109 protein-coding genes and 1 tRNA gene (2 of these 110 cut by a window edge) are annotated in these 115,343 nt (G+C 30.1%); 49 read left to right on the plus strand and 61 right to left on the minus strand.

The window, feature by feature from the left end; genetic code table 11:
• Nucleotides 1–1,788 carry the 3' portion of a radical SAM protein gene (locus tag P161_RS18735; protein WP_036841557.1) on the plus strand. 78 nt of this gene lie to the left of the window's left edge, so the window shows 1,788 of its 1,866 coding nt (coding positions 79–1,866); its start codon lies off the left edge, out of view; it ends in the stop codon at nt 1,786–1,788.
• A 151-nt stretch (nt 1,789–1,939) separates the two neighbouring features.
• Here P161_RS18735 and P161_RS0114975 read toward each other — a convergent pair whose 3' ends face one another.
• Nucleotides 1,940–2,452: a VOC family protein gene (locus tag P161_RS0114975; protein ID WP_026777727.1), complete on the minus strand. Its 513-nt coding sequence runs from the start codon at nt 2,450–2,452 to the stop codon at nt 1,940–1,942.
• A 121-nt stretch (nt 2,453–2,573) separates the two neighbouring features.
• Between P161_RS0114975 and P161_RS0114980 the strand changes: the two genes are divergently transcribed.
• Complete coding sequence (locus P161_RS0114980) at nt 2,574–2,885, plus strand: helix-turn-helix domain-containing protein (RefSeq protein WP_036841560.1); 312 nt, start codon at nt 2,574–2,576, stop codon at nt 2,883–2,885.
• 145 nt (nt 2,886–3,030) lie between these two features.
• Here P161_RS0114980 and P161_RS0114985 read toward each other — a convergent pair whose 3' ends face one another.
• From P161_RS0114985 to P161_RS0115000, 4 genes are all read right to left on the minus strand, one after another.
• The gene (locus P161_RS0114985; protein ID WP_026777729.1) at nt 3,031–3,339 is read right to left on the minus strand and encodes a hypothetical protein; all 309 of its coding nucleotides are present in this window, start codon (nt 3,337–3,339) and stop codon (nt 3,031–3,033) included.
• 25 nt (nt 3,340–3,364) lie between these two features.
• On the minus strand, nt 3,365–3,748 hold the full coding sequence (locus P161_RS0114990; RefSeq protein ID WP_026777730.1) for a DUF3037 domain-containing protein: 384 nt from the start codon (nt 3,746–3,748) through the stop codon (nt 3,365–3,367).
• On the minus strand, nt 3,738–4,517 hold the full coding sequence (locus P161_RS0114995) for a HipA family kinase (protein WP_026777731.1): 780 nt from the start codon (nt 4,515–4,517) through the stop codon (nt 3,738–3,740). Before P161_RS0114995 ends, P161_RS0114990 begins: the two co-directional genes overlap by 11 nt.
• A 226-nt stretch (nt 4,518–4,743) precedes the next feature.
• Nucleotides 4,744–5,094 carry a helix-turn-helix domain-containing protein gene (locus tag P161_RS0115000; RefSeq protein ID WP_026777732.1) on the minus strand — a complete coding sequence of 117 codons (351 nt, stop codon included), beginning with the start codon at nt 5,092–5,094 and terminating at the stop codon, nt 4,744–4,746.
• 354 nt (nt 5,095–5,448) lie between these two features.
• Between P161_RS0115000 and P161_RS18740 the strand changes: the two genes are divergently transcribed.
• From P161_RS18740 to P161_RS19395, 6 genes are all read left to right on the plus strand, one after another.
• Complete coding sequence (locus P161_RS18740; RefSeq protein WP_036841971.1) at nt 5,449–6,507, plus strand: M14 metallopeptidase family protein; 1,059 nt, start codon at nt 5,449–5,451, stop codon at nt 6,505–6,507.
• A 76-nt stretch (nt 6,508–6,583) separates the two neighbouring features.
• Complete coding sequence (locus P161_RS0115010; RefSeq protein ID WP_026777733.1) at nt 6,584–7,063, plus strand: Lrp/AsnC family transcriptional regulator; 480 nt, start codon at nt 6,584–6,586, stop codon at nt 7,061–7,063.
• Nucleotides 7,064–7,172: 109 nt separating this feature from the next.
• Nucleotides 7,173–9,164: a thiamine pyrophosphate-dependent enzyme gene (locus P161_RS0115015; protein ID WP_026777734.1), complete on the plus strand. Its 1,992-nt coding sequence runs from the start codon at nt 7,173–7,175 to the stop codon at nt 9,162–9,164.
• Nucleotides 9,165–9,196: 32 nt separating this feature from the next.
• A complete protein-coding gene (locus tag P161_RS0115020; protein ID WP_026777735.1) occupies nt 9,197–9,634 on the plus strand; it encodes an RDD family protein in 438 nt (145 codons plus the stop codon).
• Nucleotides 9,635–9,661: 27 nt separating this feature from the next.
• Nucleotides 9,662–10,669 (plus strand): NADP-dependent oxidoreductase, encoded by a 1,008-nt coding sequence (locus tag P161_RS0115025; RefSeq protein ID WP_026777736.1) that lies wholly within the window; start codon nt 9,662–9,664, stop codon nt 10,667–10,669.
• Entirely contained in the window at nt 10,669–10,854 is a 186-nt protein-coding gene (locus tag P161_RS19395) for a CPXCG motif-containing cysteine-rich protein (RefSeq protein ID WP_036841564.1), read from the plus strand. Before P161_RS0115025 ends, P161_RS19395 begins: the two co-directional genes overlap by 1 nt.
• Nucleotides 10,855–11,137: 283 nt before the next feature.
• Here the strand turns inward: P161_RS19395 and P161_RS0115035 are convergent, their stop codons facing one another.
• Entirely contained in the window at nt 11,138–11,842 is a 705-nt protein-coding gene (locus tag P161_RS0115035) for a pseudouridine synthase (protein WP_026777737.1), read from the minus strand.
• A gap of 117 nt (nt 11,843–11,959) precedes the next feature.
• On the opposite strand from P161_RS0115035, the gene P161_RS0115040 reads away from it, so the two are divergent.
• A complete protein-coding gene (locus P161_RS0115040; protein ID WP_026777738.1) occupies nt 11,960–12,493 on the plus strand; it encodes a DUF4251 domain-containing protein in 534 nt (177 codons plus the stop codon).
• 204 nt (nt 12,494–12,697) lie between these two features.
• Here P161_RS0115040 and P161_RS0115045 read toward each other — a convergent pair whose 3' ends face one another.
• From P161_RS0115045 to P161_RS0115070, 6 genes are all read right to left on the minus strand, one after another.
• Nucleotides 12,698–13,123, minus strand: a complete 426-nt coding sequence (locus P161_RS0115045; protein WP_026777739.1) for a DUF805 domain-containing protein — start codon at nt 13,121–13,123, stop codon at nt 12,698–12,700.
• Between the two features lie 27 nt (nt 13,124–13,150).
• Entirely contained in the window at nt 13,151–14,485 is a 1,335-nt protein-coding gene (locus tag P161_RS0115050) for a DUF58 domain-containing protein (protein ID WP_036841568.1), read from the minus strand.
• 181 nt (nt 14,486–14,666) lie between these two features.
• Complete coding sequence (locus tag P161_RS0115055; protein WP_026777741.1) at nt 14,667–15,683, minus strand: MoxR family ATPase; 1,017 nt, start codon at nt 15,681–15,683, stop codon at nt 14,667–14,669.
• A 4-nt stretch (nt 15,684–15,687) separates the two neighbouring features.
• Nucleotides 15,688–16,905 carry a hypothetical protein gene (locus P161_RS0115060; protein ID WP_026777742.1) on the minus strand — a complete coding sequence of 406 codons (1,218 nt, stop codon included), beginning with the start codon at nt 16,903–16,905 and terminating at the stop codon, nt 15,688–15,690.
• A complete protein-coding gene (locus P161_RS0115065; RefSeq protein WP_026777743.1) occupies nt 16,902–17,618 on the minus strand; it encodes a DUF4129 domain-containing protein in 717 nt (238 codons plus the stop codon). Before P161_RS0115065 ends, P161_RS0115060 begins: the two co-directional genes overlap by 4 nt.
• The gene (locus P161_RS0115070; RefSeq protein ID WP_026777744.1) at nt 17,619–18,584 is read right to left on the minus strand and encodes a stage II sporulation protein M; all 966 of its coding nucleotides are present in this window, start codon (nt 18,582–18,584) and stop codon (nt 17,619–17,621) included.
• Nucleotides 18,585–18,606: 22 nt separating this feature from the next.
• On the opposite strand from P161_RS0115070, the gene P161_RS0115075 reads away from it, so the two are divergent.
• Nucleotides 18,607–19,419, plus strand: coding sequence for an RDD family protein (locus P161_RS0115075; protein WP_026777745.1), 813 nt, complete (start codon nt 18,607–18,609; stop codon nt 19,417–19,419).
• Nucleotides 19,420–19,561: 142 nt separating this feature from the next.
• Here P161_RS0115075 and P161_RS0115080 read toward each other — a convergent pair whose 3' ends face one another.
• On the minus strand, nt 19,562–20,779 hold the full coding sequence (locus tag P161_RS0115080; protein WP_302846546.1) for a multidrug effflux MFS transporter: 1,218 nt from the start codon (nt 20,777–20,779) through the stop codon (nt 19,562–19,564).
• 618 nt (nt 20,780–21,397) lie between these two features.
• Between P161_RS0115080 and P161_RS19555 the strand changes: the two genes are divergently transcribed.
• Entirely contained in the window at nt 21,398–21,571 is a 174-nt protein-coding gene (locus tag P161_RS19555) for a hypothetical protein (RefSeq protein ID WP_155810476.1), read from the plus strand.
• Nucleotides 21,572–21,576: 5 nt separating this feature from the next.
• Complete coding sequence (locus tag P161_RS19560) at nt 21,577–21,780, plus strand: hypothetical protein (protein ID WP_155810477.1); 204 nt, start codon at nt 21,577–21,579, stop codon at nt 21,778–21,780.
• Between the two features lie 416 nt (nt 21,781–22,196).
• On the opposite strand, the gene P161_RS0115100 is transcribed toward P161_RS19560, so the two are convergent.
• From P161_RS0115100 to P161_RS0115185, 15 genes are all read right to left on the minus strand, one after another.
• Nucleotides 22,197–22,547, minus strand: a complete 351-nt coding sequence (locus P161_RS0115100; protein WP_026777748.1) for a hypothetical protein — start codon at nt 22,545–22,547, stop codon at nt 22,197–22,199.
• Nucleotides 22,544–22,990, minus strand: coding sequence for a hypothetical protein (locus tag P161_RS0115105; protein ID WP_026777749.1), 447 nt, complete (start codon nt 22,988–22,990; stop codon nt 22,544–22,546). The genes P161_RS0115100 and P161_RS0115105 overlap by 4 nt, the downstream gene beginning before the upstream one ends.
• 103 nt (nt 22,991–23,093) lie before the next feature.
• Nucleotides 23,094–23,402, minus strand: a complete 309-nt coding sequence (locus tag P161_RS0115110) for a hypothetical protein (RefSeq protein WP_026777750.1) — start codon at nt 23,400–23,402, stop codon at nt 23,094–23,096.
• A gap of 190 nt (nt 23,403–23,592) precedes the next feature.
• Nucleotides 23,593–23,991 carry a hypothetical protein gene (locus tag P161_RS0115115; protein WP_026777751.1) on the minus strand — a complete coding sequence of 133 codons (399 nt, stop codon included), beginning with the start codon at nt 23,989–23,991 and terminating at the stop codon, nt 23,593–23,595.
• Between the two features lie 91 nt (nt 23,992–24,082).
• Nucleotides 24,083–24,529 (minus strand): hypothetical protein, encoded by a 447-nt coding sequence (locus tag P161_RS18750; protein WP_051605771.1) that lies wholly within the window; start codon nt 24,527–24,529, stop codon nt 24,083–24,085.
• Nucleotides 24,522–24,833 (minus strand): hypothetical protein, encoded by a 312-nt coding sequence (locus tag P161_RS0115125; RefSeq protein WP_026777752.1) that lies wholly within the window; start codon nt 24,831–24,833, stop codon nt 24,522–24,524. The genes P161_RS18750 and P161_RS0115125 overlap by 8 nt, the downstream gene beginning before the upstream one ends.
• 2 nt (nt 24,834–24,835) lie before the next feature.
• A complete protein-coding gene (locus P161_RS0115130; protein WP_026777753.1) occupies nt 24,836–25,219 on the minus strand; it encodes a hypothetical protein in 384 nt (127 codons plus the stop codon).
• A gap of 160 nt (nt 25,220–25,379) precedes the next feature.
• Nucleotides 25,380–26,081 carry a hypothetical protein gene (locus P161_RS0115140; RefSeq protein ID WP_026777754.1) on the minus strand — a complete coding sequence of 234 codons (702 nt, stop codon included), beginning with the start codon at nt 26,079–26,081 and terminating at the stop codon, nt 25,380–25,382.
• A gap of 1 nt (nt 26,082) precedes the next feature.
• Entirely contained in the window at nt 26,083–26,880 is a 798-nt protein-coding gene (locus P161_RS0115145; RefSeq protein ID WP_155810478.1) for a hypothetical protein, read from the minus strand.
• A gap of 13 nt (nt 26,881–26,893) precedes the next feature.
• A complete protein-coding gene (locus tag P161_RS0115150; RefSeq protein WP_155810479.1) occupies nt 26,894–28,345 on the minus strand; it encodes a hypothetical protein in 1,452 nt (483 codons plus the stop codon).
• 316 nt (nt 28,346–28,661) lie between these two features.
• On the minus strand, nt 28,662–28,904 hold the full coding sequence (locus P161_RS0115160; protein WP_026777758.1) for a hypothetical protein: 243 nt from the start codon (nt 28,902–28,904) through the stop codon (nt 28,662–28,664).
• 11 nt (nt 28,905–28,915) lie between these two features.
• Nucleotides 28,916–29,467 (minus strand): hypothetical protein, encoded by a 552-nt coding sequence (locus tag P161_RS0115165; protein ID WP_026777759.1) that lies wholly within the window; start codon nt 29,465–29,467, stop codon nt 28,916–28,918.
• A gap of 592 nt (nt 29,468–30,059) precedes the next feature.
• Nucleotides 30,060–31,424 (minus strand): hypothetical protein, encoded by a 1,365-nt coding sequence (locus tag P161_RS0115170; RefSeq protein WP_036841572.1) that lies wholly within the window; start codon nt 31,422–31,424, stop codon nt 30,060–30,062.
• Nucleotides 31,425–32,015: 591 nt separating this feature from the next.
• A complete protein-coding gene (locus tag P161_RS0115180) occupies nt 32,016–32,849 on the minus strand; it encodes a DUF4437 domain-containing protein (protein ID WP_026777761.1) in 834 nt (277 codons plus the stop codon).
• Nucleotides 32,850–32,874: 25 nt separating this feature from the next.
• Entirely contained in the window at nt 32,875–33,534 is a 660-nt protein-coding gene (locus P161_RS0115185) for an oxygen-insensitive NAD(P)H-dependent nitroreductase NfsB (RefSeq protein WP_026777762.1), read from the minus strand.
• Between the two features lie 236 nt (nt 33,535–33,770).
• Between P161_RS0115185 and P161_RS0115190 the strand changes: the two genes are divergently transcribed.
• Nucleotides 33,771–34,118: a helix-turn-helix domain-containing protein gene (locus P161_RS0115190; RefSeq protein ID WP_026777763.1), complete on the plus strand. Its 348-nt coding sequence runs from the start codon at nt 33,771–33,773 to the stop codon at nt 34,116–34,118.
• 621 nt (nt 34,119–34,739) lie between these two features.
• On the opposite strand, the gene P161_RS0115205 is transcribed toward P161_RS0115190, so the two are convergent.
• Together P161_RS0115205 and P161_RS0115210 are read right to left on the minus strand one after the other, a co-directional pair.
• Nucleotides 34,740–35,336, minus strand: coding sequence for a DUF6642 family protein (locus tag P161_RS0115205; RefSeq protein ID WP_026777765.1), 597 nt, complete (start codon nt 35,334–35,336; stop codon nt 34,740–34,742).
• A gap of 88 nt (nt 35,337–35,424) precedes the next feature.
• Nucleotides 35,425–35,967, minus strand: coding sequence for a pyridoxamine 5'-phosphate oxidase family protein (locus P161_RS0115210; RefSeq protein ID WP_026777766.1), 543 nt, complete (start codon nt 35,965–35,967; stop codon nt 35,425–35,427).
• A 249-nt stretch (nt 35,968–36,216) separates the two neighbouring features.
• On the opposite strand from P161_RS0115210, the gene P161_RS0115215 reads away from it, so the two are divergent.
• Nucleotides 36,217–36,849, plus strand: a complete 633-nt coding sequence (locus P161_RS0115215) for a nitroreductase family protein (protein WP_026777767.1) — start codon at nt 36,217–36,219, stop codon at nt 36,847–36,849.
• A 39-nt stretch (nt 36,850–36,888) separates the two neighbouring features.
• Nucleotides 36,889–38,049 (plus strand): iron-containing alcohol dehydrogenase, encoded by a 1,161-nt coding sequence (locus P161_RS0115220; protein WP_026777768.1) that lies wholly within the window; start codon nt 36,889–36,891, stop codon nt 38,047–38,049.
• A gap of 168 nt (nt 38,050–38,217) precedes the next feature.
• On the opposite strand, the gene P161_RS18755 is transcribed toward P161_RS0115220, so the two are convergent.
• Nucleotides 38,218–38,421, minus strand: coding sequence for a hypothetical protein (locus tag P161_RS18755; RefSeq protein WP_155810480.1), 204 nt, complete (start codon nt 38,419–38,421; stop codon nt 38,218–38,220).
• 48 nt (nt 38,422–38,469) lie between these two features.
• On the opposite strand from P161_RS18755, the gene P161_RS0115230 reads away from it, so the two are divergent.
• On the plus strand, nt 38,470–38,928 hold the full coding sequence (locus P161_RS0115230; protein ID WP_026777769.1) for a hypothetical protein: 459 nt from the start codon (nt 38,470–38,472) through the stop codon (nt 38,926–38,928).
• Between the two features lie 458 nt (nt 38,929–39,386).
• On the opposite strand, the gene P161_RS0115235 is transcribed toward P161_RS0115230, so the two are convergent.
• From P161_RS0115235 to hsdR, 7 genes are all read right to left on the minus strand, one after another.
• Nucleotides 39,387–39,665 (minus strand): GIY-YIG nuclease family protein, encoded by a 279-nt coding sequence (locus P161_RS0115235; RefSeq protein WP_026777770.1) that lies wholly within the window; start codon nt 39,663–39,665, stop codon nt 39,387–39,389.
• 676 nt (nt 39,666–40,341) lie between these two features.
• Nucleotides 40,342–42,873: a hypothetical protein gene (locus P161_RS0115240; protein WP_026777771.1), complete on the minus strand. Its 2,532-nt coding sequence runs from the start codon at nt 42,871–42,873 to the stop codon at nt 40,342–40,344.
• A gap of 375 nt (nt 42,874–43,248) precedes the next feature.
• On the minus strand, nt 43,249–44,556 hold the full coding sequence (locus tag P161_RS0115250; RefSeq protein WP_026777772.1) for a DNA-processing protein DprA: 1,308 nt from the start codon (nt 44,554–44,556) through the stop codon (nt 43,249–43,251).
• A gap of 1 nt (nt 44,557) precedes the next feature.
• A complete protein-coding gene (locus P161_RS0115255) occupies nt 44,558–47,332 on the minus strand; it encodes a RecQ family ATP-dependent DNA helicase (protein WP_231494753.1) in 2,775 nt (924 codons plus the stop codon).
• Between the two features lie 115 nt (nt 47,333–47,447).
• The gene (locus tag P161_RS18760) at nt 47,448–49,172 is read right to left on the minus strand and encodes a restriction endonuclease subunit S (protein WP_051605772.1); all 1,725 of its coding nucleotides are present in this window, start codon (nt 49,170–49,172) and stop codon (nt 47,448–47,450) included.
• 61 nt (nt 49,173–49,233) lie between these two features.
• Nucleotides 49,234–50,664 (minus strand): N-6 DNA methylase, encoded by a 1,431-nt coding sequence (locus tag P161_RS0115265; protein ID WP_026777774.1) that lies wholly within the window; start codon nt 50,662–50,664, stop codon nt 49,234–49,236.
• Nucleotides 50,664–53,033: an EcoAI/FtnUII family type I restriction enzme subunit R gene (gene hsdR, locus P161_RS0115270; RefSeq protein ID WP_026777775.1), complete on the minus strand. Its 2,370-nt coding sequence runs from the start codon at nt 53,031–53,033 to the stop codon at nt 50,664–50,666. The genes P161_RS0115265 and hsdR overlap by 1 nt, the downstream gene beginning before the upstream one ends.
• A gap of 750 nt (nt 53,034–53,783) precedes the next feature.
• On the opposite strand from hsdR, the gene P161_RS19175 reads away from it, so the two are divergent.
• The gene (locus tag P161_RS19175; RefSeq protein ID WP_051605773.1) at nt 53,784–54,425 is read left to right on the plus strand and encodes a DUF6266 family protein; all 642 of its coding nucleotides are present in this window, start codon (nt 53,784–53,786) and stop codon (nt 54,423–54,425) included.
• Between the two features lie 292 nt (nt 54,426–54,717).
• Here P161_RS19175 and P161_RS0115285 read toward each other — a convergent pair whose 3' ends face one another.
• From P161_RS0115285 to P161_RS0115295, 3 genes are all read right to left on the minus strand, one after another.
• Nucleotides 54,718–54,978 (minus strand): helix-turn-helix domain-containing protein, encoded by a 261-nt coding sequence (locus P161_RS0115285; protein ID WP_026777776.1) that lies wholly within the window; start codon nt 54,976–54,978, stop codon nt 54,718–54,720.
• 1,831 nt (nt 54,979–56,809) lie between these two features.
• A tRNA-Tyr gene (locus P161_RS0115290) sits at nt 56,810–56,891 on the minus strand.
• A gap of 1,106 nt (nt 56,892–57,997) precedes the next feature.
• The gene (locus tag P161_RS0115295) at nt 57,998–58,429 is read right to left on the minus strand and encodes a helix-turn-helix domain-containing protein (RefSeq protein WP_026777777.1); all 432 of its coding nucleotides are present in this window, start codon (nt 58,427–58,429) and stop codon (nt 57,998–58,000) included.
• Between the two features lie 79 nt (nt 58,430–58,508).
• Here P161_RS0115295 and P161_RS0115300 point away from each other — a divergent pair, with 79 nt between their 5' ends.
• The 3 genes from P161_RS0115300 to P161_RS0115310 all read left to right on the plus strand — a co-directional run bounded on the left by P161_RS0115300 (nt 58,509) and on the right by P161_RS0115310 (nt 60,278).
• Nucleotides 58,509–59,276 (plus strand): SDR family oxidoreductase, encoded by a 768-nt coding sequence (locus P161_RS0115300; RefSeq protein ID WP_026777778.1) that lies wholly within the window; start codon nt 58,509–58,511, stop codon nt 59,274–59,276.
• A gap of 4 nt (nt 59,277–59,280) precedes the next feature.
• Nucleotides 59,281–59,742 carry a hypothetical protein gene (locus tag P161_RS0115305; RefSeq protein ID WP_026777779.1) on the plus strand — a complete coding sequence of 154 codons (462 nt, stop codon included), beginning with the start codon at nt 59,281–59,283 and terminating at the stop codon, nt 59,740–59,742.
• Nucleotides 59,743–59,813: 71 nt separating this feature from the next.
• Nucleotides 59,814–60,278: a hypothetical protein gene (locus tag P161_RS0115310; protein ID WP_197026361.1), complete on the plus strand. Its 465-nt coding sequence runs from the start codon at nt 59,814–59,816 to the stop codon at nt 60,276–60,278.
• A 1,554-nt stretch (nt 60,279–61,832) separates the two neighbouring features.
• Here the strand turns inward: P161_RS0115310 and P161_RS0115320 are convergent.
• On the minus strand, nt 61,833–62,465 hold the full coding sequence (locus P161_RS0115320; protein ID WP_026777781.1) for an NAD(P)-dependent oxidoreductase: 633 nt from the start codon (nt 62,463–62,465) through the stop codon (nt 61,833–61,835).
• The gene (locus P161_RS0115325) at nt 62,462–63,097 is read right to left on the minus strand and encodes a DsbA family protein (RefSeq protein WP_026777782.1); all 636 of its coding nucleotides are present in this window, start codon (nt 63,095–63,097) and stop codon (nt 62,462–62,464) included. The genes P161_RS0115320 and P161_RS0115325 overlap by 4 nt, the downstream gene beginning before the upstream one ends.
• A gap of 145 nt (nt 63,098–63,242) precedes the next feature.
• On the opposite strand from P161_RS0115325, the gene P161_RS0115330 reads away from it, so the two are divergent.
• The 11 genes from P161_RS0115330 to P161_RS0115385 all read left to right on the plus strand — a co-directional run bounded on the left by P161_RS0115330 (nt 63,243) and on the right by P161_RS0115385 (nt 73,187).
• The gene (locus P161_RS0115330) at nt 63,243–63,581 is read left to right on the plus strand and encodes a helix-turn-helix domain-containing protein (protein WP_026777783.1); all 339 of its coding nucleotides are present in this window, start codon (nt 63,243–63,245) and stop codon (nt 63,579–63,581) included.
• 165 nt (nt 63,582–63,746) lie between these two features.
• A complete protein-coding gene (locus tag P161_RS19565) occupies nt 63,747–63,896 on the plus strand; it encodes a hypothetical protein (RefSeq protein ID WP_155810483.1) in 150 nt (49 codons plus the stop codon).
• 495 nt (nt 63,897–64,391) lie between these two features.
• Nucleotides 64,392–65,393: a DUF6090 family protein gene (locus P161_RS19180; RefSeq protein ID WP_051605775.1), complete on the plus strand. Its 1,002-nt coding sequence runs from the start codon at nt 64,392–64,394 to the stop codon at nt 65,391–65,393.
• Nucleotides 65,394–65,565: 172 nt separating this feature from the next.
• Nucleotides 65,566–66,318 carry a DJ-1/PfpI family protein gene (locus P161_RS0115345; protein ID WP_026777784.1) on the plus strand — a complete coding sequence of 251 codons (753 nt, stop codon included), beginning with the start codon at nt 65,566–65,568 and terminating at the stop codon, nt 66,316–66,318.
• Nucleotides 66,319–66,862: 544 nt separating this feature from the next.
• Complete coding sequence (locus P161_RS0115350; RefSeq protein WP_026777785.1) at nt 66,863–67,576, plus strand: DUF4241 domain-containing protein; 714 nt, start codon at nt 66,863–66,865, stop codon at nt 67,574–67,576.
• Between the two features lie 226 nt (nt 67,577–67,802).
• Nucleotides 67,803–67,973: a hypothetical protein gene (locus P161_RS19570; RefSeq protein ID WP_155810485.1), complete on the plus strand. Its 171-nt coding sequence runs from the start codon at nt 67,803–67,805 to the stop codon at nt 67,971–67,973.
• A 149-nt stretch (nt 67,974–68,122) separates the two neighbouring features.
• Nucleotides 68,123–68,911, plus strand: coding sequence for a DUF6090 family protein (locus tag P161_RS0115360; RefSeq protein ID WP_026777786.1), 789 nt, complete (start codon nt 68,123–68,125; stop codon nt 68,909–68,911).
• Nucleotides 68,912–69,120: 209 nt separating this feature from the next.
• A complete protein-coding gene (locus P161_RS0115365) occupies nt 69,121–69,582 on the plus strand; it encodes a hypothetical protein (RefSeq protein WP_026777787.1) in 462 nt (153 codons plus the stop codon).
• A gap of 164 nt (nt 69,583–69,746) precedes the next feature.
• The gene (locus P161_RS0115375) at nt 69,747–70,454 is read left to right on the plus strand and encodes a hypothetical protein (protein ID WP_026777788.1); all 708 of its coding nucleotides are present in this window, start codon (nt 69,747–69,749) and stop codon (nt 70,452–70,454) included.
• A 207-nt stretch (nt 70,455–70,661) separates the two neighbouring features.
• The gene (locus tag P161_RS0115380) at nt 70,662–71,462 is read left to right on the plus strand and encodes an AraC family transcriptional regulator (RefSeq protein ID WP_026777789.1); all 801 of its coding nucleotides are present in this window, start codon (nt 70,662–70,664) and stop codon (nt 71,460–71,462) included.
• Between the two features lie 135 nt (nt 71,463–71,597).
• Nucleotides 71,598–73,187 (plus strand): serine hydrolase, encoded by a 1,590-nt coding sequence (locus P161_RS0115385; protein ID WP_026777790.1) that lies wholly within the window; start codon nt 71,598–71,600, stop codon nt 73,185–73,187.
• A gap of 17 nt (nt 73,188–73,204) precedes the next feature.
• On the opposite strand, the gene P161_RS0115390 is transcribed toward P161_RS0115385, so the two are convergent.
• From P161_RS0115390 to P161_RS0115400, 3 genes are all read right to left on the minus strand, one after another.
• Nucleotides 73,205–73,828, minus strand: coding sequence for a MarC family protein (locus P161_RS0115390; protein ID WP_026777791.1), 624 nt, complete (start codon nt 73,826–73,828; stop codon nt 73,205–73,207).
• 172 nt (nt 73,829–74,000) lie between these two features.
• Nucleotides 74,001–74,915, minus strand: coding sequence for a bifunctional UDP-sugar hydrolase/5'-nucleotidase (locus P161_RS0115395; protein WP_026777792.1), 915 nt, complete (start codon nt 74,913–74,915; stop codon nt 74,001–74,003).
• Nucleotide 74,916: 1 nt separating this feature from the next.
• Nucleotides 74,917–75,663, minus strand: coding sequence for a 5'-nucleotidase C-terminal domain-containing protein (locus P161_RS0115400; RefSeq protein WP_026777793.1), 747 nt, complete (start codon nt 75,661–75,663; stop codon nt 74,917–74,919).
• 298 nt (nt 75,664–75,961) lie between these two features.
• Here P161_RS0115400 and P161_RS0115410 point away from each other — a divergent pair, with 298 nt between their 5' ends.
• Nucleotides 75,962–77,980, plus strand: coding sequence for a sensor histidine kinase (locus P161_RS0115410; RefSeq protein ID WP_026777794.1), 2,019 nt, complete (start codon nt 75,962–75,964; stop codon nt 77,978–77,980).
• Between the two features lie 28 nt (nt 77,981–78,008).
• Here P161_RS0115410 and P161_RS0115415 read toward each other — a convergent pair whose 3' ends face one another.
• Nucleotides 78,009–80,501 (minus strand): ABC transporter permease, encoded by a 2,493-nt coding sequence (locus P161_RS0115415; protein ID WP_026777795.1) that lies wholly within the window; start codon nt 80,499–80,501, stop codon nt 78,009–78,011.
• A 44-nt stretch (nt 80,502–80,545) separates the two neighbouring features.
• Nucleotides 80,546–81,235 (minus strand): ABC transporter ATP-binding protein, encoded by a 690-nt coding sequence (locus P161_RS0115420; RefSeq protein WP_026777796.1) that lies wholly within the window; start codon nt 81,233–81,235, stop codon nt 80,546–80,548.
• A gap of 99 nt (nt 81,236–81,334) precedes the next feature.
• Between P161_RS0115420 and P161_RS0115425 the strand changes: the two genes are divergently transcribed.
• Both P161_RS0115425 and P161_RS0115430 read left to right on the plus strand, forming a co-directional pair.
• Nucleotides 81,335–82,081, plus strand: coding sequence for an arylesterase (locus tag P161_RS0115425; RefSeq protein WP_051605777.1), 747 nt, complete (start codon nt 81,335–81,337; stop codon nt 82,079–82,081).
• A 19-nt stretch (nt 82,082–82,100) separates the two neighbouring features.
• Nucleotides 82,101–83,348: a sodium:proton antiporter gene (locus tag P161_RS0115430; RefSeq protein WP_026777798.1), complete on the plus strand. Its 1,248-nt coding sequence runs from the start codon at nt 82,101–82,103 to the stop codon at nt 83,346–83,348.
• Between the two features lie 152 nt (nt 83,349–83,500).
• On the opposite strand, the gene P161_RS18780 is transcribed toward P161_RS0115430, so the two are convergent.
• A complete protein-coding gene (locus tag P161_RS18780; RefSeq protein WP_036841581.1) occupies nt 83,501–84,991 on the minus strand; it encodes a transporter substrate-binding domain-containing protein in 1,491 nt (496 codons plus the stop codon).
• Nucleotides 84,992–85,232: 241 nt separating this feature from the next.
• Between P161_RS18780 and P161_RS0115440 the strand changes: the two genes are divergently transcribed.
• The 8 genes from P161_RS0115440 to P161_RS0115475 all read left to right on the plus strand — a co-directional run bounded on the left by P161_RS0115440 (nt 85,233) and on the right by P161_RS0115475 (nt 91,972).
• On the plus strand, nt 85,233–85,844 hold the full coding sequence (locus tag P161_RS0115440; RefSeq protein WP_026777799.1) for a DEAD/DEAH box helicase: 612 nt from the start codon (nt 85,233–85,235) through the stop codon (nt 85,842–85,844).
• 30 nt (nt 85,845–85,874) lie between these two features.
• Nucleotides 85,875–86,513, plus strand: coding sequence for a thiamine phosphate synthase (locus tag P161_RS0115445; RefSeq protein WP_026777800.1), 639 nt, complete (start codon nt 85,875–85,877; stop codon nt 86,511–86,513).
• A 20-nt stretch (nt 86,514–86,533) separates the two neighbouring features.
• Entirely contained in the window at nt 86,534–87,823 is a 1,290-nt protein-coding gene (locus tag P161_RS18785) for a mechanosensitive ion channel family protein (RefSeq protein ID WP_036841585.1), read from the plus strand.
• Between the two features lie 134 nt (nt 87,824–87,957).
• Nucleotides 87,958–88,857 (plus strand): EamA family transporter, encoded by a 900-nt coding sequence (locus P161_RS0115455; protein WP_026777801.1) that lies wholly within the window; start codon nt 87,958–87,960, stop codon nt 88,855–88,857.
• Between the two features lie 241 nt (nt 88,858–89,098).
• Nucleotides 89,099–89,689 carry a TetR/AcrR family transcriptional regulator gene (locus tag P161_RS0115460; protein ID WP_026777802.1) on the plus strand — a complete coding sequence of 197 codons (591 nt, stop codon included), beginning with the start codon at nt 89,099–89,101 and terminating at the stop codon, nt 89,687–89,689.
• A 93-nt stretch (nt 89,690–89,782) separates the two neighbouring features.
• Nucleotides 89,783–90,460 (plus strand): type 1 glutamine amidotransferase domain-containing protein, encoded by a 678-nt coding sequence (locus P161_RS0115465; protein WP_026777803.1) that lies wholly within the window; start codon nt 89,783–89,785, stop codon nt 90,458–90,460.
• Between the two features lie 144 nt (nt 90,461–90,604).
• The gene (locus P161_RS0115470; RefSeq protein WP_026777804.1) at nt 90,605–91,174 is read left to right on the plus strand and encodes a Crp/Fnr family transcriptional regulator; all 570 of its coding nucleotides are present in this window, start codon (nt 90,605–90,607) and stop codon (nt 91,172–91,174) included.
• A gap of 57 nt (nt 91,175–91,231) precedes the next feature.
• Entirely contained in the window at nt 91,232–91,972 is a 741-nt protein-coding gene (locus P161_RS0115475) for an acyl-CoA desaturase (protein WP_026777805.1), read from the plus strand.
• Nucleotides 91,973–92,260: 288 nt separating this feature from the next.
• Here the strand turns inward: P161_RS0115475 and P161_RS0115480 are convergent, their stop codons facing one another.
• Nucleotides 92,261–93,310 carry a putative zinc-binding metallopeptidase gene (locus P161_RS0115480; RefSeq protein WP_026777806.1) on the minus strand — a complete coding sequence of 350 codons (1,050 nt, stop codon included), beginning with the start codon at nt 93,308–93,310 and terminating at the stop codon, nt 92,261–92,263.
• Nucleotides 93,311–93,474: 164 nt separating this feature from the next.
• On the opposite strand from P161_RS0115480, the gene P161_RS0115485 reads away from it, so the two are divergent.
• Nucleotides 93,475–93,825 (plus strand): DoxX family protein, encoded by a 351-nt coding sequence (locus P161_RS0115485; RefSeq protein WP_026777807.1) that lies wholly within the window; start codon nt 93,475–93,477, stop codon nt 93,823–93,825.
• On the opposite strand, the gene P161_RS0115490 is transcribed toward P161_RS0115485, so the two are convergent.
• The 3 genes from P161_RS0115490 to P161_RS0115500 all read right to left on the minus strand — a co-directional run bounded on the left by P161_RS0115490 (nt 93,822) and on the right by P161_RS0115500 (nt 97,355).
• Nucleotides 93,822–94,202 (minus strand): DoxX family protein, encoded by a 381-nt coding sequence (locus P161_RS0115490; RefSeq protein ID WP_026777808.1) that lies wholly within the window; start codon nt 94,200–94,202, stop codon nt 93,822–93,824. The two genes, P161_RS0115485 and P161_RS0115490, sit on opposite strands and share 4 nt — an antisense overlap.
• 106 nt (nt 94,203–94,308) lie before the next feature.
• Nucleotides 94,309–95,844 (minus strand): SDR family NAD(P)-dependent oxidoreductase, encoded by a 1,536-nt coding sequence (locus P161_RS0115495; RefSeq protein ID WP_026777809.1) that lies wholly within the window; start codon nt 95,842–95,844, stop codon nt 94,309–94,311.
• 170 nt (nt 95,845–96,014) lie between these two features.
• Nucleotides 96,015–97,355, minus strand: a complete 1,341-nt coding sequence (locus tag P161_RS0115500) for a DEAD/DEAH box helicase (protein ID WP_026777810.1) — start codon at nt 97,353–97,355, stop codon at nt 96,015–96,017.
• Nucleotides 97,356–97,638: 283 nt separating this feature from the next.
• Between P161_RS0115500 and P161_RS0115505 the strand changes: the two genes are divergently transcribed.
• Nucleotides 97,639–99,270, plus strand: a complete 1,632-nt coding sequence (locus P161_RS0115505) for a hypothetical protein (RefSeq protein WP_026777811.1) — start codon at nt 97,639–97,641, stop codon at nt 99,268–99,270.
• A 1-nt stretch (nt 99,271) separates the two neighbouring features.
• Here P161_RS0115505 and P161_RS0115510 read toward each other — a convergent pair whose 3' ends face one another.
• Nucleotides 99,272–99,715, minus strand: coding sequence for a hypothetical protein (locus P161_RS0115510; protein ID WP_026777812.1), 444 nt, complete (start codon nt 99,713–99,715; stop codon nt 99,272–99,274).
• Nucleotides 99,716–100,052: 337 nt separating this feature from the next.
• Entirely contained in the window at nt 100,053–102,494 is a 2,442-nt protein-coding gene (gene priA, locus P161_RS0115515; protein WP_026777813.1) for a primosomal protein N', read from the minus strand.
• Between the two features lie 186 nt (nt 102,495–102,680).
• On the opposite strand from priA, the gene P161_RS0115520 reads away from it, so the two are divergent.
• The 5 genes from P161_RS0115520 to P161_RS0115540 all read left to right on the plus strand — a co-directional run bounded on the left by P161_RS0115520 (nt 102,681) and on the right by P161_RS0115540 (nt 108,531).
• Nucleotides 102,681–103,586, plus strand: coding sequence for an alpha/beta fold hydrolase (locus tag P161_RS0115520; protein ID WP_026777814.1), 906 nt, complete (start codon nt 102,681–102,683; stop codon nt 103,584–103,586).
• 5 nt (nt 103,587–103,591) lie between these two features.
• Nucleotides 103,592–104,455 carry an alpha/beta hydrolase gene (locus P161_RS0115525; protein ID WP_026777815.1) on the plus strand — a complete coding sequence of 288 codons (864 nt, stop codon included), beginning with the start codon at nt 103,592–103,594 and terminating at the stop codon, nt 104,453–104,455.
• Between the two features lie 329 nt (nt 104,456–104,784).
• Entirely contained in the window at nt 104,785–105,414 is a 630-nt protein-coding gene (locus tag P161_RS0115530; RefSeq protein WP_026777816.1) for a hypothetical protein, read from the plus strand.
• A gap of 148 nt (nt 105,415–105,562) precedes the next feature.
• Nucleotides 105,563–105,904, plus strand: a complete 342-nt coding sequence (locus P161_RS0115535) for a lipoyl domain-containing protein (RefSeq protein WP_026777817.1) — start codon at nt 105,563–105,565, stop codon at nt 105,902–105,904.
• A gap of 377 nt (nt 105,905–106,281) precedes the next feature.
• Nucleotides 106,282–108,531, plus strand: a complete 2,250-nt coding sequence (locus P161_RS0115540; RefSeq protein WP_026777818.1) for an FUSC family membrane protein — start codon at nt 106,282–106,284, stop codon at nt 108,529–108,531.
• Between the two features lie 65 nt (nt 108,532–108,596).
• Here P161_RS0115540 and P161_RS0115545 read toward each other — a convergent pair whose 3' ends face one another.
• The 6 genes from P161_RS0115545 to P161_RS0115570 form a co-directional block, all read right to left on the minus strand.
• Complete coding sequence (locus P161_RS0115545) at nt 108,597–108,881, minus strand: hypothetical protein (RefSeq protein ID WP_026777819.1); 285 nt, start codon at nt 108,879–108,881, stop codon at nt 108,597–108,599.
• A 98-nt stretch (nt 108,882–108,979) separates the two neighbouring features.
• Complete coding sequence (locus tag P161_RS0115550; RefSeq protein WP_026777820.1) at nt 108,980–109,948, minus strand: deoxyhypusine synthase family protein; 969 nt, start codon at nt 109,946–109,948, stop codon at nt 108,980–108,982.
• Between the two features lie 94 nt (nt 109,949–110,042).
• Nucleotides 110,043–111,575, minus strand: coding sequence for a bifunctional GNAT family N-acetyltransferase/carbon-nitrogen hydrolase family protein (locus P161_RS0115555; RefSeq protein WP_026777821.1), 1,533 nt, complete (start codon nt 111,573–111,575; stop codon nt 110,043–110,045).
• Between the two features lie 10 nt (nt 111,576–111,585).
• Nucleotides 111,586–112,530 (minus strand): agmatinase, encoded by a 945-nt coding sequence (speB, locus tag P161_RS0115560; RefSeq protein ID WP_026777822.1) that lies wholly within the window; start codon nt 112,528–112,530, stop codon nt 111,586–111,588.
• Between the two features lie 75 nt (nt 112,531–112,605).
• Complete coding sequence (locus P161_RS0115565; protein ID WP_026777823.1) at nt 112,606–113,997, minus strand: arginine decarboxylase; 1,392 nt, start codon at nt 113,995–113,997, stop codon at nt 112,606–112,608.
• Nucleotides 113,998–114,362: 365 nt separating this feature from the next.
• Nucleotides 114,363–115,343: the 3' portion of a DEAD/DEAH box helicase gene (locus P161_RS0115570; protein ID WP_026777824.1), read on the minus strand. Its footprint extends 567 nt past the window's final position; only the last 981 of its 1,548 coding nucleotides appear in the window; the start codon falls outside the window, past its right edge; it ends in the stop codon at nt 114,363–114,365.

Raw genomic sequence — 115,343 nt, forward strand, 5'->3', positions numbered from 1 at the left:
GGATTTCTAAATTCCAAAAATGTAAAAGCAACGCAAATGGATTTAAGTATCGAGTTGTTTACAGCTGTGTTTACCAAAGAATTTATCGATGCTATTTTTAAACAAGCAGATTTATTAGGCAATATAGATTTGCCTTTGGTGTATAATCAGCGAGAAGAATACATCAATAAAGTAGATACTGTAATGCAGTATTTGCGTGTGCAAGAAGTTACAGCAGCATATCAAATTGTGCACAAAGATTTTTTACCTCATGGACACAGACGTATCAAATTAAACAAAGATTTATCAACCGAATTTGGCAAACTAGGCATTTTAGACAAAGCAAAACACATTGCAACCTTGTTTGTAGAAGAATTGGGCGATTTTATAAATGCCAATGTAGATGAGTTTTTCTCCTTTACAAGATATGCAGAACAATTGGGCAGAACAGCTTCTAGCTTCGATCAATTAGATGAGTTTTTGGAATACGAAACCACCTTGATTGAAGATGAAATGTTGTACATTCTAGAGGAGCAAATTAAACAAGACACCTATGATTTAGTTTGTTTTACAATTCCTTTTCCTGGTAATTTATTTTCGGCTTTAAGATGTGCTCAATTTATTAAAAGAGCATATCCAAACCTTAAAATTGCTTTTGGAGGTGGATATTGCAACACAGAATTAAGACGTTTATCAGATCCAAGAATTTTTAATTTTGTAGATTTTATTACGTTAGATGATGGAGAAGGTCCGTTATTAAAAATCACCGAATTTTTAGAGCATAAAATAGGAGAGGAGCAACTAGAAAGAACCTATATCTGTAAAAATAACAAGGTTTTATATGCTGATAAAAAACCAAATACTATTTTTCATCATAAAAATTTACCTGCACCAAGTTATATTGGTTTGCCAACTGCAAAATATTTGTCGTTTTTAGATGTGATGAATCCCATGCACAGAATGTGGTCTGATGGAAAGTGGAATAAACTTACCATTTCTCATGGTTGTTATTGGAAACAATGTTCTTTTTGCGATGTAACTTTAGATTATATTGGCAATTACCAAAACACCACAGCTGATGATTTGGTGAATAAAATTGAGCAAATAATATCAGAAACAGGTGTTACAGGTTTTCATTTTGTGGATGAAGCTGCACCACCAAAAATGTTGAGAGCGTTGGCAAATGCATTAATAGCACGTAAAATTCACATCACTTGGTGGACGAACATTCGTTTTGAAAAAACATTTACGCCTGAATTGTGTGCCTTATTATCAAAATCTGGTTGTATTGCTGTCACTGGAGGTTTGGAAGTAGCTTCAGACAGATTGCTGGCAAAAATGAAAAAAGGTGTTGATATTGCACAAGTTGCGAGAGTTACCAAAGCTTTTTCGAACGAAAATATTATGGTACATGCCTATTTAATGTTTGGTTTCCCTACAGAAACTGCGCAAGAAACCATTGATTCTTTAGAAGTTGTGCGTCAGTTATTTCAGCATAATTGCATTCAGTCTGCTTTTTGGCATCAATTTGCATGTACAAGTCACAGTCCAGTTGGTAAAAACCCTGATGAATTCCAAATAAAAATTGTTGGACCCAAGTTTGAGGGCTTTGCAGAAAACGATTTGTATCATGAAGACCCAACAGGAGCAGAACATCATTTATACAGTCAAGGTTTAAATATCGCTTTAAATAATTACTTGAATTACAAAGGTTTTGAAATTCCTTTAGAAGATTATTTCGATTTTAAAGTGCCTAAAAAAACAGTAAAAGCTGATTTAATTGCGAGTTCTTTAAAGGTTAAACCATAAATAATCACAAACTTGTCATTTCGACTTTTTAGGAGAAATCTCATAAAAATGATAACACAAAATTGAGCAACTTGTGTGATTTCTCTTTTAGTCCAAATGACAAAACTGGATGTTAATTTTATGTAAAAGTGTTTAACTCAATAAAACTTTCTTATTTTGAATACGCTCCTGAAGAATACGTTAACTCATAACTATGAGTGTAAATTTCAAAAACAATTCCAAAAGGATCTTCTACATAACACATTTTAAAAGGCTTATCTTTTGGATAATATTCTCTAATAGGCATTCTTTGTTTTCCTCCATAAGAAACAATTTTTTCAATCAATGCTTCGATATTTGGATCTTGTATGCAAAAATGAAACAAACCTGTATTAAAAGGATTGAATTCAGGAGCTTCTTTTACGCCATTTGGAAATGAAAATAATTCAATACCAATGCCATCTGAAGTTGCTAAGTGCGCAATTTCAAATTCAGTCCAATCATCTCCAAAAACGTCAATACACATTTGACCAATGGCAGTTTCTGTTTCTTTTTTTATAGTAGATGGTTCCATGATTACATACCATCCCATCACTTCTGAATAAAATTTTACGGCTTCTTTAATATTAGGAACTGTAATGCCTATATGTGAAAATGATTTAGGATACTCTTGATTTTCTTTCATAATTGAGATTTTAGATGTCAAAATTAATTTATATTTACCTATTAAACAATAACTTACTAAAAAGTGGTATAGTTACTTAAAAGAGTAAAATATTGATTATCAACATGATAAATTTATAAAATTGAATAAAAATATTAACTGTCCTTTGCATTATACCATGAATTTAATAGGGACGAAATGGAAACCTTTAATTTTATTTCATCTTTTAGATGGTTCTTTACGTTCTGGAGTTTTACAGAAGAAAATCACTGGAATTTCCAACAAAATGTTTACGCAAAGTATTAGAGAATTAGAAAAAGACGGACTTGTTGTAAGAGAAATTTTTCCTGTTGTACCTCCTAAAGTTGAGTATTCCTTAAGTGAAAGAGGAAAATCACTAGAAAATATTTTGAGAAGTTTAGATACTTGGGGTTTGGAAGATGCTCAAGATTGATTATTTAAATAAAGAGTAAACCCCAAACTTGTCATTTCAATTTTTTAGGAGAATTCTCATAAAGTTGATAATATAAAATTGAACATGCGTGTGTGATTTCTTCCTTTAATAGAAAGGAAAAAACTGTTGAAAAAAAGTGGATATTCTAAATACCATTGATAGCTTCCCATTTTGTGTTGACAACAACATAATAGATTAGAAATAAAACGAGTATAAAAAATAATATATAAATTATTATATTTTTAGTTTGATCAGCTTTGTGTTTTCTTCTAATTCCTTCTTTTAAAATTGTTATATCAGTTTTAGAAATTTCAGGGAATTCCATTTCTTTTCGAGCACCTCCTTTTAATAAAACTTCTCTTCTTTTTTGAAGTTCATATTTTAAAGCTGCTTTTCTGTTCTTAGCAACTTCTTGTTTTTTAAGCAACATGGTTAAAGAGCCCCAAGGATCCATAATTAGATATTTTTTATTTTAAAATTTACAAAACAAACTCCTCAAATATAGCTTCCAATTCTTTTTCAGGAAAGGTACACAAACCAGAATGCGTTTTAGAACTCTGAATGATGGTACTTCTACAAGCTGCTAACCATCTAAATCTGTCAGAAATTTCAAATTCGCCAATTTTTCCTGCGGATTTTTTTCCATCACAAATGATTTTCCAGGCATTTAAATATTCGTTTAATCGATCTAACTCTAATTCAGGAGCCATCACTTTTAATTTTTCTGGATTGATGTAAAATTTGATGTCCAAATATTTCTTTCTCTTTGAGAATAAAATAACACCAATATTAAAGAATTCTTCTCGTTCCACTTTTGGCACAAGACGAATTATAGCGTATTCAAAGGTGACTTTATCTTGCATTTTCGGCTTCTTTTACAAGTTCATCTAGCATTGCCAATTTTGCATTTAAAAAAGTGTTGTAGGCTGCTCTTATTTCTGTCGGATTCAAAAAATCACCTTCGCTAATTAACCAATCTTCGGGAATTTTATCAATTATTTCAGCAATAACCTCTTTCGTTATTAACTTTTTTATGGTTGATGAAGCTTCTTGTAATTCAGTTGCCTTTGGTAATAAAACATGATCTTTTATCAACGGAAAAGTTCTTGTTAAATGATTTTCCCAAGTTTGCCAATTATGATGAAAATAGAAACTTGCACCATTATCAATAATCCACAATTCATCATGCCAATTTAAAAGGTTTGTGTTTTTGGCAGTTCTGTCTATATTGCTGATTAAACTATCTAAAATCACCACTTTTGAAGCTGTAAAAGCATCCACTTTAGAAACCAAAGGATCGTAGGTAATTGCACTCGATAAATAATGCAAACCCAAATTTAGACCCACACTAAACTTTAGCAAATCTTGAATTTCTTCATCAGGTTCAGTTTTGCTGAAGGAATCATCTAAGTTTATAAAAACCAATTCAGGTACTTTTAAACCTAAGGCTCTTGCTAATTCCCCACCAATAAACTCGGCAATTAAAGCCTTTTTACCTTGACCTGCACCTCTAAATTTTAGCACATATAAAAAGCCATCGTCTGCTTTTACGATTGCTGGCAAAGAACCACCTTCTCTTAAAGGTTGTAAATATTGCGTAACATTTACGGTTCTGATTTCAATTTTTTTCATCAATACTAAAGTATGATTTTAAATTTAGTTAGATTTTTAATTTTATTATAAAGTATTTTACTGTCTGTTCGAGCGCAGTTGAGAATTCGAATTGAGATTATGAACAAGTTCTCGATACAATTTTTCGAAAAAGAAAAATCACGCGAACAGACATTTTGTTGTAATTAAGGTTTCAGTTTTAAATTCTAAACCTTAAACTCATAACTCATAACTCTGAACCCTGAACTCATTTTAAGTATTCATCAAAAGTACCATCCTTATAAAAAACGACAATTCGTTGAATTTTTTTTCCATCATTAACATTTGTTTCAAATAAAGTTGGAGTAGGAGCAACCTCTTTTTGAGTTGCTTTTTTAGGAAAAAAACCAACGCCATTGATCAACCATTGTAAATCTACATCCTCAAATTCGGTTGTAATTTTTAAAATAAAATCGAGACTTGGTTTATTTCTACCAGACAAAATGTGCGAAATACTAGAACGTTGCACACCTATTTTATCAGCAAATAAAGAGGCTGACAATTCATGATGATCCATCACCTTTTTGATTCTCGTTGTAAACTCTAAACTGTTTATCATTGTAAATATTGATTGTATTACAAATGTAAATTAAAAACAAGTAGCTACAAAAAGATATCTTTTAAATCTATTTTATCATGTTTTTTAATATTAAACAAAAACTTCAATTATTACACACAAAGTGTTGAATTAAAACACATTAATAAAAAATAAAACCACAAAACATTACTATGAAAAATAAATGTATTTCATTTTATGATTTATGGAAAACGGCCTGCTAAAAGTTTACAAAAGTAACATAAAAATAAAGTTCTAAATGTTTACAATTGTACATTTTTATTGGTTTACAATTGTAACTTATGGTTGTTTACTAGTTTTCAAAAGTGTAAATTTGTAATTCTAAACAACCAAACAGTGCATACATTATCGACTACTTTTTTAAAAGATATTTTTAAACAACATAAAGAAAGTTCCCTTTTTGGGAAGTGGATTACTTTCGAGGATATTGAAAATTTATTTCAAAAACACAAAGCTGCATTTCAGATAAAGCAACTTGGTTTTTCGGAACAAGAAAGACCTATATATACTTTGAAAATTGGTTCGGGTAAAAAACGAGTTTTGCTTTGGAGTCAAATGCATGGAAATGAAAGTACAGCAACAAGAGCTTTATTTGATGTTTTTAATTGTTTTTCGAATTCAAAAGTTGATGAATTAGAAACCATTTTAAAAGAGTGCACGTTGGTGTTTATTCCGATGTTAAATCCTGATGGAGCTCAAGCCTACACAAGAGTAAATGGAAATAATATCGATTTAAACAGAGATGCTGTTGATAGAGTTGCTAAAGAAAGTAAATTGTTAAGAGGAATATTAGAAGAATTCAATCCGCAGTTCTGTTTTAATTTACATGATCAACGAACTATTTTTGGAGTAGAAGGCACTAAGAATCCTGCAACGATTTCTTTTTTAGCACCTTCTGAAGAAGAAACTAGGGCAATTACTGAGGGAAGAAAACAAACCATGAATGTGATTGTAGCTATGAATATGATGTTGCAACAAATAATCCCAAATTTTGTGGGTAGATATACAGATGAATTTTACCCAACAGCAACAGGTGATAATTTTCAAAAACTAGGCTATAATACAATTTTGATTGAATCAGGTCATTATCCTGACGATTATCAACGAGAAAAATCTAGAGAATATACATTTTATTCCATACTACAAGGAATGTATCACATTGCAACTACAAACTCATTTTCGGATTTTGAAGATTATTTTAAAATTCCAAATAATGATAAAATTTTCTATGATGTAATTCATCGTTTTTCGAACGATAAAAATGACGAAGCATATCAATATAAAGATGAAATAATTGAAAATAAATTGGTTTCAAAATTAGAAAAAGTAGCAGAAAATAGCCTAAAAAGTAAAATAGGACATCACGAAATCGTTTTCGAAGCGAATATTTATTAAGTATTTATCAATTTTAAGATTGTTTAGTTAAATTAAATTCATAAATTTGCATTATAAATTGAATAATACATAAATTATGAAAAAATTCATTCTAGACGAAATTGATCATCAGATTTTAGATATCTTGATAGAAAACGCAAGAACACCATTTACAGACATTGCTAAACAGTTGTTGGTTTCTGCTGGAACTATTCATGTTCGTGTAAAAAAAATGGAAGATGAAGGAATTATCCAAGGTTCTACATTAACATTGAACTACGAAAAAATGGGGTATTCATTTATAGCTCATGTAGGGATTTATTTAGAAAAAACATCAATGACGCAGAATGTTATTGAGAATTTAAGAAAAATACCAAACGTAACTGTTGCCTATGTTACTGCAGGGAAATATAATATTTTCTGTAAAGTAAGAGCAAAAAGCACCAATGATGCTAAAGATATTATTTACGCAATAGACGATATACCTGGAGTTAACAGAACAGAAACAATGATTGCTCTTGAAGAAAGCATAAATGATAAAAAGAGAATGATGCACGCAATTTTTGCAGACTTATAAACCAAATTCAACCAACCAATAAACGAAAAGTCCTTATCAATTTAATTTGATAGGGATTTTTTTATGGCACAAAATTATTTTATCTTTCATATTGTAAAATACAACACTTATGACCTCTAATATTAACTATGTTTTCCATCCAAATCTAGATAATGCTAAAGTTTTGTACTTATACAAAGCGATGCTTAAACCTAGATTGATAGAAGAAAAGATGCTAATTCTTTTACGTCAAGGAAAAATATCGAAATGGTTTGCAGGAATTGGTCAAGAAGCAATTGCTGTGGGAGTTACTGCTGCTTTGCAAAAAGACGAATATATTTTACCAATGCACAGAAATTTGGGTGTTTTTACCACAAGAGAAATTCCTTTAAATCGACTGTTTTCTCAATGGCAAGGTAAAATGAATGGTTTTACAAAAGGAAGAGATCGAAGTTTCCATTTTGGAACACAAGAATATCATATTGTTGGTATGATTTCTCATTTAGGACCACAATTAGGCATCGCAGACGGAATTGCATTAGCCAATAAATTAAAGAATAATAACAAAGTTTGCGCTGTTTTTACAGGTGAAGGTGGAACAAGTGAAGGGGACTTTCATGAAGCTTTAAATGTGGCTTCTGTATGGAAACTACCTGTTTTGTTTTGTGTAGAAAATAATGGGTATGGCTTATCTACACCAACTTCAGAGCAGTTTAATTGTACAAATATTGCTGATAAAGGTATTGGTTATGGTATGGAAAGTCATATTATTGATGGAAATAATATTTTAGAAGTATATACCAAAGTAGATGAGTTGGTCAAAAGTATTCGAGAGAATCCTAGACCTATTTTATTGGAATTCAAAACTTTTAGAATGCGTGGTCATGAAGAAGCTAGTGGCACAAAATATGTTCCTGAAAATTTGATGAAAGAATGGGCTGAAAAAGATCCTTTAGAAAATTTTGAACGTTTCTTAAAAGAGCATGGAATTTTAACTGATGAAATTTCATATCAATATAAAGAAGAAATCACTACAGAAATAAATGAACATTTACAATTGGCTTTTGATGAAGAAAAAATAATTCCCAATTTAGAAACGGAATTAAATGATGTTTACAAACCTTTTGAAAATCAAGAAATAAAACCATCAGCAATTAAAAAAAATATACGTTTTGTTGATGCTATTTCTGAGAGTTTAGAGTTATCTATGCAAAAGTTCGATGATTTGGTAATTATGGGACAAGATGTAGCAGAATATGGAGGCGTTTTTAAAATTACAGATGGTTTTGTGGAGAAATTTGGCAAAGAGCGTGTTAGAAATACACCTATTTGCGAATCTGCAATTGTGGCTGCTGGGTATGGTTTGTCCATTAATGGAATGAAAGCTTTAGTAGAAATGCAATTTGCAGATTTTGTTTCTTCTGGATTTAATCCTATTGTAAATTTGTTGGCAAAATCTCATTATAGATGGAATGAAAAAGCTGATGTTGTTATAAGAATGCCTTGTGGAGCAGGAGTAGGTGCTGGTCCTTTTCATAGCCAAACCAATGAAGCTTGGTTTACAAAAACACCAGGATTAAAAGTAGTGTATCCTGCATTTCCTCAAGATGCAAAAGGATTGTTGGCAAGTGCAATTGAAGACCCAAACCCTGTGTTGTTTTTTGAGCACAAGGGATTGTATCGATCTGTTTATCAGGAAGTTTCTGAAGGCTATTATACTACAGCAATAGGAAAAGCAACACTTTTAAAAGAAGGAAAAAACATAACAATTATAAGTTATGGAGCAGCAGTGCATTGGGTTTTAGAGGTTTTAGAAAATCTAAAAGAAATATCTGCGGATGTAATCGATTTAAGAACTCTACAACCTTTGGATGTAGAAACTATTTTTTCATCTGCTAAAAAAACGGGTAAAATACTAATTGTACAAGAAGACACTTTGTTTGGTGGTATTGCAAGTGATATTTCTGCATTAATTACAGAGAATTGTTTTGAATTTTTAGATGCACCTGTAAAAAGAGTGGCGAGTTTAGAAACACCAATTCCTTTTCAATCTGATTTAGAACAACAATATTTAGGAAAATCTAACGTAAAAAAAGCAATTTTAGATTTGTATAATTATTGATTATATTTACTTTTTTAGAAATTTTATGAGAGATGCAAAATATTAAAACTGAACCAAATATTGGAAATCGATTTGTAGCTGGTTTAGTAGATTACTTTATTATTTTTGGGTTTACAATTTTTACTATTTACACAATTGGAGAACCAAATAACGAAGGTGGATATTCATTAAATGGAGCTCCTGCTTTAATTCCTATAATTGTTTGGTTTCTGATGACTGTTGGAATAGAAATTGGACTTGGTGCAACTATTGGAAATTCATTAGTAAGATTAAAAGCTATTCCTTTAAATGAGGAAAATAGAAAATTAACTTTTGGAGAATCTTTTAAAAGACATTTACTTGATCCAATTGATATGTTCTTTTTTGGAGCTGTAGGAATTATTACAATAAAAAATACTGAAAATAATCAACGAGTTGGAGATTTATGGGCAAAAACTATTGTTGTTTCAAATAAATCTCTCACCCAATAAAAAAATATTTAATACAAAAAAACATCAATGAACAATAAGCAAATTATATTTAAAAAAAGACCTTCTGGAGTTCCAGATGCAGATACTTGGCAATTAGAAACAAACTCAATTCCTGAGTTAGAAGAAGGAGAAATTTTAGTAGAGCAACATTATATTTCTTTAGATCCTGCAATGCGTGGTTGGATGAATGATTCCAAATCTTACATTCCTCCTGTTCAAATAGGTGATGTTATGAGAGCTGGTTCTATTGGCAAAGTGATTAAAAATAATGGAAATCCGAATTTTGAGATTGGTGATGTAGTTACGAGTTGGGGAGGTGTGCAACAATATAATGTTACAGATGGTAAAAGTTGGTATAAAGTTGATACGCGTTTAGCGCCAATGCCAACCTATATTGGTACTTTAGGAATGCCTGGAATGACAGCCTATTTTGGAATTACAGAAGTAGGCAAAGTAAAAGAAGGTGATATTGTTTTGGTTTCTGGAGCTGCTGGTGCTGTTGGAAGTATTGTTGGACAAATTGCAAAAATTAAAGGCTGCACAGTCATTGGAATTGCTGGTGGAAAAGAAAAATGCGATTATTTAGTTCACGAATTAGGTTTTGATGGAGCCATCGATTACAAATCTGAAAATATTTACTCGGCTTTAAAAGAAAAATGTCCAAAAGGAATTGATATTTATTTTGATAATGTTGGTGGAAAAATTTTAGATGCTGCATTAAGCAAATTGAGAATGCATGCAAAAGTTGTTATTTGTGGTGCAATTTCTCAATATAACAACAAAGCTAAAATTGATGGTCCAAGTAATTATTTATCACTTTTAGTAACAAGATCTACCATGCAAGGAATGGTTGTAATGGATTATACCAAAGATTTTGGAATTGCTGCAAAACAAATGGGTTCTTGGATGCAAGAAGGAAAATTAAAATCGAGAGAAGATATTTATGAGGGTATAGAAAACTTTCATGATACATATAACAGATTATTTTCTGGAGATAAAAACGGAAAATTAGTTTTAAAAGTAATTGAGGAGTAGTGGAACAAGAACATTTTTTTCAATGTCCTTATTGTTGGGAAGACATTTCCATGATATTAGACAGCAGTGTAAGACACCAAACCTATATAGAAGATTGTGAGGTTTGTTGCAATCCTATAGAAGTATCACCAAGATTTGAAAATGGCGATTTGATTGGTTTTGAATCTCATTCTATAGAGCAGTAGTTTTATAATTATTATCCATAATAAAATTATTTCACAGAGATTCACAGAGTTTTTTCACGGAGATTCGCAGAGTCTGCAAATATTTCTTTCAACCTGCAAGGTTTCCAAAACCTTGTAGGTTTTTTTATATCTTAAAAATTGATAAATTGATAATTGAATTGATTCAAATGTCAACTGATTGAAGTGTAAACTTAATGATATTCTTTAAATAGAATTATTTTTTAAAAAATTCTCTGTGAAACTCAGCGTTTTTTCCTCTGTGATTCTCTGTGTCAGAACTATTTTACAACAAAGGATTTTCCCATTTAAATTCCTCAAATAAATCCAACCAATCTTTTGGAAAAGCACCTTTTAAAATCATTTTTTCTGATGAAAAAGGATGTGTAAACTCGAGTTTTCCTGCATGTAGAAACAAATTTTTCCAACCAAAATTTTCTTCAAACATTACATCGTGATTTTTATCACCATACTTTGCATCACCAATTAAAGGATGACTAATTTTATTGGAATGTACTCTTAATTGATGCATTCTCCCTGTTTGTGGCAAAAACTCCACCAAACTATAACGTGAAGAATCGTAGGGTTTTACAGGAATGTTTAAGGTGATGTTTGCCAATGTTCTTAAATAGGTTAAGGCTTCTTTATGCACGTTGGCATCTCGTCCTTTTACAGGAGAATCGATGGTTTTGGATTCAGGTGAAAAACCTCGAACTACGCCAAAATAGATTTTTTGTATTTGCTTTTCAGTAAATAATTCTTGAAATTTAGATACATATTCTTTCTCTTTTGCTAATAGAATTAAGCCAGACGTTTTTCTATCTAATCTATGCACTGGATATACTTTAATACCCATTTGTTTTTCAATTAGTTGTAAAAGTGAATCTTCATCACCCACATTTCTAGATAAAAAAGCATGATGTACCAAAACATTGTTAGGTTTATTTACACAAATAATGTAATCATCTTCAAAAATAATTTCTAAACTCATAATGTATTAAAAGTATAAAAGTACTAATATTTGCATTTAAAAGATTATGATTTATTTATCAATATTTAAATTCTTTTTATGTATTTTTAGTTTGTTTGTAATCAGTAATTTAAAAACATGAAACTTAGAATTTTATTTTTAACAATCTTAACTACTACTTTTTTAAATTGTAAAAGCACAGCAAGCGTTGCAGAAATTGAAAATTTAAAGAAAATAGCTTTAGATAAAAACTTTACAATTACTGCTGATACTGCAAATCCTGTAGCGTTGATGAATACTAGAGGAATTGAAAGCTTATTACCTCCTGGAAGCAATTTGGCCAACATAAATTTAATTAATAATCAGAATAATTTTACTATTAAAAATGATAGTGTTTTTTTAGACATGCCTTTTTATGGCGAAAGACGTTTTAGCAGTGGATATGGAACTGAAAGTGGTTTAGAATTTGAAGGCGTACCTGAAAAGGTAGAAAGTTCTTTCAACAAAAAAAAGAACACGTACGAATTTGAATATTGGCTAAACGCAAAAACTGAAAACTTACGAGTTTCTTTAACCTTGTTTTCAAATAAAACAAGTCGATTTACTGTAAATAGCAGTCATAGAAGTACAATTACGTATAGTGGAAATTGGAAAGTTCCTGAAGAAAAGTAAAAATGATTATTACAGAAAATTAAATATACTTTAATTTTAAGATACAAATAAAATCATTCATAATACAGAAAGAATAATTTAACAGATAAAACCGAAGATTTTAAAATTAGTGAATTTTTTTATCATAATTACACAAAAATTTGTGCATTCGTGGCTAACTTGTTTTTATAACTAATAATAAATAGTGTGAGTTTTATTTGCTATTTATTCTCTTCCTATTTGATTGATTAAAACATCACTTCCATCTTTTTTAGGGTTTGTTCCCCATTTATTGGTTCCTCCATAACTATCCATGCACGTAAAAATCAAAATAATAAAACGCCCAATATAGGGAACAATACATATTAAATACCACCAAGCAGATTTATCAGTATCATGCAATCTTCTTGCTGTAACCGCTAAAAAAGGTAATATAGTTCCTAAAAAATAGAGCATCAAAAGAATAACAAGAATCATACTTAACGTATCCATTTCACTAGAATTTGAAAAGGTTTCTGATGACAATGCAATTAATATCGTAAAAAGGAAAATAATAAGATAATGAAAAAGTAAAAACATCCAATATTCTTTTCTTCTTGCTCTACCCGTAAAACCTGTATAATTTTTTAATACGTTTAAATACCAATTCATAGTTTTTCTATTGATAAAAGTTGTGAATTAAAACAAACCTCTAGATTTTAATTCTAAATACTTATTTATACTATTTCCTGTTAAATCCTCTGGTTTTGTTAATACAGACTGAATTCCATATTTTTTTAATTCGTTGACAATTCTCTTTTTTTCGTACAAGAATTTTTCTGCAATAATACTATCATATACTTGCTGAATCGTTTCTGATTTAGAATCAATCATGTCATCTAATTCAGTATTTTTAAAAAACACAACTAATAATAAATGATTTTTTGCCAACGCACGTAAATAGGGGAGTTGCCTGTTTAAACCATCAATCGTTTCAAAATTTGTAAATAATATTAATAAACTTCTGTGGGTTATTTTTCTTTTAACAACTGAATATAATGTGCTAAAATCAGGTTCGTCAAAATTAGTTTTGATGTTGTGTAGGGCTTCAGAAATTAAACTCATTTGCGAATTTCTTCGTTCAGCAACTACCCAATCTTCGAGTTTTGTGGAGAAAGATAACATCCCTGCTTTGTCTTGCTTTCTTAAAATTACATTGCTAATGGCCAATGTTGCATTTACAGCATAATCTAACAAACTTAATCCGTTAAAATTCATTTGCATTGCACGCCCTTTATCAATAATACAATACACAGATTGCGATTTTTCTTCCACATATTGATTGACCATAAAATGGTTTCTTTTTGCAGTCGCTTTCCAGTTTAAGGTTCTAATATCATCACCAGAAACATATTCTTTAATTTGTTCAAACTCTAAGGAATGGCCTATTCTTCTTACTTTTTTGGTGCCATAAGAATTGCTTGCATTGTTAAACGCTTTGATATCAAATTCTCTTAATTTTAAAAAAGAAGGATAACATTTTACAGCTACTTCATCTCCTAAAACATATTTTTTAGTGGCTAATTGTAATGCCGAATTTGCATACACATTCATATGCCCAAATTCATAAACACCTCTTTCTTTAGGTGTTAAGTTGTAATGAAGTGTTTTTTCTTCGTTCTTTTTTAATTGTTGATGAAAAACAAAATCTCTTTTCTGAAACTGATAAGGCAACTCTTCAATCAAAGATAAATGTGCTACAAAAGGATACTCATTTTTAAACGCTAATGATATTTTATTTTCATCGCCATTTGATAATCTTTCAGGTAAAGTACGCTCTACTTTTATGCCTTTTTTAGTTTGATATAACAAAAAAACATCTACAAGTGTTAAACCTATCAACATAAAAAGCAACACTTTGGATATCTCAAAAAAGATTGGAGCAAAGAAACCAATCACAAATAAAATTGCGATGGCTGCTATGCAATAGAAAAACCGATTGTTTAAGAATAAAGTAGTGTTGAGTTTTTTCAAAAAATGTTTATATTTTATTTGTGTACTTATTTAAGCGTTTAATTGTTGTTTTTATAATAAAAATTTGTTTTTCAAAATAACAGATTGCTTCAGACGTTTCTCCTTCACAAAGACGAGATAAACACAAACTCACTGCAAACTGCAACTGTAAACTGCCTACTAATTTTACTGCTCACTGAACTTACCTAGGAATCTCAACAGCTTCAATAATTTGTGCTATAATTTGTGTGCTTGTTAAACCTTCCATTTCTCTTTCTGGGGTTACAATAACTCTGTGTTGTAAAACAGGAATTGTCGCTCTTTTTATATCTTCTGGGGTTACAAAATCTCTCCCTTCAATAGCTGCAAAAGCCTTTGAAGCATTTAAAATAGCGATACTTGCTCTTGGTGAAGCTCCTAAATATAAAAAGGAATTAGAACGTGTATTCACAACAATATTGGCAATATATTTCAGTAAATTTTCCTCAATTTTTATCTGATTTACCAAAGCTCTGTATTCAACAATTTTTGCTCCTTTAATAATGGAAGCTATTTTACTAACTTTTGTGGTATTTTCCAAAGCTTGCTCACGCATAATAATTTCCAATTCTTCATCTGCATTCGGATATTCAATAATCACCTTGAATAAAAAACGATCTAATTGTGCTTCTGGTAATCTATAAGTACCTTCTTGTTCTATAGGGTTTTGTGTGGCTAAAACTACAAAAGGCTCCTCCATTTTATAGGTAGTTCCATCCATCGTAATTTGCTTTTCTTCCATCACCTCAAACAAAGCAGCTTGTGTTTTGGCAGGAGCTCTGTTAATTTCGTCAATCAAAACCATGTTTGAGAAAATAGGGCCCTTTTTAAACTCAAATTCAGAGTTTTTAACGTTAAAAACAGACGTTCCTAATATATCTGAAGGCATCAAATCTGGTGTAAACTGAATTCTACTAAAATCTACATCAATGGTTTTAGACAATAGTTTTGCTGTGATGGTTTTTGCGACTCCAGGAACTCCTTCAATCAGCACATGGCCATCTGCTAGTAATGCCACCAAAAGCAATTCCATCATTTCTTTTTGCCCAACAATTACTTTTTGTAACTGCTTTTTGATACTGAAAACACTTTCTTGTAATTCAGATAAATCTATTCTATTTGTAAACTCTAAATTCTCTGAATTTATAGGTTCATTCAATTCCTCATTGGGTGTTTCCATACTGTTATTTTTTAAAGAAATTATCAATCATTTTATGTAGCACAAGTAACTCTTCTTGAGTACATTCTGACCTCTTATCTAAAGTGATAATTGTATTGATTAAATATTTTGTATTTTGTAAATTATTGTCTGATTTTGCTGCTAAATTCTTAATAAATTCCTTGTTTAAATTGTTGGTATCTAACAAGTATTTTGTTCTAACTTTCTCCAAGAAAAAAGCGATTTTTTTAGTTACCAAATTCTTATGATCTTGCTCTTTTAAATACAAACTAGAAATGGTTTGAGTAAAAGCAACTGTGGTATTTTTTAAAGGATGAATAATAGGAATGGCACGTTGTTTTCTCCTTGCGTTAAACAGCATAAACAACAAAACACCTGCTAAAGAAACGAATAAAAACCAAGTAAGTGTTTTATGTTGTAAAAAGAATTTAAAGACAGAGTTGTTATTGTCATCATTTTCATTAGAATATTTACTTCTTTTAATTTGTGGATCCCAAAAAATAGTTGAAGATGGCAAATAAGAAAGTACGTTTTCTGCATAGTTTTCTTTACCTGACAACATATAGTAATTGGTGAACACAACAGGATTGGAGTGTACATAAATTGCGCCTTTTCCATGATAAATTTTCATAAAGTTTGGCACTTTCTCACCATCAATTTTTGCAGATCCCAAAACAATGGTTTTATCTTCATTATAGGTTACAAAATAATGTCTTCTAATATTTCTGTCGAAATTAAAAGTATCTTTTTCAAAAGTGTTATCTTCTAAATAGAACTGACCTTTTAAAGGTTTTAAATCTTCAACTAAATACACATTTCTATCTAAATTATTGGTGGTAATTTCTAACTGTTCAATAAGCGCATCACTAAAATAATTTAGAGATAAAAAGGCTGAGTTTCCATCATATACAAAAGAAAGTAAATCTGATACTCCATCATCTGTTAGTTTAGACGCTGTATGTTTGATGCAAATATAATTGCCATAATCGGCACTTGTAGTATCATAATTATAATATAGATAATCGTAAAAATTTTCTTTAAGAGTTACAATTTCTTGGTTTTTAAAAAGAGTATTTACTTCATTATGAATTATATACGTACCAAAAGGACTTTTTTCTTTTTCACGATAATTCTCAGTCCAATTTGTTTTGTTGCAACTTGTTATCAACAAAACAAATAGTAAGAAAATACTATTTTTTAACATGTTTAAAAGTGCTTTCAAGACATCGAATTTATAAAAGATTGATACTTGTTTTGCGCTGTTTTAAAATTGGTTTCATCCACAGGAAATTCTCCATACCAAACGTAGGAATACACATAAGAAAGATACGAAAATTGCGTTCTCATTGCTGGGTTTTCAATCTCAAAAAGGTATTCTGAATTGGTTTTGTCCTTATGATAGTCAATAATTTTTTTGTTTGACAATCCTTTTAAAGATGTCAAATAATAATAACGAATTGCCAATCTAAAATTTTGACTATCAATAGCTTGTTGTAGTAAAGAGGCTAAATCAACTTCATGAATGTCTTCATCTTCATAAATTAATTTCTCTTTAATTTTGGTTGATGATTTTGTGTTTTTCCAAAAAAATACGTCTGAACCTAGTAGTACTTTTACAATCACAAAAATGATAAATCCTCCTAAAAGAAAAGGGAAAATAGTGGTCATAAAAAAAGCAAATCCGTTTAAAAATCCTGAACTAGCGTTAGAACTTTCTTTTTTTTGAATTGGAGCATTCTCTTGATAGATAAAATCTTTATCCTTATACTTTTCTTTGAGATTTGTGGATAAAGTTCTTGCTTCGCTAATATTTGTATCTTTTTGATACACAATAGAATCTGTTTTTATGATTACAATTTCATCATTAGTTATAGATTCTTGTGCGTTTATAAAAAGTGTAAACAAGAAAAGGAGGGAAGCTAGTCTTTTTTTCATCTATCGTAAACCATGTTTTTTAGCGACTTTATAAGGCAAAACCAAATAATAATAACTGATGGAAACTAAACTAAATAAAATTATCGCAAAACAAAAAATCGTAGGCATTACATTGGAATATCGTGTAACATAACCTTCTAAAAATGCAGCCATAATGGTAAAAGGAATCGTACTTATAAAAATATAAAAGGCATCTCTAATTCCAATTTTAAACGATTCAAAGCGTTTTAACGTTCCTGGAAATAAAATGCTGGCGCCAATAATATAGCCTGCTGCAGCTTCTATAATAATTCCAAAAATCTCATAAGTTCCATGAATCCAAATGCCTTTTAAACTATCAAAAAGTGTGTTTTGCTGATAAAAAAACGCTTGAAATACAGCCACCATAATTGCATTAACTACAATATAATAGGCAGTTCCTATGCCTAATAACAAACCTGATAGAAACATATTTAAGCCAACTCGTTGGTTGTTATCATAAATACCAATAAAAGTTCCCCAATTGCTACCACTTTTGTAAATAGCCATGGCATCTCCACTTTCTATGTTTTCTAAAGTTTGATCTACATAACCATCGCTTAAAATTTGTCTTGCAAACGATTCATCATTAAACGTGGATAATAATCCTACAAAAAAACAAACAAAAAAGAAAATAAAGGAAATGTAAATGTATTTTCTGTAGGTATAAGAGAGTAGTGGCACTTTGTCAAAAAAGAATTGTATAAAAACATTTTTATCAGTTCTTTTTGAGTCGTAAACGGTATCAAAGCTGGTCTTGGCAAGCTTATTTAAAAAGAGGGTAACTTTACTTTTTGGGTAATAGGTTTGCGCATATACCAAATCGTTCATGATTTTTATATGCAGGTTGGCGATGTCATCTGGACTTTTTTTCTCTTTATTCGAAATTAATTGTTCAAATTCAAGCCATTTTTCTTTATTTTGCTTTATAAAAGCGACCTCTCTCATTAAGAGCGAATTTAATCATTGCATGAAAACACTCCAAATAAAAACTGCACAAAATGTAAATATAAAATTTACAGCTGCCAATGTATTTCAAAGGCTTTTGGCATTTACAGTAGATAATGTTATAAAATTCGCCTATATCTATTTCGGAATTAAATTTTTTGACTTTAGTTTGTTTGATCCTGCCATCAATGGCGATACTTGGACTATAAAGGCGCTGGATGTTCTGTTTTTTTTACCTGTAACATTTTACTCACTTTATTCCGAAATTTTAATGGAAGGTCAAACCCTGGGTAAAAAGCTCTTAAAAATAAAAGTGATTAATATAGATGGTTTTAAGCCTTCAATTACAGATTATATCATTCGTTGGTTTTTAAGAATTGTCGATTTTAATTTATTCATGTTGCTGTTTGTGTATGTGGCTTCTTTAGGATTATCAGAGCAATATTCGTTGCTTATGTTACTTTTTATGTTTGGTAAATTGGTTGGTTTTTTATTAATTTTATTTACGGACAAAAATCAACGTTTTGGAGATATTATTGCTGATACCATTGTAATTTATTTAAAGGATGATGTACAAATTTCGCAAACTATTTTAGAGAATATTCAAGATAATTACCAGCCAACCTATCCAAACGTGATCAAACTTTCTGATAACGATGCACGAATTATCAAAGAAACTTTTAAAACTTCAGTAAAATTCAATGATTATAAAACCTTGATAAAATTACGAACTAAGATTTTAGAAGTTACAGGAATTAAATCCGTTCATAAAAGTGACAAAGAGTTTATTGATACTGTTTTAAAGGATTATAATTACTATACACAAAATATGTAAAATTACTTCTTTATCACCCTGAATTTATTTTTGGGTCTTAAGAATTAGTATTGATTACAGATATAAAAAACAGAGCATATGTTTTCTATCTGCTTATGTGTTCAATAGATATGAAGTGAAATAAAAATTGGGTTTTACTTTTTTAATTAATTTTCTTTCTGAACGAAAACAATAAAATCATAGAAATCCCACCACAAATTAAGAATCCCACAAATAGAGGATAGGCTGTAACCACCACATATTTACCAATATACCCAGCAATGGGAACTGCCATAATTGTAGAAACAAAGCCGTTAATCGCTGAACCAATCCCAGCAATATGACCAATTGGCTGCATGGCTAAAGAACGTAAATTCCCGAATAAAAAACCGATGGCAAAAAACTGAAGTGTAAAAGAAATGACTAAAATTTCAATAGGCGGATTCACTTTTCCGTAAAAAACAACCACGTAGAATAAGGAAACTAAAGTGAACATCGATAAAAAGAAAAAGACCAATTTTTTCATGCCAAACCTCATTACTACAGTTCCATTGATAAAAGTAGAAAAGCCCACAGAAATAGCCATGGCTCCAAAAATATAAGGAAACTCTTCTACCAAACCATATTGCTCTTGGAATATTTGCTGCGAAGTCCCTAAAAAAACCATAAAAGAACCAGTTATAAAACCACTTAAAATAGTGTATAATTTAGCATCATTATGTTTTAAAAACTCTTTAGTTCCTGTTTTAAAAAGCGATAATCGAAACTTTTTTCTATGAATGTCTTTAAGGGTTTCTGGTTGTCTTTTGTAAAACCATAAAACGACAATAGCACCAAAAATTAACTGACTTGTAAATATAGATTGCCAGCCAAAAGTATCCAACATAATTTTACCGAGTGTAGGTGCAACTACAGGAACCAAAATAAAGATAGAAACCACAAAAGACATGATTCTAGCCATATAATCGCCACTATAGGAATCACGAACCATAGCAATGCTTAACGTTCTTGGGGCAGAAAGTCCAATGCCCTGCAAAATTCTACCAAAAATCATCATTTCTAAATTGGTGGCATACACACAAATAATACTGGCAATCACAAAGATTGAAAAACCAACATATACCATAGGTTTTCTACCAAAACTATCTGACAATGGGCCAGCCACCAATTGTCCTAATCCTAAACCTAAAAAGATCATAGTAATTAACAACTGACTATCACTATTACTTTTTGTGCCAACTGCAATACCAATAACATTTAAAGCTGGTAACAAAGCATCTATAGAAAGCGCTACCAAAGACATTAAACATGCCATCATTAAAATAAACTCGGTTTGAGATTTTTGTGTTCTTTGCATACCACAAAAGTAGTTTAGTTTTATTGCAAAGAGTTTTTTTTGTATTGATAATTTTGATAGTTTTATTGATTCTTTATGGGTTTAAAACATCTAGTTTTTAATAAATCTCTTTGTGAACATTATTTATCTATTTTTTATATTGTTATCTGTTAGAGTGTAAGTGTTTAAAATATTCTATTTTACATAATATAAATTATAGTACAAACGCAACTTTTAAAAAAATTATTTTTTAATGTTTTTACAATGGTTTTTTAAAACCTATTTCAATGAACTTTTGATTAATATTAAATCAAATATAGAAATAAATTTAATAAAAACAATTTAGCCGTTTACATTCGGATAAATGAAATGTTTACAATAATGGAATCGAAAAAGGATTTATTCAAAGGCTATTGAGTATTATTTTATTTATTTATTAAACGAAAGTAGGAAAATAAAACCATAAGCAAATGTTACAAAATCTATCAAAAACCCCGAAAAGGGTTTTTAATGATTTTTGGAATTTGACAGATATGTTTTTTTTTTCCTTAGGGAGTTTTATAATTAAAAAAAATTAAAAAAATCCAAAAGATTAATTTGGGTTAAAAACGTTTTTTTTGAGTGAGCAGGACGTGAAAAAATTATTAACTAAAATTATTAAAAATGACAAATTCAGAATTATCAAAAAGGATTAAAGAAACAATGCAAAAAGCAATGAATTGTATTGAAAGTAAAGAATACAAAAAAGGGATCATATTAAACAGAAAAGCGAAAATACTTTTAAACATTCAAAGTATGAGAATTAGTAAAGAATCTAAAAAATATCAAAATATTTAATAATTATGAGAAAAATATGTGGATGTTGTGGCAGTAGATTAAGCATTGAAACTATGTATAAGATAAAAATACCTCTTTTAAAAAAAGTTAGATTTTTTTGTTCTTGGTGCTTAAAAAAGGAATACGGAGAATTTAATGAATTAAATTGGTGGAAACCTCAAACAGAAAGATTTGAGTTTAAAATTATTGATAAAATTAAGAAAAATTAATAAGTCATATAAATTGACTTACTGAAGTAAGTCAATTTATATGACGAATCAAGAGAGTCAATTTTTATAAGATTAGCAAATAACAAAAAAAAAAAAAAAACCTCTAATTAATTAGAGGTATTTAAATTTGAAAATTTTCTATAAATAAAAATATATGAAGTTTGGAAACATAACAGAAAATAAAAAGTCTAATATTTCGCAGTTTCCTTTATCCTGGAAATAGTCGTGCAAGGTTTCTTTTAAAAAAGCAGTAACATTCACAATTATTATAGCAATTAATTGACTGTTTAAACTTAAATTAAATATGTAATTGATTACATCCAAAAATAAAATTGATACGAAAAAAATCAACGTCCATAAATAAATATGTTCGAGTTTATCAAGCTTAGGAATTAATTTTTTTATTAAGTTTTTCATTATTCCTTTATTTCAATTAACATTAAACCGTCAAAGTAAACAACAACATTATCTGGAGTTCGAATTTTATTAAAAATTAAATTCATATCAAAAATAACATTGGTTTGGGATTCTGTATTTAAGTCAAAACTTTCAATTGACTCGTTAGGTTTATTCATATCTGAACGAATACTAACAGAACCAGCAACAGCAGTTTTTAATCTTACATATAAACGTCCGTATAAATATGGGAAATTTTCATTTAAGCCTTGTATAAAATAACCTGCTTCGGATTCTTTATGTTGTAGAATTGTAGAATATGGTCGAGCTTCAAATTTTATATCATTTATAGTAATTATTGAATTTGTCATTTTTTTAAATTTTTAATTATTTTTTGAGAGTAATTTTCTACTAATTTACGAGTGAAACTTCTAAAGCCTAAAACGTCTATAACAATAGCAAAGAGGACATATTTGTACCATATTGGTAAACTGTTTAAATTAGTATAACTTTCTAAAATATAAATATTCAGATTTTCAAAATTTGAACTATTAAAAGCACGTATAAAGGGAACTATAGTAGCAGAAAAAACAGGGACTAAAAACAAATATATTAATACGTCATCTTTATATGTATATTTTTTATCATTTACAGTCAAATAATCTATATCATTATCCGCAATTGTATTAGATTCAATTCTTTTTGTTTCAGCGATAATAATTGCTTTTTTTTGTTGTAAATCTAATTTTTTTAATTCCCTACGACCTTGAAAGAAATCTTTAACCAAATTTATTAAAGGGTCTAGCCAATTCATATTTTTGTATAAGTGTTATGGTATAAACTAGTTTTAGAATTTGGTAAATGTGAGAAAGAGTAAGACATACCAAATATAATACAATATGTAAAAATTAGTTTTGTCATTTTTTATCTTTTAAAATCTGTTCGACTTGAAACTCTAATTTTGTAATTCTCAAATTATCCTTACTATTATTATTCACAAAATCTTTAATTGTAAAACGCTCAACAGCCGTATAGTCTAAAATACGAGTTTCTAATTTTTCTAATGATAATTGGATGACATCTTGCTTTTGACTGTATAACTTAAATTGAATGAATAAAGTTAATATAGCAGTTATGAAAGTAATCAATAAACCACTAATTACAGTTGTTACAACCTTAAGTAAATGCGTTGAAATCTCAATATTTGTCGTATTATCTTCTTGCATTGATATTAGTATGAAATTGATAAAAGGCGTAAATAAAAAATGAAATTGTTGAAATTGCGAAAATTAACGAGATTAAGGCATTTAAATAATTTATGTACATTTGTTGTTTAATTTTAAAAATTAGGTTATGAAAAGTCAGATTTATTTAATAATAATAATAGTTTTTATTTTAGGATTTGCAATAGGAAGATTAAGTAAAAATAACAGGGTTAAGTAGCATTAGTTCCTTAATCTCATCTCCAGTTAACTCACTATTAAGCCACCCCCATAAGTCCAGATTATCATCTAATAATGGATTGCCATAACTTCCAGTTTCTTCATTATAATATTTAGTACCAAAAGAGTTATAAATTTTATTGAAATTAGGTTTGGTTAGATTTGACAATAAATCAAATATTTTAGCCTCATCAGTACCAAAATTATACATAGCATTATAAAGAGATTGAGCAATAAAATTAGCTTCGTCTGTAGATATTGTTGAACCAATTTCAGAAAGTTTATTAATGGGTTTTTTAAAAAATTTTAAAATTGTAATAACAGCTGTCAATAAAATTAAAATTGGTAATAAAGTATTTTTTAAAAATTTCATTTTTTTTATTTAGTATGAAAAAAACACACTTTTAAAAGTTTAGGAAGAGACTTTTTTAAGTGTGTTTTTAATTATTGAAATTGACTATTTTTTATCTATTTCCTAATTCAACACCTTTAGATACTTCTTCATTGTCAAATGCTTGACCGTTTTCGTGTTGGATGATTGCCAAAATAAAAAGGTATTGCTTAACTAAGTCATTGTAAATTGGTGCTAATGAATCAGATGATTTTGCACCTACTTTTTTAGCTACAAAATTTGCATAAGCGTTTGTATTGTTTTCTACAACTGGAGCATATTTTTCAAAGAAAGTTTGGATTGTGTGGTCTGGTCTTTGTTTTAAGTAAGTCCAACCTAATTTAGTTAAGGCACGAACTCCCCAAGTCATTGCAGGTATTCCTTCAAAGTCTTGAAATTGTTCAAAACGTCCGTCAGTGTTTTGGTCGTGTGGAACTTTACCCCTCCAAGAACTGTTCGACTTTTCAATATTGCCAGGATTGTTATTTCTCAATCCCCTTGGTAGTTTTGAATTACTCATCGTTGTTATTTTTGTGGTTATTTTCTTGATTGGTAATAGAATCATTGCCCCCACTACCAAAAGAATTAATATCACTATTTTCAAATATTTCATTTTCTAAATCTTTTGATTGTGTTTTAAATTCTTTTAAATCTTTTGCTATTTTGATAACTGAAGTTTTTTCTTTTTTTTCAGAATTCCAAATTTGATTAACATCATTTTTAAAATTTTTGATTAATTTTAGAAGTAAATTCAAGGTTTTAATAACTTTTTTTAAGTATTTCCCCCACTCTAAAATTTTATTAATTCCTTGAATGAATTTCATAATTAATTATAATTTTTTGAAATGTGTTTACCAATATAGCCACCATTTGAAGCTTTAGGATTACAAATCCAATTCCATGAAGAAAAATAACATTTGTGATTATCTATATTGATAACACCATTGCAAACAACATCGTCTTTAGTGGGTATTGATAAAATCATAGTACATCCAACCCATTGCTTTCCTGTTTTAGATTTAACAACACCCTTTTTTGCTTGTTTTTCACTAACAAAAATTTTAATTTTTGCCATTTGTCCGTCGATAACTTTCCAAGCGCCAATAAACAAACCTTTTTCGTGGTCTAAAGTCTGATGTAATTTAGCACCACTTTTAGCAGTTGGCTTATTGTTATTATTTGATTTCTGATAATTTTTATTATAAGCCATAGTTATTTTCTTTTAATTGCTTTTGATTTTTTACCACCAAATAAAGCAAATATTAATATTGAGATTAGAAAGGCTGGAGCAAACAAATAAGTGTAGTTGTTTATTCCGAAAAAAGAGGGTTTTAAACCCCATTGATGAAATTTGTTTAAATATTCCATAATTATTTTTTAATTAATTTGATTGCACCATATATTAACAAACCAAAGGGAGCAAATAAAATCAGTCCCCATTTAATTATTGGGTTCATTGGTTTTGATGATGTTTTTACATTTGTATCTGTATTATTAGCAGATGTTTTAACACTTAATGAATTTTTTCTTTTTTCTGATAATTTTACTTGAATTAAATTACCTTTATTCTGGTTCGTGTTCAAACCGATAATTGGCAATGATGTATCAAAATTAAAAGATTGTGAACTTTTTTCAAGTTGATAAACCGATTCAATAGAATTAATAAAATTGTTAATTTCGGACATTAACAAATCTATATCCGACTGATTTACTATTTTCATTCTTGGAGATGAACCAGAATAATTTTTTTGGTGCATAGCCAAAAGCCAACCCAAACCATGAAGAACAGTATTAGCATAATCTTCGTCGTTTTTAGTTTGTTGTTTAGCTTTTGTTTTTAAGTCGTTAATTCTTTGCTGAGTAATTGAATTACTTGCAGATGAGGAAGTATGACCAAGTAAAGAACCCAAGCCAAGTTTTGAAGTTAACTCGTCAAATCCGTTAGGATTTAATAACGACGTTAAAGAACCAATGGGATTTATTGCAAGGTTTGCAATTCCACCTAAATCTGGAGAACGTCCAGAAGTAGGCGGATTTTTTAAACCTATATTATTTAAACTGAAAACGTTCATATTATTCGAATTTTACACCGTGAAATTTGTAATCGTTTCCTCTGTCATCTTTTAGCAATAAAGTTTGTAAGTTAGTAACGTCAATTACAATCGATGAATATGAGCCAAAAACTGGAGTGTCGATTTCAGTTCCATTAATATCTAAACCCGTTGCAAATGCGACACAGCCGAATTTAATTTGTTCTTTTAAAAGAATTTGTTCAAAGTCTTCTCTATCGACGTCATTTTCGTAAAATTTCTCAATTTGTTGCGGAAAATTCTGTTCTGATTTATCAAAAATCAAAAAGTCAAATTTATCAACAGGTAAACGCAATTCGTCATTTTTACCCTCATAATTTTGGTCTAAAATTCTATAAAGAACATTTGAAGTAACGCCAGAACCAACTACAAACATTGAGCCACCTGGATTGCTCATATTAGCTAGAGAAATAATAATTTTGTCGTTTACATCTGACAGAGGAATTTCACCACCGATAGATAATTGAATTATAATACCCGATAGTGTTGAATTATCATAATTATAACGAACAGGCAAAACAGGATTTCCGGTTCTTAATCTAATTATTTTTTGTTGTGCTTCGTGTAAACGTGCCAAAGGTATTAATGTAATAACCTTGGTATTGTCTTCACCCACTCTTTGAATTTCGACTTTAATAGTCGTATTAATATGAACACCGTTAAAAATTAGACTTTCAGGTCTTTCTAAACCTTCTAAAACTACCGTTTGAGTGTTACCAGTTAAAACTTTTTTAATCATAATATTTGTATGTATTAATTTTTTATACAAACTTATAATCATAGTGCAGTTTGGTTCAATCAATATGATTTTGTAAATTAGTATTTAATACAGGTATCAATTTGTTATCAATTAAATACTTTTTATGGGATAAATAGCAAGTAATTTTTTTCAAATTATTATTTATAACTTTTGGAACTTCATCAAGAAAACCAAAAATATTTAATTGTATTCTTTTTTCATGTTCCTTAAGCTGTTCATCAAGGAGTTGTTTTTTTTCAAATTCTTTTTGTTTAATATAATATTCATTTGATTCATTTATTTGTGTTTTTAAATTTTCAGCAAAGGAGGAAAAATTTTTGTAGGTTTCTTTTGTGTATGTTGCTAATTTTTTGAAGTGTAATTTTACACTGTTCCATAATAGTTTCCTATAATCTTTTTTTATGATATCGTAAATTTTACCAACGTGAACGCTGAAAAAATCAGTTGATAAAACTGTTTTTAAACGGTTTGATTTTATCAAATTAATAAGAGCATCAAAAGCAATTTCACTTTCATAAAATGTAGGATATTCGAGTTTTTTTGTAAGATTTGAGGCTCCCCATATTGCACCGATTACGGGACGTTTATCGGGTTCACTTTTTGTGAGATATTTCATTAAATAGTTTGTAGTATTCTGTACATTTTTCAAACTATGAATATCAGTTGTATTCGGGTTTCTAAAGCCGTTTTGTTTTTCTTTATTATAGTTAGCTAATTGTTGAATTTTAGTTAAAGGATGCTTGTATAATATGCCTTTTTTATTGAAAGTTGGGTGATAAATAAAACCTTTTTTTTGTCTATTTTTTGAATACTCGGTTATATATCCTAAATTTTCAATTTGCTTATTCCATAATCGGCGAACGTCGTCTTTATCAATCCACATATCAGTAAGTAAATGAAAATGGATATTCCCGTTTTTTTGGGTTTCAGCCTTCCAGACGTAATGAACAACATTATATGTTTTTTGCAAGTTTTCTATAAAACGAGTTAAGCATTTTCTTAAAAGTTTATCGCTATGCTTTTGAATTGTTGGAAGTGTTAAGGTTACGAATGTTAAATATTTTTGATTTTGAGGTATCAAACGTTTATCATAATTCATTAAAACAAGGCTTGTCATAGTTTCTAAACAACGTCTAACTTTCTTTATTTGTGGTTCTGACATTGTGCCAAGTACCTTAAGGTTAGTTACGTTGTTATAGTCTTTAGAAAAATTATTTATTGATATTGCTAATTGTGAGCAGGAATGGAGAAGTATTTCCCTTTTATGATTATCATATTGGAGTTGAATTTTTGAAGTGTGTTCGTTTATATTTTCGAAATTGTCAATTGATATCAGATTATTTAAATTAGTTAAATAATGTGATTTAGTATTTTGCTTTAAAGTATTTTTTGTACCATTTGTATTTCCTTTTGTAAATGAATTGTCTCTATACTGTACAAGTGAGTTATTTCGTACCGAAATAACATTAACGGAAGTTTGGAGCATTTTCGATTTTACCGATAGGTTTAGCCAAGTCAAGAATGCGGACTTAAAAAAGTCCGCTCTGGACGGATACCAAAGCGGATTTATTAAAAGTTTAAAGTAATTTGATTGTTTACTGTAAACAACTTTGTTTGTTGTTTGCTTTCATATCGTAGGAAACGATTTAAGGTACTTATTGAAATTCCGAGTACTTCGTCACAAATAAAATATTTAACGTCTGTAGTAGTTTTAAAATTAGTATCCTTTGAGAGTTCTTTTATAAGATTTTCTAAAAATCTTTTAAAGATTAACTTGCTTTCGTTTGATTTAAGAGCCATAGTTATTTACAACAAAAATTAATTGTAAGACCACGACGAAGTTTAAAGGTAGTTACGCTCAAAGAAGTAGACAAAACCTTATTAAAGTGCTTTATTTGAAGAATTTCGCCAACTAGAGTATCATAACGACCTGCTCCAATTAAATATGTTTTATTTGGTTCAGCGTTATAAAAATAACGAATGATAAAATTTTGATTAATAGTTCGAACTATTTTATTGTCAATAGCATCATTTAAAACTTGCATAAAAATGGTTTTTAAGCCATTGAAAAAGATTTGTGAACTATTGTAAAAGTTTTTTGTTTATAGTCTTTAGATAAATCCTTTTGATAAAGTGTATTGTCAAAATGATTTAGTAATAATGATGATGTTTTTAAATGAGAGTTTAAACTATTAACTAATTGATAATTTTTTGATTTTTTAGCAAAAGAATTAATTAAAAATATTAAGTCCTCTACAACATCAAATAATTTATAAAAAGCTGTCAATTTAAATGACTGGTTACCGATTTCATACTCTTTGAAAAAATAAGAAATTCTATCATTATAATTTTCAATTAAATTCTTAATACGAATACAAGTAATAGAATCAAGATAGAAATAAAAGTCTAAATATTTTGAATAAATATCAGACATTATTTTATTTAAAGCTCTTAGACAATCGTTCGTATTTGATTGAAATAATCTAATAAAATCTGATGCTTTTCTTTTTGAAATAAAATTTAAAGTTTTATTCCTGTTCAAATAAACGTAGTAAGGAAACTCGTTTTTAGTAGTCCTTTTTGATACTTCTAATTTTAAACTTTTCATACAATTTTTGAGGGTTTTAACGCTCAAAAATAGACTTATTACAAACCCGTGCAAATTGTAAACACTTTGTATCCTGGAAAAGTTGTTTTGTTTATCGACGGGGGTTTTAAGCTGTTTTTTAAATACATACTATAAATTATGATACATATAATAACCAATTCTTAAAGAGCTGTTTTTTCGTTTAATGATGCATACTATCCAATAACACAGTTTTAGGTTTATATCGATAAAACGTATTTTAAATAAAGTTACGCTTACTAAACTTCTAAATTGAATTTTATAGCTACTGAAAATATCTTATAACTATATTTTTCAGTATTTATAAATTCAAATAAAATCGTATTGCCATTTTTTTCAGATAGCATTTACTTATTTTGTTTGATAGTTTTTATGATTTTTTTTTAAATGTGATTTAGTATTATGTTAAATACAAAACAATGCTGAAGTTTAACAAAACCTATAATTTAGCTATTTGCGAACTAGCTTGTTTCATTCTATAATTCCTTGAAATGTTTTTGATTCACTATAATTTTAGTCGGTTTCTTTCCTGTTAAAACCTCTAGAATATTGGTTATAAAATCATTTAAAGTTATTAATCACTCCCAACAAAATTTGCCCTTCCAAAAAATCTTCGATTCACAAAGTTATTTAGGTTAGAACCAAACCTGTAATTAAAACCAAATCTGGTATCAATGATATAGGCTGAAGGTAAAGTTACACGCCCACTTAATATATCCTGTTCAGTGAAATCTCCAGATGCCAGGTAAATCTGGTCTTTTACATAATTGCCCTCTGCCCTTACATAGAAAGATAAATTTCCAGTTACACGTACTTCTGCTCTGATATTTAACCCTGTAGACCAAGAGCTAAAATCATCTAAATAATTTCTTAAACGATAGCCTACTTCAAGGTTTCCCCAACGTTTATTGAGCCCTAAACTAGCTCTTAAGCTATGAAGTACCCTGGTTTCTTTAAAAACACCGCTAATCGTTTCTTCAACATAATTATTATTCCTGAACTCAACTCCATAGTTTACCCTTAGAAATCGGGTGTTTTGCACAGATTCTGGAAAAAAATTGTATTCTATTGCTGGTCTGAAACTGGTTTGAAACTTATAATTAAGTCGGGTGTTTTGACGTCCTGCAATATCATAACCATAAGACCATTGTGGTGATAGAGACTTGACTAGCTGATGGTTAAATCCAAATTCTGATACATCAAAATTATTCACAATTTCATCAATAATCTGATTCCCATCTTCATTTAAAACTGGATCTCCATTGGCATCAACTCTTGGTACTTTTTGAATCGTTCTTCTTATTCGTTCATCTATTCTCCCAGAAACGGATATTTTCCATTCATCCGTAATCCGATTAATATTGATATTTCCACCAATATTGATGTCACTACTTAGTTCTTCTATTTCAATGTTTGCATCACTTCCCAAATTAAAAACCCAGTAATTCCATTTATCAATAGTTACTTCTGTAGAATCTTCCAAAATGGCAGAATTTGTTTTCATATTGATTTCGATGCCTTCTCCAGCTTTAGTTTTCGCAACATATGGAGCTAAACCTAATTTGATAAACCGAGTTAGTTTTTTTCGTACTTCAAAATCTGTGTCTGTCTGCTTATTATCTACGTAAAGCGTATCTGTTCTTCCTGCATGAATATTTTGTTGCCCTATAAAAATCAATTGATATTGTCTTCCTCCTCCACCAGATCTGTTTGCGTTAATTAGTAAAAATACATCCGCCTTTTGATTATCTCTGTAGAAGTCTACTGCTGTAATTTCCGATCTTATATAATCTAAATCACAGGCTCTATCTCCTCCACAGCCATCAATAAAAACACCGAGTTTATTGGGTAGGCTGTAATTATCTATTAATGTTTGACTGAATGCAGAATGATGAAAGGAAAGAAATGCTAAAATCACTAAAAGTGGTGTTAATCTCATTGTATTTTAGTTGGTTTACTCTTAAGGGTTTGATTATATGAAAGTTATTAACCTTAAAAGTGAAATTTATCTTAATTTTTAAAAATAAGTTTGCAATTTACATGAAAAAAAAATGAATGATTCTAACGAAGATGTTATAGTTCTCATAAAAATTTGGAATAAAGAATACAGAACATTTTAGTTCACTTTTAATTATTAAATAATCGTTTTTATGGCTGTGTACGTTTTCTTATTTTTTTTGTTTTTTCTATGAAATACAAAATAAACACCATAATCTGTAATAGGTTTGCTTTGAGTCTTCTTTGAGTTTTGTTTGAAAAACCATCTATTTTTATCATACCTAAATGAAACTTGAATAAGATCTAAACAAAACCCTAAAACTGGTTGTGTGGTTCAAGTGAAGTATATAACAGTCAGTGGATGTTATAAAGTATCAGAGAAGTTTAAAAGGGTTTATTTTTTTTTACTTTTTACTGTGTTTTGATTTGATGCCTTCTTTACTTTTGTTTAAATACAAAAAAAGCCACAATATTTATTGTGACTTAATGCTTTTAACTTGATTTTTAAAAAAATAACTATTATTTACTTTTTTCAATCTACTTTAAAACCACCATTACTTCTTATGTAAATTACAGTCTCTGTATCTGTAGTTATTTTCGTAATAGTATTTTCTTTAGCACTAAAATAAGAACCTGATTCTAAAACATTTTTATCTCCTTTTTTAAAAAACTGATGCGTAATTTTTCCTGAAATAACAACCGCTCTAAAGTTTTTACTTAAGTTTTTAATGCTCCCTTTAAAACCAGCTGGAATTTTTAAAAGTGTTGCTCGTAATTGATTTTCTTGGTGATTTCCCCATAAAAATGCAGTTTGTACATTACTCTTTTTGTCAACCCATTGAATATCGTTTGCATTTAACCAAACCAAATTGGTTTTATCTACGTTAATTGGTCTTTCTTCATTATCAAAAGCTTCTGATGTTGGTTTTACTAAATATGGCCCTTCTTGTATATCTAAAAAAGCCATATTTTCAGTATCATCTGCAGCAGTAATATGTACTTCACCTGCTGGTTGTTGCCAAAAAGAGCCTGCTGGTAACCATTGTTTTTCAGCATGTTCATCATCATTATGCAATAACCCTTGAATTACAACTCCCCTATAAGTAATGTTGTGAATATGAGGTGGAGATAAAAATCCTTTTTTAAATTTCACTAAAAAACCTGCGGGTTCATTTTTAGTTCTATCTCCCCATAGTTTTCCAGCAGATGGACTTTTGTCTCTACGAAGTGGATTTAACCAACCCCATTCTATGTCATCAACAGTTACTACTTCGTCTATAGACATTTTAGTGTCTGTAGTTGGTGTTTGCGCGTTTGCAAAAACTGTCACAGAAAAAACAACTGCATATACTATATTTTTTATCATCACTTATGTTTTTTAGCTATCAATATTATATTTCTGTAAATAGTTCACTTTCTGCTAATCTAGACTTTGGTGTTTTTTCTGTTGCATTAAAGTCAGATTCAGCTCTATATCCTAATGAAACTGCCACTAAAGATGTGTAACCTTTTTCTCTTAAACCAAATTCATCATCTAAAGCTTTTACATCAATTCCTTCCATTGGTGTTGCATCTAAACCTAAACTTGCAACACCTAATAAAAAGCTACCAATGTTAAGGTATACTTGCTTTTCCATCCAATGTTGTAGGTCTTTTAAATCGTATTTATGAATGCCTGCAAATGCTTTTACAGCTCCAATAAATCTGTTTTTAATATCTTCATTCGAGAACCTACCATCTTTGTCTTCTTTATTTGCAATGTGATGATAGTAATCATCATCAGCATCCGTTTTAACACAAAACAACACAACAGCAGCAGCATTTGTTATTTTAGGTTCGTTAAAACTAAAAAAACCTTGTGTTCCTTTTGCTATTCTTTCTTTACCTTCTGTAGTTTCTGCAACTATAAAATGCCAAGGTTGTAAATTAACACTTGAAGGACTCATTCTTAATAAGTTTTTAACTTCAGCCATATCTGAATCCGATATTTTTTTGCTTGGGTTATATTCTTTGGTGGTATACCTCCAGTTTAATGTCTCTTTTAAATTCATATTTGTCTATTTATTTTTATACTATCATTTTTATAGTGACAAAAGTAAGTATAGTAATTAGTCTTTGCAATAACTATCAAAAATGATAGTAGGAAAAAAGACTTTAATAAAGAATTTACATATCTAATGATCAGTATTTTAACTAAATATTAAAAATACTATAAAAAGTATAGTTGTATAATTTAGTATAGTAGTATATCTTTATACATTATTTTGAAAATTATAAAACAAAAGTTATGTATAAATTTAAAGGAAAAGAGTATCCATGTTGTGCTAGTTTAACCATGGGTGTTATTGGTGGAAAATGGAAAACTGTTATACTATATCACTTAATGATTGGTGATACCTTACGTTATAATGAGTTGCGAAAAGAAATGCCCACAGTTACCGAACGTACTTTAAGTTTACAGCTGAAGACATTAGAAGAAGATGGCATCATTAAAAGAAAAGTATATACTTCTAAACCGCCCTTAAAAGTAGAATATTCATTAACCGAATTTGGCAAAACACTTATTCCGCTCATAAAAGCGATTGCAGATTGGGGCGTTTTTGTTGTTGAAAAAGAAGGGGAAACAGTTGCTTAGCAAAGCTTTTGTTTTCTACACAACCAAAAACATTTTAATACTTTCCTTTTGCTTTGCGTAAAAAATGCATTCTTAAATTTATTAAATAATTTTATACACTCTTTTTTTTCAAAAGCATCAACAATTGTATGTTTCAAGTCAAGAGAATAGACCTTTTATGTGTAAGTTTGATGAAATTCAATAAAAAAAACCATGTTAACGCGCTTTTACTTATTACTACTACAAGTACCAATGGGCACACCAAAACCCAGTGATACAAAACCTTTAGATTTATCCGATCCTTTTGAGTTGATTATGTTTGTAATCATGCCAATTGTGATTCTGATACTTTATTTTCTTTGGAAAAAGGATAAAAAAAAGCATAAGTAAAACTAGTAAGTTGAGGGCGTGGTCTTAACTAAAAAAGACCTGTATCTAACAAAATAATTAATACAAGTCATTGCGAGGCCTTTTCAGCCGAAGCAATCTGTTAGTTGTTACTTTCTGCACTTGACTTTTGATGCTTTAATCCAACTCCAAACCCCCTACTTCCAACCCCCAACTCCAAACTCCCAACTACAAACTCCCAACTCCCAACTCCCAACTCCCAACTCCCATCTCCAAACTCCCAACCCCCAACTCCTAATAATACAATCTAAAATCCAGCACTTTACAAGCCGTATAATATTTTTGGTGCAACGCCTCAACAACAGTAAACATATTTTCGTCTTCTTTAAAAAGGTTAAAAAACGCTTTATCCAATTGTGAGCTTGAGATGCCATTGTAAGGATTGCCATACCCTGACACTGCTTTTGCACCCGTAATATCCAAAAAATACTGTGCTTCCTCCTCGTCTAAATCTAACACTTTGGCATTTGAGAAATGTAAAATCTTTCCTTGTAGGCTACCTTCAAAAAGTTCGGCAATTTCTTGGAAACTATAAAAATAATCATTGATACAAATGTTATTGGCTTCTCCTGGAATAATAAAATAGATGATTTCATAATCTTTAAAATTATGATCTTCAGACACTAATGCTGTTAAACTAGCTTCTAAACCTTCAATGGTGTCGCAAGTTTGATAAATACTAGTGATGCCAAATTGCATGGTCAACTGCTCTAAGTCTTGCTGGGCTTCAGTAATTAGGTGGGTTTCAATGTCATCAACGGCTTCTAAACAGTATATAAAATAGTCTGTTGTGGCATCTTCATGTGGTAATTGTGGTCTTTTTTGTAACAAATGTCAAATTTTATCTACGATCATAAAGTGCAAAATTAATAAAAGGATACAAGAAAAACAGCGAATCTTTCCTTTTTAAAACATAGGGTTAGGGAACTAAAAATTCACCATTCCAATCTCCATTAACTTTAGAAAACAATGCTCTAATATGATTTGGTCTTTTTAATCGCAAATATTCAATGGACGTTGGTAGTAATTGTACAGGACAAAAATAATGCTCGTTAGCATTGTACTCAACGTTATCAGGGTTTGTAATCAGAGTGCCAGGTGCTTTTTCTGTTGTGTAATCTTTACGAGCAGCACTTTGTACAGTATGCCAATAGGTTGCAATTTGCTTAGGATCTGTAATCAATGCAGCTGTGCCTTCTACTCGTACCTGAAGCAATTTTTTAGGGTGATAAAACAAAGCACTAAAGGCAGCGTTTTTGTGAAAGTCTTGTATTTTTGCTGTTCTTTGATCCGTAAAAAACACCAAACTCATAGCTGGTCCTGTTTTTCTTAAAACAACAGTGCGCTGTTTTGGGACGCCATTGCTTATTGTTGCCAACGTAAAATAACGAAATGGATGTCTTTTTTTTGTGTGACCATGAACAAATTCTTGTTGTATGTCTGCTAAGAGTTGATTTTTCAATGCGTTAGGTTTTAAATTGTTTATGGCATACTGTTATACATAATGCACGAATATAAACGCTTTTTTTGAAGATACCTTTATGGGATGGATTGAATCTTATCAAACAAGAGTACCATATCAATTTTATCGATAGAGCCATTAATAAATAGTAATCATAAAAAAGAATGAACATTCATTTTACTTCTATCTTTGCATGCTGAAGTACAAATACAAAATTAAAAAATAACAATACTTTATAAAAAGAATCATATGGAATTATTAGATAAATTAAATTGGCGCTATGCTGCCAAAGCCATGAATGGTGAAACAGTCCCTGAATATAAAATTGATCGTATTTTAGAAGCTGCACGTTTAGCACCCACGTCTAGTGGTTTGCAACCTTTTGAAATCATTGTGATTAAAAATCAAGCTATCAAAGAAGCCATCAAACCTGTTGCGTGGAATCAATCTGTGATTACTGACTGCTCTCACCTACTAGTTTTTGCTGCTTGGGATACCTATACAGCAGAGCGTATCAACCACATATTCGATTTAACCAACGAGATTCGTGGTTTTAAAAACGAAGGTTGGGAAAATTATCGTCAAATGTTATTGAACTCGTATCCGCAAAAAGATGCTGAAGAAAACTTTAACCACGCTGCAAAACAAGCCTACATTGCTTTTGCAAATGCCATTACTGCTGCTGCGTACGAAGAGGTAGATGCCACACCTTTAGAGGGTTTTGATGCTACTGAAGTTGATAAAATATTAGGATTGCGTGACAAAGGCTTACGAAGTGCTGTTTTATTGCCTATTGGGTACAGACAAGAGGACAAAGATTGGTTGGTAAACTTGGTAAAGGTTCGTAAACCTATAAAGGAGTTAGTAACCGTAATTGAATAACACAACCATTGTAAAATCAATGATAAAAAAAGAAACAAGATGAACAATTTTGAATTTAAGAACCCTACCAAGATTATATTTGGGAAGGATACCATTAAAAATATAGCCAACGAGATTCCTGAAAATGCTAAAGTTTTAGTGCTATATGGTGGAGGAAGTATCAAGAAAAATGGCATTTACGAGCAAGTAACAGCGGCATTAGCAAATGTCAATTTTATTGAGTTTGGAGGTATTCCTGCCAATCCTGAATATGCTATTTTACTAGAGGCATTGCAAGTTATTAAAAAAGAAAACATTACCTATTTATTAGCTGTGGGTGGGGGTTCTGTGATCGACGGAACTAAATTTTTATCGGCTGCTGCCCTATTTGAAGGCGATACTCCTTGGGATATTTTAGCCAAAAACATCCGTACAGAAAAAGGGATGCCTTTTGGAACGGTCTTAACCTTACCAGCTACAGGGTCTGAAATGAACTCAGGGGCTGTAATTACCAGAGAAGACACCAAAGAAAAACTAGCCATGGGTGGCCCAGGCTTGTTTCCTGTGTTTTCTATTTTAGATCCTCAAGTGATTAGCTCTATTCCTCAACGTCAATTGGCAAACGGATTGATGGATGCTTTTACCCATGTGTTAGAACAATACATGACCTATCCTATTGATGCTTTGTTACAAGATCGTTTTGCAGAAAGCATCTTGCAAACCATTATAGAGGTTGCACCTAAAGTGTTAAAAGATCCTACAGATTATAAAGCCGCTGCTAATTTTATGTGGAGTTGTACCATGGCTTTAAATGGCTTAATTCAAAAAGGTGTGCCTACAGATTGGGCAGTGCATGCTATGGGGCACGAACTAACAGCCTTATTTGGTATTGATCATGCACGTACGTTAGCCATCATTGCTCCAAGTCATTATGAATTTAATTTTGAGGCTAAAAAAGAAAAGTTAGCACAATATGGGGAACGTGTGTGGAACATTACAGAAGGCACTCTTGAAGAAAAAGCAAAAGCGGCTATCCAACAAACGGTTGCTTTTTTTCATGAAATAGGCATCGACACAAAATTATCGGACTATACAAAAGAGTATGAAGGTACAGCAGAAATCATAGCAAAACGCTTTACAGAGCGTGGTTGGGAAGGTTTAGGAGAGCATCAATCGTTGTCTCCAGACAAGGTTGCTGAAATTGTTAAAATGGCCTATTAGGTTAGCAGCCATTAGCCTACATAAAAAAAGGTTGTCTAAAAAGTAGATGTATTGTCAACTTGAATGTATTTCAGGTGCTTATAGTGTTCAATAATCATTATAGGAAACTGCTAAAATAAGTTCAGCATGACAAGTTTACGATGTTTTAGACAACCTCTTTTTTTTTTATCATACTGTTCTTTTCAAACAACGCCCCACTTCAAACCCCCAACCTCCCCACACCAAACTCCCAACTCCCCACTCCCCACTACCAACTCCTAACCCCAAACTCCCCACTTCCAGCTCCCAACTCCCAACTCCCAACTCCCAACTCCCCACTCCCAACTCCCAACCCCCAACTTCTAACCCCCACACCCCACTTCCAATAATCAAAAATATTCTTATATTTAGGGCACTTTTAGAATATGAAACACACAATGTATGGAGCTTAAGGAACTGAAACAAAGAAATACGGAACATGATAAACAATTGGTAATTGCCTATGAACAATTCAACAAGATGCTAACCGCTTTGCAAAAAGAAGACATCACCCAAGAAATTGTAATTTTTATCAATACGAAAGTGGAAGCCATCAATTCTATGAAAAATTCAGATAATGAATTGAAAAAAGAACTTAAAAAAGCACAAGGCTGTATTTTAAATAAGGTTGAAAAAGAGTTAAAACTAGTCCCAAAACATTATTATAGAAGTACTTGGTTGGCTTTGGGCATGGCTGCATTTGGCATTCCTTTGGGGCTTATTTTTGGCGTAAGCCTTGGCAATATGGGTTTTTTAGGCATTGGATTGCCTATTGGTATGGTCATTGGGTTGTCTGTAGGCACTGCTATGGATAAAAAAGCTTTTGAAGAAGGCAGGCAATTGGACTTGGAACTTAGATAAAAAGGTTTGCGTTTAGTGCTAACAAAGCTACATAAAAACAAGTCATTGCGAGGCTTTTTTTAGCCGAAGCAATCTGTTAGTTATTACTTTCTGCACTGGGTGTGCTTAACTGGGTGTGCTTACTGTTGTTTGCTAACTCTTGCGTGGGATTGCTTCGTACCTCGCAATGACGGGCGTTATTATTAATTCAATAATGTTTTTAACAAAACTACATAAACACAAGTCATTGCGAGGCTTTTTTCAGCCGAAGCAATCTGTTAGTTATTACTTTCTGCACTTGGTGTGCTTAACTGAGTGTGCTCACTGTTGTCTGCCTACTCATACGTGGGGTTGCTTCGTACCTCGCAATGACTACGAATTCTTTACTAATAAGGACTTGTTATTAACAAAAATAATTAACACAAGTCATTGCGAGGCTTTTTTAGCCGAAGCAATCTGTTAGTTAAAGCTCTCTGCTTTTATAATAAATTATCCCAATTAGGATTCATACTTTCTATCAATGCTATTTTCTTTGCTCTATTACCTGCTTTTAATTGTTTTTCTTTAGCAATAGCATCCCCAATCATTTGAAAAGCTTCAAAATATACTAATTTATTCAAATTGTATATAGCTGTAAAAGATTTCTTATTTGTTTTACTGCGATGTTGTTTTAATCTTTGTTCTAGATCTGATGTAACACCAATGTATAAGGTTGTGTTATTTTTATTGGTTAAAATGTATACAAAACCTGGTTTCATTTTTTTTTAGTTTTAAAGCGTCATTGCGAGGCTTTTTGTGCCGAAGCAATCTGTTAGTTATTACTTTCTGCACTTGGTGTGCTTAACTGAGTGTGCTCACTGTTGTGTGCATACTCGTGCGTGGGTTTGCCAAGTTTGCTTCGTATTCTCGCAACAGGCTACACCTCCTCGCAATGACGGACGTTATTATAAATTTAATAACGTTTCCTAACAAAACCCCATAAACACAAGTCATTGCGAGGCGTTTTTCAGCCGAAGCAATCTGTTAGTTATTACTTTCTGCTTAAAGTGTGCTTAACTGTGTTTTTTCACTCTTGTTTGCTTACTCTTGCGTGAGTTTGCTTCGTACCTCGCAATGACTACGAAGTCTTTACTAATAAGGACTTGTTATTAACAAAAATAATTAATACTCGTCATTGCGAGGCTTTTTCAGCCGTGGCAATCTGTTAGTTATTACTTTCTGCACTTGGTGTGCTTAACTGAGTGTGCTCACTGTTGTGTGCATACTTGTGCGTGGGTTTGCCACGTTTGCTTCGTATTCTCGCAACAGGCTACACCTCCTCGCAATGACGGACGTTATTATAAATTTAATAACGTTTCCTAACAAAACCCCATAAACACAAGTCATTGCGAGGCTTTTTTCAGCCGAAGCAATCTGTTAGTTAAAATATTCTGTTTATTGTTTTCCAGTTCCAATTGCAGAAATATACTCCCCAATAGGAATATCCATTGAAATACCTAAAAAGGCATTATTACCAAACTTTTGATTTTCAATAAAAGGAAAACCTATAGAAAAGTTTAAGTCTAAAGAATTATAAAACCTTAAACCTGTTGCAAAACCAATATGCGAAAAATCGAAGTTTTGATCTGTTGTAAGATTTGCTAACTTATATAATAACCCTGAACCATAAACTGTTGCGTACCATTGATTGATAAAAGGATTGGGCTGGTTTTTTAAATCATCTTTATTTATGATAGATGTTGCCATATTTTTGGTGTAATCACTATTTTTAAAGCTCTTAATTTTTAATTTATATCCAAGTTTTTCTGATGCAAAACCTATTGAACTTATATAATTAGTTACACCATCCGATTCATATTTATATTTTTTTAGCAAAACATTTTGACCTATGCCAATTGTAAAATAAATTGAGTGCCTACCATAATCATTTTCTCTATTATATTGTTCTACAAAAGTATTTAAAAAGGATAAAATATCTATTTCTATGATTTCCTCTTCACTATTAACAATGGTGTATTTTTCAATGCCATTTAAAAGTTTTTCATAAATTCTTCGGAATTTTTGTAAATTATCATCTTTGCTATCCATTGTACTTACAATAAAATTATGCGATTGATCAAGTAGCTGAAGTATAAATGAAAAAGTATTAGCTTTATCTAACCGATCTATATTAGAGATAAATTCAAAAAATGATATAATATCTTGATTAAGTTCTAAATGATTTAATTCTTTTGGTGTTAAATAATATTTCATCAAAGGAATTATCCCGTCTGTAGCTTTAATTATTTTATCTATAATTGCATCATTTGCACTATCTGTAACAAATAGTTTTGCTTTAATAAGTTGGGGTAAAACATCTTCTTCAAAATACAAAACATCATCTATTTTTAATTCATCCTTTTCAGATAATTTTTTTGTTTTTATATATAAATCAGCAAAAAAATCTACATTGTTTTTTAAAAATAAGGAATCATTTTTATTAAAGTTTTCAGAAATAATTTCTTTAGACACATTACCCATAATTTGTTTTAAAAAACTTAAATCTTTAATAGCTAGTTCTTTTAATTCTTCTTGGTATACATTAAATACATTCTTAAAGGTATTAAGAGCTGAAATATCTATTTTATTTAATTTTCTAGTAAAACTTTTAAGTTTAAATTCATTAATTTTATTTGTAACATTTTCATTATACCATACAACAGTATCATAGGTTATAGAATCTTGTTTTCTGATCTCTTGAAGTTGACTTGTAATTGAAGTATAATATTTTTTTAAATCAGCATTAAAGGTAAAATCTTCTTCATATAAATTTTTAAACACGCCCACTTGTGCTTTTAATGATGACAAAATATTTTTGTTTTGAATGGTATCAGTAGTTTTTTTGTTAATTTCTTTAATTAAATAATATATTGTGTCTATCTTAATTTTTAGGTCTGGTAAATAATCGTGATAATTTTCAACTATTTTTTTTGTGCTCTCTAAATTTGTTCTTAAATAATCTTGATGATTACCCGTATAATTTTCAAATTTTTCAATGGGAGATATGCTTTCATTTAAAACATTATTTACCTCATTAAATTTTTCATTATATAATTTTATTTGACTAAGCACTTGACTAATTTTTACTGAAACTTCTACAGCATTTATAAATTTTGAATCTTTATTATGTTTTGCTAATTGTTCAAATAAATTATCTTGATTGTTTAAAACTGTTTTAGACTCGTTTAAATACAAGTCTTTTATGTTTTTTAATTTTGTGTAATCTTTATTTTTTAAAATATTTTTTACATATTTATAACTATTTAAATATGAGGTTACTACGTTATCTATAGATTGTTTTAAATCAATTAATACAATACTATCACTTTTTTTAACCTTAGCATTTTTAATAGATTCAAAATTATCTTCGTAGAACTTAGAAGCCTTAAAGTCTATTTTAGAGTCAAAATCAAAAAAACCTCTACTTTTTAAAAGTTTGTTATTACTTAAGGAAGTGCCAATAATATCAATTAAAAATTGTTTTTTTAATTTTTTGGATATTTCTGGTTTTATGGAATCATAATATTTTGTAATAGTAGCATCTTTTTTTTCCTTATAATATATTTGCTCATAAATATTAGCAAACCCAATAATTAATGAATAGTTGGTAGATAGTTCTAAAAGTTCTTTTTCAATAATATTTTGATTTTTTTCATCAATTAAAGTAGTAATGCTATTTTGTAAAAAAAGCTTTGTAGTGTAATGGTAATTAGGAAGTTTTTTAAATACAAATCGTTTTAAACCTTCTCTTTTTAATTCATTTTGTTTGCGAACTAAAACTTTTCTTAAAGCATCAACATCAATAGTTCCTTTGCCAAAGGTTAATGATTCTAAGCCTACAGATAATGATGGATCTTGACTTTCTTGTGCAGCGAGTTGTACATTAAAAAAAAGAATGATAATTAAAGTTAGTTGAAATGATTTCATAATAGTTTTTTTAATAAATATAGTTAGTTGATTTATAAGTGTTTATAAAAATACTAATAAAATTATTAAAAAGCCCTACCTACAAATAGGTATATTTTAGAAAATCAATACTTTAAGTTTTTTTAAAGACAAGAAAGCCATATATGTGGCTAAGAACAAATGTAAAAACTAATACCAATAACTATAATTATGTCAAATAAGTAAATTTGTTAAAGAAATACCTGTAAAATGTACCATGTCACGCTTAACTACTTCTTGCATTTTATTTCTAGGAAACAAAATAGCTTTTACCAATCTATTAATTATTTTTTCTTTAAAAATATTGGTTGGTGAACCATCAGATATAAATATTTGTATGGTTTGTGGACGTATTTTTTATGTTTTTTTATTCAATTCCAGATCTGTATTAATTAAATACCTAACAGGTCTTATTTTTTTAATTAAAAAATCTTTTTCAACTCCTAGTTTTAACCATTCGTCTATTTGCTTTGATGTTAGTCCAAAATGAGTAACTATTTTCTCCTTATTTATTTCATTTTCTTTAAAAGAAATACATAGTTTATGAATAAAAATTTCGAAAAGTGTTGATTCATAAAAATTGATATCAATTTGCTTTAGCTCTTGTTTTGAATCTGTTTTTTGTTGATCTTTATTTGATAAGGTTTTCTTAAAATCAATTCCTTTATCAAGCTGATCTTGATTATCATTTGATTCATTAAATAAATTACCCTGTTTCACCTCAATTGGGGTTTTAAATGACTTTACAACTAAGTCCTCTACGTTTATCTTTAAATCATCAGGAAGCCACTGTGAACCCAACTTAACCACGGCCTCATTCCCTTTATTTTGTTTTTTATCTTGTGAATTAACAACCCACAATTGTACCCATTTATTTTTAATATTTTCTTTTGCTCCTTCCCAAGTTCCTCCTTTTGTTTCTGCCTTAATAACTATTGTAGCATTAGAGGTACAATAAATTAATTTGTTTCTACCCATTGCATTACCAACATTGAAGCCAGCCTCTGGATTATAAGGAGAAATTAATACAAGTCTATTATCAACAATACTTTCTCTATATATTTTGGATGAAGATTTTTTTAATAAGCTATCCGCAAGTATTCCTAAAGCATAACCTTTTAAAGACAAAGCACCAACCATAGAGTGCTCATCTACACCTCTTGCACCTCCAGAAATCACACCACAATTTTGATTTACAATTTGCTTAACAATATATTTAGTATTATCTATATCTTGAATTGATAAATTTCTAGAACCAACAATTCCTATATAATTTTTATTTAAAAGCTCTTTATTACCAACCCCAAAAAGAATTGGTGGGACACGATCTTTTAAATTGTTCTTTAAACTTTCAGGATATTCTTTATCCCCTCTATTAATTACCCAAATACCTGCCTTAGACCATTTTTCTAATTTAATAGCTAATGCCATTTTACGATCTAGCAATGCTATAATCCTATTTTTGTCAATAGATTTATCTTCCCAGTTCTTCAAAAGATTGTTTAAATCAATTGTTAATAGGTTTTCTGGTTTTAATTTATTTTCCTGCAACCAACGCACAAACCTATTCCATTCCAATAAAGCTAATGGCTTATTCTTTTTATCTAAATCTTTTGAAAAATAAGATGTAAGTAGTAATATGGCTTTTGTTCTTTCTGAAATCATTCTATTCGCTTACTGATGTTGATGTTAAGGCAATAGGAATTACAATTCCTGAGCCAGCCTTTCTTAATAATGTTGCTGCTATGGTAAAAGTCCATCTAGAATCTACAGCATCATCAAACAAAAATACAGGTTTATTTGGAACATTACCATCTATTTGAAAAACACCATCTAAATTTTTACATTGATGATAACTATTCTCTTGCTCTTTTTGTGGACTTGTATCCTTTGCTTTTATTATTAAAGGAATAAAAGGAATTCCTAATTTTGCCGCTAATCTTTTAGCAAAATTTGGAACTAATAAAGGAGCTCTTAAAGATGGTATACAAGTTAACCATTCTGGTAAAGGATCAGGACGCCATCTTTTAATAATCATATCACACATTGCATCTACCAATTCATCTCTAAAATGACCTTGATGCTTATCATCTGCAACCATTTTACCCCAACCTGCATCACCCCACCTAGATAACACTTTTCCTTTTTCCGCTTGTAAATTTTTAGGTAAATTGCCTCTCCATTGATATTTTGGCAATGCATTTCTTGCTATTTGTTTTCTAGGTTCAATATCAAACTCAGAATGTTTTAAATATATAGAAGCTTTTAACACGTTACTTTGAGAGGCTGTATTTGGTAAAATATTTTCATTTAAACAATTTGCACAATGACCACAAGGTTTGACATTCTCATCATCTAATACATTTTGCAAAAATAGCATTAAACAATCTTTTGATAGTATATAGTTTTGCACAATTTGCCACTCTAATAACCGTTGATTTGTTAATCTTGCAACCTTATCAGTATCCATGGAATAGTTAATGGCAGTTCTTTGCCATTGGGTACCAATTTTAACAATTGGTGAAGGAACCTCAACACTCAAGTATTTTATTGTTTTGGTAATCTGGCTATATTTTACATTTAAAAGTTCTTGTAATTTAGGTATAGACAAACCTTCGTGATCCTCAATAACTTCTAAAATTTTCTCTACTGTTTCTTCTGGAGGAAATGCTCCTTCTCTAAAATAGCGATGTACATCCGCATCTTCTTGTCCTGATAATAAAATACCGTAAGCACTTTTTATTGCACGACCTGCACGACCAACTTGCTGGTAATAACCGATAATAGATCCTGGAGCCTGAAAGTGAATCACAAAATTTAAATCGGGTTTATCATATCCCATTCCTAAAGCAGTAGAAGCAACTAAAACTTTAATATCATTATTATACAAAGAATCCTCTAAAAACTCCCTATATTCAGTTGAGCTATCAAAATTATCATGTTTAATATCTGAATAATAAGCAGCAGCATCAATATTGCAATCATTTAGCCATTGTGTAACAGTTCTAGCATCACGTTTTGTTAAAACATATACAATACCACTACCTGCCATATTAGGAATATTCTCTTTTAACCAAGCTAAACGTGATGCCTGGTCTTGCAACTTAATATTCTGTAGTTTTAAACTTGCTCTTGTTAATCCGCCTCTAATTGTTTTAATTCCTCCTAACTGTTCTTCAATATCATTTACTACTCTATCATTAGCTGTTGCTGTTGTTGCTAAAATTGGCATACCACTAGGCATCGCTTTTAAAATACCTACAATACGTCTATAGTCTGGTCTAAAATCATGACCCCAATCTGAAATACAATGTGCTTCATCTACAACAAACAAACCAATTTTATCTGCAATTGGAAACAGAATTTCATCCATAAATCGATCATTAGCTAAACGTTCTGGTGAAATTAATAGAGTATCTATATTATTTTTTAAAACTTCATTTTGAATAGCTTTCCAATCATCAAAATTTGTTGAATTTATAGAAACGGCTTTAAGACCTAAACGTTCTGCTGCTTCAATTTGGTTACGCATTAAGGCTAATAATGGTGAAATAATTATAGTTGGTCCTCTACCTTGTTCTCTTAATATTTTGCTACTTATAAAATAAACTAAACTTTTACCCCAACCTGTTCGTTGAATAACTAACAATTTTTCTTTATTTATAGTAAGTTTTTCAATGGCTTCCCATTGACCTTCTCTAAATGTTGCAGTAGGCATATTTATTGACCTACGTAACATATTCAATGCTCTTTCTTTACTCATAGAAGTCTTTTTTGTAATAATCCTTTTTTTTGGTTTTTTTACTTTTTTTGAAACATCTTTTTGAACTGCTTTTTTTAAAGGCTTGGAGATATTTTTGTTCTCTTTATTTAATTGAACTATTTCTTTTTTTTCATTTATCTTAATTGGTTTTTTTAATCTTTCTAAATTACTTGAAAACTTTTCTGCTTCTAATTCTCTTAATTTTAATTTTTGCTCTTGCTGTTCAAAATATGATAATTTTGCACCTTGCTTTTCGCACTTTTTCTCTGTAGTGGTTTTTATATTCTTTAAACTATTTCTTTCTTCTTCTTTAATTAATCTTTCTCTTTCAAGTTTTCTTCTTTTTAAGTTTTTTTCTTTTTGTTGTATTTTTCTTAATTTTAATTCTTCTATTCTTTTCTTTTTTAACGAGTAATCTAATGCTGCTTTACTTTTTGAAAGCTCTTTTTCCTTTTCGTTTTTAGCCCTCCATTCTTGTAAATCTGCAACATTCTTCTCTTCTTTAGTTGGTTTCCTCAACTGAACATAATTTTCCTCTTTGGCTCTCTTTTTATCAATATTTTCTAATTCTTTATGAATTATTTCTTTTTGATTTTCTAATGAGTCAACACTTTTATTTTTTTTATCATCTTTTAGATTCTTTAATTTTTTTAGGATGTTAAATATATTTAGATTCATTATTTCGAGAATTAGCTTTAAGATAAACAAACAAATGTTTGAAATAGAGACTTTTATAAATATCTTGTTATTATAACCTTGCTATTTTTTTAAATGTTGTTATCAACTACATTTTTTAGATTACCCCCTCAAAAACCTCCCGCAAAACACTCTGCATCATCATCTCACTATGCTCTTGGCTTTGTTCTACTTCTTGGGCTAAAGCATCACATAAACACATTAAAGCATTTACTTTTTCTACAATGGTTTTTTGTTCTTCTAGTGGTGGAAGTGAAATCAATAAGTCAGTGATATCTCCCATCTTCATATTAGGTTGTTGACTTTTTCCATCAAATTTTGATTTATAATAATTTAACACCTTGGGTGATTGTATAAATGAAAATATATAAGGATGATAAATTTCTTTTGTCATTGACCTAATTGATGCAACACGTTGATTTAATAAAGAGTTATTATAAGCGGAAGGACAAATAGATATTTTCAAGCCATCTTTAATATATGGTCTTGTTAAAGCTAATATTAAATCTCCTTTTTTAATTAAATAATTAGGATGTAATTCATTAAAACCATCAGGTAAATAGTCATCAGTTTCGACAAAATTACGCACACCTGCATTTGTGATTTTAATACATTTTACTCCTCCTTTTTTATTAAAATCTCCACTTTTAAAACTAGCTCCAGCAATTATATCTGTAACAGTACCTAACCTACACCAAACCCAACCTTCAGGCAACTCATAAGGAATTTCATCTTTGGTAATTGGTGGTAAGGCTTTTTCCTTTTTTATTTTTTTGTCTGCAATAAGTTGTGCTTTCTCTTCTTGTATGCGCTTTAAGAGTTGGCTGGCATCTTCGGTATTAGGATTATTTGCTCGCCAATCTGCTGTGAGTTTTCCTTGTACTGCTAATTGTAAAACGGTTTCTCTTAATTTTTTAATGTTGGTGGTTTCATTAAAGAAACTTTTAAAATGGTCTTGTAAAAAAGTCCATTCTTGGTTTGCCTTATTGGCAGTGAGTTGGTGTAATGCAGACGTTACAAAATCTTCTTTTAAACCAATACGCTCAACCGTTAATTGCTCTAATTGTGCTACTTCTTTAAAAAGGGTTTCTACTACTTTTACGATTTCTTTTTGTTCTTCTAGTGGTGGAAGACCAAAAACTTGAGTTCTTATTTTGACTCTAGATATATTTGGTTGTGCTCCACCTTCACCTTGATTGATAAAAGTATCTTTTAAACCTTTTAAAAGTAGATGCAAAAATAAACTAGTAATACAACTAAAAGGAGTACAAGCACAAACTGCCTGATTTGTTGTTCCTTTTACTTTTAATATTCCAGTTTTTCCAATAGTTGCTCCATACATAGCAATTAATACATCTCCAGGATTATTTAACCTAACAGATGTCTTTTCGAGAGCGAGTTCAGTAATTTTTTCCTTTGACTCATAATCCATAACTGAATTATTAAGTTCTCCTGATTTAAACCAATTTATTTTTCCTCCATAAAATGATGAATTTGAACGTAAAGGGGTAGAACCAGCACCCCAATCACCAATTTCACCAAGTCTTACAGTTTCCCAATTATTAGGAAGGTTTGTAATTAATTCTTCCTTTTTAACTTTTGAAAGAAGTTTTTCTTTCTTAATTTTCTTCTCTTTAATTAAATTTTCTTTTTCAATTTTTATTTTCTTCAATAATTCAAAGGCAGGTTCAATATCCTTATTTTCTTCTCGCCAATTCGCAGTCAATTTCCCTTGTATTGCCAATTGTAAAATCAATCCTTTTAATTCTTTGGCATTTTTAGGACGAATGGTTAATTCTTTAAAGTGTTTTAGTAATTGCATAGTATGTGATTGCCTTTATGAGATGTCTCGACTGCGCTCGACATGACAATTAGAACTTTGATTATTTTAAAGCTTCGGTTAATACATTGATTATTTCGTCTTGTATGCTAGAAATTTTTTGTTCCGTAATTCTAAATTTTTCTAAAATTACTTCTGGGTTTTCTAACGTATCAGCTTCTTGGTGTGGGTTTTTAATATCAAGGTTGTAATTACGTTTTTTAATATCTTCAATAGATACTTTCCAAGCGTATGCGTTCTCTTCCCTATTATTCCACCATTTTTTTTCTACATCAAACTCTTTAATATGAATCGGTTTGGTTTTGTTGTAGCTTTTTGCTCCTTTTGGGTATTGGTGTTCGTAATACCAAACTTCTTTGGTTGGTGTGCCTTTTTCAAAAAATAACAAGTTGGTTTTAATACCTGTGTATGGATTAAATACACCATTTGGTAAACGTACAATGGTATGTAGGTTACATTTGTCTAACAACTCTTCTTTTAGCCGTGTTTTCATGCCTTCGCCAAACAAGGTACCATCTGGTAATACAATAGCACAACGACCGTTATTTTTTAAGAGCTTCATAATTAAAGCTAAAAATAAATCGGCGGTTTCTTTGGTTCTGAATTTTTTAGGAAAATTGGTTTCTGTACCATCTTCTTCTACACCACCAAAAGGCGGATTAGACAAAATAATATCTAACTTGTCTTTGGCGCCCCAATCTGCATAGGGTTTGCTTAGTAAATTGTCTCTGCGAACTGCTGGCAAATCGAAACCGTGCAACATTAAATTGGTCGTACACAGCAAATGTGGCAATGGTTTTTTCTCGATACCTCTTATAGATTTTTGTAATATTTCTCTGTCTTTATGATCTTTTACTTGGTTTCGCATAAAATCGATACTACAGGTTAAAAAGCCTCCGGTACCCGATGCAGGATCTAAAATACTTTCGCCCAATTGTGGGTTGATCATATCTACCATAAACTGTGTTACGGCTCTTGGTGTGTAATATTCACCAGATGAACCTGCAGATTGTAAATCTTTTAAAATAGTTTCGTAAATATCATTAAACACATGACTTTCTTTTGAGTTGTTAAAGTCAATCTCGTTAATCACGTTAATTACTTGACGAAACAAAGTTCCGTTTTTCATGAAATTATACGTATCATCAAAAACAGAACGTATTATTTTAGCTTGCGGACTTATGGTAATGTCTAATTCTTTTAAGGCAGGAAAAAGCTCGTTTTCTATAAACTCCATTAAAGCATCGCCTGTTAAACCCTCATCGTCAGCTGCCCAATTTTGCCATTTTAAGTGTTCTGGAATTGGCGATTGATAATCGTCTATGGTAATTTCCCATTCTTCTTCTTTATCCGCAAATATTTTCATAAACAGCATCCACACCATTTGTGAGATCCGTTGTGCATCTCCATCTACACCTGTGTCTTTGCGCATAATATCGCGTATACTTTTTATGTTGGTTGTTATGTTACTCATTAAGCTATATTGTATATTTCGTTTTCTAAATCTTTTATGGCTTGGTCAAAATCTTTCTTTTTACCAAAGGCTCTTACCAATTCAACAGGCGTTCCCATTTCTGTAAGCGGTTTTACTTTTAGTATTGCTCCTTGTTCTATAGAGGCAATGCCTTCTTTTTCGTATTTATCTAGCAGACTATAAAGTACTCTTTGTGCAGTAGCACTATACTTTGCAAAGTAATTACGTTTTCGCACATTGTTTGCTCTTTCTTGTCTTGTTAATGGTGGTTGGTCATAAGCAATATGGCAAATTAAGTCGAATGCATCTAAATCTTGTCCAACTTCTTCACGCAAGGCTTCTAGCAATACTCCATGTTCTGCCAACTCTTGTATGAGTTCTTCTTTCTTTTCAGAAGTATTCCATTTTTGGATAAAATCATCTAAGGAAGCAAACTCTTTTTCAATATTTTTTTTGGAATATTCTTTTAAAGACTCTGTGATTAATTTGCCATCTTTTCCATAATATTGAACACGTTCATTAACTACGGTAACAGGAATTTGATTTACATAATACTTTCTAACAGTTTCTTCATCTTCATCAATATCAATATTGGGTTGCGTTGGTCTAAAGCCTCCTAAACTTTTAGCTGACAAATCCTCTTGTTGGTCTTCAATTTCTTCGTCTGGCGGAATTACAGATTCCTCAATAGTCGGTTCGTAAATCTGAACAGGGTCTCCATCAAAATCAGGTCTTGCAAAAATATTAGTGGCTTTTCTAAAGTCCATAATCGTAAAAAACACTTTTCCTTCTGCTTCTCTAATACGTGTTCCTCTACCAATAATTTGTTTGAACTCGGTAACTGAATTGATATTTGATTCCAATACAATCAATTTTACCATTTTGGTATCAATACCTGTGGTTAGCATTTTTGATGTTGTGGCAATAACAGGAAATCGTTCTTCTACATCCGTAAAATTATCAAGTTCTTGTTTGCCTACTTCATCATCGCCAGTAATTTTAACACAGTAATTCCAGTGATTTGCAACAAGATCTGCATTTTCATTAATTAATGCTTGTCGCATTCTATTGGCATGATCTATATCTACACAAAACACAATGGTTTTTGCATAACGATCTGTAGCTTTTAAATATTCGGTAATTTTTTTAGCGATTAATGCAGTACGTTCATCAATTGCTAAAGTTTTATCGTAATCTTTTAAATTGTAAATTCTATCTTCAACCTCATTTCCATATTTATCTACCAAACCTGCTGTTGGTCGCCAACCTTCATCTACATTTGTGGAAATTCGGACTACTTTATACGGAGCTAAAAAACCATCGTCAATTCCTTGTTTTAAAGAATACGTATACACAGGATCTCCAAAGTATTCCATATTAGAAACATCTTTTGTTTCCTTTGGTGTTGCTGTTAAGCCAATTTGGGTTGCAGTCGTAAAATAATCCAAAACTGCCCTCCATGCAGAAGCCTCTGATGCAGAACCTCTATGGCATTCATCAATAACAATTAAATCAAAAAAATCTGGACTAAACTCTTTATAGGCATTTTTATCTTCGTCTGTAGACGTTAATCCCTGATACAAGGCAAAATATATTTGATATGATTTATCAATCTTTCGGTTTTTAATGATATGCATAATATCATTACCAAAAGGAGAGAAATCGCCGTTTTTAGTTTGCGTTAATAATGCATTTCTATCAGCTAAAAATAAAATACGTTTTTTAATACCTGTTTTCCATAAGCGCCAAATAATATTAAAAGCGGTATAGGTTTTTCCTGTACCTGTTGCCATGACCAAGATAATTTTGTCTTGTCCTTTAGCGACTGCTTCTACAGTTCTGTTTACAGCATTTTGTTGATAGTATCTTGGTGTCATTCCACTATCATCCGCGTAATACTCTTTTTCTACAATCTCTTGTGCTTCTGGCGTTTCAATTTGAGTATACTTTAAATATTTTTTCCACAAGGTTTCAGGTGATGGAAAATGATTTAAAGAAAGTTCTTTTTCTAATTCGTTTGATGTAGTTGTTTTATCATGAAACACAAAAGAATCTCCATTGGAAGTAAATACAAATGGAATTTGAAGAATCTCAGAATATTCTAAGGCTTGTTGCATACCATGTCCAACAGGCTTTTTATTGTCTTTAGCTTCAATAATGGCAATAGGAATGTTGGATTTGTAATACAAAATATAATCTGCTCTTTTACTTTTACCTCTAGTGTACATTTTACCTTGTACAATGATTCTACCATCCGTAAAAGAAACTTCTTCTCTTACTTGAGTTCTCATATTCCAACCTGCTTTTTGTAAGGCAGGGTTTATAAATTTGGTGCAAATATCTCTTTCAGAAAGGTTTTTCTTATTCATAACAATATGATTGGTGGTAATTTTTCTTTTTCAACCTTAAAAGTAAGTATTTTTAATAAATACTAAAGAAAAATAACAAGCAAATGCATTATTAAGATACACGATTACCTTTTTTTATGATATTCACAAAAGCAAAAGAAGTGTTTTGTATGCTATAATTATTTTAATGGATTATCATAAATAGCTGGTTGTGAGACCTATCTTCTGTTGAAATGTCAAAACTGGGTGGCTGCATTAGAATTACACTACTGGCTCTTTTAATAAAAACTTTGTATATATTGTGTGTGAGATTTCTCCTTTGTCGAAATGACAAAATTGGGTGGAAATATTGGAATGACACAACTGGTTGGTAGCATTAACATGGCACAACTGAAAGTTCTATATGTACTATCTACCTAAAAATTTCTACAAAAATCAATCCTACTTCCCTCCTAATGCGCTCCTAGTCTCCTCCGAGTTTTCTCCCAAAAACGTCCATTTTTTAAAAATACACCCCTAGCCCACTCGAAGAAAACCCGAATAAGACTCGAAGAAAACAACCCAAAATGTTCGTTTTTGTGTCATTGTGTGTCAAGGTGTGCCAAGGTGTTTCAGGATGTTTCATCTTGTGTCATGCTGTGTCAGGCTGTGTCAAACTGTGTCAATTCGTTTCAGAAGGTTTCAATACGTGTCAACCTGTGTCAAGTGTTTGTTTGTTAGATTTTTAGCACTTAGCTTTGACCATTATAAACCATTAAAAACATATACATTATGGCAACATTTGAAAAAGGCATACTTGGCGGATTTTCTGGCAAAGTAGGCAACGTAGTAGGCTCTCGATGGAGAGGTAAAAATGTAATGCGTAGTTTACCTCAGCGTGGTAACTACACACCTTCTGACAAACAAGAAGAGCAGCGCGAAAAATTTAAAACCGTAATTGGTTTTTTAAGTCCGCTGACAGACATTTTAAATCTCTATTTTGGGAAAACACAGGGCGATAAATCGCGTTATAATTTGGCAACTTCTTATCATTTAAAAAATGCGGTTGAAAGTACACCTTTGGGCATGGCCATGGAATATGCCAAAGTATTGATTAGTAAAGGCGATTTACGAGGTATTGATGGCGGTACTGTTGCTGCAGCTGCAGCGCAAGTCCTTAATTTTACGTGGCAAGACAATAGTGGCCAAGGAAAAGCAACTGCCACAGATATGTTTATGGTAGTGGTATATGCACCCGATTTAGGGATGTATTACACCAATGTAGCCGTAGCTACCAGAGATGCTTCCTCAGCAAGTGTTACTTTGCCCAATTATATGGCAAGTTTTGAAGTAGAGGTTTGGGCTTCTTTTAGCAAGCCTTCAACCAATTATGCAGCAAATAGTACCTATTTAGGTGCGGTTACTGTATTGTAATAGTAGGCGTTTTTACAACGCATGCTATCCACAGGCTTTTAAAAAGCGTGTTTGCGTACCACATGAAGATGTATTGCGTTAGCACGTTTTTGGTATGTTTACGATTGTGGTTATCCACTTTTTAACACAGTAAAATACGCCAACCATTGTCAAAAAGAACCATTGCTACAAGTACATTACCTGCAGCAATATTCTTTTAAAAATACACATAGCTCCTTTGTTTGTTTGGTATGTTAAGGTTGATTTCTTAAGAGAAACCTCCATGGAATACCTGCTATAAAAACACATTGCGTTACTCCTTATTAAAGTTGCGGATGCTTTTTAAGAGTAGCATTTTATTCAATAAGCTTTTTGGAAACATAGGGCTACAGCCTATTTTAACATCTATAATTTGGTGAGTTTTCCTGAGCCGAAACAGGGTGCTTCTACTAATGTTTAGATGTTTTAAGACTTCTTCTGTAGTAAGCCATTCTTCGTTTTTGATTAATTTTGCATCAATCTTTACATCTTTGTAAATGGATGTTGGTTTGGGTTGTTTTTTCTTTTTTTTCATACTAGCTTTTTTTTAAGTTACATATATCTCTAACATAGAGTATATTACCTGCAATATAGTCATTTTTTTGTAACATGGTTTTTGGGAAGCTGGTTTGACTTTTTTAATATGGTATTTGGATGTGCTTACTCTTGTGTGGGGGTGCTTTGTACTTCGTAATGATGGGTGTTGTTTTTTTTTCTTTGTTCTTTTCCATTGATGAAAAGAACCAAAAATCTAGACTTATTTTAATTTTCTTGAATTCTACAAGCTATTACACTATCGTGTCCAGACCGTTCCACTACGTTGCACTCTTTGGACACTTAGCCGTTTCATACCTTTTGAATTGCTACGAAAATTAAAAATATGTCGGGTTGAGATTGTAACTAAGCTTTTTACCTCTTAATTTTTTAAATACTCGTCATTGCGAGGCTTTTTTAGCCGCGGCAATCTGTTGGTGGTTACTTTCTGGTGTTTGTGTGGTTAACTGGGTGTGCTTACTGTTGTGTGCTTACTCGTGCGTAGGGTTGTTTCGTACCTCGCAATGACAGGCGTTATTATAAATTTAATAATGTTTTTAACAAAACTACCTGGATGCTCGTCATTGCGAGGCTTTTTCAGCCGCGGCAATCTGTTGGTTGTTACTTTCTGCTGTTTGTGTGGTTGATTGGTTTTGGTATACTTTTTTCTTTGTTCTTTTCCATTGATGAAAAGAACCAAAAATCTAGACTTATTTTAATTTGCTTGAATTCTACAAGCTATTACACTACCGTGTCCAGACCGTTCCACTGCGTTGCACTCTTTGGACACTTAGCCGTTTCATACCTTTTGAATTACTACGAAAATTAAAAGTATGTCGGGTTGAGATTTAGATTATATAAACTTTACAGCAATGACGGGCTTTATTATAAATTCAATAATGTTTTTAACAAAACTACCTGGATAATCGTCATTGCGAGGCTTTTTTAGCCGCGGCAATCTGTTGGTGGTTACTTTCTGGTGTTTGTGTGGTTGATTGGGTGTGCTTACTGTTGTGTGCTTACTCTTGCGTGGGGTTGCTTCGTACCTCGCAATGACGGGCGTCGTTTTCACTAACAATAGCTTTTACTAACAAAAATAATTAAATACTCGTCATTGCGAGGCTTTTTCAGCCGCGGCAATCTGTTGGTGGTTACTTTCTGGTGTTTGTGTGTTTGACTGGGGGTAGTTAACTAGGTGTGATTACTGTTGGTTGCTTACTCTTGCGCTTCTTTTTACAACATAGGCACATAGGGTATATCGTTTCTTATAAGGCGTTATTATAAATTCAATAATGTTTTTAACAAAACTACCTGAATACTCCTCATTGTAAGGCTTTTTTAGCCGCGGCAATCTGTTAGTGGTTACTTTCTGGTGTTTGTGTGTTTTACTGGGTGTACTCACTGTTGTGTGCTTACTCTTGCATGGGATTGCCACGTCGTACCTCCTCGCAATGACAGATTCGGGTGGAGTTAGCAATGTGTGCTTACTCCCTCGTGGGGTTGCTTCGTACCTCGCAATGACGGCGTCGTTTTCACTAACAATAGCTTTTCCTTACAAAACTTCTTGAATACTCGTCATTGCGAGGCTTTTTCAGCCGTGGCAATCTGTTGGTTGTTACTTTCTGGTGTTTGTATGGTTCACTGTGTGTGCTTACTGTTGTGTAAATACTCTTGTGTAAGTTTGCCGCTTTTGCTTCATATTCTCGCAACAGGCTACACCTCCTTGCGATAACAGATTCAAGTAAAATTAAATAAAGTTGATAATGGTATTAAAACAAAAGGGAAATTGTAAATATATAAAATGGCAGTAGTTATTAAGAAAAGGTACCTAGTGGGGAGAGCAGGATTCGAACCTGCGAAGACGTAGTCAACGGAGTTACAGTCCGTCCTCGTTGGCCGCTTGAGTATCTCCCCTTTGGTAAATATATAATGTTTATGAACGTACCTTTTTTTATACCTTTTTTGTTTTTATCAGACCAATATTGGGCTTTATAATTACAACTTCTTGATTATGAACTAAATGATTTCGTTCCTTAAAATCCGTTGGTCTTTGTGATAAAAAACATTCTTTTTCTCAAAAAGGTTTGCGAATATACAAAGTTTTTAGAAATGTCCTAAACATCATAAAATTATTTTTTAGTTTTTTTCCGATGCTTTATGTAAGCATTTGTGTACTAGTTACTAACAAAAAAACTTAAATACTTGTCATTGCAAGGCTTTATTAGTTAAAGTAATATGTTTGGTAAAAGCTTTTTGCTGTTTGTGTGTTTAACTGGGTGTGCTCACTGTTGTTTGTTTACTCAAACGTGGGGTTGCTTCGTACCTCGCAATGACGAGCGTAGACTTTACTAACATTGAATTTCACTAACAAAACTACCTGAATACTTGTCATTGCGAGGCTTTTTTTAGCCGCGGCAATCTGTTGGTAAAGGCTTTCTGCTGTTTGTGTGGTATACTGGGTGTGCTTACTGTTGTTTGCTTACTCAAACGTGGGTTTGCTTCGTACCTCGCAATGACGAGCGTAGACTTTACTAACATTGAATTTCACTAACAAAACTACCTGAATACTCGTCATTGCAAGGCTTTTTCAGCCGCGGCAATCTGTTAGTTGTTAAATTCTGGTGTTTGTGTGTTTTACTGGGTGTGGTTTACTTTTTTCTTTGTTCTTTTCCATTGATGAAAAGAACCAAAAATCTAGACTTATTTTAATTTTCTTGAATTCTACAAGCTATTACACTATCGTGTCCAGACCGTTACACTGCGTTTCACTCTTTGGACACTTAGCCGTTTCATACCTTTTGAATTGCTACGAAAATTAAAAGTATGTCGGGTTTAAGATTTAGATTAAAGTTTGCCATATTTGCTTCGTATTCTCGCAACAGGCTACACCTTCTCGCAATAAAGGTTGTTATTATAAATTCAACAATGTTTTTTAACGATACTTCCTCTAAAATTTATCGCTAATCTAAAAATACTACTGCCCATATTTTAATCTTTAGCTATCATTAAAAAAACAGCATTCAACTCAATGTCTCTTCAATAATTTGACGATAATTATATTGAATACCTTTTGTAACTTTTGATTTGTCTTGATCAAATCCTGCTTCGGCTATTGAAAACATTTCAGAATTTTGCCCTCTTAAGTTTTTATCGCTCCATAGTATAATTTCTGTGATCATTGGTGCTAAAGCTATTCCCTTTTCTGTTAACAAATAAATGTTTTCTTTTTGGTTGTTGGGTAATTTCTGTTTTGTAAGCAATTCGTTTGCTTCCAACCACTTTAATCTTGACGATAATATACCAGGCGCTATTTTTTCAGGAGATATGGAAAAATCCTTAAAAGTCTTCTTTCCTTGAAGCAACATATCTCTTATGATGAGTAAAGACCATTTATCACCCACAATATCTAACGTAGAAGCAATTGGACAACCTGATCTAAAAATATTTGACATTTTTTACTATTGTTTTAGTAGTAATAAAATAATTTAATTACTTTTGCTACTGATTTAATAGCAAAAATAATATTTTTAAATGAAACAGTCGCAACAAATTGTACTTATAACTGGAGGTAGCTCAGGAATTGGACTTGCTCTCGCTAAAAAGTTTATGGAAAACGACAATACTGTAATCATTACAGGTCGTAACTTGTCCAAATTGAAAGCGGTTCAAAAGGCCTTTCCAAAAATCCATATATATCAAAATGATGTGACAAATGATATAGAAGTCAAAATATTAGATGACAATATTCAAGAAAAATTTGGGGGCATTGATATTTTGATCAACAATGCAGGAATCATGAATTTGGTAAATGCAGGAAACGAAAACAATGACTTGCAAAAACAAATGCAAGAAATTGAAATCAACTACAATTCGCCAATTCGATTATTACATTACTTTTTACCACAACTTAAAACAAGTAACAACGCAGTTCTTGTAAATGTTTCTTCGGGTTTAGCCTACGTACCCTTTGCACAAGCACCTGTATATTCAGGAACAAAATCGGCCTTGCATTTTTGGACCAAAGGGATACGACCACAACTAAAACCTTATCAAATAAAAGTAGTTGAGCTTTTGCCTCCTGTTGTAGACACCCCAATTTTTGACAATATTGGTGCTCCAGAAAAAAGCAATTTTAACCCCATGCCTCCTAAAAAATTAGCCAAGCTGTTTTGGAAAGATTTTATAAAAGGAAAAGAAAAAATGACACCTGGGCTTTCTAATCAACTAAAATTGATGAGCAGGCTGACACCAAAGTTTATTTTTAATCAAATGAATAAACAACCCATTCCTAAAATATAAAATAATGAAAAATGCAATCTCAATCATCGCCATAATAGGTATTGGCGCATTTATAGGTAACATGCTTAACATCGGGTTAAGTCACGCCGTCTATTGGCAATCGCTTGACCCAATAGCATTTATGGATTTTTTTGCAATTGACTTTCCTTTATTACTGGTTCCAACTGTGGTTACACTTATGCCTGCATGGTTAGGAACGCTGTTTGTATTTTTAAAAAACGATAAAAAATCAGAAGGCAGAAAGTACTGGAGGCTTGCATTTTTAGCTTTGACACTTACTATTATTCAAACTTCAATTTATCATTTACCTATAAACTTAGATTTTGTAGCACAAAAATATGATGTTACAACAGCAACAAACAAACTCAACGGCTGGGTAATTTCTCATTGGATAAGAATTGGTATAGCCATTATTTCGGGTGTTTATGCCATCAAAGGTTTTCAACAATCAACAATAAATCAATAATAAATCAATAATAAATTAACAACATGGACAATTTTACAATTTTTAATCTACAAACAGTTGCAGCATTATTAATGGCATTCTTTGCCTTACGATGGTTTGTATTACCAAAGGTTTCTCACTTACCTATAAAAGAAGCATTAATACCCTTTGTTTTTATACAAGGAATAAGATATTTAGGAATGATGTTTATGGTTGATCATCAAATTTATGATGAATTCCCTAAGGATGTAGCATTTACAATTGGTGTTTGGGATTATAGCGTCGCAATTTTAGCACTGATAACCACTTATGCTCTGAAAGTCAAGTGGAAATTTGCCATACCCCTTGTTTGGGTTTTCAATATTTGGGGATTTGCAGATTTAATGACTGCATTGCCTAGAGCTTCAGCACTTGAGTTTTATAATTATGATATTGGTGGTATATGGTGGATGTCAATCATTGTAGGTCCTATAACCATCATAAGCCATATCTACATATTTATCAGACTATTTAAAAACCTTAAAAAGAAAGAAGTAGATAAATACGCAACAAAATGAATATGACACTACTTTTCGTTTCGTTTATGGCTCCTTTGGTTGCTGTTGCGTGCTTTATTAGGTGTTCTGAATCTTGCGTGGGTTTGCTTTTGCTTCGTATTTAGCAATAGGCTATACCTTGTAATGACAGACGTAATCTTAAAAAAAACTTATCACTAACAAAACTACTTAAAGACTAGTTATTGCAAGGCTTTATTAGCCAAAGTAATCTATTGGTGAAGGCTTTCTGCTGTTTATGTGTTTTACTGGGTGTGCTTACTGTTGTTTGCTTACTCAAACGTGGGTTTGCTTTGTACCTCGCAATGACAAGCGTAGACTTTACAAACATTGAATTTCACTAACAAAACTACCTGAATACTTGTCATTGCAAGGCTTTTTTAGCCTCGGCAATCTGTTTGGTTAAAGCTTTTTGCTGTTTGTGTGTTTTACTGGGAGTGCTTACTGTTGGTTGCTTACTCAAACGTGGGTTTGCTTCGTACCTCGCAATGACGGGCGTAGACTATATTAGCATTGGATTTTCACTAACAAAACTATTTGGATACTCGTCATTGCGAGGCTTTTTCAGCCGCGGCAATCTGTTAGTTAAGGCTTTTTGCTGTTTGTCCACTCTTTGTTATTTGCTTTATTCTTTTCTTTTTTCCATTGATGAAAAAAGAAACAAAAAAATCTAGACTTATTTTAATTTGCTTGAATTCTACAAGCTATTACACTATCGTGTCCAGACCGTTCCACTGCGTTGCACTCTTTGGACACTTAGCCGTTTCATACCCTTTGAATTGCTACGAAAATTAAAAGTATGTCAGGTTGAGATTGTAACTAAGCTTTTTACCTCTTAACTTTTTTAAATACTCGTCATTGCAAGGCTTTTTCAGCCGTGGCAATCTGTTGGTTGTTACTTTCTGCTGTTTGTGTGTTTTACTGGGTTTGGTTGACTGGGTGTTCTCACTGTTGTGTGCTTACTCTTACGTGGGTTTGCTTCGTACCTCGCAATGACGGGCGTAGACTTTACTAACATTGAATTTCACTAACAAAACTACCTGAATACTCGTCATTGCGAGGCTTTTTCAGCCGCGTCAATCTGTTGGTGAAGGCTTTCTGCTATTTGTGTGTTTGACTGGGTGTGCTTACAGTTGTATGGTTGCTCTTACGTGGGTTTGCTTCGTACCTCGCAATGACGGGCGCTAACAAAACTACCTATATACTCGACATTGCAAGGCTTTTTCAGCCTTGTCAATCTGTTGGTTAAAATGTAGTGCTTAGTGTTGCTTGTACTTGTTTATTATGCATTTTTTTAAAACAAAACCAATCTTTTAGGTACGTGTTTCGTTGACAGGCTTTTATTATGTATTAAAAACTTTATAATTATTTTACATGAACTTTATTAAAATAAAAAATGGTTTTAATAATTTGTTTTAATAGTTTATTTTTATAAAAGTTAAGTAGCATTTATACACATTAAACTTCTGCAAATCTTGCAAAATTAGAAGCTAAATAGGATAAAAAATACGTATATAAATAAGTTATAGCCAATGCAAAAAAAATATCTGCTCTTTTTTAAACACTTACAAAAGGCATTTGAAAATTAAATTTTTCATCCTCAACTTGAGATAAAATAAAGTGAGCTAAATCGGCTCGACTGATTTTTGTACTTGCATTAACACCAACCCAGCCAACTCGATAACTCTCTGTCGCTTTATCATTTGTTAATCTAGGACCTCTAACAATAGACCATTTTAAACCACTCTCTTTAAGCACTTCGTGATGTTTAATAGCATCATTTAAAACTTTTGGAACTGCAATTTTCATTATTGTTCGTATCAATTTATCTGCAAATTTTGGCTTATCTTTTTCAGGAAACGGTAAACCACCACCTGAAAGGGATATTATCCTATTAACGTTTGCATCTTTCATTGCCTGCACAATATTTTTAGTTCCGTTAGTTTGTAGCCATTCAGGCGAACCCTTTACGTGACCAAACAGACTTACAACAATATCCGTACCTTCAACGGCTTGTTTTACGTCATTTAAATTAAGAACATCACCTTTGTGAATTTTCAACTTTACGTTTTTTTGACTCATCTTTTCAGGACTTCTCACCAAGGCTTTTACCTCAAATCCTTTTTCAAGAGCTAACTCTAAAAAACACTGTCCTGTTTGACCTGTGGCACCAAATAATGCTATTTTCATTTTATTGTATTTTTAATTCTTAAATAATTACTTTCTAATTGGCTCATTGGCATATACCCGCTACCAATTTTATGATATTTGCCTTCTACTTCTATGAATATGGTTGGAAATCCTGTTACACCAAAAGTTGATGATTTTTCAAAGTCAGCTTCTGCCAATTTTCTATATTTAGGTTCTTTCATCTTTTCCACAAAATTGGCGGAATCTATCTCAAATTTTGAGGCAATCTTTCCATATCCTTGCAAGTCTTTTGGTTCTAGCCCATCATAATAGATTGCTTTTTGTAATTCAGCAGCAAACAAAACACTATTGCCTGTTGTATCCGTTTCTTTAAATATGGACAATGCTATTGAGAGAGGTATTGAGGTGAAAATTGCACTACCTTCTTTAAGTGTTTTATCTAAAAAATCGCTACCAAACTTTACGCCTGTTGCCTTTTCAACATCTTTGTATGCCCAACTTATATAACCAGCAACTTCACCAATTGCCCCTATTCTATCACCTGTTATCATTCCACCAGAAATAACCTCAAAGTCAAGACTGTCTTTGTACTTTTCTTGAAATTGAGTCATCACAGGTGAAAATCCATAGCACCAACCACACAAAGCATCATACACATAAACTATTTTCATATTTTTTTGAGATTTACAATTAAATGAACTTGCCATAAGTAAAGAGATGAACAGCAAATTTTTCATACTATCTTTTTTAGTATAGACAAATATATACTACTTTTACTGTACATAATATTTACACGGTACTAACCTTTTTGTATGTATGAAAAGAGAAAAACTAAAAATCACTGCCAGATGTCCCATTAAAACTACTACTGATTTAATTGGAGGGAAATGGAAATTACTTATTTTGTTTCAACTTGCTCTTGAACCATTAAGACCATCACAACTCAAACGCTTAATTCCAGATATAAGCGAGAAAATGTTGATACAAGAGTTAAAAGCACTTACCGATAGTAACTTAGTAATACGCAAAAACTTTGGCGAAATACCTCCTAGGGTTGAATATGAGTTAACTTCAGTGGGTCATAAGATTATGCCACTTATTGATGAAATGAAAAACTTTGCTACTGAATATGAAAACGAATTATTTAACAGTTAAGAGTTAAAAACAAAGGCTATAACAATGTATATAAAAAATAGGCGAAATAGTAATGAATTTAAGGTTTTAGGCTCGTATCAAACTTGTACTTAACTGAAATTTTAGTGCTTCGAAATTGCCTATTTTTCATATACTAACCGTTACGCAATTCCAAAAAACTCAAAAATGAAAAAAAAGGAAAAAAATAAAAAGAAAGATACGTCTAAATTATTTGATATAGATGGAATTGAAATTGTAAAGTCAAAACCATTTATCAATGTAAAAGTAAAAGAAAAGGGTTCTGATGATAAAATTGACTTCTCTGACTTACTGTAAATTTCAAAATTGGTTATAATAGACTAATCAACGCTCCTATTCTTTAGCTTATTAGTTTCAATATTCTGGTATAATTAAAAGCAACTAAATTCTGAATTAGTTAAAAAAATATAGATCTAAATAATAGTATCATCGTTCTGTATTCTGATAAAGACTATATTGTAGAAAATAAAATTTAGTTTTAACACATGGATATAATTAAATTAATTTTAGACTATGAAATCTAAATAACATCAACCTACAGAAAATATTTGCTGGTGTAAAAAATTTGAAAACTTTAAAAGGTAATGCTGCAAAGTATTTTTAATTCAGAATTAAAAAAAATAAAATTGTAGTTGATACATCATATAAGATACTAAAATTTAAAAATATAACTTGTGCTTCAATCAAAATTAATCGCTAATTTGCACATTACTAAACATATATATGAATTTATTTCTTATGATAACTAACTGCTAACACATGATAAAATTCTTTAGGAAAATTCGTCAAAAAATGCTGACTGAAAACAAATTCAGTAAATATTTTTTGTATGCTATTGGCGAAATTGTACTTGTGGTTATTGGTATATTAATTGCCTTGCAAATTAACAACTGGAACGAACAAAAAAATAATGAAGAAAAAATTACAAATATTTTAAAAGAAATACAAAGTGATATTTTAATTGATTTAGAAACTTCTAATAAGGTTTTTGACTATCAAATATTAACAGATTCTATTTCAAAAAATATATTAAACAACAAATACACACTAGAAGATTTTAGAAATAACAATTTTCAATTTATAGGGTACAATTATCGAGATTTTACAACGACTTCTAACGGTTATGATAATCTAACAGTTAATTTAGATAATGTTCCAGAAAATTATAAACACTTGCTTCCAGAGGTTAAAAATTTGTACGTTAAACTCAAAACTACTATAGATGTATATAATGAAAAAATAAGAAGTACAGTGTATACAAATATTAATAATTTATCCAATTTTAATTGGTATCAAGATTTTTTAAAAAATAAAGAAAATAAGGAACAAATTGACTTTTTTTTTAATGATGTTGCATATAAAAATCTTGTAGCCACGTATATGGGGTATAGAAGCAATATTTTTCAAATTAGTAATGAATATAGAGTAAAAGCTATAGACCTGTATTTAAAAATACATAAAGTAATTAACAGTACAATTGAAGTTCCTAAAATTGTTAATTATAAAAACAAATCTTCAAATAATTATATAGGGACTTATACATTAAAGGAAACTATAAATCCTTCTAGTATGTGGAATTCAAATATAGATGTTGTTAAAAAAAACGATCAATTAGTAATTATAAACCCAATAGATGATTTTGATTTAAAGTTACTATCCTATACTAAAAACACTTTTTTTCTTGATGAATTTTATGATGGAATAATACTATTTGATAGTCCAAAGAGTGGGCATTTGTATATATCTTATGCAGTTAACTCTTATGCAATTTATATAAAAACAGCATCAAATTAGCATTTTATATAAAAAAAGCAATTTGTAATAATATGCTGACAGAAACCTTTTTCCAAAAGTGCACATAGACTTTTTACCTTTAATTTAATTGCTTACTTTAGTAGTTGAGCATAGTATAAGGCATACATAACAATACTAGCATATACAAAAAGAGATAAAAATGATAAAAATGATAAAAAAATTAGGAATTATAACATTAATCTTTGCTACTATTTTTACAAGTTGTAATACGGATACATCAAAACCTAATGTTGAAAACCCGGAGTTTACAAAAACTAAACAACCAACTGATACACTTACAAAACACCTAAAACCTTATAACCCAAAATTGCCAACAATAGGACTTTTGATGTATAATGGCGTTTTACAAAGCGAAGTAATTGCAACATCGGATGTGTTTGCAAAACCAACTGAAGATGGAAAACAACTTTTTAACGTAATTTCTATAGCAGAAACTAAAAATCCAATAACAACCGAAGAAGGAATGCATTTTGTGCCTGATTACACGTTTAAAAATTGTCCAAAATTAACAGCTCTTTTTGTGCCAAGTGCTTACGATATGTACGCACAAGTTAATAACCCCAAGATTATTAATTTTATAATTGAAAAAAATAAGGAAACCAACTATATAGTAAGCAATTGTGCTGGAGCGCAATTAATTGGAAAATCAGGAATTGCAGACGGAAAAAAAATAGTAACGTGGATTGGTGGTGGAGAACAGTTGCAAAAAGACTATCCAAATTTAAAAGTACAAGATGAACATGTAGTTACTTTTGTTGAAGATGGAAAATTCAGTTCATCAAATGGAAATTTGGCAAGCTATATTTCTGCATTAAATTTAGTAGAAAAAATGACCAGTTTAGAACATCGGAAATTTGTTGAAAGTTATTTATATCTCGACCGACTTAAGAATTGGAAAGAATAAATACTGTTGTAAAATCAAGTAAAACTCATTAATAAAAGACTTCAGTATTTTTATAGTTATATAAACGCTGATTTTGCAATTGTAAAAAGCTAATTCAATAATTAATTACAAACTGCTACTAATTCGTTTTGTTAGTTTTACTTTAACTTGTAAAAGGTCTGCAATAATCTTTACTAACAAACCATTTAAATAGAGTTCTTTTCAAAACTTTTTAAGTAAAAACAATTTATTAGTTAATTGTTTAATTTATACACCTATCTTATATACTTATATAAAAATATTATTTTATACAAACTTAAATAAAATAAAAATGCACTTGATATTTTCTTTTAATAGCCTATTTTTATAGCAATTAAGTTGGGTATCTAAACACTAAACTTCTGCATATCCTGCTAAATTAGAATGTAAATAGGACAAAAGTTCCGTGTATAACTAAGTTGCCATTAATTTGAGAATGAAAAACCTAACAATAATTTATCTTTTGATTTTAAGCTTTTCGGCTTGCAATTCACAACAGAAAAATAACTCGGAAAAAGACCAAGAAATGTTTAACTTATTTAAAAAGAAAAGCCAAAAGAAATCAGAAGTTCTTTCGCACGCAGATTACAACCAGATTTTTGACAATGACACAATCGAAGGAATGCCGATTTCAGTAATTGACATTGGAATATTAAAAGTCCCAACAGGAAAAATAGTGGTGTGCGACCCACTTGTTACACCTGATATGAAACCACTATCTCAAGAAGTTAAAACTGGAGAATATCCTATAAAGATTTATGAAGTTAAAACTGAAAATTCTGGAGACAGATATGCTATCGCAAAACTGGAATTTAATCAACAAAAAGCAATAAAATGGGTTTTAGCTGTAAGAAACGGAGAAGACATTAACGAATTGACTGACGAAGGAGATTTTTTCGGATTTCCTGTTGATGCTGGATTGGGTGGGTTTTTTGACATTCAAGCTGGAGTTGAATATTTGAAATTTCAAGACGACTTTATAAAGTCGAACCCAAATGGGAATATTTATGACGACTTTTTTGCAATGGAATTTAAGAAAAGTGCAAAAGACCAAAATGACACAAACGATTATGGCAATTGGGTAAACTTTAAACTTCCAAATTCTGACTTAAATATTACAATGTTTCAATCAGGTTATGGAGATGGAATGTATCCTGCATTTTGGGGAATTGATAAAAACGGAGAAATAACTTCATTGGTAATTGACTTTTTTGTTGTGCTTTTACCAGAAGATGATTAATAAAAAACTAATGGCAACACCGGTAATCGTTGCACAACCCTATAATTTATAAGTAATTAATGTTAAAACTCATAATTTTAGGCTTTTAATATTAATTTTAGGTATATAAATCTAAATTTAAGTGGTCTTAAAACTGAGTAAATTATAGGTATAAAGAAGTTTTTATATAAATTGGGACGGAGTTTTAATCGGAGAACTTCTGAATAAAATTGGATTTAATTTTGCGATGGATTATTTTGAATTCGATAATGGAGAATATGTAAACGATTATGTAGAAACATTGATTTCGGAAGATGACCCTGATATTTTTAGAGTAAAAAATAATTGGGGAAATTATAATAAAATTGCAAAAATAATAGACAAACGATGTGAAAAGTGGAATAAAAACTTGTGCTAACAACGTATAAAAAAAATTGCTGGTAAAAGCCTATTTACGAAAATCCTCGCGGACTTTCTATCTGTGATTTATTTGCTAACTTTAGTGCTTAAACACGCAACTTTTCTTATACAACAACGTTTTGCAACATTGTAACCAACCATTGAAAAATGATAAAATTCTTTAGAAAAATTCGTCACAAATTGCTGACTGAAAATAAGTTCAGCAAATATTTAATTTATGCAATTGGAGAAATTATCTTAGTTGTAATTGGAATTTTGATTGCTCTACAGATAAACAACATCAATGAAAAAAGTAAAAGTAGAGAGCGAGAAGTCAATTACCTGAAAAACCTAAAAGCTGATTTAGTCAGCGAAATTCCGAATAACGAATATTTTGCAACATATCGTTTCGACAAAGCCAGTGCTTGTGCATCACTATTGAATGGTAAAGAACCAAATTCTATTAAAGACGTTCAAAATTATACAGACACATATGAAACTGTATTTGTATGGAATGAATATATTCCTAACAACAACACATTTAAAGAATTATTGAGTTCTGGCAATCTTAGTCTGATTCAAAATGATTCTATTAAAAATGGGTTATTGGAACTTGAAAAACTCTACGCTGGAATATCAACAGGCGAACATCATATGCGAAGAGAATACGAATCGTATCTTTATGACCCACACGTAACTAAAGTTATGGCGCTTGGATTTTTTGATTTAAGTAAACCTTCATATGGATTTCCTGATAGATTAACAGCAGAAGCAATACCAGAAGAATTACATAAGAAAATGATTGACGATGCAAGATTGCAACATAATAATGACTTATTTAAAAACGGGCTAAGACTTGCTCAAATGAATAATGGCTTTTTAGCAGGAATGCATAAAAATTTAGTTGAATATATTAAAGGCCTGACTGTGTTAATTGATAAAGAAATAAAAAAATAACGTTGCACAAGACCGTATATAATTTATTGCTTGCTTCTTGCCTACTTGCAAAAATTCTTGCGGATTTTCTTTATCAGTAATTATTTATTAAATTAATGCTTTACCAAAAGTAATTGCTTTTTTTCGTACTTCTGTTTTTCCGTTGGAAAAACAGAAGTACGAAAAATCGAAACATTTCAGGACTAGAAATTTACCAAAAAACGTGAAAAATGAAAATAAAGAAAAGGAAAAAAATAGTTTTTATTGTTCTACTATTAATTTTTATTGGCATTTTTATACACCCTGAAAGAATAGTCTACGAGCCCAAAATTGAAGGGAAAGTATTAAATCTAAAAGGAAAACCAGTTGAAAATGCTATTGTTTCAAGAATTGAGGAAAAAAGTTGGAAAAATGAGGAATTCGGCTATTATGAATATGAGGAATTTATATCACAAACTGTAAAAACAGATAAAAACGGAAAATTTGAGTTAATTGAAAAATCAAGAATTGAATGGATTCATAATATGACTTTTCATTTACTTGTTGTGTTGTGTAACGCTGAATTTGAAGTTTCCAAAAGGGGTTTTGAAACATATAGAACTGAATATGGAGAATTTGAGGAGCAAAATAAAAATCATAATGCTTGTAAAGGGATTGAATTTAAAGCAGAAATAATATTGAAAACACTATAGCTAACAACATATAAAATTTATTGTTGTTTTTAGCTCACTTGCAAAAGTCCTAATGGACTTTTTATCTGTGATTTATTTGCTAAATTAGGTGCTTAAACCAAACAACTTTCCATAATACAAAACCGTTGGTTTTTAGTATATTGCTATCAATAAAACTTAAAATCATGAAAAAAACAGTCTTATTAATTTGCATCTTTTTTTCTTATGGAATTAAAGCACAAAATATTGTTGGTGCTTGGGAAAGCTTTTCAACTTCTGAAAATGGAGACAAGCTTAAAACTGTAGTTATTTTTTCTAAAGACTATCAAGTATTAACTACCTATAATGAAGCTACTGGAGAATTTATTCATACTAATGGTGGCTCATGGACATTAGAAGGAAATATCATGACTGAAAAAATAGAATTTCATACAGATAATAATGAACTTGTTGGAAATAAAATTAGTTTTAAAGTAATTATTACGGATAATTCAATTGAAATTGTTGATAATGATATGAAATTTGATAGAATAGACGATGGAGAGCCTGGAAGCCTACAAGGTGCATGGTTAATGTCTGGAAGAATTAGAGATGGTATAACGCAATTACGTGATACAAGTAGACCAAGAAAAACAATGAAAATTTTATCAGGAACTAGATTTCAATGGATTGCTTACAACACAGAAACCAAACAATTTATGGGTTGTGGTGGAGGAACCTACACCACAAATAATAATACATATACTGAAAATATAGCGTTCTTTTCAAAAGACAATTCTAAAGTTGGGCTAAGTTTAGATTTTAATTATGAACTGATCAATGGAAAATGGCATCATTCAGGCAACTCAAGCAAAGGAGATCCTTTTTATGAAATTTGGAGTATCAGAGAGTAAATTTTGACTTTTTCAAAAATTAACAAAAGGCTAACAAAACGCTTATAAAAAAACGTCCTAGATAAATTGAATACAAAAAAAATTGCTGCTACTAGCCTACTCTGCATGTAGTGATCCATTTTAAGTTTATTTGCTACTTTAAAAACACAAACTAGCACACGCAAATATTCTAAACCAAAACTATTAAAAGCAAACTGTAAAAACAAAATGAATACACTAAAAAAGGGGGAATTTTACGGAAACCATTACCAAAAGTCTGCTTTTAAAAATTTAATTATTACCGATACTAAATACACACACAGTAAAGTTGATTGGCATACTCACGAAAACCCATATTTTACATATCTGTTGCAAGGAAAACTCTTTGAAGCTAACAAAAAAGAGTCTTATTATTTAAAGCCAGGAAGTTTACTATTTCATAATTGGCAAGATGCTCATTACAACATAAAACCGCCTGAATTTACAAGAGGTTTTCATATTGAACTGAATAATAATTGGTTTTCAACTTTTGATATTCAACTAACAGATTTTGAAGGAAGTATGAATCTAAAAAGTCCGATACTAAAAAACTTAATGAATCAAATATTTATGGAAACTAAACTTAATGACCAATATTCAAACGTAAGTATTGAGAGTAGTTTAATTCAACTATTTAATTCGTTAACTACACCAAAAAGGAATAATTCCAAAAAGCCCTTTTGGGTAAACCAACTCAAAGAATTGTTAATTGAAGAGCAAGTAGACTATTCTTTACATAGTTTAAGTTCGCAATTAGAAATACATCCTGTTCACCTATCTAGAGAATTCAATCGGTATTTTGGAACAAGTCTTGGCAATTATATTCGTTTGATAAAGTTAAACAAGGCTATTTGTTTACTTGCTTCTAAAAAATACTCATTAACAGAGGTGTGTTATCAATGTGGTTTTTACGACCAAAGTCATTTTATTACCAACTTTAAACGAATTTACAAAACAACTCCTTCAAAATTTTTGAAGAACCTATTGTAATGTTAATTCTATACAATTTTAAGAAGTTTTTTAATTTCATCTTTGCAATTCATACAAATCAATCAAAAAATGAAAATTAAAAACATCTTTGTGCTACTGTTTATTTTTTATTCATTGGGTATTTTCTCCCAAAATATGGAGGAATATACAAGTGGTTGGGAAGGAAAAATAGATAATACAAAAACCTTTAGCTTAAAGGTTGTTATAGAGAATTTAGGATTTAAAAATGCCAAATTCAAAATTTCTAACAAGCAACATATCATTGATTATTCTTTTGATGCTAAAAACACTTCAACATTAGCAATCCCTTTTGCTAAAAACTACTCTTTTAAAGGTCAATTATCTACAAATGGCAAAGAGATTAATGGATTTATAAAATCTGGCATGCTGCTTTATCATATAAAACTAACGCAATCAAATAACAATATTTTTACAGGAACTTGGAATTTATTAATGGTTGATGAATTAAAATCACTTCAACTTTATTTAAGTGTTGAAAATGGAGCTGGGAGTGATTTTGAAGCGTATCCTATTTTTGGCGATAATCGATTTACTGGAACTTGGTGTAGCAATTTTCAAAAAGAAAAAGACTTGATTTCGTTTACTGATTTTAAAACTGGGTTACAGTTTAAAGGTACATTAATGACCCATAAAATTCAATTAGGCATCTATTTAGACAAGCATGAAATTACACAAATAGCCTTAAAAAAATCTACACAAGAGTGGCAAATTGGTGGTTTTACAAGTGACTACAAGAAGTCCGTTATTGAACTTTCCATAATGGAAAAATTCATCATCAAAGATTCCTTACCCAGCACACATGCTGTTGTAATTTCAAGGAAAGGAAAAATAATTTACGAGAATTATTTTGATGGTTATCATCCTAATATTCCACATGATATGAAATCCGCATCAAAAAGTATTTCGTCTGCTATTGTTGGCATTGCAAAAGATAAATCGTTATTTACAAATACTAAGCAATCCATATTTAATTTTTTACCTACTGAATATCAACAATATAAAGACAGTTTAAAATCAACAATTGACATTCAGAGTCTTTTAACGATGAGTTCAGGATTAGATGCAGACGATTATACCAAAGAGAGAAAATCATTAGCATCAGAGAATAACTATCAACCAACTCGTGATTGGACAGCAACTGTGTTAAAAGCGCCAATGATACATAAACCAAACACAAAAGCTATGTATGGTTCAGCAAACCCGTATTTACTTGGAGTTGCAATAGATTCCATTGTTTCAGAATCCTTAGAATTGTTTATGGACAAATACCTTTTTCAAAAACTTGAAATATCAAATTATATAATTCAAACAGATATAAAAGGCAACCCATATTTTGGAGGAGGAATGTATTTAACACCAAGAGCTATGCTAAAGTTTGGAGAACTTTATCTTCATCAAGGAAAATGGAAATCAAAACGTGTATTCTCTAAAAAGTGGGTTCAAGATTCATTTAAAAAGTATCGAAACTTAGAAAATGTTCCCGATAAAAATGGATATGGATATTTATGGTGGCACAATACATATAAAGTAAACGGAAAAAATATTGCATCTGTTGAAGCTAGAGGAGCTGGAGGACAATATATTTTTGTAATTCCTAGTTTAAAAATAGTTACTGTAATTACATCTGGAAACTATAGAAATGGGAAAACACAACAACCTGAATTGATTTTTGAAACATACATTTTACCTTATCTTAAAAGTTAAATGGAGTAACCATATTTTTAAGCAGTAATCAAATCAAAAGAAATTTTAATTCCTGTAATGACCATTCCAGTTCCGATAATGGCAATAATTAACCCCATTATTTTTCCGATTACAGAAATCACGTTATTCCCAACAATTTTTACAATAAAATCGCTTGCTCTAAAGGTTAAGTAGGTTAAAATACTCATCAATCCAAAAATAGCAATTACTAAAACAGTCTGAATTGTTTCTACGTTGGCAACAAAATTCATAGCTGTAACAATAGTTCCTGGACCTGCCAAAATAGGAATAGCCATTGGTGATACTGCAATATCTTCTTCAGTATCTACGCTATCTAAACTTTTTACGTTCGATTGTTTTGATTGTAGCATTTCAAAACCAATAAAGAATATTAAGATTCCACCTGTAATTTTAAAAGCAGGAATACTAATGTTAAAAAGCTCAAAAATATATTTTCCTAACAAGACAAAAACAGTTACAATTATAAAAGCGATGATATTTGCTCTTTTATTGATGTCTCTCTTTATTGTTTTGTCTAATCCTTGTGTTAAGGAAACAAAAACTGTCATGTTTGAAATTGGGTTCGTAATTGCAAAAAAGCCCGTAAACACTGTAATTGCAAACGTAATTAAATTATCCATTTTCCTTTAAAATTATGAGGTGCAAAAGAACAGAATTATTAAGTCTTTATCGCCTTTTTTATTACTTATTTTTGGTAAAAGATAAAGGTAATAAATTTTGTGAAGACTTTTTTATTCTTCTAGGTATCTACGTACTCATCCTTATAGCTTAAACTTTACGTGTTTTTAAAAACTACACTAAAATTGTAGTTCCTGTGCTGGTTTTATGATCTTTTTCATCAAAATAAAAATCAATTCTACCTAGATTAATGCCATAAGCTCCTACTTGATTCACTAGTACATTTTTATCGTCTAAATTCTTCACTAAGGTAGGTTTTGGCAAAAAAGTATGGGTATGACCTCCAATAATTAAGTCGATATTTTTAGTACTTTTTGCTAGGTTTAAATCGGATATTTGAGCCGTGTTTTTTCTATAATGATAACCTAAATGCGATAAACAAATAATTAAATCGCAATGTTCTTCATTTTTCAGTTGGTTTGTAATGTCTTGCGTAATTTCAATAGGATCTAAATATGCAGTTTCTTTATACATTTTTTTACTCACCAAACCTTCTAACTCAATTCCCAAACCAAAAATCCCTATTTTAATTCCGTCTTTTACCATAATTTTATAAGGTTTTACATGCGTATCCAACACTGTATTTGTAAAATCGTAATTGGCAGAAACAAAATCAAATTTTGCATGAGGCAATTGTTTGTATAAACCTTCAATAGCGTTGTCAAAATCATGATTCCCAATTGTAGCAACATCATACTTAAGCATGCTCATCAATTTAAACTCCAGTTCGCCACCAAAATAATTAAAATAAGGCGTTCCTTGAAAAATATCACCAGCATCTAATAACAAGGTATTGCTGTTTTCTTTGCGAATTTGTTCAATTAAAGTCGCCCTTCTTGCTACTCCACCTTTATTTGCATTTCGATGATGGTTGGGTTTAAAAGGCTCTATTTGACTGTGCGTATCATTTGTGTGTAAAATAGTGATATGACGTTTTTGTTTCGCTGCAAATGATGGTAAAGTTAAACCACCAACCATCGCTAATGCAGATGCGCCTCCAAGTTGTTTTAAAAAATTTCTTCTTCTCATCTTATTCAATTTTTACACGATTATCAATAGCAACTTGCAACGTATCCATTTTTTCAAAATAATCGATTACTGCATCTCTTACTTTATAGTTTAGGTTTGTTAATTGCTTTGGATTTTTAAAGAAATCCATACCATCGCCACCTGTTTGTAAATAATCGGAGGTTAAGACGTTGTATATTTTGTTGCTATCAAACTTTTTGCCACCAATTTTTAAATCGTACCCATTTTCTGTAATCAATAATGCTATATTTTTAGATAAAGGATGTGCACTTTGATTGCGAATAAAATACTGGATTAATTCGTCAATTTTATCACCAGTTAACGTAACCACCACAAGTTCATTATCAAAAGGCATTAATTTAAAAGCGCTTTCTTTGGTTACATTTCCCTGTGCAATAGATGCTCGCAAACCACCACTATTAAACATGGCAAAATCGATAGTATTTGTAGTGGTTTTTGTAAAAAGTGGATTTGCCATTTCAACCGACAAATCTGCTACTAAATTGCCTAAAGTACTTTGTAATTGTGTGCTTTGTTTTGTTAAATCAATGGCTGAGTAGGTTAAAACTCGTTCCATTTCGCCAACTAATTTTTCTTTATAAGGCGAAATTACGTTTTCAATTGTTGGAGAGGCCACAAGTGTACTGTCAACAACAATATTTTTTGCAGTAATTTTTGTTAGTGATTGCTCAGTCTTTTTACAAGAAGCTACAACAAGAAATAGACAAATAAAATAGATGGGTTTCATGAATTTGTTTTGATGGCTAAAAATAAAAAAATAAACGAAATGGTGATGCTTCTTTCTGTAAAACCTTTCAAGATAAAAAGACTTCAAATTCAAAAGTGGTATGATACTATTTAAGTCAAATAAAAAAGAAAGTATATTAAGATATTCCCATCTTTAATGCTATAAATATTCATTATTTAAATAACTTATTTTGTTTTTTTTTGAAATATGAACCACCAATTTTTTATAATGCCTTTATTTTTTTGATAGTTAGGTATATTATAACTATTTTAGATTTCTATATTTGTCCCCTCAATTAATGAAACTTTATAAAAACGCTATTTTTTTAGTCATCTTTCTGTTTTCAATTCAAGCTACTTTTAGTTTAGAGTTCGAAACAGCTCAGCAACCTTCCATAGAAATTACTACTGAGCAATTTCAACATAACAAAACAATTAAACTAGACCAACATTGGGAATTTTATTGGAAGGACTTTATAAATCCAGGAAATTTTAATCATCCTAAAGTTTTTGATAGTGTGTCCCTTACTTCTTGGACAAACTATAAAGATACTAATAACAAACCTTTGCCTTCTTTTGGCTATGCAACATATCGTTTACTGTTCTCCATTCCAAAAGGGAGACCTAGCACTTCTTTATACATTCCATTAATTACGGCTTCTTCTAAAATATGGATAAATGGAGTTTTTATCTTAGAAACTGGACAAGTTGGCACTTCCAAATCAAAAACTTTGCATAGAAGTTTTACAAAAATAATTCCCTTAGACAGCCAAGAAACCAATTTTGAAGTGGTAATACAAGTTGCCAACTTTTATCATAAAAAAGGCGGAATAACAACCCCCATACTTTTAGGAACTACAGACCAACTTTTTCAAAAAAAATCGTTACAAATCATGACAGACATGATTAGTATAGGTAGTTTTTCTTTTATTGGTATTTTATTTTTAGTTTTCTATTTGTTGTATTGGAGCAAAGACCAAGCAGTATTGTACTTTTCGATTCTATGCATTTGCATGGCTTACCATACTTTAAATGAAAGATACGCACCACTTGCCATAGTTTTTAGTAAACTTAGCTGGGTTTTCCTTGTAAAACTAGAATATATTTCAAGTTATTTAGCAGGACTATTTGCCAGTTTATTTTTTGCCATAATTTTAAAAGAATTTACACATTCTTGGTACAAAAAAACGATGATAACAATAATTTCTATTTTAGTATTTCTAGTGCTAGTATTGCCTTCCCCTTATTTTACGCAACTAATTGTGCCTTTTTTTATATGTATGTTGCTAAACATAGTTTATGTAATTTTTATAAGCATTCAAGCCATTTTAGCCAAAAGCGCTATTTCAAGGTTGCTTATATTTACAATTATAGCATGTGCAATTACATTCTCTGGTCATATCTTATTTTTTATGAAAGAAAATGAATTAGCATTAATCTATATAAAGTTTGCCTATATTATTGTCTTTTTGCTTATTTCAATGCTGATGTTACATCGTTTTTCTAATTCTTTTCGTCAGTTAGCTTTAGCAAATGCTTTTGTTTTAGAGCAAAAAAGAGAAATATCACAAAAATCTGATGAAATTTCAAAGGCAAATTTAAAGTTAGAAGAAAATTTAAATCAACTAAAAGCTAAAATTACTGAATTAGACGATTTTAACCATATTGTTTCTCATGATTTAAAAACGCCCTTAATTTCGGTGTACTCTTTAGCTTCTTTTATTGAGGAAGATTTAAAAGATAATTTAAACGCTAGCACAAAAAGTCATATTGTAATGATGAAAGACGTTGTTTCTAAAATGGAAGCTTCTATAAACGGACTTTTAGCCTACTCTAAAGTTACAATCACCAAAAAAGTAAAAAGTAATTTTTTACTAAATGATTTATTAAAAAAAATAACCAACTCTGTAGATCCTCAGCATAAAAACATCATTCATTTGCCTAAAAATAATATTGAAATTTTTGCCAGTGAAATTGAGTTAGAACATGTTTTTCAAAATTTAATTACCAATGCAATCAAATATAATAATAAAGAAAAAGCAATCATAATTATTGCAGCAGCAAAGGAAAAAACAAACTATGTGTTTTCTGTACAAGATAATGGTCCTGGGATTCCAGAAGAATATCATTCCAAAATATTTGATATTTTTAGTCAGTTAGATACAGATGAAAAAGATTTAAAAAGCACAGGTATTGGTTTGGCAATCGTAAAAAAAATAGTCCATAAAAATCAAGGGCAACTTACTGTTACCTCTAAAGAAAATAATGGCCTAAAAATTGAATTTACTATAGCAATATCGCCAAAAACAAACAGCTAATGTTATTAATTTATATACAATAATGTGTCTAAACTTCTTTCCTCAACACCTCTAATGGCGGACTTTGTAAAACTGATTTTAAGTTGCTTAAACCAATCACCACTACTAAAATTGTAATAGCTGGCAAAAACACTAAAAACGGAATTCCTGAAGGAATAAAAGGTTCTTGAAAGATAAATACTGCTAACAATTGACTGCCCACTAAAGACAATAAAATTCCTGTTAAACTACCCAAAACTCCTAAATACACATATTCTAAAGCCGTAATTTGTAAAATTTGTTTGCTTTTTGCGCCTAAAGTTCTTAACAATACACTTTCTTTTATGCGTTGGTATTTGCTGTTTCTCACAGATCCAATCAACACAATAAAACCAGTTAAAATGCTAAAAAATGCCATAAAATTGATAATCCAAGAGATTTTATCCAAAATATCTTCAACAATGGTAAAAACTTGACGTAAATCTAAAATAGTTACGTTTGGAAAGTTTTTGACCAAATCTCTTTGCAATGCAGCAGAACTTTCTTCAGTAGGTGCATAGGTTGAAATTACATTAAACTGTGGTGCTTTTTCTAAAACCCCTTCTGGAAATAAAATCAAAAAATTGACTTGCATGCTTGTCCAATCTACTTTTCTGATACTGCCAACTGTAGTTTCCATCAAAACACCTTGAATGTTAAAAACAACATTATCGCCTATTTTTAAATTGGCGTCTTCAGCTAAATTGTCTGCTATTGACACTTTTATTGGTTGACCTGCTACTGCTTTGCCAATAAATTCGCCCTCTAACAATTCTTCTGTTTCAGATAATTTATTTCTGTACGTAACTCGAAACTCACGATTTAGCATCCACCTGCGCATATTTACAGTTGAATCATTTCGGATTTCATTGGCAGTCTTTCCGCGAATACTTTCCATTCTCATGGTAATAATAGGAATGTTATCAATCACTTCTAACCCTTTACTTTCAAAGTTTTGTACAAGCTGTTTTTCTTGACTGCTTTGCACATCCATTAAAATAATATTTGCGTCGGTCTTTTTATTTTCAAGTGATGTTTTTGCGAGTAAAATATCTTTGGTAAAATACAACGTACTAATTAAAAAAGTTCCTAAACCAATTGCCAAAACCAACACCATAGTTTGGTTGTTGGGTCTGAATAAATTTAATAAACTTTGTCTGCTTGTAAAGCCCCAAGAAGTTGGAAAAAACTTCTTAATTAATTTAATAGATAGACTGGCAATACCAGCCATAATTGCAAAAGTTATAAATATACCAATGGTAAAAACAAGACCATTAACAGCACTTTTTAACATCCAAAAAGAGAATAAAAAAATAAAAATTGAAATGGCTAAAAACACTAGTATTCTTGCTTTTTTAGGTTTTTGCTGATTTTCTTCCTGTCCCCTCAACACTTCTAAAGGTGAAACATACCAAGTACCTAAAAGTGGTAATAATGCAAATAAAACCGACATTAAAATCCCCAATACAATTCCTAATACAATAGGTTGAAAAGAAATAGAAACATCCACACTAAAAGGCAAAAACTCTTGTAAAATATAAGGGAAAAGATACTGTAAACTGGTTCCAATTACAGCACCAATAATACCACCAATCAACCCAATTCCTATTATTTGAATTAAATAAATTAAAAAGGATTGTTTTCTTGAAGCGCCTAAACATTTTAAAACTGCAACGTTTCTCAATTTTTCTTTGATGTAGATATGCACAGAACTTGCAATACCAATACAACCTAATAATAAAGCAATAAATGCAACCAAATTCAAAAATCGCCCAACATTATCATATCTTCTTCCTAAACGTTCGCTTGTGCTTGTATGCGTGTCTAAATCTGCATTTTCAGCATCTAAAATTGGATCTATTTTTGCATCTAATGCCTCTAAATCGATTGTGATATTTTTAAAAAAGTATTGATATTCTTTTCTACTTCCTAATTGCAACAATTCTGTTTGTTCTAAAAACCGAAATGGAATTAAAACTTGTGGTGCTACAGAAGATGAAATTGCAGTACTTCCAGGAATGGATTTTAAGGCACCAATAATTGGGAATGTTACTTTTCCTAATTTTATAGAATCGCCAGGATTTAAGTTATACTGCAATAACAAAGTGGCATCTACCAAAGCACCACCTAATTCTTGATAGTTTTTCCCTGCATTTGCTGGAACTGTTGTTAAATCGCCATAAAAAGGAAAAGTACCTTCCAAAGCTCTAACTTTTACCAATTTTGTGCCCTCATTTTTAGGAAAAGCAGCCATGGATACAAAATTGACTTCAGAAGCATTTGCACCTAAAGAATCTATAATTTTTTGTACTTTTTCTGATGGTTTTTGTCGACTATCAATAATAAAATCAGCACCCATTAAGGATTTTGATTGTTTTTTGATATTGTCTTTTAAATTATCGCTAAAGAGTTGAATGGAAACTACAGCTGCTATTCCTAAAATAATAGACGCCATAAAAAGCATCAATCTAGAAAGGCTTGCTTTCCCATCTCTCCAAGCCATTTTTAAGAGCCAGTTAAAATTTAGGTTTGTGTTTTGCTTGCTCATTAAATGTTGGCTGTTTTTTCGTTCGAAATTATCTTTCCTCCTTTTAAGCGTAAAATTTGCTGTGTTCTGTTTGCCAATTCTAAATCGTGTGTAATAATTACCAAAGTTGTACCAGCTTCTTTGTTTAATTCAAACAACAATTGAATTACTTTTTCGCCAGTTTCTTCGTCTAAATTTCCTGTAGGTTCATCAGCAAATAAAATAGCAGGTTTGTTAGAAAACGCTCTAGCCAAAGCAACTCTTTGTTGTTCTCCTCCTGATAATTGTGTTGGATAGTGATGCAATCGATCTGCCAAGCCTACTTTAGTCAATAATTCTGTGCCAAATTTTGCAGCATTTTTATCACCTTGTAATTCCAAAGGCACAATTACATTTTCTAAGGCTGTTAACGTTGGTAACAATTGAAAGTTTTGAAAAATAAAACCAACTTCTTTATTTCGTAAAGCTGCTCTTTCATCTTCATTTAAGTTTTCTAAAGAAGTGCCACATAATTCAATAGAGCCAGCTGTTGGATAATCTAAACCTGCACACAAGCCTAAAAGAGTTGTTTTACCACTTCCTGAAGGACCAACAATTGAAAAAATACTTCCTTTTTCTACCTCAAAAGAAATATTGCTAATTACTGTTAATTTTTTAGAACCACTTGTATAAGTTTTCTCTAAATCATTAATCTTTAATATATTTGACATTAAAAGTTTTTTAAATAAAAATGAGCCTTTTTAGTTTTTCTAAAAGGTTTGTAAATAAAATTATAATTCCAATAAAAACAGGAATCTAAACAAAATAAGATGAAATTGAAAATTAATCAATTGCCTTTATATAACCATCGTAGAATTAAAAATATTTTCTTAAAATTATGTTATTTTTCTATGTTGATATTCTTGTTTTCTTGCAAAACAGAAGCACCTAAAAACATAACAAATTCATCCGAAGAAACCCAAAAAGAAACAACTAATATTAAAGCTATTGATACAAAAACATCAACAAAAAAAATCGTTTTTTTTGGTGATAGTTTAACTGCTGGTTATGGTTTGGATGATGTTGAAGATGCCTTTCCTGGCATTATTCAAAGTAAAATTGATAGTTTAAATTTGCCATACAAAGTGGTAAACTCTGGTATTTCTGGAGAAACTACTGCAGGTGGAAAAAATAGAATTGAGTGGGTTTTGAATGATAAACCAGACATTTTTATCCTTGAATTAGGTGCCAATGATGGTTTACGAGGTGTAGCTTTAAAAGAAACCAAAAGTAATTTACAATTTATTATAAATACTATTAAAGAAAAATATCCAACAACAAAAATTGTATTGGCTGGTATGCAAATTCCACCCAATATGGGCCAAGAATATGCTACTGAATTCCAGAGTATTTTTCCGACTTTGGCAACAAAAAACGAGGTGGCTTTAATTCCCTTTTTATTAGAAGATGTTGGTGGTATCAGCGAATTGAATCAATCAGATGGCATTCATCCTACTAAAAAAGGACATACTATTTTAGCTAACAATGTTTGGGAAGTATTAAAACCATTATTATAAATTATTTTTAGCATACAATATGGACGCTTATTTTGTTATTTTATTAATTGTTGGTTTAACATCGCTTTTTGCAAGTTTTTCTCCAATTATTTTAAAACGATTTAAAATAAGTTTTACCATTCCATTACTTTTTTTAGGAGCAGTTTTATATCACTTAAATGCACCTTTACCTTGGCCAGATCCTGTTTGGAATGAAAATTTAACCATCCACTTTTCTGAACTTGTGGTTATTATTAGCTTAATGGTTGCAGGATTAAAAATTGGGTTGAATTACTCTTGGAAAGAATGGCGAAATCCTTTACGACTATTAGGCATTACAATGCCTTTATTTATGGTTGTCGTCTTTTTATGTTCCTATTATATATTCCATTTTGATGGAGCCATGTCTTTGTTATTAGCTGCTGTTTTAGCCCCAACAGATCCTGCTTTGGCTTCAGAAATTCAATTGAATAAAAAACAGTCGGTTTCTTCTAAAAATTTAGGAGTCCAATATAACCTTACAGCAGAAGCTGGCTTAAATGATGGTTTGGCTTTTCCGTTTATTTTTTTAGCTATTCTTTGGTCTAAAAACGGATCTTTAGGCACTGACCAATGGCAAGAATGGATTACTTTCTACTTACTTTATAAAGTAATTGTAGGTGTTTTAGTAGGGATTGTTATCGGTTTTTTATATAGTTATTTTACTAAAAAATTATCAAACGATAATGAACGAAAAATTCATCAAGCTTTCGTAGCAATTTCCTTAACCTTAATTTCTTATGGGTTGGCAGAAATATTAAATTCCTATGGATTTTTAAGTGTCTTTTTTGCGGGTTTATTTGCCCATTATCATCAGCACAGAAAAAAAATACCTACTGAAAGCGAACCTAGTTTAGGTTTTATAGATAACATCGAAAAATTTCTTATTATTTTTTGGATGATTTTCTTTGGAGGCTCAGTAATGGCTGGTATTTTAGACTTTATTACTACAGCAAGTTTACTTTTTTGCTTTGGTTTGGTGTTGATTTTAAGACCACTTTTAGGATATATCAGTTTTTACAAAGCCAATTTAACTCCAAAGAAAAAGCTAGCCATTTCTTTTTTTGGCATTCGTGGAATTGGTTCTGTATTTTATTTATCATATGCCATTAAACACGGTAATTTTGAAGACGCTAACCAATTATATTCCATTGTTGCTTTGGTTATTTTAATATCTGTTATTTTACATGGATTTACAGCCAAAAGAATGCTAAATGCTTTTAAGAATTCTGAACAACAAAACTCGTAGTTTATAAACCATTCTTTAATCATCAGCTATAAAAAACACCACTAAATGTATCTTTATACTCTTTATTTTACAATGTAATCAGCAAAAAAAACTTGGAATTGTGACTAGATATATTTATGGATAGCTTTAGGGGCTATTTTAAAATAAAACAGTTACTTTCCATTTTCTTCTTCCTCTTTATTCTCATTAGAAATAAACTGTTTGTAGTGTCGAAATCTTTCAAAGATTTGTTCTACATAAATAAAAGGTTCAGTACCTCTAACATATCCATATTTAATAAAATCTTTATTATAGTTTTTAGGAAAACGTAAAGCAAGCAACATTTTATCTACATTATCCTCCCAAACTAATGGATTTAACTGGTTATAATCTGCAAAACGTTGTGCATCTCTTACATGTCCATAACCACAATTAAAAGAAGCTAGTGTAAATTTGATTCTATCAATTTCGTCAGGGATATCTGTAAAGCGATCATAAATTTGATTTAAATATGTTGTTCCCCCTCTAATACTTTGCACAGGATCTGTACTATCCGTAATTCCTAAATCTTGGGCAGTAGGTGGCATTATTTGCATTAAGCCTTTTGCACCAGCCCAAGACTTTGCATTCGGATCAAATTTAGATTCTTGATAAATTTGAGATGCCAACAATCGCCAATCCCAGCCTAGTTTTTTTGTATATTCTTTGATTAAAGCGTCGTATTCACTAATTTGATTATTTTTTAAACTATAATAATCACTTTTTACTCTTCGTTTAAAGAATCTTTGATTTTCAAAATACTTGTTATAAATAACAAAATAGTCTGTAATTTTTCTTTCTGAAGTAATCCATTTGTTGATTATTTCTCTAAAGTTTTTAGATTTTTTGCGGGTAACCCAAGCAATTCGTTGGTCAAAAGAAATGGGAACATCTATCTTTAAAATTGGATTACTTGATGCATTTATTTTCGCTAAATTTTCATCTGCAATAGTATATTTGATATCACCACTCACAACCATATCAATAATTTCTCCTGTAGATAGTTTACTATCCAAGGTATCTATATAAATTTCTCCTCCTAACTCATTTGATAGACTTACAATTCGCTCAAAATAAGAAGAGTTTTTACGAATAGAAACCGTATCTCCAAGCAGATCCATTGGGTCGTCGATAACCGATTTTTGCAGTGTGCTCCAGGAAAGGGTTCTAAAATTATCAGGTTTTTTTTGTACTAAAACTTGCTTTGTTAAGTACAAATAATCGGTAAAAGCAACTTCCCATTTTCGTTGATTGGTAATTGTCATACCATGTGCAATTAAATCCACATCGCCTTTATTTAACACTTCAAATTGAGCGTCTAGATTATCAGAAACAATAATTTCTAACTTTAAATCTAAATGATTTGCAAGTCTTTGTAACATCTCATATTCGAAACCCATAGGTTGTCCTTTGTACAAAAAGTAGCTTGTACTGCTATATACCACTAAAGCTTTCAGAATTCCGTCTTCTTTGATGTCTTTTAAATCTCGGTCAGAAGAGTTTTCAACGATAGCATTATAAGCTGCTAAATTATCATCAATTTTTGATTTGCTTGTGTCCTTACATGAACTTAAATTCAAAGCAACACATAGAAGAAAAAATAAAATAGTTTTATATTTATTCATAAACATTTAAATATAAGGATATTATCTTAAACACTAAAATATAATTAGCCTCAAGTATATATTTACTTCATTTATTTTTAAGTGTTCTTTTTTTTATCTTTTTTGAAATATGCTTTTACAATGCAAAAAACACCTTTTTTATAACTAGGAAAGTTTAAAAAGAATGATGAATTTATTTTAATTGTATCTTTGTACCCATTATTTAATATCCTTAATTTTAATCCGTATTTCTATAATTTCCATGTCTTTTAAAAAATTACATCCAGCCATAAAAGAAAAGTTAGCATCTCTAGAAATTAGTACTCCTAAGCTATTTCAAAGTAAAAGTATTCCTGTGATAAAAAGTGGTGCCAATGTTTTTTGTATTGCACCAGAAAATAGCGGAAAAACAACAACTTTAATCCTTACAACCTTACAAAAATTAAAATGTGAAGAAGTTGGAGTTGCACCAAGAGCTGTAGTTTTAGTAGAAAATAATGACAAAGCATTACAATTGTTTGATACTTTTGAGCTTTATACTAAAAGAACTTCTTTACGCTTGTACGTTGCTGACGAAAAACAACATATCGATTTGCTAAAATCAGAAATATTTGAAGGTGTAGATATTTTAATTGCAACTCCTAAAATAATGAATAAGTTGCTGTTATTGGAAGGTTTAAATACCACACAATTAAAAATATTTTCTATTGATGATGCCGATTTTTTAACCAAAAATACATCAACATCAGACTTGATGTTAATTACACAGAGCATTCATAAATGTCAATTTGTAATGTATGCAGAAAAAATGCACCCATCATTGCAACGTTTTGAAGACTATTTTATGCCTTTTGCAAAAACAGTGTCAATTTAACTATTTATAAATTATTAAAAATCAATCCATTTGATTCCAAAATTACATTACATCTCTGAAGGAAATTCTCCAAAAGAAGTTTTAGAAAATATACAAAAAGCGTGTACTTCTGGTATTGAAGTTGTGCAGTTAAAATTAGAAAATGTTTCTGAAAAGAAATTTCTAAAATTAGCCAATGATGTAAAAAAAATTACAAATCATTATCAAACTAGGCTCATTATTAACAAGTATTATAAAATTGCTAAAGAAATAAAGGCAGATGGTGTTCATTTAGAAGCAAACCACTCCTGCCCTATTGACGCTAGAAAATATGTGTACACTTGGCAAATTATAGGGGGTACAGCAAACACTTTAAAAGATTGTGAGACTTTACTAAAAAAACAAGTGGATTATATTTTGTTGTCTCCATTTAAAAATTCGGAAGCAACAGATAATTCACCAAAAGTTTTAGGTTTAAATGGTTATAGCTTAATTACAGAAGCCTTAAACACAGCAACCCCAATTTTAGGTTTTGGAGAAATAACCACAAATGATGTTCCAGCTATTTTAGAAGCCGGAATTTCTGGAGTTGCAGTTTCCGAAGAAATCACCAAAAATTTTGATGTCATCAAAACGTTCAATCAACTTTTAAACGCATCTTCTACGGAAGAAAAAAGGCATACTTTTTAAAGCTTAGAAAAAACAAACCTATGGAATTTGAGAATTTATTATACAATTATTTACTAGAAACAGGTCTCAGTGAAGCATCTGCTAAGTATTTAAATATGGTAATTTTATTATCAGCTACCATATTTGCTGCTTTTTTAGTTCACTTTATTATTAGAAGAATTTTATTGTCTTTTTTTACGGGTCTTTCTTCAAAGACAAAAACCAATTTTGATGATTTACTTTTAAAAAATAAAGCACCCAAGAATATTGCGCATATTATTCCCTTAATATTTACGTTAAAATTTATTCCCTTTATTTTTAAAGATTTCCCTTATTTTGAAAACTTTGTTCAGAAAGGCTTTCAAGTGTTCACCATTATTCTTGTGCTGTGGATTGTTAGAAGTCTTTTAAATACTATAAAAGATTATTTAAAAACGTTACCCAATTTAAAAGATAAACCTATAGATAGTTATATTCAGGTTTTTATGATTTTTGCTTGGGCTATTGGTATTTTATCTGCCTTTGCTATTATTACAGGAATCGAATTTATTAAATTTATTACGACCATTGGTGCAGCTTCTGCAGTAATTATTTTAATTTTTAAAGACACCATTTTAGGGTTTGTAGCCAGCATTCAAGTTTCTATAAATGATATGGTTCGAATTGGAGATTGGATTACCTTCGAAAAATATGGTGCAGATGGAGATGTGATTGAGATTAATTTATCGACAGTAAAAGTGCAAAATTTCGATATGACAATTACCACAATTCCAACCTATGCTTTAATTGCTGACTCGTTTAAAAATTGGCGTGGAATGACAGATTCTGGTGGACGAAGAATTAAAAGATCATTAAATATTAAGTTAGATAGTATTCATTATATTACGAGTGAAGAGTTAGATTCGTTCAAAAAAATTCAATCTATTGCAACCTATTTAGAAACTCGTCAAAAAGATATTGACGCTTTTAACCAAAAAAACAACATCAACAAAGAGCTTCTTTTAAATGGAAGAAATATGACCAATATTGGTGTTTTTAGAAAATATATAGAAACGTATATCGAACATCATTCTGGAACCAATAAAGAAATGATGATTATGGTGCGTCAATTAGCTCCAGAAACCCAAGGAATTCCCTTAGAAATTTATGCTTTTAGTAGTGATAAACGTTGGCAAAACTACGAGTATATTATGGCTGATATTTTTGATCATGTTATTGCAGCAGTTCCTTATTTTAATTTAGAAATTTTTGAATTGCCAAGTAATTCTAGCTTTGTGCACAGAAATAAGGAAGGAGAAATTACAGATCAAATCAATTTGAAAGAAGAATAGCCTGTATTAAAAGCCTAATGTTTTTTTTAAATTTTCTTCGGATAAAAACCAAAAAAAATAAAGAAAAAGTTTTAGCAATAAACTAAAGTTTTATCAAGCTTACCCAATCGTAAAAAAGTATCTTCGCGCGCATTATGTGGATGTATTTAGGATTATTATCGGCGCTTTTTTTAGGCTTACATAGTTTATGTAAAAAGCACGCAGTTCAAGGTAATGAAGTTTTACCAGTACTTTTAGGAACGTTATTAGCAGGTTTTGTTGTATTTATTCCCTTTTTTATTGGCTCAATTTACAATCCTGAGTATTTTCAAGAAATTGGTTTTTATATTACTCCTATTGCTATAAAAACGCATGGTTTTATCTTTGTAAAATCTATGATTATGACAGGTTCTTGGGTTTTGGCGTATGCTGCTTTAAAACACTTACCAATAACAATTGTAACTCCAATTCGTTCTGCAGGTCCTTTTTTTACTTTTATTGGTGCAATATTAATATATGATGAAAATCCGAAGTTTTTACAATGGATTGGTTTTTTCTTAATTATATTTTCTGTTTTATTATACTCTAAAATTGGTAAAAAAGAAGGTATTAATTTTAAAAAGAATAAATGGATTTTTGCCATTATTGGTGCTACATTTTTAGGAGCTTCTAGTGGTTTGTATGATAAGTTTTTGATTCAGAATTTAACGTTGAATCCACAAACTTTACAATTTTGGTTTTGCTTCTATACAATTCTTATTTTGCTCATTATTTTATCGATTACATGGTTTCCAAAGAAAGAAAAACGGGCAGCTTTTAAATTTCGTTGGACAATTATTGCAGTTGGAGTTTTGCTACAAACAGCAGATTATTTCTATTTTAAAGCCTTACAAGATCCTGATGCGTTGATTATGCTTTTATCAGCCATTAAAAGAAGTCAGATTTTAATTGCGGTTGTTATTGGTGGTTTGCTATTTAAGGAACACAATAAACGTAAAAAATTGATTCCTTTGTTGGGAATTTTAATAGGAGTTTTTCTGATTTTGTATTCTTAAATAAAATTAATTTTTACACTTAAGTTTCAATTTTTAGCCTTTTTGAAATTCTTCTTAGCTTTAAGAATACACTTTATATTTAAAAGACTAGCAATCATCAAATTCCTTATATAATTTCTTCTCATCTATTACTTTATACGATTTAAGATAATTTAAGTAATAAAAATCAAATTAATAAAGTTCTGTTAAATAAAAAGAATGAACGTTCATTTTAATTATCTTTACATCAGATTTAAAAAAAATGGCACAACTACAAAAGAGTATCGCAAAAAGAAACGCACTTATAGAAGCTACCATTAAGCTTGTAAATAATAGTGGATTTCATGCAACCCCAATGAGTAAAATTGCAAAAATGGCGAATGTTTCACCTGCCACTATTTACTTATATTTTGAGAACAAACAAGATTTGGTGAACAAAACCTACATTCAAGTAAAAGAAGCTTATACAAAATATGCTTTTGAAACTTATTCCACAGAAATGTCGGTTGAAGAAGGTTTTGAAAATATTTGGAAAAGAATTGCCAATTTTAAATTAAAGGAAGTTAAAAACGCGTTGTTTTTAGCACAATGTGACAATTCTCCCATTATTGATGAAGCTAGCAGAGAAGAAGGAATTAAGCATTTACAACCTTTGTTAACTCTTTGGGAAAGAGGTAAAAAAGAAGGAATTATAAAACCAATTTCAGATTATTTATTATACGCGTATGCTATCAATCCTTTATCATTTTTAATGATCAATCAAAAAAAGGGCGTTTTTCAATTAGATAACTCGCATATAAATGATGCCTATATCTGTGCTTGGAATAGTATAAGTATTCAACAAAAATCCTAGCTTAAAAAAGAAAAATAGAATTATTAGAAAAAGTAAGTAAACTAATTTTAAAATTAATTTAACAGTATAAATAGAAATCTTAAAATAAATAACATGAACATATTATTCGTATTAACATCACATGATCAATTAGGAGAAACTGGAAAGAAAACTGGTTTTTGGGTAGAAGAATTTGCAGCACCTTATTATACGTTGTTAGATAAAGGCGCAAAAATTACATTGGCAACTCCAAAAGGTGGAAAAGCACCAATTGATCCAAGTAGTGATACAGAAGATGCAAGCACAGAAGACACAAAACGCTTTGATAATGATGCACATGCGCAAGATTTAATTAACAATACGCATAAACTTGCAGAAATGAATCCTACAGATTTTGATGCAGTTTTTTATCCAGGAGGTCATGGACCTTTATGGGATTTGGCAAACGATGCGCATTCTATTACTCTAATAGAAACTTTTAATAAATTAGGGAAACCAGTTTCTTTTGTTTGTCATGCTCCTGCAGCTTTAAAGTCAGTTAAAGGCACAAATGGAGAATCGATTGTAAAGGGTAAAAACGTTACTGGTTTTACAAATAGCGAAGAAAAAGCTGTTGGTTTGGTTGATGTTGTTCCGTTTTTGGTAGAAGATATGCTACAAGAAAATGGAGGGCAGTATTCTAAAAAAGAAGATTGGGCAGAACATGCTGTAAAAGATGGAAATTTAATTACAGGTCAGAATCCAGCTTCTTCAAAATTAGTAGCAGAAATGTTATTTGAATCTTTACAATAAGCACATAATTAATTTAATTTAAAGACAAAGCCTATAAGAATTTATGGGCTTTTCTTTTGCTAATTTTTTAATATTCCTGTTGATTATCATCAACAAAAATTAAACAAAACCTTATCTTAGCAGTACAAAAAAAGATTTTTAAACTTGGAACAAATAAAAGCGTATTTAGATAAAATTGCCACAATTTCTCAGGAAGATTGGAACTTTTTTACCTCTAAATTACAAAGAGATATAATTCCTAAAAAAACAATTTTCTTAAAAATAAATGAAATAGAAAACCGTATTTCGTTTATAGAATCTGGTGTTGTGCGTTTGTTTATTCCGAAAGAAAATCCTGAAAAAGAAATTACATTTGGGTTTAGTTTTCAAAACCAATTTATAAGTGCTTATGATTCTTTTTTAAGACAAAAACCTTCTTTGTATCAATTACAAACCTTAACAGAAACCTCTCTTTTAAGTATTACATATGCAGATTTGCAAGAGGTGTATCAAAAAACTCAAATCGGGAATTTAATTGGAAGATTAACAGCAGAACGCCTTTTTTTAATCAAATCTAAAAGAGAGCAAAATTTGTTAAATCTATCAGCAGAAGAACGCTACATGAACTTATTTAAAGAAAGACCCGAACTTATAAAAGTAATTCCTTTAAAATATATCAGTTCTTATATTGGTGTAACTGCACAAGCTCTAAGTAGAATCCGCAAACGTGTTTAATTGATTTAGGTTCATTGTTTACTCCTATTTATCAATTTATCTTTGCACAAAAAATAAATGACAATAATTATTTTTGTATTGATTCTTTGGTATGGAGGCTTATTTTTCCAATCCTTCTTTTTACATAGATATGCTGCACATCAAGTGTTTACAATGTCTAAATTTACAGAACGCATCACTTTTATTTTAACGTGGATTTTTCAAGGCTCTAGCTATTTAAGTGCTTATGGTTATGGTATTATGCACAGAATGCATCATGCGTATACAGACACAGAAAAAGATCCTCATTCACCTTCTTTTGATGATAATTTATTTGCAATGATGTGGAAAACAAAAACCATTTATCAAGATATAAACGATCAAAAAATTGAGGTAGATCAAAAATTCACCAAAAATGTTCCTCAATGGAAATCTTTTGATGCTTTTGCTAGTTCTCGTTTTTCAAGATTGCTTTGGATTGCTTTTTATGTGCTATTTTTCGCATATTTTACCACAGCTTTATGGCAATGGATTTTATTACCAGTTGCACTTTTAATGGCACCAATTCATGGCGTTATTATCAATTGGTTTGGACATATTTATGGGTATGTAAACTTCAAAATGAAAAACACGAGTAAAAACCTTTTTCATTTCGATTTTTTAATGATGGGCGAAGGCTATCATAACAATCATCATAAACACGCAACAAGTGCAAATTTTGGTGTAAAATGGCACGAAATTGATGTTACGTATTTGATTATAAGAGTTTTAGACTTCTTTAAAATTATTAAATTGAAAGCAATTCCTGTAAAAAGATAATACAATTTAGCTTTAATTATTTGAAATTAAAATTATTATGAAATAAAAGCCACGAATTCACGAATTATAATTTTTTTTTAAAAAATTTTTATTTTATTAGTGTGAAAATTCAAAGGATTTTAAAATTCGTGCATTCGTGGCAAAAATTAATATGTAATAAATACTGAAATTGTATAAAATATATGCAAATTACTTAAATTCAAGTTCAATTTATTTTATCAACGACTAATAAAAACCACTATAATCTCTAAGAATATAGTGGTTTTTTGTTTTTTGAGACAAAAAAAATTAGCTTCTTTTTGTCAATAACAGTTTATGTATAAAGCGTAATTTTTCGATAATTGCTGGCGAAATTACAAAAGGATAAATATCAGGAATTCCCATGGCTCTGTTCATACTATTTACCGCGAACGATAATGGAACACAGGTTTCTATAATTTTGTCGAAATTTTCGATGGTATAAGGATCAAAAGAAATACTTGTTTTAAAATCATCATTATCTTCAATAGAATTTACACTTAATTTAAAGAAATAACCAGTTTCAACCATATCCATAATATGCAAATAATGTGCCCAAGTTTCTGCCCAATCTTCCCAAGGATGAGAAGTTGCATACTCACTTATAAACTCTTTTTGCCAATCTTTTGGGGTGTCAGTTTTGTAATAGGTTTGTAAAGCTTTCGCATAATCTTGCGATTCGTTGCCAAAAATAGTTCTGTATTCTGCTAAAGTATCAGGATTATCTCTTATCAATCGATCCCAAAAATAATGCCCAACTTCGTGCCTTAAATGTCCAACCAACGTTCTGTAGGGTTCTTTTAATTGTTTTCGAGCTTTTTCTCTTAAAACCGAATTTCCTTCACGAATTAAAATCGTAATTACACCATTGGCATGACCTGTCATTAATTTTGGGTTACTTTTGTTGGATACAAAATCGAAACACAAACCAATATCATCATGATCCATTTTATTTGGTAAAGGCAAACCTATTTTTTGCAATTGATAAATTAAACGATGTTTTGCGATTTCCATGTGCGTCCAATTTTCAAAATTATCAGCATCAGCAAGTTTAGGAATCGTTCTATTTAATTGGCAAGCAGAACAAAACTCTTCAGGAGAATCTTTTTCTAAAACCCAGTTACAAACATTGTATTCTTTATTTTTACAAAACTTATATGCTATACCTTCTCTATCAGAAATAAGGGTGTCATTTTCAAAATTGAACGTAAGCATTTTACGATCTTCAGCTCTATACCCTGTTAAATGTCCACAATTATCACACTCAACATTTTCAAAATAAATGGAGGTTTTACAATTACCACACTGAAAAATTTTCATAAGTATTATACGAATTAATAATCGGTAAAATTAGTCTAATTTAAACGACAAAATTATCATACTAGAGAATATTTAGGATAAGTTTTATGGAGAGATTCTTTTAAGTAATTATATATTTTGTAACTTGTTATGGTATTAAATAATCATTTAAAAAAAAGCATTTTTTGGATTTACTTACTGTATTAACCTGGTTTTCTAGTTTGGCCTTTGTAATTTTTGGAGTAAACTGTTTCTATTCTAAATTTATTATTCTAGAATTTGAAAGATATGGTTTGCCAACATTTAGAAAATTAACAGGAGTTTTGCAGATTATAGGAGCTATTGGTTCTATAATTGGTCTTTATTTTTATCCTATTTTACTATTATTAGCATCATTAGGATTGTTTATTTTAATGACTGCAGGATTTGTAGTAAGGATAAAAATTAAAGACAATTTTTTTAAATCTTCACCATCATTTACATTTGCTGCGATTAATTTATTTATCGCTATTAAAACCTTTTACAAATTTTTCTAATAATAAGAAAAGTAAGCTATAATTAGGTTCATCATCATAAACAGAAAAGCAGGAAACGATTTAAACAAAGGATCTTTAACTTTAATGTGCATTATAATTGAACCCAATAAAAGTGCTGCCAGACCTAAACTTGCTGTTAAAGTTAAATATTCAATTGTAATAGAAGCTAACAATAATATCGCTAAACTTACTTTAAGAAATCCTATAAAATAACAGAATACTTTCGATAAACCATAATAGTTGAATTCCTCAATAATTGTTCGTGTATTTCCACCTCTCCATCTGGTGGTTTTTTTAGGTTGAATTAACCAAACATTTAAAATGCTTACAGAAACAATAATTTTTAATGCAATAAGTATATAATCTATTGTGCTCATATTTTTATTTTATGCTTAATTACTAAAATATAAAAAATAATTCAATTTTAATTACAATACGTATGCATTTATCCTATTTAAATCAATTTTAGACTAATATATACGTTTACCAATCTATTGGAAAATAATCTTTCAAGAATTTTCCTGACCAATGTTTCCCTGTATTAATACCATCAATTAAAGGATCCATAACTCTTGCAGCGCCATCAACAATATCTAAAGGAGGTTGAAAATCGTGTACTTCTACTTTCTTTTTTGATAGTTCAGCAGGATCTTCATCTGTAACCCAACCAGTATCCACAGCATTCATATAAATTCCTTTTTTAGCAAAGGTTGCAGATGATGTGTGTGTTAACATATTCAACGCTGCTTTTGCCATATTTGTATGTGGATGCCTATCTTCTTTTTTAAAGCGATGAAACTTTCCTTCCATGGCAGAAACGTTAATAATGTGTTTTTTACCAGTGTTTTCTTTCATCATTATGTTTGATAATCGATTGCACAACACAAAAGGAGCAACTGCATTTACTAGCTGAACTTCCACCATTTCTGTAGTTTCAATTTCACCTAATTTTAAACGCCAGCTGTTTGTTTTACGTAAATCTACCTGCTGTAAATCTGCATCTAATTTTCCTTCAGGAAAAACTTCTGCAGTTTGCAAAGAATTATCAAAACTATAAGGAATTTGAGATAGTTCAGCCGAATTTCTCAAGCCAATTCCTGGTTCTGGTCCATGCCAAGTAACAGGTAGTACATTATTTTTCTTTGTTTTGTTTGATGAAACACTCAAATCTGAAATCTCCTGCAAACACTCTTCATGATTTTCTAATAATCTTTGTGCTAGTTTTGGCAATTCAGTAATTGGTTTCTTTTCATTATCCATTAAATGATGATAAAAACCTGAAGGTCTTCTTACAGTTTGTGCAGCATTGTTGATGAGAATATCTAACCTATCATATTTTTGCTCAATATAATTACAGAAAATTTCAACACTTGGTATATGTCTTAAATCCAAGCCATGAATATGCAAACGATGACTCCAATCTTTGTAATCTTCTTCTTTAGCAAAACGAATGGCAGAATCTGCTGGAAAACGTGTGGTTGCAATAACTGTGGCTCCTGAACGTAAAGCCATTAAGGTAATATGATAGCCAATTTTTAAACGAGAACCAGTTATCACAGCAACTTGCCCTTTTAAGTCCGTTGTTTGAAAACGTTTTGCGTAGTTTAAATCTCCACATTCTGTACACATGGTATCATAAAAATGATGCAATTTTGCGTACACAGTTTTACAAACGTAGCAGTTTCTTGGCGATTCTAATTCTGGAGTATCTTCAGGAATTGCAGTTGGCGCTAGTAATTTAGGTGCCACAAATAAGGCTGCTTCTCTTGCAGAACGAATTCCTGTAGATTTTCGGGCATGTTTATCGCTTTCAATTTGCTTACGTTTTGCTGCCTTTTTAGCATCTTTTCTTCTTCGTTGAAATTCATCACGATTTGGTCTAGACAATTCGCCTGCCACTTTTAATAAAGCAACTCTTTGTGCTTCTGGCAATTCAAAAAGCTGATTGGTATCATCCAACAAACTTTGTATTGTTTCAATACAATTGGTAATTGCTGGATTGTTTTTTTTATCACTCATAATAATGGTAAAACGAATTTTACTGATGATTCTATACAAGTTCTCGATACAATTATGCAAAAAAGCATAATCACTCGAACTGACAATGTGAATATTTCTTTTAAACTATTACTTTATGTCACTTCGAGTGAAATCCTTTTTTCAAGAATTTTGTATCGAGAAGTTTTTAATTATTTTCTCTTCTTCTTTTTAACAACTGCTACTTTAGCTATTTTTGAATTTGCATTGGCTACATAATCTGCTAATACTTTTTCTATCAATTCTTCTTTTGTTAAATGATGAAAAACAGTTCGTACTTTTCGTTTAAAATCTTCAGAAACTGTTTTATTTGGTTTTGTTTTAAAAATCTTTTTTGCCCACAATAAACCATTGTTTTCTTCAATACTTTCTGCATCTGCTTTTTTGTACGCATTAAAAGTGATGCCCAATTCTTTTTCAAAATCAGCAATATCAACAGCTTCTTCTTGTTGAATAATGGTTAAAGAAAAACCCTTTGCTCCTGCTCTAGCTGTTCGTCCACTTCTATGTACATACGCATCATACGTATCTGGCAAATGATAATTTACAACATATTCAATTTCTTTTACATCAATTCCTCTTGCAGCTAAATCTGTTGCCACTAAAATATCAATATGTCCTTCTCTGAATTGCCCCATAATTCTGTCACGAATTCCTTGGGTTAAACTTCCATGAATTGCGCCAGATGAAAATTTATTAATCGCTAAATTCTTTGCTAATTTATTAACTGCCGCTTTTGTTTTACAGAATATAATGCCTCTTTTTCCTTCTTTGGTATTTAAAAAATGTAATAACACCTCTAATTTTTCAATCGGTTCTACTATTACATATTGATGTTCAATTCCTTGATGACCAATAGTTTTCATATCAGCTTCAATCTGAACAACTTCTTTAGCCATATAATTATTCACCAATTGCCTGATAGCTCCAGACATGGTTGCTGTGAATAATAAAGTTCTCCTTTTTTTCGGAATTTCTGTAATGATAGCATCCAATCCTTCTTTTAAAGCACTCACCATTTCATCAGCTTCATCTAAAATAAAATAGGAAATATTTTTTATATTGATAGCTTCTCTGCTAACTAAATCCGCCAATCTTCCTGGAGTTGCTACTACAATATGTGTGGTTTCTTTTAAACGCTCAATTTGAGGTTTTATAGGAATACCACCACAAACAACTGCGATTGAAATTTCTGGAGAATGTTTTGCAAAAGATGCTAAATTTGTATGAATTTGTTGCCCCAATTCTCTTGTTGGCGCTAAAATTACTGCTTGTATGTTGGTGTTTTTTGTATCAATCAATTGCAATAAAGGCAAACCAAAAGCAGCGGTTTTACCAGTTCCTGTTTTTGCTAAGGCAACAACATCTGCTGTTTTATCAAGAATAACAGGAATTACTTTTTTTTGAATATCTGTAGGTTCAGTAATATTTAAATCAACTAAACTTTGTTGTATTTTTTGATTAATTCCTAAGTCAGAAAACTTTTTAGACATATTTTAATTTTGGGCAAAGATAAAGACACTTTTAAAAGAAAACTTACTAAATGGTTTATAATTCTAATGAATGTTGACTTCTTTATGCTCAAATTTAAATTTTGAATTTAAAGACTATAATTTTTGCTGATTAATTTTAAAAATTTAATTAAAAAATCAATTCAAATTACAAACTTTATTTTTTTCTATTCAAAAATATTTTATGAATTTATAATTATAAGTATTATTTTTAATAAACTAAATGGCACAGATTTTGAGCGATATTAAACTTACTATCCAACTTATGAAACATAAAATATTATTCCTTTTTCTTTTTATTCCCTCTATATTTTTAGCACAATCAAACTTAGATTCCAATCTTAAAACCATTTCAGGTTTTGTTTCTTTCAAGAACAAAAAACTACCGAATGTAAATATTTTTGTAGAAAATTCCACCAAATTTGCAGTCACAGATTCTATTGGTTTTTATGCTGTAAAAGCAAAAGTAGGCGATTTTTTAAACTTTAATTTTGTTGGATTAGAAGATGTAGAAATTCTGATAGAAGACGTTACAAGTACCCTAAATATTGAAATGAGAGAACAAAAAGGCATCTCTTTTTCACGTTCTTATGATGATTTAAAATTAGGTGGAACAACAATTGGAGATTATTTTGAAGGTCCTTTAAAAGTAGTTATCAATGGTAAAGAATTAAATCCTGATGAAACATCATTAACAAGAGCTATTGCAGAAAAAGTTCCAAGTTTATTAGTGAAAATAAATGATTTTGGAGAAGAAATTATATATCAAAGAGGAAAAGAATTGAATGGGCCACCTGTTTGGGTTTTCGATGAAGTTTTATACGATTTACCAATTCCTGTTTTTATAAATGAAGTAGAAAATATTTTGGTGATTAATACAGAAGCTAAATTAATTATTCAAGTGAATACCACTATAAATTATAGAACTGTTTCAGGTATCGATTTTGATAGTTATTATTTTATTGAAGACGATTTTTATCAAAATGATGCCATTGCTTACAAGAGGTTAAAAGTGGGAGAACCTGAGTTTTTAAATAAATATAAAGGGAGATTTGATGACAAAGAAGCATTAAGTATTTACCAAGAAACATATAAAGAAGAACACAATTTTGCGAACTATCATTTAAGCATTTTTGAGCATTTTAAAAATGAAAAATATAACAAAAATACGTTGTTAAAAGTGCTGGCTGATTTTGAGGAATTTTCTAACAATCCAGAAGATTTAAAAGCAATTGCTTATAAATATCAAGAATTAAATGAAAATGAAAAAGCGCTTGAAGTTTATAAAAAAATCCTGAAACTAAGGCCAGATTATAGTCAATCTTACAGAGATGTTGCCAATGTTTTATTAGATTTAAAAGAGTACCCTCAAGCTTGGAAAGCCTATCAGTATTATTTACATAACGATTTTAATATTGAAGACGATGATATTGGAGAAATCTTAATATCAGAAATAATTGCCACTGAAAATAATAGTGGAAATGAAAATTCTACTCAAGGAATTAAAGTTGACAGTCCTACTAAAAATACAGAAAGTGACATAAGAGTTGTTTTTGAATGGAATACTTCTGAAGCTGAGTTTATTCTCGAATTTGTAAATCCAAATAAATTCCCTTTTAGTATTGAGAATTCAACACACGTTAATAATGATTTAATTATTGATCAAAAAGAAAAAGGATATACCTCTAAAGAAATTTTTATTGATGATTTACAAAATGGAAATTGGTTGGTAAACTTAACGTATTTAGGAAACAAACACTACAAACCAACTGTTTTTAAAGTAACAACGTATTACAATTGGGGTAGAGAAAATCAACGAAAAGATATACATGTTTTTGATTTAATGATAACAGATAAAAAAATAGAATTGTTAAAATTGAATAAAAGATCATTTTAAATTATTGTCTATCAACTTTAAAACAAATTCCTTCTACATAAATTTTGTTTTCTGTAAATTCTACTTTATCAATTGAATTTATGGAATAAAACAATTTACCAACTAAAGATGTTCCTATAATTGCGTGGAGTATTTCATATTGATGATAGATTATTAAGTTAGCCAATAAAGATAAATTGCTACTGAAAAGTTGTTTTAGAGTTGGTCTTCCAGCATTTTTATAGGCTATTAATACTTCTAAATCTAAGCAATCATCTTCTATTATTTCGTCTTTACGAAAAGAAGAAAACTGGTTCGAAAATTTTGTGATAAAAGTCTCGATGGTAATTTCTAAAGAATATTTTAATTGCTCCTCACCTGCCCACCTTTGCATTTGTCCATAATTAAATTCTGGAACTGTAAATAAAGAAGTATCCGTTTTTTTATTCTTTAAGCTTATTTTCATTTTATAAATGTATTCAATATTTTATGAAGTAGATACATTTGAATATGGGGATTGTTTTAAAGTTTATAAGAAAATGTTTTTTTAAGGTTTATTTTTAAAAAAATCATCATGAATAAAATATGAAAACTTCGTAAACTATAAATTACTGGAAAGCACTAAAAGATTCCGATAAAATCCTGTATTTGTTCATTTTACCAATTTTTATTCGTCTTTAAAACTTCTTAAAATTGTGTTTTACTAAAATTTATCGTTCTAAAAGATCCCGATAAAAATCGGGATTAGTTCAACTTGCAAATTTTAATATGTTGCTTCGCAACTTATTAAAATTTGAGTTTCACTAATAATTATCAACATCAATAATAAACCTGATAGGTCTAAAATCTTTTACAGCTTCAAATGTATTTCTGATTTTAGTTACTTGATTTTTGGTGTTTGCTAAACTTTGTTTTGGTGGAATTTTAATGACAATATTTTTTATATATTGATTTCGAATTCTAGAAACTGCAGGAGCTGTTGGACCTAAAACATGTTCTCCAAAAGAATTATACAACGCTTTAAATAACCAATTTACTCCTGTATCAACTTTATTAAAATCTCTATGTTTTAAGGTGATTTTTATGGTTCTAAAATAAGGTGGATATTTGTATTGCCAGCGTTCTTGCAGCTGCTCTTTATACATTTCTGCATAATTTGTAGTCGAAACCTGTTGCAAAATTTTATGATAAGGATTGTAGGTTTGAATTGCCACATTTCCTTGTTTTTTACTTCTTCCTGCTCTTCCAGAAACTTGCACCATCATTTGGTAGGCTCTTTCATGAGCTCTAAAATCAGGAAAATTTAACATGGTATCCGCATTTAAAATCCCCACTAAAGAAACATTTTCAAAATCTAATCCTTTAGAGAGCATTTGTGTACCTACCAAAATATCGATTTCTCTGGCTTCAAAAGCACCAATTATTTTTTGATAACCAAATTTACCACGAGTCGTGTCTAAATCCATTCTACCAATTTTAAAATCGGGAAATAATGCTTTTAATTCTAATTCAATTTGCTCCGTTCCAAAACCTTTGGTATCTAAAGTATTGCTACCACAAGCTGCACAACTGTTTGGCATTGCACGTAGATAATTACAATAATGGCAACGTAATTCGTTTTTAAATTTATGATAGGTTAAAGAAACATCACAATTTGGGCATTGAGGAGCAACTCCACAAGTTTTACACTCAACCACAGGCGAATATCCTCGTCTGTTTTGAAACAGAATTATTTGCTCTTTTTCATCTAAAGCTTCTTGAATTAATTTAAGCATTCTATCAGAAAAATGACCTTTCATTTCCTTTTTTCTGTGCTTTTCTTTTACATCAATCAACTCAATTTTTGGAAGTTGCACATTTCCAAAACGCCTATTTAACTCCACAAAACCATATTTGTTTTGTTGTGCATTAAAATAACTTTCTAAAGAAGGAGTTGCAGAACCTAATAGAATTTTTGCGTTGTGTAATTTTGATAAAACAATGGCGGAATCTCGTGCATTATATCTTGGAGAGGGCTCAAACTGTTTGTAAGAAGTTTCATGTTCCTCATCAACAACAATTAAACCTAAATTATTAAATGGTAAAAATATAGACGATCTTGCTCCTAAAATTATCTGTGCTTTGCTCTTGTTTTCTAAAACATTGTTCCAAACTTCTACTCTTTCGTTCATAGAATATTTAGAGTGAAATACCGAAATTTGATCACCAAAATAAACTTGCAAACGTGTTATTATTTGCGTTGTTAAGGCAATTTCTGGCAATAAAAAAAGCACTTGTTTTCCAGCATCTAAAACCTCTTGAATTAACTTTGTATACACTTCAGTTTTACCAGAACTTGTAATTCCATGCAAAAGTGTTACATCATTTTTAGCAAACGTTTCTTTGATTTCTGTTAAAGCAGTTTGCTGAAATTCGTTGAGTTGTTTTAAATCGTTTGTATCGCCTTTAAAGTTTATTCGATCTGTTTGAATTTCATAAAACTCAAAGATATTTTTATCAACCAAAGATTTTAAAATTGATGAAGAAACATTTGCTTTCGTTGCTAATTCTTTAGCTTTTATTGGTTTTTTTGTGGTTGATAATTGAAAAAAAGTTAATACTGCATCTCGTTGTTTCTTTGCTCTAGAAAGTTCTTCTAACAGCGCATTTAAAGAATCATCTGAAGCATAAGAAGCATGCAAACGAACGTATTTTACTAATTTTGGTTTGTACTGTTCGTAAATTTGCTCTTTAATATAAATAGCAGATTTTTTTATCAACTCATTGACTGTTGGCATTACTTTTTTCTTACCAAGAATATCTACAACTTGATGAATTGTTAATTGAGATTGATGTTGCAACGCTTCAAAAATCAAAAATTCGTCGTCTTCTAAAATATCTTCGTTACTAAAAGCTTCGTTTTTATAAACAATTGTTTCGCTTTCCAATAAAAAAGCAGAGGGTAAAGAGGCTCTAAAAACATCACCCAAAGAACACATATAATAGGTAGAAATCCACTGCCAATGTTTTAATTGAATAGGATTTACCAGTGGCTGTTCATCTAAAATTTGATGAATTTCTTTGGCTTCGTATAAAGTTGGTGCGTTTTCATGTATTTTAAAAACCAGCCCTGTAAACATTTTAGTTTTACCAAAGGAAACTGCAACACGCATGCCTTCTTTTAGAAAGTTTGCTTCTTCATTGGTAACAGAATACGTAAAAGTTTTCTGAATAGGTATGGGTAATATGACGTCTATATAATGCAAAAACTAAATATAATTAAGTATCAAATTTAATATTTTAAATGATGTGTTTATCATTAAAAATAGTTTAATTATAGAATGCTTATAACAAAGCAATTACAACTTTTTTTTTGTTAAATAATTATTAATTTGAAATAAATCGAAAAAAAAACAGTAATTTTGAGTATATAAATTTAATTCCCCCAAGAAATGACTTCAACAGAATGGAAAAGTTATGGCAAACTTATAAAAGTTAAAAACAATAACTTATTTGTCATAGATACTGGAGATATATTCTCTAATAAAGAAACTCTAGTAATTATTAACGGATTCCCAACTACGTCTTATGATTATCACAAAATAATTCCTTTTTTAAGCGATTATTATAGAGTGATAATTCACGATCATTTTGGCTTTGGCTTTTCAGATTTACCTGATACTTTTTGTTATTCTTTAATAGACCAAGCAAATGTTTGTATAGAATTATGGAAAACATTAAAACTAAAAAGATTTACCATATTATCTGACGGTTTTGGAACTAATATTGCTAAAGAAATTTTATACAGAAAAAATTCTCATTTAATTCCTTTTGACATTCAGAAACTCCTTGTTTGTAATAGTTCAAACTATGAAAAGTATATGGATATTAATACCATCTCTGCTCTTATTAAAAATAATAAATTAATAAAGTATAAAGAGATTATTATGAATTATAAAGAGCAACTTTTTTATGAAGGCTCTAATGATTATGATAAATATAAAGATAAATCTAAAATTAAGGAGATTTGGACAAGGTTTAATAGCAAACAAGGTCAAAAAGATATCTTAGTGCTTTGTTCTTATAACGAAGAAAGTTTTTTATACTGTCATAGATGGTTGCATGCTATTAAAGAAACAAAAATTCCAGTTAAAATATTTTGGCGAAAAGATAATCTTGAAAATCTAAAAAATATTTTATTGTACGTGGCATCTAATACACATAATAATGTTGAAATTGTTGAAAACTCAAAATGTTATGTATTAGAAACCAATGCTATGCAATGGATAACGATGGTTCTTAAAGAAATGGACAAAAATGTTTACAACCATTTAAAAACCCTCCAAACAATCTATTAATACAAATGAATTTTTTAAATTGGAGTAGTTTACATCAAAAGAAAACAGTTTTAGGGCTACAAATATCGTATATAGATACAGGAGAATTTGAAAAAGAAACCATATTAATAATTTCTGGTTATGGATCTAGTTCTTATGATTATCATAAAATAATTAACGATTTAAAAGAAAACTATAGAGTAATTATACCAGATTTAGTTGGTTTTGGCTTATCGTCAAAACCAACTAAATTTTATTTTTCTATGGTAAATCAAGCAGAAGTTTTAATAAATCTTTTGGCTGCTTTAAAGGTCGATAAGTTATCTATAGTTACACAAGGTTTTGGTTCTAGTATCATGTGCGAAGTATTAAACATCATAGAAACCAATTCAATTAATATTCATATAAAAAATATTTTTTTACTTAATGTAAGTTTATATTTAGAAGCTAATCTTAACATCGAAAAACAAGAAGAATTTGCGAAATTAGTTTCGTCGATATTTTTAAAAATGTCTAGCTCTTATGGGCTGTATAAAAAATATATTTTACAACATTTTTACGATCCAACTGCAGTTAGTGAAGCCACTTTAGTAACTTCTTGGGAATTATTAAAACATAATGATGGCTTAAAAACGTTTAATTTTGCAAGTTATTGGTCTTCAGAAATTCAAAATTCATCTTTAAGATGGTTAAGAGTTCTAAAGAATTTAGACGCTAATGTATATTTTATACTAGGAGATTTTGATCCATACAGTCAATATTCAGAATTAGAAAACACACAAAAAATACTTAAAACTAAGGATACCTATATGATTCATGATTGTGGTTATTTTGTAAGTTTAGAAAAACCTAAAGAACTTGTAGAAACTATCAAAAAAATTATGATGTAACTTATATTTATTGCCTTATAAGATGTTTCTTTAAAACTATAATTCCCATGATTTTTAACTAAAATTATGGGAATTTTTAATTATTATTCTTCTGAATTTTAAATTGAATTAATTATTATTTTTTTAAAAGCAATTGTTAAAAAAACTTATCTTGTTAACCAAATAAACCAAACTTAAATTGATATTTTTAAGCTTTAAAATTGAATTATAGTTGATAGTTTGGATAAATTTATTACAAGGCAAAATATGAATGTCATAGATAATTTAATTTATTGATTTTCAAAAATTCAATAAAAAACCATTGAGAAATTAATTAAGAACTATAGAATTTGATACGCTACAAAAAAATTAGAGGTCATAAAAGAATTTGGAAAGATATAGATCTTTGGGTTGCTCAAAACAAAGTATTAGATATTGATTATTTAAAAAATAAACAAAGAGATTATATAAAAGTTTGGATTCCACCATTTGGTAATATTGCTGTTTTAAATACTGAATTTACCCCACCAAAAGGAAAAACTAGAAACAAAATTATAAACGGAATTTTTGAAATTTACAAGCATTGGAAAATGCAATTAGACGAATTAGGAGAACTTTATTACCTTAAAATTTGGTACTTCCCAAAAGATGTGTCTAAATGCCAAGTAGTCTGTGCCATTGGCGATTTTACTACATTTTATGAGGTAACATTTTTTAAACCCAAAAAAGAAAAACCTTTTCCTGAAAATAGTAGAAATTTAAATTGGAGTTATCGAATTCAAGAACATCATATTACCAAAGATGATATACAAGAACCAGATGATTTTTATTCTGAAAAAGATTATTTAGATCATAAAAAATGGATTGACAAAAAGATGAAAGATTCAAAAACCAGAATTTCGGAACATAAAGATGCCTCAGGAACAACCACAACCTACTACTCTATCAAAGAATATGATGTCTGGTTAGGTGGAAATTAATTTGAAAATTTTAAATCTTAAAAATATATGATAAATAGAAAAAATGAGATTTAAATAAAACTACAAACAAGAAGTTTGTTGTTTTGAAATATTATAATTCAATAAGATTAATAAAGATTTTAGCGCTACTAATAATTTTAGTTTTAAAATGAATTCACTAAAAAGAGTATTAAATTGCTTACGATTCAACAAAAAAAGGAATAAAATTGTAAAAAACGATGTTTTTGAGATTCCTTTTAATGAATGCAGTACAACTGCTATTCAAATTCCTGACATACAAAATAAAACCTTTACTATTTCTAAATGGTTTGTAAAAGTTGGCGATTATATTGATAAAAATCAACTTATTTGTGAACTTGAAAGCAACTCGATTACTTTAGAGTTTGAAAGTTTACATGCTGGAAAATTGGTCTTTATAACACAATCAAAAGAAAAATTAAAAGCTGGAGATTTAATTTGTAAGATTGAGAAAATGACAAAAATTAAATAATATTTTTTTAATTTAACTTATAATTTATCCTTTTAAAAACAGAGAAATAGGAATTAAAAATTTGTAATTCCTATTTTATATTTAGATTATCTATAATAAAAGTTATTATATTTTATGCTGTAAACAATTAGGAAAAAGAAATATTTATCAATTATATTTTATCAATCTTCCAAGCTTCTTTGTTTAGTCAAACCATAAAACAAAAGGATTCTCTAATCAATAAAATGTGTCTTGATTTAAAATATAACAAAATAGACTATTTAATTAAATACTTATAAAAAAACTTAATTCTACATTACTTTGAAATAGTAAGTTTTTAAAAAGAGTACTCCATCCTCATCAATTACCTTAACTTTGCAGACTAATTGCAGAACACGTTGAAAAACAAATTTATAGAATTAAGACAATTTCTAAAAAAAACTGATTTCGATAGAGGAATTAAATTGGGCATCGCTATTGCAATTCCTTTTGCAATCTTATATTTTTTGGGCTATACTGTATTTGCACCAGCAATTGCTGTGGGTGTACTTTTAAATTCTTCTGGAGATATTCCTGGAAGTAAAAAGCGTAAAATTAATGCTATTCTTATTAGTATTGCTTTAACAACTGTGATTACTGCAACCATCTTATTTTTAAAGCCTTTTTTACCTTTTCTTTTATTTGCACTTGTGCTAATTTCATTTTTAGTTTCCATTATTGCTGTGTATGGTTTTAGAGCGTCTTTAGTTTCTTTTTCTGGATTATTAGCTATGGTTATTTCTTTTGCAGTTCAAAAAGAAACAACACAAGACATTTTTATCCAAGTTGCTTTTACTGCAATTGGTGGTTTTTGGTATTTAATTGTATCGCTTATAATTCAGCAATTGGCTCCAAAAAGGGAACAAAATCAATTATTAGCAGATACACTTTCTCTTTTAGGATCATATTTAAAATTGAGAGCAAAATTATTGACAAAGAAAACTAAGAGAGATATAATATTTAAAGAAAAATTGGCGCTCCAAATTCAGATTAATGAGAAGCACGAAGTTTTAAGAGAAATATTATTAACTGCTAGAAAACGATCTGGAAGAAATCGTTTTGAAGAAAAACAGTTGCTTATTTTAGTTTCTACGATTAAAATATTCGAACTTATAGAAGCAGAACATTTAGATTATAATTTGATTGATGAAATTTTTGGAGATCGTAAAAACTACTTAGAAGCTTCAAAAAATTTGAATAAAATTATGGGAAACCATCTGATTCTATTATCAGATTTATTACTTCAAAATAAAAAAATACCAAATAAAGAACCCTTATTAATTGCCTTATCAAAAGCAAACGACTCCATTTTAAATTATATTGATACTTTTAAATTACCTGAAGCAAGAGAAGGAGCATTAATCTTAAAAAACTTATACGATTATCAAGAGCAATTATTACAAGAAATTAGAACGATAAGAAGATTGATGGCAAATGTTCATGATGCTTCTAAGATATCTTTAAAAAGAGAAGATTCAAGTCAGTTTTTAACACTGCAAGAATATAGATGGAATGTTTTAACACAAAACTTGAGCCTAAATTCCAAAATGTTTAGACATTCTCTTCGATTTACCATTGCAATTCTCTTTACGTATCTATTAGGTTTTACGTTCGAAATCCAAAATGCTTATTGGATTATGTTAACTGTAGTTGTAATTATGAGACCCAATTATGGTTTGACAAAAGAGCGTTCAAAAGATAGGGTTATTGGCACTTTTATTGGTGCTTTAATTGCTGTTTGTATTGTTTTACTCACTCAAAATGAAATAGTATATGGTGTTTTAGCTTTTATTTCGTTGATTTTATCTTTTTCTTTAATTCAACAAAACTATAAATCTGCTGCTGTATTTGTAACTATTAGTATCATTTTTTTGTATTCATTAATTAATCCAAATGCTTTTGAAGTAATTCAATATCGAATTTTAGATACGGTTATTGGAGCTATTATTGCTTTGGTTGCCAACTATTTAATTCTACCAACTTGGGAAGCTGATAATTTAAGACAGGTTCTTTTAAATGCTGTGCAAATGAACAAGAAATACCTTTTAGCAACTCAGGTATTGTATGAAGATGCAACAGCACAAAAGTTTTCTTATAATTTAGCGAGAAAAGAAGACTTTCTTGCAGTGAGTAATTTAAACGCTTCTTTTCAGAGATTGACTCAAGATCCTAAATCAAAACAAAAAGAATACCAATTAATTTATGAGATTGTTACCATCAATCAAACTATGATTTCTGCAATAGCAGCTATTGGTAATTTTATCATCAATCATAAAACAACACCAGCATCAGAAGATTTTAAAAAACTAATTAATAAGATTTATGAAAATTTACAGCTGTCTGCTGATATTTTAGAAAACAATCAAATTGATGAAGATGCTTACACAGCAAAAAATGAAAATGCACGAGATAATTTATTTGATACTTATAAAAAACTATCAAATTTAAGAGATGAAAATATTAAAAAAGGGAATACGAAATTAGATACAGAAACGTTGCATCAACTTCAAGAAGCCTATTTAATCTCGAATCATTTAAATTGGTTAAAATCACTTTCCAAAAGTTTACAAAAAGCGATAGAAAGATACAATTCTATTGTTTTGGAATAATTTGAATCAAAAAAAAATAGCTCTGAAAATTCAGAGCTATTTTTATATATCATATTTATGATGATTTAGTCTTCATCATCCTCATCAGGTAAATTTGCATCAAAATCGTCATTATCTTCAAAGAAGTCTTCATCATCTGCATATTCTTCCATAGCGTTTTCTAAACGCTCACTAATTTTTACTAAGTAAATAGTGTCTTCAGTTTTAACTTCTATAGCTTTTACAGTATCACCTTTTGCGTTTTTAAAGGAGATAACATCACTATAATCATATCCATCAGGATATTTTTCAATTAACATATCTAATATGTCCGTTGTTAATTTTGCGTATTCTACGATTATTCTTTTCATTTTTTTATATTTTTCTGTGTCTCCTTGAGCGCAGTCGAAAGGTCTTTTTAAAAACTTATAGTTAAATAAGTTCTCGACTGCGCTCGAACAGACAGCAATTACATTTCTAAAAGGTAAGCAAATATTAAAGGTGCTACAATAGTTGCATCACTTTCAATGATAAACTTTGGTGTGTTAATATCTAATTTTCCCCAAGTAATTTTTTCGTTAGGAACTGCTCCTGAATACGAACCATAACTTGTAGTAGAATCTGAAATCTGACAGAAATAACTCCAAAAAGGTGTATCTGTTCTTTCCATATCTTGGTATAACATTGGTACTACACAAATTGGGAAATCTCCTGCAATTCCTCCTCCTATTTGGAAAAATCCAATTCCATTTTGAGAATTCTCTGTATACCAATCAGCTAAAAATGTCATGTATTCAATTCCTGATTTCATGGTAGTTGCTTTCAACTCACCTTTCATTACATACGAAGCAAAAATGTTACCCATTGTAGAATCTTCCCAACCTGGACAAATTATGGGTAGGTTTTTTTCTGCTGCTGCATACATCCAAGAATCTTTGATATCTATTTCATAATACTGCTCTAAAACTCCAGATAACAATAATTTGTACATGTATTCATGTGGCAAATAACGTTCTCCATTTGCTTCTGCATCTTTCCATATTTTCACAATATGTTCTTGAATTCTTCTAAAAGCTTCTTCTTCAGGAATACAAGTGTCTGTAACTCTGTTTAAGCCTTTCTCTAATAAATCCCACTCATCTTGAGGTGTTAAATCTCTATAATTAGGCACTCTCTTATAATGAGAATGTGCTACTAAATTCATTACATCTTCTTCTAAATTTGCGCCTGTACAAGAAATAATTTGCACTTTATCTTTGCGAATCATTTCTGCAAAAATCTTTCCTAATTCTGCTGTACTCATAGCACCAGCTAAAGAAACTAACATTTTGTTTCCTTTTTTTAGCTGTTCTTCATACCCTTTTGCTGCATCAACCAAAGCTGCTGCATTAAAGTGTAAAAAGTACTTTTCAATAAAATTTGTAATTGGTTTACTCATGTTTTTTGTTTTCGATTAAAATTTTAAAATGTTCTCGATACAATTTTTCAAAAAGAAAAATCACTCGAACTGACATCTTCGTTTTAATTTATAATTATTTTTTTGATACTTTCATAACATTAAAAATATCGGTTCGTCTGTCTTTCAAATTTCGTACACTTCCAAACTGATTTAAATCTTTTAATAAGTCTAAATCTACATCAGCAATTAAAATCATTTCTGTATTTGTGGTTGCCTCTGCTTTTATTCCATTTGCTGGAAAAGAAAAGTCGCAAGGTGTAAATACCATAGATTGCGCATACTGAATATCCATATTATTTACTTTTGGTAAATTACCAACACTTCCTGCAATTGCCACATAACACTCGTTTTCAATAGCTCTTGCTTGTGCACAATGCCTTACTCTTGAGTAGCCATTTTGAGTATCTGTTAAAAAAGGAATAAATAAAATATCCATACCTTCATCTGCTAAAAGCCTACTTAATTCTGGGAACTCTGAATCGTAACAAATTAAAACACCTATTTTACCACAATCTGTGTCGAATGTTTTCAACTCATTTCCACCTTGCATTCCCCATATTTTTGCTTCATCTGGAGTTACATGTAGTTTTTCATAGCGTTCTTTTGTACCATCTCTTTTACAAATATAACCAACATTATAGAGTAAGTCTCCTTTAATTTCTGGCATACTACCAGTAATAATGTTGATATTGTAAGAAATTGCCAATTTAGAAAAACGATCTACCACTTCTGGTGTAAATTTCGCCAACTCTCTAATAGCTTGCGATTCTGGCAAATGATTGAACTCTGCCATTAAAGGCGCGTTAAAAAACTCAGGAAATAATGCAAAATCCGATCTGTAAGCAGATACAGAATCTACAAAAAACTCAGCTTGTTCCATCAATTCGTCCAAATCTTTGTACAAACGCATTTGCCATTGAATTAATCCTAAACGAACCACAGTTTTTTTAGTGGCTGCCTTTTTAGATTTCTTCTGATAATAAATATTATCCCATTCTAACAGAACTGCGAATTCGCCCGAATTTGCATCACCTTCTAAATATCCTTTTAAAATTTTAGACGGATGAAAATCATTAGAAATCTGGAAATTTAAAACAGGATCGTAAATTTCTTTACGTTTTACGCGTTCTAAATATTCTTTAGGTGATATTTCTGCAGCAAACTTATGATAGTTTGGCATTCTACCTCCAAAAACAATTCCTTTTAAATTTAGGGTTTCACAAATTTCTTTTCGGTAATCGTATAAACGCCTTCCTAAACGTAAACCTCTAAATTCTTTTTTAATAAAAACATCTATTCCATATAAAACATCTCCTTCTGCATCATGTGTGCTAAAGGTAAAATTTCCTGTAATATCTTCATAAGTATGCGTTTCATCAAAACTGTCATAATCAACCATAATTGACAAAGCACAACCTGCTAATTGTCCGTTAATTTTTATAACAATCTGACCTTCAGGAAATTTTGTAATTAAAGATTGTATTTGAGATTCTTCCCAATAGGTATTTTCCATACTGGTGTAAATCTCAATCATTGCTTGTTTTAACTCTTGATAATCATCAATAGTTAAATATTGCAATTCTATATTTTCAATTGTTTTTATCATTTATAATTGACTAAAAATCGTCATCATCATTTTTAAATTTCGATAATTTGCTGAATGGATTATCATTAGTATTATCATCTGTATTATCATAAGAATCATCATTAGAAGCAAACTTATAACTCAACATTTTGTAGAATAATTTTGCCGCTAAAAAATCCGATGATTTTTCATTTTCGTTTGGACATAATTCAACCATATCAAAACCAACCACGTTTTTTTGTTCAAAAACTGTCTTTAAGAATTCTAAAGTTTCATAATAGAATAATCCACCTGGTTCTGGAGTTCCTGTAGATGGCATAATTGATGGATCCAAAGCATCTAAATCGAAGGTAATAAATACGTTTGTACTTAATTGATCTACAACATCATCCATCCAACCTTCATTTACAGCCATGTCATGAGCAAAGAAAACTTTGTCTAAATTCATATTTCTTTTTTCAGAAATATCCATGCTTCTAATACCAACTTGTACTAAATTAGTTGTAGAATTTGCTTCATATACTGCACAAGCATGGTTGCATTTAGAACCATCATATTCTTTACGTAAATCTGCATGCGCATCTATATGCAACACTGTTAAATCACTAAAACATTCGTTAAATGCTCTAATAGTTCCAATAGAAATTGAATGCTCACCACCAAAAACAGTTACAAATTTGTTTCTGTTGATGTACTTTTTTGTTTCCTGATGCACAGCTTCTACCATTGCTTCTGGAGAAGAATTTTCTGTAACTGGTTCAGATAAATAAACACCTTCTTTGTAAACTTCAGAATCGGTTTCTATATCATACAGTTCCATATTTTCAGAAGCATCTAAAAATGCTTTTGGCCCTTTATCAGAACCTTTTTGCCAAGTACTTGTTCCATCATAAGGAACAGGAATAATTACAATTTTTGATGTTGATAGGTTTCCAAATTCCTGTGGAATGCCTGCATACGTTTTATTGGTTGCCATTTTTAAAAATTTGTTTTTTTTTTACAAGGAGTTTAAACCCCTTGCTTTGTTGTGGTGTTTTTATATATTTTTTTGTTAATATCCTAAAATTGATAGCAATTCGCTACTTTTTTGCTGTTCCTTAAATAACCTAATATCTAGTTCTCCATTTTCATCTCTATCAATGATAAGATGTTTTGGATGTGGAATTAAACAATGCTGCAAACCACCAAAACCGCCAATAGATTCTTGGTATGCACCTGTGTTAAAAAAGCCAATATACAAAGGTTTATCTTTTTCATAAACAGGTAAATAAATACCATTTATGTGCTGTTCTGAGTTGTAATAATCATCACTATCACAAGTTAAACCACCTAATAAAACACGTTCGTATTTAAGATTCCATTTATTTAAAGGCAACATGATAAAACGTTTGTTAATTGCCCAAGAATCTGGTAAAGTTGTAATGAAAGAAGAGTTAATCATGTTCCAAAGTTCCCTATCATTTTGTTTCTTTTGATATAAAACTTCATAAATAGCGGCTCCAGATTCACCTACAGTAAAGCTACCAAATTCAGTATAAATATTAGGTACATCAACATCTGCATCTTCACAAGCTTCTTTAATTTGATACACAATTTCATCAATCATATACTCATAATCATACTCAAAAGCTAGCGAGTTTTTTATAGGGAAACCACCACCAATATTTAAACTATCTAATGTTGGGCATACTTTTTTTAGGTTGATGTACACTTTTAAGCATTTCATCAATTCGTTCCAATAATACGCATTGTCTTTAATACCTGTATTGATAAAAAAGTGCAACATTTTTAAGTCTACCTGCTTATTTTTTGCAATTTCTCTTTCGTAAAAAGAAACGATGTTTTTATAGCCAATTCCTAATCTAGAAGTATAAAACTCAAATTTTGGTTCTTCTTCAGATGCTATTCGAATACCTACTTTAAACTTTTTCTTTGTTTCTTTTTGAAGCAACGTCATTTCCTCGTAGTTATCGATAATAGGTACACAATTTTTGTGGCCAGATTCTATTAAATTTCCAATGTTTTTAATGTATTGGTCTCTTTTAAAACCATTACAAATTACATAAGTATCATCTTTTATTTTACCTTCTTTTTTAAGATTATTTACAATATCAATATCAAAAGCAGAAGATGTTTCTATATGAATATCGTTTTTTAAAGCTTCATTTAAAATATGTTTAAAATGAGAACTTTTTGTACAATAACTATAAAAATATTTTCCTTTATAATTATGTTTATCAATAGCATTTTGAAACCAACCCTTTGCTTTATTAATATTTTCTGAAATTTTAGGTAAATACGTAAATTTTAATGGAGCACCATATTTAGCTGTTAATTCCATTAAATTAATACCATGCCAAAATAATTTGTTGTTTTCTGTCTTAAATTCCTCTTGTGGAAAATGAAAAGTTTGTTCGATTAAATCTATATACTTTGTATTCACTATTCTTTTTAAATTAATTAAATGATAAAATAAGTCTAAACTAAAACAAACTTAATGATTTAGAATAGAAAAGCCAACCTTAAATAAGGATTTATCACTGTAATATTTTTAAGTAAACAACATGCAGCTTAGAAAAAAGCAGCAATTCTTGCAGCATAGTAAATGGAGATTTATCTATTTTTTTATTACATCTATAAAATGCTTTAAAAGTATATACCTCCAAGAAATAAGTACTATTGAAATAAGAAAAATTAAACATTTAAACTTTAATAATTAAATCAAATGTAAAATATTTATCAATACAAAACACAAATCAAAAAAAAAAGTGAAAAAATATTTTCACTTTTAATTTTGGTTTTAAAATACTATTCTTCAGGAGGATGTCCATGAATTTCTTCAAAATCCTCATCAAAGTTTTCTCTCAAATACGTATTTAGCTTTTTTCTATAATCGTCTTTTAACCAAGTAACAAAGTTATGTGTACTTTTAGAAATACATTTTGCATATCTGTTAATTCTATCATCAATCTCCTCTCCTAGCATTTTTGCTAAAATTAAAGCATCAAAAACATCTTCGCTATTTTCTATACACATTTTAGCATGATGAACTATTGATTTTTCCAACACACGTTTAGAAGATTCTCCAGAACGAATGGTATCAATATATACTTTTTTCATATCGAAATAAGTATCCTTAGATTTTGCAAATTCCTTTTTAACATCAGCTGGTAATTCGTATCTAAAGGTACTTTCAATTTCTTCGTCAGATAAAATAGCATTCAGATAATAATCTGGTGCTCTAAACATTTTCTGCCAATCTAAATCTGCTCCCCAAGGACCAAATCTGTGAAAATTATTACCTAAATCAATAACATCAAAAGTATTTGCGTTGTTGTAAATACGAGAACCACGACCAATCATTTGGTAATATAGAGTTAACGATTTAGTTGCTCTGTTTAAGATAATAGCTTCAATACTTGGTTCATCAAAACCAGTGGTTAAAATACTTACAGAAGTAATTATAGCTCCTGGTGTTTTATGAAACCACCTTAAAATAAGCTCTCGTTCTTTTTTTGTATTGGTATTATCTAAATGCGCAATTGGATATCCAGCCTTTTTAAACGCATGAAATACTTGAATAGAAGTATTAATTCCGTTGTTAAAAATTAAAGTTTTCTTTCCTTTAGCAGTTTCTTCATAAGCAGAAACCAATTTGGAAAGCATGTCTGAATTTGTATATAAATCTTCAGAAGATTTTACTGTATAATCTCCATTGGCGCCAACCTCTAAAGAAGTTAACCCAACATTGTAAGAATATAAATTAGCTTTTGCTAAATAATCATTATC

The sequence above is a fragment of the Polaribacter sp. Hel_I_88 genome (assembly GCF_000687935.1).
Classification (GTDB): Bacteria; Bacteroidota; Bacteroidia; order Flavobacteriales; family Flavobacteriaceae; genus Polaribacter.

Bases quoted from the DNA above. Each gene is read 5' to 3' on its own strand.
- P161_RS0114975 (WP_026777727.1), bottom strand. From the start codon at position 2,452: ATGAAAGAAAATCAAGAGTATCCTAAATCATTTTCACATATAGGCATT.
- P161_RS0114985 (WP_026777729.1), bottom strand. From the start codon at position 3,339: ATGGATCCTTGGGGCTCTTTAACCATGTTGCTTAAAAAACAAGAAGTT.
- P161_RS0114990 (WP_026777730.1), bottom strand. From the start codon at position 3,748: ATGCAAGATAAAGTCACCTTTGAATACGCTATAATTCGTCTTGTGCCA.
- P161_RS0114995 (WP_026777731.1), bottom strand. From the start codon at position 4,517: ATGAAAAAAATTGAAATCAGAACCGTAAATGTTACGCAATATTTACAA.
- P161_RS0115000 (WP_026777732.1), bottom strand. From the start codon at position 5,094: ATGATAAACAGTTTAGAGTTTACAACGAGAATCAAAAAGGTGATGGAT.
- P161_RS0115010 (WP_026777733.1), top strand. From the start codon at position 6,584: ATGAAAAAATTCATTCTAGACGAAATTGATCATCAGATTTTAGATATC.
- P161_RS0115015 (WP_026777734.1), top strand. From the start codon at position 7,173: ATGACCTCTAATATTAACTATGTTTTCCATCCAAATCTAGATAATGCT.
- P161_RS0115020 (WP_026777735.1), top strand. From the start codon at position 9,197: ATGCAAAATATTAAAACTGAACCAAATATTGGAAATCGATTTGTAGCT.
- P161_RS0115025 (WP_026777736.1), top strand. From the start codon at position 9,662: ATGAACAATAAGCAAATTATATTTAAAAAAAGACCTTCTGGAGTTCCA.
- P161_RS0115035 (WP_026777737.1), bottom strand. From the start codon at position 11,842: ATGAGTTTAGAAATTATTTTTGAAGATGATTACATTATTTGTGTAAAT.
- P161_RS0115040 (WP_026777738.1), top strand. From the start codon at position 11,960: ATGAAACTTAGAATTTTATTTTTAACAATCTTAACTACTACTTTTTTA.
- P161_RS0115045 (WP_026777739.1), bottom strand. From the start codon at position 13,123: ATGAATTGGTATTTAAACGTATTAAAAAATTATACAGGTTTTACGGGT.
- P161_RS0115055 (WP_026777741.1), bottom strand. From the start codon at position 15,683: ATGGAAACACCCAATGAGGAATTGAATGAACCTATAAATTCAGAGAAT.
- P161_RS0115065 (WP_026777743.1), bottom strand. From the start codon at position 17,618: ATGAAAAAAAGACTAGCTTCCCTCCTTTTCTTGTTTACACTTTTTATA.
- P161_RS0115070 (WP_026777744.1), bottom strand. From the start codon at position 18,584: ATGAGAGAGGTCGCTTTTATAAAGCAAAATAAAGAAAAATGGCTTGAA.
- P161_RS0115075 (WP_026777745.1), top strand. From the start codon at position 18,607: ATGAAAACACTCCAAATAAAAACTGCACAAAATGTAAATATAAAATTT.
- P161_RS19555 (WP_155810476.1), top strand. From the start codon at position 21,398: ATGACAAATTCAGAATTATCAAAAAGGATTAAAGAAACAATGCAAAAA.
- P161_RS19560 (WP_155810477.1), top strand. From the start codon at position 21,577: ATGAGAAAAATATGTGGATGTTGTGGCAGTAGATTAAGCATTGAAACT.
- P161_RS0115100 (WP_026777748.1), bottom strand. From the start codon at position 22,547: ATGACAAATTCAATAATTACTATAAATGATATAAAATTTGAAGCTCGA.
- P161_RS0115105 (WP_026777749.1), bottom strand. From the start codon at position 22,990: ATGAATTGGCTAGACCCTTTAATAAATTTGGTTAAAGATTTCTTTCAA.
- P161_RS0115110 (WP_026777750.1), bottom strand. From the start codon at position 23,402: ATGCAAGAAGATAATACGACAAATATTGAGATTTCAACGCATTTACTT.
- P161_RS0115115 (WP_026777751.1), bottom strand. From the start codon at position 23,991: ATGAAATTTTTAAAAAATACTTTATTACCAATTTTAATTTTATTGACA.
- P161_RS18750 (WP_051605771.1), bottom strand. From the start codon at position 24,529: ATGAGTAATTCAAAACTACCAAGGGGATTGAGAAATAACAATCCTGGC.
- P161_RS0115125 (WP_026777752.1), bottom strand. From the start codon at position 24,833: ATGAAATTCATTCAAGGAATTAATAAAATTTTAGAGTGGGGGAAATAC.
- P161_RS0115130 (WP_026777753.1), bottom strand. From the start codon at position 25,219: ATGGCTTATAATAAAAATTATCAGAAATCAAATAATAACAATAAGCCA.
- P161_RS0115140 (WP_026777754.1), bottom strand. From the start codon at position 26,081: ATGAACGTTTTCAGTTTAAATAATATAGGTTTAAAAAATCCGCCTACT.
- P161_RS0115145 (WP_155810478.1), bottom strand. From the start codon at position 26,880: ATGATTATAAGTTTGTATAAAAAATTAATACATACAAATATTATGATT.
- P161_RS0115150 (WP_155810479.1), bottom strand. From the start codon at position 28,345: ATGCTCCAAACTTCCGTTAATGTTATTTCGGTACGAAATAACTCACTT.
- P161_RS0115160 (WP_026777758.1), bottom strand. From the start codon at position 28,904: ATGCAAGTTTTAAATGATGCTATTGACAATAAAATAGTTCGAACTATT.
- P161_RS0115165 (WP_026777759.1), bottom strand. From the start codon at position 29,467: ATGAAAAGTTTAAAATTAGAAGTATCAAAAAGGACTACTAAAAACGAG.
- P161_RS0115170 (WP_036841572.1), bottom strand. From the start codon at position 31,424: ATGAGATTAACACCACTTTTAGTGATTTTAGCATTTCTTTCCTTTCAT.
- P161_RS0115180 (WP_026777761.1), bottom strand. From the start codon at position 32,849: ATGATAAAAAATATAGTATATGCAGTTGTTTTTTCTGTGACAGTTTTT.
- P161_RS0115185 (WP_026777762.1), bottom strand. From the start codon at position 33,534: ATGAATTTAAAAGAGACATTAAACTGGAGGTATACCACCAAAGAATAT.
- P161_RS0115190 (WP_026777763.1), top strand. From the start codon at position 33,771: ATGTATAAATTTAAAGGAAAAGAGTATCCATGTTGTGCTAGTTTAACC.
- P161_RS0115215 (WP_026777767.1), top strand. From the start codon at position 36,217: ATGGAATTATTAGATAAATTAAATTGGCGCTATGCTGCCAAAGCCATG.
- P161_RS0115220 (WP_026777768.1), top strand. From the start codon at position 36,889: ATGAACAATTTTGAATTTAAGAACCCTACCAAGATTATATTTGGGAAG.
- P161_RS0115230 (WP_026777769.1), top strand. From the start codon at position 38,470: ATGGAGCTTAAGGAACTGAAACAAAGAAATACGGAACATGATAAACAA.
- P161_RS0115235 (WP_026777770.1), bottom strand. From the start codon at position 39,665: ATGAAACCAGGTTTTGTATACATTTTAACCAATAAAAATAACACAACC.
- P161_RS0115240 (WP_026777771.1), bottom strand. From the start codon at position 42,873: ATGAAATCATTTCAACTAACTTTAATTATCATTCTTTTTTTTAATGTA.
- P161_RS0115250 (WP_026777772.1), bottom strand. From the start codon at position 44,556: ATGATTTCAGAAAGAACAAAAGCCATATTACTACTTACATCTTATTTT.
- P161_RS0115255 (WP_231494753.1), bottom strand. From the start codon at position 47,332: ATGAATCTAAATATATTTAACATCCTAAAAAAATTAAAGAATCTAAAA.
- P161_RS18760 (WP_051605772.1), bottom strand. From the start codon at position 49,172: ATGCAATTACTAAAACACTTTAAAGAATTAACCATTCGTCCTAAAAAT.
- P161_RS0115265 (WP_026777774.1), bottom strand. From the start codon at position 50,664: ATGAGTAACATAACAACCAACATAAAAAGTATACGCGATATTATGCGC.
- hsdR (WP_026777775.1), bottom strand. From the start codon at position 53,033: ATGAATAAGAAAAACCTTTCTGAAAGAGATATTTGCACCAAATTTATA.
- P161_RS19175 (WP_051605773.1), top strand. From the start codon at position 53,784: ATGGCAACATTTGAAAAAGGCATACTTGGCGGATTTTCTGGCAAAGTA.
- P161_RS0115285 (WP_026777776.1), bottom strand. From the start codon at position 54,978: ATGAAAAAAAAGAAAAAACAACCCAAACCAACATCCATTTACAAAGAT.
- P161_RS0115295 (WP_026777777.1), bottom strand. From the start codon at position 58,429: ATGTCAAATATTTTTAGATCAGGTTGTCCAATTGCTTCTACGTTAGAT.
- P161_RS0115300 (WP_026777778.1), top strand. From the start codon at position 58,509: ATGAAACAGTCGCAACAAATTGTACTTATAACTGGAGGTAGCTCAGGA.
- P161_RS0115305 (WP_026777779.1), top strand. From the start codon at position 59,281: ATGAAAAATGCAATCTCAATCATCGCCATAATAGGTATTGGCGCATTT.
- P161_RS0115310 (WP_197026361.1), top strand. From the start codon at position 59,814: ATGGCATTCTTTGCCTTACGATGGTTTGTATTACCAAAGGTTTCTCAC.
- P161_RS0115320 (WP_026777781.1), bottom strand. From the start codon at position 62,465: ATGAAAATAGCATTATTTGGTGCCACAGGTCAAACAGGACAGTGTTTT.
- P161_RS0115325 (WP_026777782.1), bottom strand. From the start codon at position 63,097: ATGAAAATAGTTTATGTGTATGATGCTTTGTGTGGTTGGTGCTATGGA.
- P161_RS0115330 (WP_026777783.1), top strand. From the start codon at position 63,243: ATGAAAAGAGAAAAACTAAAAATCACTGCCAGATGTCCCATTAAAACT.
- P161_RS19565 (WP_155810483.1), top strand. From the start codon at position 63,747: ATGAAAAAAAAGGAAAAAAATAAAAAGAAAGATACGTCTAAATTATTT.
- P161_RS19180 (WP_051605775.1), top strand. From the start codon at position 64,392: ATGCTGACTGAAAACAAATTCAGTAAATATTTTTTGTATGCTATTGGC.
- P161_RS0115350 (WP_026777785.1), top strand. From the start codon at position 66,863: ATGTTTAACTTATTTAAAAAGAAAAGCCAAAAGAAATCAGAAGTTCTT.
- P161_RS19570 (WP_155810485.1), top strand. From the start codon at position 67,803: ATGGATTATTTTGAATTCGATAATGGAGAATATGTAAACGATTATGTA.
- P161_RS0115360 (WP_026777786.1), top strand. From the start codon at position 68,123: ATGATAAAATTCTTTAGAAAAATTCGTCACAAATTGCTGACTGAAAAT.
- P161_RS0115365 (WP_026777787.1), top strand. From the start codon at position 69,121: ATGAAAATAAAGAAAAGGAAAAAAATAGTTTTTATTGTTCTACTATTA.
- P161_RS0115375 (WP_026777788.1), top strand. From the start codon at position 69,747: ATGAAAAAAACAGTCTTATTAATTTGCATCTTTTTTTCTTATGGAATT.
- P161_RS0115380 (WP_026777789.1), top strand. From the start codon at position 70,662: ATGAATACACTAAAAAAGGGGGAATTTTACGGAAACCATTACCAAAAG.
- P161_RS0115385 (WP_026777790.1), top strand. From the start codon at position 71,598: ATGGAGGAATATACAAGTGGTTGGGAAGGAAAAATAGATAATACAAAA.
- P161_RS0115390 (WP_026777791.1), bottom strand. From the start codon at position 73,828: ATGGATAATTTAATTACGTTTGCAATTACAGTGTTTACGGGCTTTTTT.
- P161_RS0115395 (WP_026777792.1), bottom strand. From the start codon at position 74,915: ATGAGAAGAAGAAATTTTTTAAAACAACTTGGAGGCGCATCTGCATTA.
- P161_RS0115400 (WP_026777793.1), bottom strand. From the start codon at position 75,663: ATGAAACCCATCTATTTTATTTGTCTATTTCTTGTTGTAGCTTCTTGT.
- P161_RS0115410 (WP_026777794.1), top strand. From the start codon at position 75,962: ATGAAACTTTATAAAAACGCTATTTTTTTAGTCATCTTTCTGTTTTCA.
- P161_RS0115415 (WP_026777795.1), bottom strand. From the start codon at position 80,501: ATGGCTTGGAGAGATGGGAAAGCAAGCCTTTCTAGATTGATGCTTTTT.
- P161_RS0115420 (WP_026777796.1), bottom strand. From the start codon at position 81,235: ATGTCAAATATATTAAAGATTAATGATTTAGAGAAAACTTATACAAGT.
- P161_RS0115425 (WP_051605777.1), top strand. From the start codon at position 81,335: ATGAAATTGAAAATTAATCAATTGCCTTTATATAACCATCGTAGAATT.
- P161_RS0115430 (WP_026777798.1), top strand. From the start codon at position 82,101: ATGGACGCTTATTTTGTTATTTTATTAATTGTTGGTTTAACATCGCTT.
- P161_RS18780 (WP_036841581.1), bottom strand. From the start codon at position 84,991: ATGAATAAATATAAAACTATTTTATTTTTTCTTCTATGTGTTGCTTTG.
- P161_RS0115440 (WP_026777799.1), top strand. From the start codon at position 85,233: ATGTCTTTTAAAAAATTACATCCAGCCATAAAAGAAAAGTTAGCATCT.
- P161_RS18785 (WP_036841585.1), top strand. From the start codon at position 86,534: ATGGAATTTGAGAATTTATTATACAATTATTTACTAGAAACAGGTCTC.
- P161_RS0115455 (WP_026777801.1), top strand. From the start codon at position 87,958: ATGTGGATGTATTTAGGATTATTATCGGCGCTTTTTTTAGGCTTACAT.
- P161_RS0115460 (WP_026777802.1), top strand. From the start codon at position 89,099: ATGGCACAACTACAAAAGAGTATCGCAAAAAGAAACGCACTTATAGAA.
- P161_RS0115465 (WP_026777803.1), top strand. From the start codon at position 89,783: ATGAACATATTATTCGTATTAACATCACATGATCAATTAGGAGAAACT.
- P161_RS0115475 (WP_026777805.1), top strand. From the start codon at position 91,232: ATGACAATAATTATTTTTGTATTGATTCTTTGGTATGGAGGCTTATTT.
- P161_RS0115480 (WP_026777806.1), bottom strand. From the start codon at position 93,310: ATGAAAATTTTTCAGTGTGGTAATTGTAAAACCTCCATTTATTTTGAA.
- P161_RS0115490 (WP_026777808.1), bottom strand. From the start codon at position 94,202: ATGAGCACAATAGATTATATACTTATTGCATTAAAAATTATTGTTTCT.
- P161_RS0115495 (WP_026777809.1), bottom strand. From the start codon at position 95,844: ATGAGTGATAAAAAAAACAATCCAGCAATTACCAATTGTATTGAAACA.
- P161_RS0115500 (WP_026777810.1), bottom strand. From the start codon at position 97,355: ATGTCTAAAAAGTTTTCTGACTTAGGAATTAATCAAAAAATACAACAA.
- P161_RS0115505 (WP_026777811.1), top strand. From the start codon at position 97,639: ATGAAACATAAAATATTATTCCTTTTTCTTTTTATTCCCTCTATATTT.
- P161_RS0115510 (WP_026777812.1), bottom strand. From the start codon at position 99,715: ATGAAAATAAGCTTAAAGAATAAAAAAACGGATACTTCTTTATTTACA.
- P161_RS0115520 (WP_026777814.1), top strand. From the start codon at position 102,681: ATGACTTCAACAGAATGGAAAAGTTATGGCAAACTTATAAAAGTTAAA.
- P161_RS0115525 (WP_026777815.1), top strand. From the start codon at position 103,592: ATGAATTTTTTAAATTGGAGTAGTTTACATCAAAAGAAAACAGTTTTA.
- P161_RS0115535 (WP_026777817.1), top strand. From the start codon at position 105,563: ATGAATTCACTAAAAAGAGTATTAAATTGCTTACGATTCAACAAAAAA.
- P161_RS0115545 (WP_026777819.1), bottom strand. From the start codon at position 108,881: ATGAAAAGAATAATCGTAGAATACGCAAAATTAACAACGGACATATTA.
- P161_RS0115550 (WP_026777820.1), bottom strand. From the start codon at position 109,948: ATGAGTAAACCAATTACAAATTTTATTGAAAAGTACTTTTTACACTTT.
- P161_RS0115555 (WP_026777821.1), bottom strand. From the start codon at position 111,575: ATGATAAAAACAATTGAAAATATAGAATTGCAATATTTAACTATTGAT.
- speB (WP_026777822.1), bottom strand. From the start codon at position 112,530: ATGGCAACCAATAAAACGTATGCAGGCATTCCACAGGAATTTGGAAAC.